The 115,343-nt window shown below is 52.6% G+C and carries 94 protein-coding genes and 1 pseudogene (2 of these 95 cut by a window edge); 56 read left to right on the top strand and 39 right to left on the bottom strand.

Annotation, left to right across the window (positions count from 1 at the left end; genetic code table 11):
- Window positions 1–909 carry the 3' portion of an aspartate-semialdehyde dehydrogenase gene (gene asd, locus LCF41_RS20285; RefSeq protein ID WP_180743315.1) on the top strand. 195 nt of this gene lie to the left of the window's left edge, so the window shows 909 of its 1,104 coding nt (coding positions 196–1,104); its start codon lies off the left edge, out of view; it ends in the stop codon at window positions 907–909.
- Window positions 910–1,032: 123 nt separating this feature from the next.
- Here the strand turns inward: asd and LCF41_RS20280 are convergent, their stop codons facing one another.
- Both LCF41_RS20280 and LCF41_RS20275 read right to left on the bottom strand, forming a co-directional pair.
- Window positions 1,033–1,524, bottom strand: coding sequence for a hypothetical protein (locus tag LCF41_RS20280; RefSeq protein WP_225086067.1), 492 nt, complete (start codon window positions 1,522–1,524; stop codon window positions 1,033–1,035).
- Between the two features lie 39 nt (window positions 1,525–1,563).
- On the bottom strand, window positions 1,564–3,282 hold the full coding sequence (locus LCF41_RS20275) for a sensor histidine kinase (RefSeq protein WP_225086066.1): 1,719 nt from the start codon (window positions 3,280–3,282) through the stop codon (window positions 1,564–1,566).
- 385 nt (window positions 3,283–3,667) lie between these two features.
- Between LCF41_RS20275 and glgB the strand changes: the two genes are divergently transcribed.
- From glgB to glgP, 5 genes are all read left to right on the top strand, one after another.
- Window positions 3,668–5,845: a 1,4-alpha-glucan branching enzyme gene (glgB, locus tag LCF41_RS20270; RefSeq protein WP_225086065.1), complete on the top strand. Its 2,178-nt coding sequence runs from the start codon at window positions 3,668–3,670 to the stop codon at window positions 5,843–5,845.
- Entirely contained in the window at window positions 5,846–7,822 is a 1,977-nt protein-coding gene (gene glgX, locus LCF41_RS20265; RefSeq protein WP_225086064.1) for a glycogen debranching protein GlgX, read from the top strand.
- A gap of 35 nt (window positions 7,823–7,857) precedes the next feature.
- Entirely contained in the window at window positions 7,858–9,135 is a 1,278-nt protein-coding gene (gene glgC / locus LCF41_RS20260) for a glucose-1-phosphate adenylyltransferase (RefSeq protein ID WP_225086063.1), read from the top strand.
- A gap of 26 nt (window positions 9,136–9,161) precedes the next feature.
- Window positions 9,162–10,601 carry a glycogen synthase GlgA gene (glgA, locus tag LCF41_RS20255; protein ID WP_225086062.1) on the top strand — a complete coding sequence of 480 codons (1,440 nt, stop codon included), beginning with the start codon at window positions 9,162–9,164 and terminating at the stop codon, window positions 10,599–10,601.
- A 75-nt stretch (window positions 10,602–10,676) separates the two neighbouring features.
- The gene (gene glgP / locus LCF41_RS20250; RefSeq protein ID WP_225086061.1) at window positions 10,677–13,124 is read left to right on the top strand and encodes a glycogen phosphorylase; all 2,448 of its coding nucleotides are present in this window, start codon (window positions 10,677–10,679) and stop codon (window positions 13,122–13,124) included.
- Between the two features lie 89 nt (window positions 13,125–13,213).
- Here glgP and glpD read toward each other — a convergent pair whose 3' ends face one another.
- On the bottom strand, window positions 13,214–14,716 hold the full coding sequence (gene glpD, locus LCF41_RS20245; RefSeq protein ID WP_225086060.1) for a glycerol-3-phosphate dehydrogenase: 1,503 nt from the start codon (window positions 14,714–14,716) through the stop codon (window positions 13,214–13,216).
- Window positions 14,717–15,160: 444 nt separating this feature from the next.
- On the opposite strand from glpD, the gene glpE reads away from it, so the two are divergent.
- The 4 genes from glpE to malP all read left to right on the top strand — a co-directional run bounded on the left by glpE (window position 15,161) and on the right by malP (window position 19,732).
- The gene (glpE, locus tag LCF41_RS20240; protein WP_225086059.1) at window positions 15,161–15,484 is read left to right on the top strand and encodes a thiosulfate sulfurtransferase GlpE; all 324 of its coding nucleotides are present in this window, start codon (window positions 15,161–15,163) and stop codon (window positions 15,482–15,484) included.
- Window positions 15,485–15,550: 66 nt separating this feature from the next.
- The gene (gene glpG / locus LCF41_RS20235; protein WP_225086058.1) at window positions 15,551–16,384 is read left to right on the top strand and encodes a rhomboid family intramembrane serine protease GlpG; all 834 of its coding nucleotides are present in this window, start codon (window positions 15,551–15,553) and stop codon (window positions 16,382–16,384) included.
- Between the two features lie 24 nt (window positions 16,385–16,408).
- Window positions 16,409–17,167, top strand: coding sequence for a DeoR/GlpR family transcriptional regulator (locus LCF41_RS20230; protein WP_225086057.1), 759 nt, complete (start codon window positions 16,409–16,411; stop codon window positions 17,165–17,167).
- A 42-nt stretch (window positions 17,168–17,209) separates the two neighbouring features.
- Entirely contained in the window at window positions 17,210–19,732 is a 2,523-nt protein-coding gene (gene malP, locus LCF41_RS20225; protein ID WP_225086056.1) for a maltodextrin phosphorylase, read from the top strand.
- Between the two features lie 101 nt (window positions 19,733–19,833).
- Here the strand turns inward: malP and LCF41_RS20220 are convergent, their stop codons facing one another.
- Both LCF41_RS20220 and LCF41_RS20215 read right to left on the bottom strand, forming a co-directional pair.
- Window positions 19,834–22,011 carry a hypothetical protein gene (locus LCF41_RS20220; RefSeq protein ID WP_225086055.1) on the bottom strand — a complete coding sequence of 726 codons (2,178 nt, stop codon included), beginning with the start codon at window positions 22,009–22,011 and terminating at the stop codon, window positions 19,834–19,836.
- Window positions 22,008–23,228, bottom strand: coding sequence for a hypothetical protein (locus tag LCF41_RS20215; RefSeq protein ID WP_225086054.1), 1,221 nt, complete (start codon window positions 23,226–23,228; stop codon window positions 22,008–22,010). The genes LCF41_RS20220 and LCF41_RS20215 overlap by 4 nt, the downstream gene beginning before the upstream one ends.
- 524 nt (window positions 23,229–23,752) lie before the next feature.
- Between LCF41_RS20215 and malQ the strand changes: the two genes are divergently transcribed.
- Window positions 23,753–25,837, top strand: a complete 2,085-nt coding sequence (malQ, locus tag LCF41_RS20210; RefSeq protein ID WP_225086053.1) for a 4-alpha-glucanotransferase — start codon at window positions 23,753–23,755, stop codon at window positions 25,835–25,837.
- A 69-nt stretch (window positions 25,838–25,906) separates the two neighbouring features.
- Here the strand turns inward: malQ and nfuA are convergent, their stop codons facing one another.
- Window positions 25,907–26,482: a Fe-S biogenesis protein NfuA gene (nfuA, locus tag LCF41_RS20205; protein WP_015842023.1), complete on the bottom strand. Its 576-nt coding sequence runs from the start codon at window positions 26,480–26,482 to the stop codon at window positions 25,907–25,909.
- A gap of 60 nt (window positions 26,483–26,542) precedes the next feature.
- A complete protein-coding gene (gene gntX / locus LCF41_RS20200; RefSeq protein ID WP_225086052.1) occupies window positions 26,543–27,244 on the bottom strand; it encodes a DNA utilization protein GntX in 702 nt (233 codons plus the stop codon).
- Between the two features lie 45 nt (window positions 27,245–27,289).
- Between gntX and bioH the strand changes: the two genes are divergently transcribed.
- From bioH to LCF41_RS20160, 8 genes are all read left to right on the top strand, one after another.
- Window positions 27,290–28,057 (top strand): pimeloyl-ACP methyl ester esterase BioH, encoded by a 768-nt coding sequence (bioH, locus tag LCF41_RS20195; protein ID WP_225086051.1) that lies wholly within the window; start codon window positions 27,290–27,292, stop codon window positions 28,055–28,057.
- A gap of 377 nt (window positions 28,058–28,434) precedes the next feature.
- Window positions 28,435–31,560, top strand: a complete 3,126-nt coding sequence (acrD, locus tag LCF41_RS20190) for a multidrug efflux RND transporter permease AcrD (protein WP_225086050.1) — start codon at window positions 28,435–28,437, stop codon at window positions 31,558–31,560.
- Between the two features lie 198 nt (window positions 31,561–31,758).
- Window positions 31,759–32,103 (top strand): type II toxin-antitoxin system PrlF family antitoxin, encoded by a 345-nt coding sequence (locus LCF41_RS20185; protein WP_225086049.1) that lies wholly within the window; start codon window positions 31,759–31,761, stop codon window positions 32,101–32,103.
- A gap of 5 nt (window positions 32,104–32,108) precedes the next feature.
- A complete protein-coding gene (locus LCF41_RS20180; protein WP_225086048.1) occupies window positions 32,109–32,594 on the top strand; it encodes a type II toxin-antitoxin system YhaV family toxin in 486 nt (161 codons plus the stop codon).
- Between the two features lie 79 nt (window positions 32,595–32,673).
- Window positions 32,674–34,419, top strand: a complete 1,746-nt coding sequence (locus tag LCF41_RS20175; protein ID WP_225086047.1) for an alkaline phosphatase — start codon at window positions 32,674–32,676, stop codon at window positions 34,417–34,419.
- Window positions 34,420–34,431: 12 nt separating this feature from the next.
- Window positions 34,432–34,911: a hypothetical protein gene (locus tag LCF41_RS20170; protein WP_225086046.1), complete on the top strand. Its 480-nt coding sequence runs from the start codon at window positions 34,432–34,434 to the stop codon at window positions 34,909–34,911.
- Window positions 34,912–34,919: 8 nt separating this feature from the next.
- Complete coding sequence (locus tag LCF41_RS20165) at window positions 34,920–35,612, top strand: ABC transporter ATP-binding protein (protein WP_225086045.1); 693 nt, start codon at window positions 34,920–34,922, stop codon at window positions 35,610–35,612.
- Window positions 35,609–36,988, top strand: a complete 1,380-nt coding sequence (locus tag LCF41_RS20160; protein ID WP_225086044.1) for an FtsX-like permease family protein — start codon at window positions 35,609–35,611, stop codon at window positions 36,986–36,988. Before LCF41_RS20165 ends, LCF41_RS20160 begins: the two co-directional genes overlap by 4 nt.
- A 139-nt stretch (window positions 36,989–37,127) precedes the next feature.
- On the opposite strand, the gene LCF41_RS20155 is transcribed toward LCF41_RS20160, so the two are convergent.
- The 5 genes from LCF41_RS20155 to LCF41_RS20135 form a co-directional block, all read right to left on the bottom strand.
- Window positions 37,128–38,177, bottom strand: a complete 1,050-nt coding sequence (locus tag LCF41_RS20155) for an asparaginase (RefSeq protein ID WP_225086043.1) — start codon at window positions 38,175–38,177, stop codon at window positions 37,128–37,130.
- Between the two features lie 298 nt (window positions 38,178–38,475).
- Window positions 38,476–39,312, bottom strand: coding sequence for a 5-dehydro-4-deoxy-D-glucuronate isomerase (kduI, locus tag LCF41_RS20150; RefSeq protein ID WP_225086042.1), 837 nt, complete (start codon window positions 39,310–39,312; stop codon window positions 38,476–38,478).
- Window positions 39,313–39,324: 12 nt separating this feature from the next.
- The gene (gene kdgT / locus LCF41_RS20145) at window positions 39,325–40,281 is read right to left on the bottom strand and encodes a 2-keto-3-deoxygluconate transporter (RefSeq protein ID WP_225086041.1); all 957 of its coding nucleotides are present in this window, start codon (window positions 40,279–40,281) and stop codon (window positions 39,325–39,327) included.
- Between the two features lie 455 nt (window positions 40,282–40,736).
- Window positions 40,737–41,525, bottom strand: coding sequence for an IclR family transcriptional regulator (locus LCF41_RS20140; protein ID WP_225086040.1), 789 nt, complete (start codon window positions 41,523–41,525; stop codon window positions 40,737–40,739).
- A 345-nt stretch (window positions 41,526–41,870) separates the two neighbouring features.
- Window positions 41,871–44,204, bottom strand: coding sequence for a Tex family protein (locus LCF41_RS20135; protein ID WP_225086039.1), 2,334 nt, complete (start codon window positions 44,202–44,204; stop codon window positions 41,871–41,873).
- Window positions 44,205–44,333: 129 nt separating this feature from the next.
- Between LCF41_RS20135 and gltA the strand changes: the two are divergent.
- Window positions 44,334–44,471, top strand: a pseudogene (gltA, locus tag LCF41_RS20130) (citrate (Si)-synthase); the annotation flags it as partial.
- A 111-nt stretch (window positions 44,472–44,582) separates the two neighbouring features.
- Here the strand turns inward: gltA and LCF41_RS20125 are convergent.
- Window positions 44,583–46,250, bottom strand: a complete 1,668-nt coding sequence (locus LCF41_RS20125) for a methyl-accepting chemotaxis protein (RefSeq protein WP_225086038.1) — start codon at window positions 46,248–46,250, stop codon at window positions 44,583–44,585.
- 333 nt (window positions 46,251–46,583) lie between these two features.
- Entirely contained in the window at window positions 46,584–48,299 is a 1,716-nt protein-coding gene (olsF, locus tag LCF41_RS20120) for a bifunctional ornithine lipid synthase OlsF (RefSeq protein WP_225086037.1), read from the bottom strand.
- A 355-nt stretch (window positions 48,300–48,654) separates the two neighbouring features.
- Between olsF and LCF41_RS20115 the strand changes: the two genes are divergently transcribed.
- The 5 genes from LCF41_RS20115 (at window position 48,655) to envZ (ending at window position 52,969) form a co-directional block, all read left to right on the top strand.
- Complete coding sequence (locus tag LCF41_RS20115) at window positions 48,655–48,993, top strand: helix-turn-helix transcriptional regulator (RefSeq protein WP_225086036.1); 339 nt, start codon at window positions 48,655–48,657, stop codon at window positions 48,991–48,993.
- Window positions 48,983–50,278 carry a type II toxin-antitoxin system HipA family toxin gene (locus LCF41_RS20110; RefSeq protein WP_225088238.1) on the top strand — a complete coding sequence of 432 codons (1,296 nt, stop codon included), beginning with the start codon at window positions 48,983–48,985 and terminating at the stop codon, window positions 50,276–50,278. Before LCF41_RS20115 ends, LCF41_RS20110 begins: the two co-directional genes overlap by 11 nt.
- On the top strand, window positions 50,275–50,769 hold the full coding sequence (greB, locus tag LCF41_RS20105) for a transcription elongation factor GreB (RefSeq protein ID WP_225086035.1): 495 nt from the start codon (window positions 50,275–50,277) through the stop codon (window positions 50,767–50,769). Before LCF41_RS20110 ends, greB begins: the two co-directional genes overlap by 4 nt.
- A gap of 125 nt (window positions 50,770–50,894) precedes the next feature.
- The gene (gene ompR, locus LCF41_RS20100; RefSeq protein WP_005969424.1) at window positions 50,895–51,614 is read left to right on the top strand and encodes an osmolarity response regulator transcription factor OmpR; all 720 of its coding nucleotides are present in this window, start codon (window positions 50,895–50,897) and stop codon (window positions 51,612–51,614) included.
- Window positions 51,611–52,969: a two-component system sensor histidine kinase EnvZ gene (gene envZ, locus LCF41_RS20095; protein ID WP_225086034.1), complete on the top strand. Its 1,359-nt coding sequence runs from the start codon at window positions 51,611–51,613 to the stop codon at window positions 52,967–52,969. The genes ompR and envZ overlap by 4 nt, the downstream gene beginning before the upstream one ends.
- 420 nt (window positions 52,970–53,389) lie before the next feature.
- Here the strand turns inward: envZ and pckA are convergent, their stop codons facing one another.
- From pckA to LCF41_RS20070, 5 genes are all read right to left on the bottom strand, one after another.
- Window positions 53,390–55,009, bottom strand: a complete 1,620-nt coding sequence (gene pckA / locus LCF41_RS20090; protein ID WP_225086033.1) for a phosphoenolpyruvate carboxykinase (ATP) — start codon at window positions 55,007–55,009, stop codon at window positions 53,390–53,392.
- Between the two features lie 197 nt (window positions 55,010–55,206).
- Window positions 55,207–56,076, bottom strand: coding sequence for an Hsp33 family molecular chaperone HslO (hslO, locus tag LCF41_RS20085; RefSeq protein ID WP_225086032.1), 870 nt, complete (start codon window positions 56,074–56,076; stop codon window positions 55,207–55,209).
- A gap of 88 nt (window positions 56,077–56,164) precedes the next feature.
- Entirely contained in the window at window positions 56,165–56,575 is a 411-nt protein-coding gene (gene hslR / locus LCF41_RS20080) for a ribosome-associated heat shock protein Hsp15 (RefSeq protein ID WP_225086031.1), read from the bottom strand.
- A 108-nt stretch (window positions 56,576–56,683) separates the two neighbouring features.
- Window positions 56,684–57,370 carry a GMP/IMP nucleotidase gene (gene yrfG / locus LCF41_RS20075; protein ID WP_225086030.1) on the bottom strand — a complete coding sequence of 229 codons (687 nt, stop codon included), beginning with the start codon at window positions 57,368–57,370 and terminating at the stop codon, window positions 56,684–56,686.
- 118 nt (window positions 57,371–57,488) lie between these two features.
- On the bottom strand, window positions 57,489–59,636 hold the full coding sequence (locus tag LCF41_RS20070; protein WP_225086029.1) for an intracellular growth attenuator family protein: 2,148 nt from the start codon (window positions 59,634–59,636) through the stop codon (window positions 57,489–57,491).
- Window positions 59,637–60,072: 436 nt separating this feature from the next.
- Here LCF41_RS20070 and nudE point away from each other — a divergent pair, with 436 nt between their 5' ends.
- Window positions 60,073–60,630: an ADP compounds hydrolase NudE gene (gene nudE / locus LCF41_RS20065; RefSeq protein ID WP_225086028.1), complete on the top strand. Its 558-nt coding sequence runs from the start codon at window positions 60,073–60,075 to the stop codon at window positions 60,628–60,630.
- A gap of 231 nt (window positions 60,631–60,861) precedes the next feature.
- Entirely contained in the window at window positions 60,862–62,286 is a 1,425-nt protein-coding gene (locus LCF41_RS20060; protein WP_225086027.1) for a DUF1593 domain-containing protein, read from the top strand.
- A gap of 112 nt (window positions 62,287–62,398) precedes the next feature.
- On the opposite strand, the gene mrcA is transcribed toward LCF41_RS20060, so the two are convergent.
- Window positions 62,399–64,954: a peptidoglycan glycosyltransferase/peptidoglycan DD-transpeptidase MrcA gene (mrcA, locus tag LCF41_RS20055; RefSeq protein WP_225086026.1), complete on the bottom strand. Its 2,556-nt coding sequence runs from the start codon at window positions 64,952–64,954 to the stop codon at window positions 62,399–62,401.
- A gap of 111 nt (window positions 64,955–65,065) precedes the next feature.
- Here mrcA and pilM point away from each other — a divergent pair, with 111 nt between their 5' ends.
- From pilM to trpS, 12 genes are all read left to right on the top strand, one after another.
- Window positions 65,066–65,917 carry a type IV pilus biogenesis protein PilM gene (pilM, locus tag LCF41_RS20050; protein WP_225086025.1) on the top strand — a complete coding sequence of 284 codons (852 nt, stop codon included), beginning with the start codon at window positions 65,066–65,068 and terminating at the stop codon, window positions 65,915–65,917.
- A 2-nt stretch (window positions 65,918–65,919) separates the two neighbouring features.
- On the top strand, window positions 65,920–66,489 hold the full coding sequence (locus LCF41_RS20045; RefSeq protein WP_225086024.1) for a PilN domain-containing protein: 570 nt from the start codon (window positions 65,920–65,922) through the stop codon (window positions 66,487–66,489).
- Window positions 66,482–67,069 (top strand): hypothetical protein, encoded by a 588-nt coding sequence (locus LCF41_RS20040; RefSeq protein WP_225086023.1) that lies wholly within the window; start codon window positions 66,482–66,484, stop codon window positions 67,067–67,069. The genes LCF41_RS20045 and LCF41_RS20040 overlap by 8 nt, the downstream gene beginning before the upstream one ends.
- Window positions 67,066–67,443, top strand: a complete 378-nt coding sequence (locus LCF41_RS20035) for a HofP DNA utilization family protein (protein WP_225086022.1) — start codon at window positions 67,066–67,068, stop codon at window positions 67,441–67,443. Before LCF41_RS20040 ends, LCF41_RS20035 begins: the two co-directional genes overlap by 4 nt.
- Before the next feature lie 92 nt (window positions 67,444–67,535).
- Window positions 67,536–68,828 carry a DNA uptake porin HofQ gene (gene hofQ, locus LCF41_RS20030; RefSeq protein WP_431191546.1) on the top strand — a complete coding sequence of 431 codons (1,293 nt, stop codon included), beginning with the start codon at window positions 67,536–67,538 and terminating at the stop codon, window positions 68,826–68,828.
- Between the two features lie 349 nt (window positions 68,829–69,177).
- Window positions 69,178–69,699: a shikimate kinase AroK gene (aroK, locus tag LCF41_RS20025; RefSeq protein ID WP_005969451.1), complete on the top strand. Its 522-nt coding sequence runs from the start codon at window positions 69,178–69,180 to the stop codon at window positions 69,697–69,699.
- 54 nt (window positions 69,700–69,753) lie between these two features.
- Entirely contained in the window at window positions 69,754–70,839 is a 1,086-nt protein-coding gene (aroB, locus tag LCF41_RS20020; protein WP_225086021.1) for a 3-dehydroquinate synthase, read from the top strand.
- Window positions 70,840–71,005: 166 nt separating this feature from the next.
- A complete protein-coding gene (locus LCF41_RS20015; RefSeq protein ID WP_225086020.1) occupies window positions 71,006–72,028 on the top strand; it encodes an SPOR domain-containing protein in 1,023 nt (340 codons plus the stop codon).
- 79 nt (window positions 72,029–72,107) lie between these two features.
- The gene (gene dam / locus LCF41_RS20010) at window positions 72,108–72,920 is read left to right on the top strand and encodes an adenine-specific DNA-methyltransferase (RefSeq protein ID WP_225086019.1); all 813 of its coding nucleotides are present in this window, start codon (window positions 72,108–72,110) and stop codon (window positions 72,918–72,920) included.
- 122 nt (window positions 72,921–73,042) lie between these two features.
- Window positions 73,043–73,720, top strand: a complete 678-nt coding sequence (gene rpe, locus LCF41_RS20005; protein WP_039492116.1) for a ribulose-phosphate 3-epimerase — start codon at window positions 73,043–73,045, stop codon at window positions 73,718–73,720.
- The gene (locus LCF41_RS20000) at window positions 73,713–74,417 is read left to right on the top strand and encodes a phosphoglycolate phosphatase (RefSeq protein ID WP_225086018.1); all 705 of its coding nucleotides are present in this window, start codon (window positions 73,713–73,715) and stop codon (window positions 74,415–74,417) included. Before rpe ends, LCF41_RS20000 begins: the two co-directional genes overlap by 8 nt.
- Complete coding sequence (trpS, locus tag LCF41_RS19995) at window positions 74,414–75,418, top strand: tryptophan--tRNA ligase (RefSeq protein WP_039534944.1); 1,005 nt, start codon at window positions 74,414–74,416, stop codon at window positions 75,416–75,418. Before LCF41_RS20000 ends, trpS begins: the two co-directional genes overlap by 4 nt.
- A 75-nt stretch (window positions 75,419–75,493) precedes the next feature.
- On the opposite strand, the gene LCF41_RS19990 is transcribed toward trpS, so the two are convergent.
- From LCF41_RS19990 to nirB, 8 genes are all read right to left on the bottom strand, one after another.
- Window positions 75,494–76,951: a M20 family metallopeptidase gene (locus LCF41_RS19990; protein WP_225086017.1), complete on the bottom strand. Its 1,458-nt coding sequence runs from the start codon at window positions 76,949–76,951 to the stop codon at window positions 75,494–75,496.
- A gap of 94 nt (window positions 76,952–77,045) precedes the next feature.
- Complete coding sequence (locus LCF41_RS19985) at window positions 77,046–77,915, bottom strand: transporter substrate-binding domain-containing protein (RefSeq protein WP_225086016.1); 870 nt, start codon at window positions 77,913–77,915, stop codon at window positions 77,046–77,048.
- Window positions 77,916–78,018: 103 nt separating this feature from the next.
- Window positions 78,019–78,783, bottom strand: a complete 765-nt coding sequence (locus LCF41_RS19980; RefSeq protein WP_010277637.1) for an ABC transporter ATP-binding protein — start codon at window positions 78,781–78,783, stop codon at window positions 78,019–78,021.
- On the bottom strand, window positions 78,780–79,514 hold the full coding sequence (locus LCF41_RS19975; RefSeq protein WP_010277633.1) for an ABC transporter permease: 735 nt from the start codon (window positions 79,512–79,514) through the stop codon (window positions 78,780–78,782). Before LCF41_RS19975 ends, LCF41_RS19980 begins: the two co-directional genes overlap by 4 nt.
- On the bottom strand, window positions 79,514–80,230 hold the full coding sequence (locus tag LCF41_RS19970; RefSeq protein WP_225086015.1) for an ABC transporter permease: 717 nt from the start codon (window positions 80,228–80,230) through the stop codon (window positions 79,514–79,516). The genes LCF41_RS19975 and LCF41_RS19970 overlap by 1 nt, the downstream gene beginning before the upstream one ends.
- A 487-nt stretch (window positions 80,231–80,717) precedes the next feature.
- A complete protein-coding gene (gene cysG, locus LCF41_RS19965) occupies window positions 80,718–82,097 on the bottom strand; it encodes a siroheme synthase CysG (protein ID WP_225086014.1) in 1,380 nt (459 codons plus the stop codon).
- A 26-nt stretch (window positions 82,098–82,123) separates the two neighbouring features.
- Window positions 82,124–82,492, bottom strand: coding sequence for a nitrite reductase small subunit NirD (nirD, locus tag LCF41_RS19960; protein ID WP_039484605.1), 369 nt, complete (start codon window positions 82,490–82,492; stop codon window positions 82,124–82,126).
- On the bottom strand, window positions 82,489–85,041 hold the full coding sequence (gene nirB / locus LCF41_RS19955; protein ID WP_225086013.1) for a nitrite reductase large subunit NirB: 2,553 nt from the start codon (window positions 85,039–85,041) through the stop codon (window positions 82,489–82,491). Before nirB ends, nirD begins: the two co-directional genes overlap by 4 nt.
- Window positions 85,042–85,666: 625 nt before the next feature.
- Between nirB and LCF41_RS19950 the strand changes: the two genes are divergently transcribed.
- The 7 genes from LCF41_RS19950 (at window position 85,667) to ppiA (ending at window position 93,080) form a co-directional block, all read left to right on the top strand.
- Window positions 85,667–86,821, top strand: a complete 1,155-nt coding sequence (locus LCF41_RS19950) for a mandelate racemase family protein (protein ID WP_180743243.1) — start codon at window positions 85,667–85,669, stop codon at window positions 86,819–86,821.
- 96 nt (window positions 86,822–86,917) lie between these two features.
- Window positions 86,918–88,528, top strand: a complete 1,611-nt coding sequence (locus LCF41_RS19945) for an ABC transporter substrate-binding protein (RefSeq protein ID WP_225086012.1) — start codon at window positions 86,918–86,920, stop codon at window positions 88,526–88,528.
- A gap of 132 nt (window positions 88,529–88,660) precedes the next feature.
- Window positions 88,661–89,701, top strand: a complete 1,041-nt coding sequence (locus LCF41_RS19940) for an ABC transporter permease (protein WP_225086011.1) — start codon at window positions 88,661–88,663, stop codon at window positions 89,699–89,701.
- Between the two features lie 38 nt (window positions 89,702–89,739).
- Window positions 89,740–90,621 carry an ABC transporter permease gene (locus LCF41_RS19935; RefSeq protein WP_180743319.1) on the top strand — a complete coding sequence of 294 codons (882 nt, stop codon included), beginning with the start codon at window positions 89,740–89,742 and terminating at the stop codon, window positions 90,619–90,621.
- Window positions 90,593–91,480 carry an ABC transporter ATP-binding protein gene (locus LCF41_RS19930; protein ID WP_411561407.1) on the top strand — a complete coding sequence of 296 codons (888 nt, stop codon included), beginning with the start codon at window positions 90,593–90,595 and terminating at the stop codon, window positions 91,478–91,480. Before LCF41_RS19935 ends, LCF41_RS19930 begins: the two co-directional genes overlap by 29 nt.
- Before the next feature lie 44 nt (window positions 91,481–91,524).
- Window positions 91,525–92,301 (top strand): ABC transporter ATP-binding protein, encoded by a 777-nt coding sequence (locus LCF41_RS19925; protein WP_225088235.1) that lies wholly within the window; start codon window positions 91,525–91,527, stop codon window positions 92,299–92,301.
- Between the two features lie 206 nt (window positions 92,302–92,507).
- Complete coding sequence (gene ppiA / locus LCF41_RS19920; protein ID WP_225086010.1) at window positions 92,508–93,080, top strand: peptidylprolyl isomerase A; 573 nt, start codon at window positions 92,508–92,510, stop codon at window positions 93,078–93,080.
- Between the two features lie 81 nt (window positions 93,081–93,161).
- Here ppiA and pelZ read toward each other — a convergent pair whose 3' ends face one another.
- The 4 genes from pelZ to pelA all read right to left on the bottom strand — a co-directional run bounded on the left by pelZ (window position 93,162) and on the right by pelA (window position 99,343).
- A complete protein-coding gene (pelZ, locus tag LCF41_RS19915) occupies window positions 93,162–94,439 on the bottom strand; it encodes a pectate lyase PelZ (protein ID WP_225086009.1) in 1,278 nt (425 codons plus the stop codon).
- Between the two features lie 159 nt (window positions 94,440–94,598).
- Window positions 94,599–95,723 carry a pectate lyase PelC gene (pelC, locus tag LCF41_RS19910; RefSeq protein ID WP_225086008.1) on the bottom strand — a complete coding sequence of 375 codons (1,125 nt, stop codon included), beginning with the start codon at window positions 95,721–95,723 and terminating at the stop codon, window positions 94,599–94,601.
- 708 nt (window positions 95,724–96,431) lie between these two features.
- Complete coding sequence (gene pelB / locus LCF41_RS19905; RefSeq protein ID WP_225086007.1) at window positions 96,432–97,556, bottom strand: pectate lyase PelB; 1,125 nt, start codon at window positions 97,554–97,556, stop codon at window positions 96,432–96,434.
- A gap of 662 nt (window positions 97,557–98,218) precedes the next feature.
- The gene (gene pelA / locus LCF41_RS19900) at window positions 98,219–99,343 is read right to left on the bottom strand and encodes a pectate lyase PelA (protein WP_225086006.1); all 1,125 of its coding nucleotides are present in this window, start codon (window positions 99,341–99,343) and stop codon (window positions 98,219–98,221) included.
- A gap of 683 nt (window positions 99,344–100,026) precedes the next feature.
- On the opposite strand from pelA, the gene LCF41_RS19895 reads away from it, so the two are divergent.
- Complete coding sequence (locus LCF41_RS19895; RefSeq protein ID WP_225086005.1) at window positions 100,027–100,602, top strand: aminodeoxychorismate synthase component II; 576 nt, start codon at window positions 100,027–100,029, stop codon at window positions 100,600–100,602.
- A gap of 119 nt (window positions 100,603–100,721) precedes the next feature.
- Window positions 100,722–101,948 carry a bifunctional acetylornithine/succinyldiaminopimelate transaminase gene (argD, locus tag LCF41_RS19890; RefSeq protein ID WP_225086004.1) on the top strand — a complete coding sequence of 409 codons (1,227 nt, stop codon included), beginning with the start codon at window positions 100,722–100,724 and terminating at the stop codon, window positions 101,946–101,948.
- Between the two features lie 227 nt (window positions 101,949–102,175).
- On the opposite strand, the gene crp is transcribed toward argD, so the two are convergent.
- Complete coding sequence (crp, locus tag LCF41_RS19885; RefSeq protein ID WP_004090925.1) at window positions 102,176–102,808, bottom strand: cAMP-activated global transcriptional regulator CRP; 633 nt, start codon at window positions 102,806–102,808, stop codon at window positions 102,176–102,178.
- 376 nt (window positions 102,809–103,184) lie between these two features.
- Here crp and LCF41_RS19880 point away from each other — a divergent pair, with 376 nt between their 5' ends.
- A complete protein-coding gene (locus LCF41_RS19880) occupies window positions 103,185–103,592 on the top strand; it encodes an OsmC family protein (protein WP_225086003.1) in 408 nt (135 codons plus the stop codon).
- Window positions 103,593–103,632: 40 nt separating this feature from the next.
- On the opposite strand, the gene LCF41_RS19875 is transcribed toward LCF41_RS19880, so the two are convergent.
- The 3 genes from LCF41_RS19875 to LCF41_RS19865 form a co-directional block, all read right to left on the bottom strand.
- Complete coding sequence (locus LCF41_RS19875) at window positions 103,633–104,502, bottom strand: phosphoribulokinase (protein WP_225086002.1); 870 nt, start codon at window positions 104,500–104,502, stop codon at window positions 103,633–103,635.
- 125 nt (window positions 104,503–104,627) lie between these two features.
- Window positions 104,628–104,864 carry a YheU family protein gene (locus LCF41_RS19870; RefSeq protein ID WP_225086001.1) on the bottom strand — a complete coding sequence of 79 codons (237 nt, stop codon included), beginning with the start codon at window positions 104,862–104,864 and terminating at the stop codon, window positions 104,628–104,630.
- On the bottom strand, window positions 104,861–105,907 hold the full coding sequence (locus LCF41_RS19865; RefSeq protein ID WP_225086000.1) for a hydrolase: 1,047 nt from the start codon (window positions 105,905–105,907) through the stop codon (window positions 104,861–104,863). Before LCF41_RS19865 ends, LCF41_RS19870 begins: the two co-directional genes overlap by 4 nt.
- 106 nt (window positions 105,908–106,013) lie before the next feature.
- On the opposite strand from LCF41_RS19865, the gene LCF41_RS19860 reads away from it, so the two are divergent.
- The gene (locus LCF41_RS19860) at window positions 106,014–106,616 is read left to right on the top strand and encodes a LysE family translocator (protein ID WP_205550048.1); all 603 of its coding nucleotides are present in this window, start codon (window positions 106,014–106,016) and stop codon (window positions 106,614–106,616) included.
- Window positions 106,617–106,676: 60 nt separating this feature from the next.
- On the opposite strand, the gene LCF41_RS19855 is transcribed toward LCF41_RS19860, so the two are convergent.
- Window positions 106,677–108,590 carry an ABC transporter ATP-binding protein gene (locus tag LCF41_RS19855; protein ID WP_225085999.1) on the bottom strand — a complete coding sequence of 638 codons (1,914 nt, stop codon included), beginning with the start codon at window positions 108,588–108,590 and terminating at the stop codon, window positions 106,677–106,679.
- A 125-nt stretch (window positions 108,591–108,715) separates the two neighbouring features.
- Between LCF41_RS19855 and kefG the strand changes: the two genes are divergently transcribed.
- From kefG to slyD, 4 genes are all read left to right on the top strand, one after another.
- Window positions 108,716–109,267, top strand: a complete 552-nt coding sequence (gene kefG / locus LCF41_RS19850; RefSeq protein ID WP_225088234.1) for a glutathione-regulated potassium-efflux system ancillary protein KefG — start codon at window positions 108,716–108,718, stop codon at window positions 109,265–109,267.
- 1 nt (window position 109,268) lies between these two features.
- The gene (gene kefB / locus LCF41_RS19845) at window positions 109,269–111,080 is read left to right on the top strand and encodes a glutathione-regulated potassium-efflux system protein KefB (RefSeq protein WP_225085998.1); all 1,812 of its coding nucleotides are present in this window, start codon (window positions 109,269–109,271) and stop codon (window positions 111,078–111,080) included.
- A gap of 76 nt (window positions 111,081–111,156) precedes the next feature.
- On the top strand, window positions 111,157–111,351 hold the full coding sequence (locus tag LCF41_RS19840; protein WP_225085997.1) for a YheV family putative zinc ribbon protein: 195 nt from the start codon (window positions 111,157–111,159) through the stop codon (window positions 111,349–111,351).
- Window positions 111,352–111,471: 120 nt separating this feature from the next.
- Entirely contained in the window at window positions 111,472–112,056 is a 585-nt protein-coding gene (slyD, locus tag LCF41_RS19835) for a peptidylprolyl isomerase (protein WP_015841943.1), read from the top strand.
- 96 nt (window positions 112,057–112,152) lie between these two features.
- On the opposite strand, the gene LCF41_RS19830 is transcribed toward slyD, so the two are convergent.
- Window positions 112,153–112,371 (bottom strand): protein SlyX, encoded by a 219-nt coding sequence (locus LCF41_RS19830; RefSeq protein WP_015841942.1) that lies wholly within the window; start codon window positions 112,369–112,371, stop codon window positions 112,153–112,155.
- A 282-nt stretch (window positions 112,372–112,653) separates the two neighbouring features.
- Between LCF41_RS19830 and fkpA the strand changes: the two genes are divergently transcribed.
- Window positions 112,654–113,472 carry an FKBP-type peptidyl-prolyl cis-trans isomerase gene (fkpA, locus tag LCF41_RS19825; protein ID WP_225085996.1) on the top strand — a complete coding sequence of 273 codons (819 nt, stop codon included), beginning with the start codon at window positions 112,654–112,656 and terminating at the stop codon, window positions 113,470–113,472.
- 181 nt (window positions 113,473–113,653) lie between these two features.
- On the opposite strand, the gene pdxR is transcribed toward fkpA, so the two are convergent.
- Window positions 113,654–115,153 (bottom strand): MocR-like pyridoxine biosynthesis transcription factor PdxR, encoded by a 1,500-nt coding sequence (pdxR, locus tag LCF41_RS19820; RefSeq protein WP_225085995.1) that lies wholly within the window; start codon window positions 115,151–115,153, stop codon window positions 113,654–113,656.
- A gap of 103 nt (window positions 115,154–115,256) precedes the next feature.
- Here pdxR and LCF41_RS19815 point away from each other — a divergent pair, with 103 nt between their 5' ends.
- A protein-coding gene (locus tag LCF41_RS19815) for a YggS family pyridoxal phosphate-dependent enzyme (RefSeq protein ID WP_225085994.1) crosses the window boundary here: on the top strand, window positions 115,257–115,343 show its start. The gene runs 726 nt beyond the window's last position; the window shows 87 of its 813 coding nt (coding positions 1–87); its start codon is at window positions 115,257–115,259; its stop codon lies beyond the right edge, outside the window.

The following is a 115,343-nucleotide window of genomic DNA, read 5'->3' as shown; positions in this document are numbered from 1 at the left end:
CTGGACATCATCATTACCTGTCAGGGCGGCGATTATACCAATGAAGTCTACCCGAAGCTGCGTGAAAGTGGCTGGCAGGGCTATTGGATCGATGCCGCATCCTCGCTGCGTATGAAAGATGACGCGATTATTATTCTGGATCCGGTTAACCACGGGGTGATTCAGCAGGGGCTGGATAAAGGCATCAAAACCTTTGCTGGCGGTAACTGTACTGTCAGCCTGATGCTGATGTCGTTGGGCGGCTTGTTTGCCAACAATCTGGTGGAGTGGGTTTCTGCCGCGACGTATCAGGCTGCTTCTGGCGGTGGTGCGCGTCACATGCGTGAGCTGCTGACCCAGATGGGCGCGCTGCACGGTGAAGTGGCGAAAGAGCTACAGGACCCGGCGTCTGCGATTCTGGATATCGAGCGTAAAGTCACCGCGCTGACCCGTAGCGGTTCGCTGCCAACCGATAATTTCGGTGTGCCATTGGCGGGCAGCCTGATTCCGTGGATCGACAAACAACTGGATAACGGCCAGAGCCGCGAAGAGTGGAAAGGTCAGGCGGAAACCAACAAAATTCTGGGCACCAGTAGCGTCATTCCTGTCGATGGTCTCTGCGTGCGCGTCGGCGCACTGCGCTGCCACAGCCAGGCATTCACCATCAAACTGAAGAAAGACGTGGCGCTGCCGGAAATCGAACAGCTGCTGGCCACGCACAACGACTGGGTGAAAGTGGTGCCGAACGATCGTGACATCACCATGCGTGAACTGACGCCTGCTGCGGTAACGGGCACGCTCTCTACGCCAGTGGGTCGTCTGCGTAAGCTGAACATGGGGCCGGAATACCTGTCCGCCTTTACGGTTGGCGATCAGCTGCTGTGGGGAGCCGCTGAACCGCTGCGCCGTATGCTGCGCATCCTGCTGTAGTTATCTTGCTATAGTCTTCCTGCTTTTCTGGCGCAGCATCGGTTGGTGTTGCGTCAGTCTCTACGCGTATTGCTTCACTCGTATCTCTTCGGGCACCATGACGGGTATCACTCACTGATATTTTCAGCAAAGAACCAGACCTCTTTGTCGCAGACACTGGTTTAGTTGCTCCACTTTATCTTTAGCTGTCGTGGTGCAGATAAAACGTGGATTTTCATGTAAATAGACGTCGCCGTTCTGAAGTAATCCTACTTCAAGCAACTGCAATTTGGCTTGTTGTAACTGTTGCTGTAACACTGGTAGGTAAAAACCGGATGCATCATAAAAGAATTCTTCAGGCGTGATGTCTCCGATTGGAAAACCCTGTTCGTCAAACAAACTGTCCACCGATAACGCGATCCCGGCTTGCTTAATAGGGATTAACGCCTCCAGAGCCCGAAGATCAAATTCTTTCCATTCGATATAACAAAGAAAATCTTCCCCCAATAAATCATCCAGCCAATAGATCTGTGCATATTCGCCATGCGACTTATTCAATGCTGGCGTAATGATGTCCTGTGCTGAAAACCCAGGTACTGCCTGTTCAAATGCGGCATAAAGTGAAGTATCGGTCATAATAATTCCTTGTATTAGTAAACTTATTCTTCTCTGTCATCACGCCACGCTATCCAGCTGTTCCAATACCTGACGGGGTGAAATCAGCGGGACACGTACTTCTACCCGGGTGAATTTATCCGCTTCGCTGACGACGGTGATGCCATAGCGGTTGCCGTAGCGTGCTTTGATCCGGCGGTCGACCAAATTCATGCCTAGTCCATCACCGCCGCTGCGGGGCTGATAGGTGCCGGCGTTATCTTCCACTGACAGCTCCAGCGTGTTGGCGTGCAGGCGTCCGCTGATGTGGATGTGCCCGCTTTCAATCATTTGTGAGATACCGTGCTTAATCGCATTTTCGACGATGGGTTGCAGGGAAAACGCCGGCAAGCGAGCCTCACGCAGGGCTTCCGGTAGTGAAATATCTACCGTCAGATGATCGGCAAAGCGTGCTTTCTCGATTTCGAGATAAGCGTTAACGTGCTCCAGCTCGTCATTGAGCGAGACTTCATCGTTGCTGCGCTTGAGGTTTTTACGGAAAAACGTCGATAGAGACAGCACCAACTGGCGGGCATGAGCGGGATCGCGTCGTATCACGGCGGACAATGTATTCAGCGCGTTGAACAGAAAATGGGGGTTGACCTGCGCGTGCAGCAGCTTGATTTCCGATTGGGCCAGCAGCTGTTTTTGCTGCTCAAAACGGCCTGTCAGAATCTGTGCAGAAAGCAGGTGGGCAATCCCTTCCCCTAGCGTACGGTTAATGCTGGAAAATAGCTTATTTTTGGGCTCATAAAGCTTGATCGTGCCGACAACGCGCTGATCTTCGCCCCGCAACGGGATCACCAGCGTGGAACCGAGTTTGCAGTGTGATGACACCGAACAGGTATAAGACACCTCGTTGCCGTCGGCATACACCACCTGATTGTTGTCTATCGCCCGACGCGTGTGTGATGAGGTGATAGGCGCACCGACATTGTGGTGATCATCGCCCAATCCGATGAAGGCCAGCAGTTTGTCGCGATCGGTAATCGCCACGGCACCGACCCCCAGTTCTTCATACAAAATACGGGCAACGCGCATACTGTTTTGCGGGTTGAACCCCTGGCGCAGCGCCCCTTCGGCGCGGGCGGCGATTTGCAGCGCTTTGGCGGAAAATGCAGAGGTGTATTTTTCAAAAATGGCGCGTCTGTCGAGCAGAATGCGCATAAACATGGCGGAACCGACGGTATTGGTAATCATCATCGGTAGCGCGATATCTCTCACCAGCTCAACGGCGTTATCAAACGGACGAGCGACCAACAGAATAATCGCCATTTGCAGGCATTCCGCTACCAGTGCGGTCAGACCGACGACGAGGGGCTGAAACAGCAAATCGATACGATTGCGGCGTGCCAGATAGCGGTGTAACAGCCCGCCGAGCAGGCCTTCGGCAATCGTTGACAGCATACAGGCCAGCGCGGTCATACCGCCCATCGAATAGCGGTGTAACCCGCCCGTTAACCCAACGAGAAAACCAACGGAAGGGCCGCCCAGCATGCCCCCGAGCACGGCACCCGTCGCGCGGGTATTGGCAATCGAATCGTCTATATGCAGGCCGAAATAGGTTCCCATAATGCAAAACACGGAAAACACCAGATAGCACACCAGCTTGTGCGGCAGACGGATAGTGACCTGCATCAGCGGGATAAATAGCGGTGTCTTGCTGAGCAAATAGGCGATAACCAGATAAACACACATCTGCTGTAACAGGGAAAGAATCAGATCAACCTGGCTAACCATGGGCGGGGTCTCGTCATACATCGGTCAACATACATAATCCGCCAAATTGTACTGCTTTTTGCCAGCGGACGAATCGATCTTTAAACAAAAGATGCTAATTATCTCGTGTCATAACTTATTCATATAAATATAAACGGAAAAATTTCATCAGTTCTCTGATATTTCTCCGTTCTTTGACTACGCTGAATTAGGGGGCGTGGCTCAAGAACTCTTTCATACTATTCATTATTTTTACACGTCGCCGTTATTCATTAGCAAGCTAATAACCCGTTATTTTTATTGATTTTTTGTTAAAAATAAGTAGCGGGAGAATATAAGTGCAACCTAATGCGCTTTTATATTACTTATTTATTTAATTCAAATGGTTAATCAGAGGATGGATACCATGTCAGCGTTTTCTGATGCGATTAATTCACTTATTTCCGGGCATTACGCCGATCCGTTTTCGCTGTTAGGTATGCATCATTCTTCTAAAGGCCTTGAAGTTCGGGCACTGCTGCCGGATGCGCAGGCAGCCTGGGTGGTTGATGCCAGCAATGGACGAAAAATTGTCGAGCTGGAACGTATAGACGAACGCGGTTTTTTTTGTGGTCTGGTGCCGCGCCGGAAAAATGCCTTCCGTTATCAATTGGCCGTGACCTGGCGTGAAGAAACCTGGGTGATTGAAGATCCTTACCGCTTTGGCCCGCTGTTGCAGGATATGGACATTTGGCTGTTGGCCGAAGGTACCCACCTGCGGCCTTACGAGCGATTAGGCGCCCATCTGGAAACATTGGACGGGGTAGAAGGGACGCGTTTTGCCGTCTGGGCGCCGAATGCACAACGCGTTTCAGTGGTGGGGCAGTTTAATTTCTGGGACGGTCGACGCCATCCGATGCGGCTGCGTAGAGAAAACGGCATTTGGGAACTGTTTCTGCCCGATGTGAAAGCGGGGCAGCTCTACAAATATGAAATGATCGACAGCCACGGGAACGTCCGGTTAAAGGCCGACCCGTATGCGTTTGAAGCACAGATGCGCCCCGATACCGCATCGCTGATTACGCCACTGCCTGAGAAAGTCCCGACCTGCGATGCCCGGCGTGAGGCGAACAGCCTGCGTTCACCGATCTCCATTTATGAAGTTCATCTCGGTTCCTGGCGGCGGCATACGGATAACAATTTCTGGCTGAGCTATCAGGATCTGGCGAAGCAACTGATTGATTACGTGCAGTATATGGGCTTCACGCACGTGGAGCTGATGCCGATTAACGAACATCCGTTCGACGGTAGCTGGGGTTATCAACCGCTGGGGCTCTATGCGCCAACGCGCCGTTTCGGCACTGCGCAGGAGTTCAGAGCGTTTGTTGATGCGCTCCATGACGCGGGCATTAACGTCCTGCTGGACTGGGTGCCGGGGCACTTTCCCGGCGACGAATACGGTCTGGCACAGTTTGACGGCACCGCGCTGTATGAATATGCCGATCCGCGCGAAGGCTATCATCAGGACTGGAACACGCTGATTTATAACTATGGCCGCCATGAGGTGCGTAACTATCTGGCGGGTAACGCACTGTTCTGGATGGAACGTTATGGCATCGACGGGCTGCGGGTGGACGCCGTGGCTTCCATGATTTACCGCGACTACAGCCGTAGCGAAGGACAATGGGTGCCGAACCATTACGGCGGTAAAGAGAATCTCGAAGCGATCGCGTTTCTGCGCTACACCAACCACATGCTGGGACATGCGGCACCCGCGGCGATCACGCTGGCCGAAGAGTCTACCGATTATCCGGGCGTGACGCTGCCGCCAGACTGCAACGGTTTAGGATTTCACTACAAATGGAACATGGGCTGGATGCACGACACGCTGGCCTATATGCAGCACGATCCGGTTCACCGCAAATATCATCACGATTTGCTGACATTCGGCATGTTGTACGCCTACAGCGAGAACTTCGTGCTGCCGCTGTCTCACGATGAGGTGGTGCACGGTAAGCGTTCGCTGCTGGATCGCATGCCCGGCGATGCCTGGCAGAAATTTGCCAATTTACGCGCCTATTACGGCTTTATGTGGGCGTATCCCGGCAAGAAGCTGCTGTTTATGGGCGGCGAATTTGCGCAAGGTCGTGAATGGAACCACGACGCCAGTCTGGACTGGCATTTGCTGGATGAGCCGGAAGGCTGGCACCGGGGCGTGCAGACGTTGGTACGCGATCTCAACCATTGCTATCGCCAACAGCCGCCGTTGTATCAGCTGGATTTTCAGCCGCAGGGCTTTGAATGGCTGGTGGTAGATGACCGGGAAAACTCGGTCTTTGCCTTTGTGCGGCGTGACGAGCAGGGCAACGAAGTGCTGGTGGTCAGCAATTTCACGCCAGTTCCACGCTATGGATACCGCATCGGTATTAACCAACCCGGTGGTTGGCGGGAAGTGATCAACACGGATTCTGGCTATTACAACGGCAGCAATCTGGGCAATGTCGGAACGATTTACAGCGAGGAATGGGGCAGCCATCAGCGTCAGCATTCTCTTGTGCTGACCATTCCGCCGCTTGCCACGCTGTATCTGGTGAAGGAGGCGTGAATGGCGGAATTACAGACGGGTAAGCCGACGCCGCTGGGAGCCAGTTTTGATGGACAGGGCGTGAACTTCGCGCTGTTTTCGGCGGATGCCGAGCGGGTCGAACTGTGTGTCTTTGATGAACGTCAGCAGGAACAGCGCATCGAGCTGACTGCACGCAGCGGCGATATTTGGCACGGTTACCTGCCCGCTGCACAGCCGGGGCTACGCTATGGTTTCCGGGTCGACGGGCCGTTTGAACCGTCACAGGGGTTACGTTTCAACCCGTATAAGCTGCTGTTGGATCCTTACGCGCGTCAGCTTGACGGCTGGGTGGTGGATGATGAGTGTCTGCAAGGCGGGATTGATGAACGTGATGAATGCGATAGCGCTGACATCATGGCGAAGTGCGTGGTCACGGCTGAGGATTACGACTGGCAGGATGACCAACATCCGCAAACGCCCTGGAATCAGACGGTGATCTATGAGGCGCACGTTCGCGGGCTGACGCAGTTGCACCCTGATATTCCCGAAGACATTCGCGGTAGCTATGCCGCATTGGGTCATCCGGTGATGATTGATTATCTGACGTCACTCGGCATTACCGCGCTGGAGTTACTCCCGGTACAGCAACATGCTGATGAACCCCGGCTTCAGCAACTGGGGCTGCGTAACTACTGGGGCTATAACGTGCTGCTGCCGTTTGCCGTGGATAACAGTCTGGCCGCAGGTGACGACGCGCTGAATGAATTTCGTGATGCGGTGAAAGCGCTGCATCACGCGGGGATCGAGGTCATTCTGGATGTGGTGTTCAACCACAGCGCCGAACTGGACGTTGAAGGCCCCACGTTGTGCCAGCGCGGTATCGATAACCGCAGCTATTACTGGCTGAATGAAAACGGTGAATATCATAACTGGACAGGCTGCGGCAATGTGCTGCGCCTGAACCATCCGGCGGTCATTGATTGGGTGATGGACTGCCTGCGCTTCTGGCGCGAGGTGTGCCACGTTGACGGTTTCCGCTTCGATCTGGCAACAGTGCTGGGGCGCACCCCGGATTTCACCGCCGCCGCGCCGCTGCTGTCCGCCATGAAACAGGATAGCCGCTTGCAGGGCTGCAAGCTGATTGCCGAACCGTGGGACATCGGGTATGGCGGTTATCAGCTCGGTCAGTTCCCGACACCGTTTGCCGAGTGGAGTGACCGCTACCGTGACGACATGCGCCGCTTTTGGCTGCATGGTGATATTTCTCTCGGCGCATTTGCCCGCCGCTTTGCCGCCTCCAGCGACATCTTCCAGCAGCATGACCGCCTGCCTTACGCCTCCGTTAATAAACTGACGGCTCATGACGGTTTTACGCTGCGCGATCTGGTGAGCTTCAACCACAAGCACAACGACGCCAATGGTGAAGGCAACCGCGACGGCACAGACAGCAATTTCAGCAATAACCACGGTACGGAAGGGCTGGAGGCGGATGACGACATCCTCCAGCGGCGGCTGGCCAGCCAGAAGGCGCTGCTGACGACGCTGATTTTGTCACAGGGAACGCCCATGCTGCTGGCGGGCGATGAGCTGGGGCACAGCCAGCAGGGCAACAACAATGCCTACTGTCAGGATAACGAACTGACCTGGCTGCACTGGGAAAACGCGAACCGCGAACTGCGCGAGTTTGTCGCCGGATTGATCCAACTGCGTCGCGCGATCCCTGCATTACAGCAGGAGACGTGGTGGCAAGAAGGGGACGGTGCAGTGCAGTGGTTGAACAGAGAAGGTCAGCCGTTGACGCCGCCGCAGTGGGAGCACGGGGAACATCAGTTACAGGTCTTACTGTCTGGTCGCTGGCTTGTGGTGTTTAACGCCAGCCTGCATGCCGGGGCGTTCGTTTTGCCAGAAGGCCACTGGCAGGTTTCACCGCCGTTTGATGAGACGAACCCGCCCGAGGGCGGAATGTGGCAAGGACAAGCGCAGGCCGTATGCGTCTTGATAAAGCAGATCGCCTAAGCGCAAGCCATTAAAAGAATAATCAGGAGATAGCCATGGTGAATAACGATAAGCATGACCCTCTGATGCTAGCAAGACAGCTCCCTCTGAAATCCGTGGCATTAATTCTGGCCGGAGGCCGTGGAACGCGACTAAAAGGGCTGACGGCGCTGCGTGCCAAGCCTGCCGTCCACTTTGGCGGCAAATTTCGCATTATTGATTTCGCGCTCTCTAACTGCCTGAATTCCGGTATCCGCCGTATTGGCGTGATTACGCAATATCAGTCGCATACGCTGGTGCAGCATATTCAGCGCGGCTGGTCATTTCTGAATGCAGAGATGAACGAATTTGTCGATTTGCTTCCCGCGCAGCAGCGTAACGCCACCGATCACTGGTATCGGGGAACCGCGGATGCGGTTTGTCAGAATCTCGACATCATTCGGCGCTACCGTGCGGAGTATGTTGTGATCCTCGCGGGCGATCACATCTACAAGATGGACTACTCGCGTATGCTCATCGATCACGTAGAGAAGGGCGCGGAATGTACCGTCGCTTGCCTGCCCGTGCCGCTGGAAGAAGCCAATGCTTTTGGCGTCATGAGCGTGGACAAACAGCACCGTATCCTCGATTTTGCCGAAAAGCCGGATAACCCGACGCCGATGCCGGATAACCCCGATATGGCGCTCGCGAGCATGGGGATCTATGTTTTTAATGCGGACTATCTTTATCAATTACTGGAATCGGATCATCACGCGACGGACTCTGCCCATGACTTTGGGCAGGATCTGATCCCGAAGATCGTCTCGCAGCGTCTGGCCTGGGCACACCCTTTTACGCTGTCTTGCGTCACCTCGGGCGAAGATGAACATCAGTATTGGCGGGATGTCGGCACGCTGGAAGCTTACTGGCGTGCCAATCTCGATTTGGCGTCAGTGACGCCGGAGCTGGATGTGTACGATCAGCACTGGCCGATTCGTTCCGCGATTGAATCACTGCCGCCTGCCAAATTTGTTCAGGACCGTTCTGGCAGCCACGGCATGACGATGAACTCGCTGGTATCCGGGGGCTGCATCGTCTCCGGTTCTGTTGTCACGCATTCCGTGCTGTTCCCACGCGTGCGGGTCAATTCATTTTGCAGTATCGATTCGACGGTAATTTTGCCGGATGTCAACGTAGGACGATCCTGTCGTTTACGCCGTTGCGTGATTGATCGCGCCTGCCACTTGCCGGAAGGCATGGTGATTGGTGAGAACGCGGAAGAGGATAGCCGCCGTTTTTACCGCTCGGAAGAGGGGATCGTGCTGGTCACGCGATCGATGTTGGAAAAGCTGTAAACACCAGGAACAAAACGGGAGTAATAATGCGGGTCTTACATGTTTGTTCAGAGCTTTTTCCACTGCTGAAAACCGGTGGACTGGCGGATGTGGCTGGTGCGTTGCCCGGCGCGCAGATTGCGGCGGGAATGGATGTCCGCGTCATCCTGCCCGCCTTCCCCGATCTGAAAAAAGGCATCGCCAACATACAGGTTGTACGGGAGTTGGATACCTTCGCCGGGCACGTCACGCTGCTATTCGGTCATTTTAACGGCGTCGGTATTTATTTGATTGATGTGCCCGAGCTGTATGAGCGTGCGGGCAGCCCTTATCACGACCCTGCGCTTTACGCTTATGCTGATAATTATCTGCGATTCGCGTTGTTGGGGTGGATGGGATGCGAAATGGCGTGCGGTCTGGATCACTATTGGCGGCCTGATATCGTGCATGCCCATGACTGGCACGCAGGGCTGACCTGCGCCTATCTGGCCGCGCGTAACCGTCCGGCGAAGTCGGTCTTTACCGTTCATAATCTGGCCTATCAGGGGTTATTCGATGCCCGGCATATGCCGGGTATTCAGTTGCCGAGCGAGTTCTTTCAGGTATACGGGCTGGAGTTTTACGGCCAGATTTCTTATCTCAAGGCAGGGCTGTACTACGCTGACCATATTACGACCGTGAGCCCAACCTACGCGCATGAGATTACGCTGCCAGCGTATGGTTACGGTATGGAAGGCTTGCTGAAGGCGCGTGAAGAGGAAGGACGCCTGTCCGGCATCCTCAATGGCGTAGACGAAACGATTTGGAATCCGGCGCACGATCCTTTACTCACTAGCCATTACACCCGAGATGCTTTAGCGGACAAAGCCGTCAACAAGCGGCATCTGCAAACGGCGATGGGCCTGAAGGTGGACGACAAGGCACCGGTTTTTGCCATCGTCAGTCGCCTGACTAGTCAGAAAGGGCTCGATATCGCGTTAAGTGCGATACCCGATTTGCTGGAGCAAGGCGGGCAGTTGGTGGTGCTGGGCGCAGGGGATGCCGATTTGCAGGAGGGCTTTCTGGCGGCGGCGGCGGAATATCACGGTCAGGTTGGGGTACAGATTGGCTATCACGAAGCCTTCTCACACCGCATTATTGGCGGCGCGGATGTCATCATGGTGCCGAGCCGATTTGAGCCTTGCGGGTTAACGCAGCTCTACGGCCTGAAATATGGCACGTTGCCGCTGGTGCGCCGAACCGGCGGGCTGGCGGATACGGTATCGGACTGTTCGCTGGAGAATCTGGCTGATGGGCTGGCAAGCGGGTTCGTCTTTAACGATTGCAGTGTGGGATCGCTATCCCGCGCGATTCGTCGTGTGTTTGTGTTGTGGTCCCGACCCACGTTATGGCGCTATGTGCAGCGTCAGGCGATGGCGATGGACTTTGGTTGGCAGGTTTCTGCTCAGGCTTATGGTGCGCTCTATCAACGCTTGTATACCCACTAGTTTTCCTGCTGCGCGTCATCCGCGTGCAATCTGAAAACGACAGGGTAGGGTAACACTCACTTGGGAATGAATATTATGAACTCGCCGTTTATCTATACTTCACCAACGCTCAGTGTGGAAGCGCTGAAACACTCCATTGCTTACAAGCTCATGTTTAGCGTGGGGAAAGATCCCTCCATTGCGAATAAACATGACTGGCTGAACGCCACGTTGCTAGCCGTGCGTGACCGGATGGTGGAACGCTGGTTGCGCTCGAACCGTGCACAGCTTTCGCAGGATGTGCGGCAGGTCTATTACCTGTCGATGGAATTCTTGCTGGGGCGGACGCTGTCGAACGCGCTGCTGGCGATGGGATTGTATGACGATCTGAAAGCGGCGTTGGATGGCATGGGGCTGGAACTGGACGATCTGCTACAGGAAGAAAATGACCCCGGCTTAGGGAACGGTGGCCTGGGGCGTCTGGCGGCCTGTTTCCTGGATTCGCTGGCAACGATGGCGCTGCCGGGACGCGGCTACGGTATTCGCTACGAATATGGCATGTTCAAACAGAATATCGTTAACGGTAAGCAGGCGGAATCGCCGGACTACTGGTTGGAATACGGCAACGCGTGGGAATTCCCGCGCCACAGCACGCGCTACAAAGTGCGCTTCGGCGGCCGTATCCAGCAGGAAGGCAGCAAAATGCGCTGGCTGGAAACGGAAGAAGTTATCGCGTGTGCTTACGACCAAATCATTCCCGGTTTTGATACGGATGCCACCAATACACTGCGTCTATGGGGCGCACAGGCCAGTAACGAAATCAATCTGGGTAAATTCAATCAGGGCGACTATTTTGCGGCGGTAGAAGATAAAAACCACTCGGAAAACGTGTCGCGTGTGCTGTATCCCGATGATTCCACCTATTCAGGCCGCGAACTGCGTTTGCGTCAGGAATATTTTCTGGTTTCGGCCACGGTGCAGGACATCCTGAACCGTCACTGGATGATGCATAAAACGTACAGCAATTTGGCGGAGAAGTTCGCTATCCACCTGAACGATACGCATCCGGTGCTGGCCATCCCTGAGTTGATGCGTCTGCTGATCGATGAGCACAAATTCAAATGGATAGAAGCGTGGACGGTGGTGAGAAAAGTCTTCTCCTACACCAACCATACGCTGATGCAGGAAGCGCTGGAAACCTGGCCTGTCGATATGCTGGGTAAAATTCTGCCGCGCCATCTGCAATTGATTTTCGAAATCAACGAACATTTTCTGGAGTACGTTCAGAAAGAAGTTCCCGATGACAACGATCTGCTGGCGCGGGTTTCCATCATTGATGAAAACAACGGACGTAAAGTGCGGATGGCATGGCTGGCTGTGGTCGCCAGCCATAAGGTCAACGGCGTATCGGAGTTACACTCCGATCTGATGGTACAGTCTCTGTTTGCCGATTTTGCCCGCCTCTTCCCTAATCGATTCTGTAACAAGACCAACGGCGTGACGCCACGGCGCTGGCTGGCGCTGGCTAACCCATCGCTCTCCAAACTGCTGGACGACACAATAGGCCACAACTGGCGCACCGATCTGAGTCAGTTGAGCGAATTGAAACAGCACATTGATTATCCGGCGTTTGTGCAGAAAATCCGTAAGGTGAAGCTGAAGAACAAAGTGCGCTTAGCGACTTATATGGCGGAAAACCTGAATATTGTGGTTAACCCTGAGTCGTTGTTTGATGTGCAGATTAAGCGCATTCACGAATATAAACGGCAATTACTGAATGTGTTGCACATCATTACGCTCTATAACCGCATTAAAGACGATCCTGATGTCGATCGTGTACCGCGCGTTGCCATCTTTGCGGGCAAGGCGGCATCGGCCTATTACATGGCGAAGCACATCATTAACCTGATCAACGACGTCGCGAAGGTGATAAACAACGATTTGGCATTGCACGATCGACTGAAAGTGGTCTTCATCCCGAACTACAGCGTGAGTCTGGCACAGCTGATTATTCCGGCAGCCGATCTCTCTGAACAGATCTCGCTGGCGGGGACGGAAGCCTCCGGGACCAGTAATATGAAGTTTGCCCTGAACGGCGCGCTGACGATCGGTACGTTGGATGGGGCGAACGTCGAAATGCTGGAACATATTGGCGAAGAGAATATGTTTATCTTTGGTAATACGGCTGAACAGGTTGAAGCGCTCCGCCAGAGTGGCTATAACCCGCGGCAATATTACGATCAGGACGAAGAGTTGCGCCGTGTGCTGACGCAAATAACCACAGGTGTTTTCAGCCCTGATGATAGCCGGCGCTACAGCGACCTGTTTGATTCACTGGTGAATTTTGGCGATTACTACCAGCTACTGGCGGACTATCGCAGCTATGTGGATACGCAGGATCGGGTGGATGAACTGTATGAGAACAAGGACGAATGGGCGCGCTGTGCCGTCCAGAATATTGCCAACATGGGCTATTTCTCGTCTGACCGCACCATCGGCGAATATGCAGAGGATATCTGGAATATCAAACCGATACGGTTGTGATTGTGCATTGAGATGAAAAAGCGCCGTAGGTTTTTGCCTACGGCGCTTTTGTATTTGCGGCAGTAAAAGACGCTTGCGGTAACTGCTGATTAACCCGCTTTTGCCATTTGCTGTTGGCGGTGGTTGGCTAACCAGTCGCTGATGCGTTGTTTCTGTGCGTCATTCAGGCGCATGCCCAGCTTGGTGCGGCGCCAGATGACGTCGTCCAGCGTGACGGCCCACTCTTTCTCGACCAGATAGCGCAGTTCCGCTTCATACAGGTCATGACCGAAATCTTCACCCAGATCTCCGAGGCCTTGCACGTTAGTCAGAATCAGCTCGCTGTTTGAACCGTAAGTGCGGCTGTAACGGCGCGCCAGTGATTCCGGCAGGTTGAAGCGACGACGCAGCGCAGCGGCATAGTCGTCACGCGTGCCAGCGATATCACCACCCGGCAATACTGCATCTTTCGTCCAGGCTTTACCCGCTTGCGGATAGTATTTGTGCAGCTTCTCCAGCGCGTGTTCTGCCAGCTTACGGTACGTCGTCAGCTTGCCGCCAAACACGGAAAGCAGTGGAGCCTGACCGTTGTCATCATCGACAGACAGCGTGTAATCACGGGTAATCGCCTGCGGAGAATCGGACTCGTCATCACACAGTGGACGCACGCCGGAGTAAGTCCAGACGATGTCGTCACGCGTCAACTGCTGTTTGAAATGGTCGTTATACACATCCAGCAGGTAGCCGACTTCGTTATCGTCGATCTTCACATCGTGTGGATTGCCTTTGTATTCCACGTCGGTCGTACCGATGATCGAGTAGTCATCCTGCCACGGGATCACGAACACAATACGGTGATCTTTGTTTTGCAGAATATACGCCTGCGGCTGGTTATGGACTTTTGGCACCACGATGTGGCTGCCTTTGATCAAACGGATGCCGTAAGGCGATTTCAGTTGCAGGCCGTCATCAAAGAATTCTTTCACCCACGGGCCGGTGGCGTTCACCAGACCTTTGGCACGCCAGGTGAAGGTTTCACCGGTTAGTGAATCGACCGCATCCACAATCCACACGCCTTGCTCACGGCGTGCGCGGGTGACTTTGGTGCGGGTACGGACTTCACCGCCGCGTTTTGTCACTTCCTGCGCGTTTAACACCACCAGACGCGCATCGTCCACCCAGCAGTCCGAATATTCAAAGCCTTGCTTCAATTCAGGCTTAAGCACGGAATCCGCGCCGAATTTCAGTCCCTTACTGGCAGGCAGGCTAACGCGTTTACCAATGTTGTCGTACATGAACAGGCCGATGCGAATCATCCAGGCCGGGCGCAGGTGCGGTTGATGAGGCAAACGAAAACGCATCGGGAAAATAATGTGCGGAGCCATTTTCAGCAGCGTTTCGCGCTCAGACAGCGCTTCGCTGACCAAACGAAACTCATAGTGCTCAAGGTAACGCAGGCCGCCGTGAATCAGCTTGGAGCTGGCGGAGGACGTGGCACAGGCAAGATCCTGCGCTTCCAACAACAGGACTGATAACCCCCGCCCAGCCGCATCTGCGGCGATGCCTGCACCGTTAATTCCGCCGCCGATAACGATGAGATCTTTGGTTTCCACGTTTCTTCCTCCACCCTCGAATAAATCAAAATGTTCGTTTTCGAGCATTATAATAATCGAAAACAAACAAATCAGCCAATGGTTAACCAAATAAAAACATTTATGCGTGATGAAGCTAACAATATGATGATAGTTGTCACATTAAAGTAAGGGGTATTAGGCTAATACTGGTCACTTAAGCCCGTTATTAGGGGGAAACACAGGGGGAGGTTCCCGCAGGGAGGCATCCCCCTGTGGTCGCCCCGTGTATCTCGATGCTTAAACGATCGGCATTAGGGGATTTGGCTGGGGTTGTGCTGTTTTGTCATCACGCTTCACGTTAGTGAAGCACTGTTTTTATAAATAACCTTATAATCATATAGGTTTTATGCCGCTGAAGGCGGGTTACAATGACGCCAGTTGTTACGAACATCCTGTCCATTATTAACAAGGTTGTCACTTTCGATGGAACAATTTGAAGCTATTAGTCTTGAGCAAGCCCATTCTCGCTGGCAGGAAGGGGGCGTCGTCGTTGATATTCGCGATCCACAGAGCTTTGCCGCAGCCCATGTTCCCGGTGCGACGCACCTGACGAACGAAACCCTGTCTGACTTTGTACGTGGAGCTGATTTAGAAGCACCGGTCATGGTGATTTGCTACCACGGTATTAGCAGCCGCAATGCGGCACAGTACCTGATTAGCCTGGGGTTCGATTCGGTGTACAGTATCGATGGTGGCTTTGAAGCCTGGCAGAATCGTTACCCGCAAGACACGCAGGCGCAGGCCTGAGCGCATGACAATTAGCATTTTTATTATCATGTTTCTTACTCAACCCACTCGCTGGCGCTTCCTGTTATGACAATCCGCGTTATTTCTCTCTCCAACCCGCGTCTGGCTCAGGCATTTGTTGATTACATGCGTACGCAGCAGGTTCATCTGGAAATGCGGCCTCAGGGGCATGAAGCCGAGCTGTGGCTGGAGGATGAAACCCAACTCGGCAAGGTTCAGGAAGCGCTGGAGATTTTTCTGCGTGACCCGATGAACCCGCGCTATTTGGCGGCCAGTTGGCAAACCGGATCGATGGATACCGGTATTCAATACCAACGTTATTCTTACCTGCAAACGCTGAAACAAAAGGCAGGGCCGCTGACGTTATCCGTGATGGTTGTAACGATTGCGGTGTTTATCCTGATGCAGATCTCAGGCTATGAGAGCGTAATGACGTGGCTGGCGTTTCCGGCTGAGGGGCAGCAGCTACAGCTGTGGCGCTGGTTCAGTCATGCTTTGTTGCACTTTTCCCTGCTGCACATTTTGTTCAATCTGATGTGGTGGTGGTATCTGGGCGGGCCGGTTGAAAAAGTGCTGGGAACCGGCAAACTGCTGGTCATCACGCTGGTTTCCGCGCTGGTCAGCGGCTGGGCGCAGTCCTGGTTCAGCGGTATCTATTTTGGCGGTCTGTCTGGCGTGGTTTATGCCCTGATGGGCTACGTCTGGCTGCGAGGAGAAAGGGAGCCAGATGGCGACTTATCGATGCCGCGTAGTCTGATGGCCTTCGCTTTACTGTGGCTGGTTGCCGGATATTTCGATATTTTAGGCATGTCGATCGCGAACGCGGCGCATGTGGCTGGGCTGGTTGTCGGGCTATTGATGGCCTTTTGGGACACGTATAATAAAACAAACCCCCGGTAAACCGGGGCGTCTTAGGGGATAAATGTGAAGCAGACACAACGGCATGACGCCATTATTGAACTGGTGCGTCGGCAGGGGTATGTCAGTACTGAAGAGCTGGTGGATCATTTTGCGGTGAGCCCGCAGACCATCCGTCGCGATCTGAACGATTTGGCTGAGCAGAATAAAATCCATCGCCACCACGGCGGCGCGGCTTTGCCGTCCAGTTCAGTCAATACGGCCTACCATGACCGTAAAATGATGTGGTCGGACGAAAAAGCGCGCATTGCCCGTCGGGTGGCGAGCCAGATTCCAGATGGCGCCACCTTGTTTATCGACATCGGCACGACGCCTGAAGCGGTGGCCTATGCGCTCATGCAGCATAAGGATCTGCGCGTGGTGACCAATAATCTGAACGTGGCAACGTTGCTGACGGCAAAAGAGGACTTTCGCCTGATTCTGGCCGGTGGCGAAGTGCGTACCCGCGATGGCGGTATCATGGGTGAGGCGACGCTGGATTTTATCTCTCAGTTCCGTCTGGATTTCGGCATTTTGGGCATCAGCGGTATTGACATGGATGGGTCATTACTGGAGTTTGATTACCATGAAGTGCGCACAAAACGGGCGATTATTGAAAATTCTCGCTGCGTCATGCTGGTGACGGATCATTCCAAGTTTGGCCGTAATGCGATGGTGAACTTGGGCAACATGGATTTGATCGACTATCTTTTTACCGATCAGTCACCACCAGCCAGCGTACTGAAAATCATTGAACAACATAAGGTACAGTTGGAGTTGTGTTGAGCCCGATGTGCCTTTTCCATGACGGACAACGGAGGAGGCACGATGTCAGATTCTTCAAGAAAGCCGAGTTCTGCAAAGCGATCAGGATCGTCAACGCGTTCAGCGACGGCAAAAAAGCCAGAGGCTTTAGCGCAGCCCGTGTCTTCCGCTCCTCCCCCCATTGCCTTTGATGCATCAGAATTTGCCGCCGCGCTGCGACGCCAACAGCGACTCGCTGGCGTCGCGTCGCTTAACGCGATGACGCCAGTACAGTGCTGGCGTGCCGTCAGCCTTGCGCTGTCTGAACAATTGCTGATGCATACCGCGTCGCCAACGCCGTCCACTGCCCATACGCCTCAGCGTCATGTGAACTACCTGTCGATGGAGTTCTTGCCCGGTCGTCTGACGGGCAACAACCTGCTGAATCTGGGATGGTATGACGCGGTAGCCGCTGCGCTGACGGAGCAGGGGCTGAATTTGAGCGATATTCTTGAACAGGAAACCGATCCGGGTTTAGGCAACGGCGGATTAGGTCGGCTGGCGTCCTGCTTTCTGGATTCGATGGCGACGGTAGGGCAGCCTGCAACGGGGTACGGCCTTAACTATCAGTATGGCCTGTTTCGTCAGCACTTTGCGCAAGAAAAGCAGCAGGAAACTGCCGATGACTGGCAGCGCGACGCCTATCCGTGGTTTGTACCGCGTGCGGAGCTGGCGGTGGATGTCGGGTTTGGCGGGCGTCTGCAACCCCAGACGGACGGCACCCTGCGCTGGCTGCCGGATACCGTTTTCAGAGGCGAAGCCTGTGACCTGCCGGTGATTGGCTATCACAACGGCGCCGCGCAGCCGCTGCGTCTGTGGCGCGCGACGCATCGCGATCCGTTTGATTTGACGCTATTCAACGAGGGGCACTATCTGCGCGCGGCCCAGGCGGGCATTTCTGCCGCCAGCCTGACCAGCGTGCTGTATCCGAATGACAATCACGCGGCGGGCAAACGCTTGCGCCTGATGCAGCAGTATTTCCACTGTGCCTGTTCGGTGGCCGACATTCTGCGCCGCCATCTTAAGGCGGGGCGTGCGCTGTCCACGCTGCCGGATTACGAAGTCATCCAGCTTAATGATACTCATCCGACGCTGGCGATCCCTGAGTTGATGCGGCTGCTGCTGGATGAGCATCAGATACCGTGGGATGAAGCCTGGTCGATAACCGGACGCACCTTCGCTTATACCAACCATACGCTGATGCCGGAAGCGCTTGAGCGCTGGGACGAACGGCTGTTTGGCCGCCTACTACCTCGCCACCTGTCGATCATCCGGCAAATTGATACCCAGTTTAAGGCGCTGGTCGAGGACAAGTGGCCCGGCGATCGACAGGTGTGGGCGAAGCTCGCCATCCGCCATCAGCGCCAGATTCGCATGGCAAACCTGTGCGTCGTCAGTTGCTTTGCGGTCAACGGCGTGGCCGCGCTGCACTCGGCGCTGGTAGTGAAAGATCTGTTTCCTGAATACCATCAGCTGTGGCCGACCAAATTCCATAACGTTACTAACGGCATTACGCCACGTCGCTGGCTAAAACAGTGTAACCCGGCGCTGTCCGCGCTGATCGACGATACGCTGCGCACGCCGTGGGTGAATGATTTGCCCGCACTGCAAGGGCTGGAACCCTATGCTGACGATGCCGGCTTTCGTGAGCGTTATCGACAAATCAAAGCCGATAATAAAACGCAATTGGCAACCTACCTGCGTCAGCAGTACGACATTGTGATCGATCCGCAGGCGCTGTTTGATGTGCAAATCAAACGATTGCATGAATACAAACGCCAACATTTGAATCTGCTTCATATTCTCGCGCTATATCGTCAATTGCGTGACAATCCGCATCTGGATATAGTGCCGCACGTCTTTTTGTTCGGTGCCAAAGCGGCACCGGGCTATGTATTAGCGAAAAACATCATTTACGCCATTAACCGGGTTGCTGCGGTCATTAATCAGGATCGCCGTGTTAACGATCGCCTTAAGGTCGTCTTCCCGCCGGACTATCGCGTCTCGCTGGCTGAACGGATGATTCCTGCTGCGGATGTGTCTGAGCAGATTTCAACGGCAGGCAAAGAGGCGTCTGGCACGGGCAATATGAAGCTGGCGCTGAACGGTGCGCTGACCGTCGGCACGTTGGACGGGGCGAATGTGGAAATGGCGCAGCAGGTCGGTGAAGACAATCTGTTCATTTTCGGCCACACCGTTGAACAGGTAAAAGCGTTGCAGGCGCAGGGCTATGAGCCGTCTGACTACCTTGCCGTGACGCCGCTGCTGCGTGAAGTGCTGAATGAGCTAGCGAGCGGCGCGTTCAGCCAGGGGGATAAAAACGCGTTTGCCCCGTTGTTGGATAGCCTGCTGAAGCTGGGCGATCCCTATATGTTAATGGCCGATTTTGCACCGTACTGCGAGGTGCAACAGCGTGTTGATGTGCTTTACCGTGAGCCGGATGAATGGACGCGCCGCTGTGTGCTGAATACCGCCAAAATGGGGATGTTCAGTTCGGACCGGGCGATCCATGATTACCAGACGCGCATTTGGCAGGCGCATCGTTAGGTGAAAATTTTACATTTATGCATATATCTATGTAGTAGACAGAATGAATTATCGTAAAATATTAGAGGAGATTATGACTCCTCTAATATCCGATGACTTATTTATTTTTCTAAATTTTCTAATAGGAACTTAATATCTAGGGATGTCATTCCTTTTTTTAGTTCAACAATTTCTTCTAGGTGGTCTTCCTGAATGTTTAATCTCTTAGTCCAGAGTGATAATAAAAACTCCATGCATGCTTCGCCTTGAGGATTATCATGGTTTTTGACTACAGATATAATTATGTCGGTGATCTTTCTGCTAAAGCCTTCATCCACTGCGTAATTTAACTCTGTCTGTTTGGCTGCTCGTAATAAACATGATTGAATTACACCATCGTTAAATCTGTCAAAGCATACTGGACTGAGTAATGTTGAGTGATAGGTTGTAGCTAGACCCTTATCATTTCTCACTCTCAAATCATGTAAAATAGACTGAATTGTCCAATAAACATCGGCTTGGGTTGAGTCATCAATGTTTAAATTTAAATCAGACCAGAATGCAAACGTATTTCTAAGTTTTAGTTTTTCGCCATTCGTCGACGTAAGAAATAGATCGTCATCTGACAAAGTTTTTTCAAGTAATTTTAGCCTATTAGATAAATTCGGTGGTAAAGGAAAATTATCCGCTACTTCGGAAAATGGGTCGGATTGATCAAATGAACTGAGTTTTTCCTTTTCAATATCCCAGGTTGTTTTTGTTTTTTCGCTATAGCGAGGAAGATAACAACTGTGAAGAATGACTAATTCGTGTCCGCCAAGACACAAATCTTTTTTTAGCTGTTCAAGAGATTCTTCTGTCGGTAGTTTTGAAAAACCAACCATATAAGTGATGGTTGAAAAAGGATTGATCCCTCTTAATTTTCGAGCTGAAGCTAATAGCTGCCTTCCTGATGTGATTGCGCTTATCACTACCATCACTGAGCTATGATCTTTTAGGTGTTCTTCTTGAACATCAGAATAAGAAATTTTCTCGATAGGAAAATTTCTGTCGTTAATTGATTTTTTTATTTCATCTGCTAATTTTTCAGAACCCTTATCATTAATATAGATTATTTTCCCAATGTCTATTGAGAAATATTTATTTATTTTTTTTCTAATGGAGCTTTTAAATGGTTCGTTATTTTTTATGAATAAGGAATCTATATCGATATAAAAATGCTCTTTTATCAAGGGTTCATTGTTCCCAGTGTTGACTTTTAATATTCCTTTAGTTGCGAACTTCTTAAAAAAATCTTGCCTGTCTTTATTAAAATCGATTTTTCTAATGACTAAAAGTTCATGCTTGGGGGTTTCTGGTATGAATTGTTCACCTTCAATTTTTATTGTTTTTGAACCCTGTCGACATAATTTACAGTCTTTTGAATTTTTTGAATATATTCCTGATGCAATGGCTTGGGATATGTCATATAAGCCATTTTGATCCTCAGGGATAGATGAGTAAAATAATGTGATAATGTTTTTATTTGTAAAGGTCGTGTCTTTGATTAACTGTTTAGCAAGGCCACCACTTGTGGTTGCTGATATGACTACTAAACTGTCATCATCAGAAATGAAATTGTAATTTTTTTTAAAAACTGAATATGATTCAAAACTCTCAATTATTGGTTGGGCGTCGTTAAATTTATCAGATAGCTGTAGTGCGATACTAACTAAAAAAGAAATGGAAGACGTGTCAACATATATTCTTTTTATGTTCGGTTTTAAATAAGGTAGCAGTGAAATTGATAAGAACTCAGTTTCTACACTAGACGTAAAAAGATTCGATGCTCTAATGAATTTATCACAATGATCACCAGATGGTTTTACGAAATGATAGCTAGGGAGGGATGTAATCAGGCCTTTTCTATTTTTAAATATTTCTTTTGCTCCCGCTAGCATTATTTTTTTACATAAATCTATAGATGATTCTCTATATTCAAATTCCGTGTCTTTAACTAGTAATTCATTTATTTTACCTTCGTTGTTAAAATTAAGAAAATGTATTTTTCTATCATTCCCTCCAATGAATGATGATATTTCATCAGTAAACGTTTTGTTTAATGTTAATTGTCTCTCTGTAATGTTGTTGATTTTTTTTCCAAATATAATTATATCTTGAGGTGAGAAATTTGTATCAATATCATCTTTAATGATTTTTGTCAGCGATGATGGGATTATGTCTGAATGGCAGAATATTACTAGGGTTTGCCTAGTGACTTCGGGAGATTTTCTGAATCTAAAAGTAAAGTAACGACTCATTCTACTTGCTCCTTAGATTCATCCTTATCATAAAGAGGTATTAATACTGTAACAGAAACCCCTCTTGCTTTTGGGTGTGCTGTTAATCCTTTTGGGCAACTTTCATTATTTTCCCAGTCGATAAATTCATAGATATCATCAGAGTGGGAACGATATGGATGATTGACGAAGTCCCTATAGACCGATAGTCGATTACTGCGTATTCGCATAAAACCATTCAAAAGGGTTAGATTTGCCATAACGGCAGGTAGGCCATTACCTTTTACTCCACTTTTTGTTGATGAACTTCTGAATTGGAAGCATTTTTTTAGGATGTTATATTCATTATATATACTAATGTCATCAATATTTCCTTCATGTGGATGATCAGCTAACCAACGTCCACAATATCCTAGACCTGAGTCTACAATACTGATCTCAACAAATCTGCGAGAGGATTTTTTAGTTGATTCTAAGTTTGATATATATTTTTCTATGATTTTGTCATCTTCAGTGATGTTATTAATTGCAGTTTCAGTTAGGTTAATTCCATAGGTGTAGATTAATCTTGTTGCAGGTTTTAGCCATTGACTTCTATCCATCCCACGACTTCCATGTTCATGTGTGTTAACAAAAAACTCATAAAACATTCTACCTAAATTTTCTATATTTTTTTCACTAGGAAGAGTGTTCCCTCCGGCAACTTTTGCTGATTGCCCAACCATTGCCTTAATAATATGAGTTATTTTCTCTATATCGTGAGGTTCTGGGTAATGCTCAGAAGATACAGAATAAAAATTCCTATCAAAACCTTTTGTGCTGTGATCAACAAAAGAATACCAGCATAATCTCCCTTTGTTTTGGCCGTATAATTTTTCTGACTGATTGTCTATTTCTTTTTTTGCCAGTGCATTGATTTCTTTTCTTATATCATCTATGTCATCATGAGATGTCTTTATTATTTTTGCCATCATGACTGCTGTAAATTTATGCGGACTCCTTATTATATCTCTTAATCTTTCTTCTTTATTTTCAGAGCTATGCTTTAGAAAGATTTTTCTTTCATTATTAGCATATGCCCATGTATTTACAGCTTGAACTGCTGCGGCATAACCGCCAAAGGCAAAGTTGTTTGAGCCAACTGGTAGTTCTAGCATTGTGTCACTGCTTACACTGTCTACTTTAGCTATAAATTGCTCTAATTTTGCGATATCTAATGATGCAGGTAATGTAATCATAAATATTCCTTATAATGATTTTAATCAGCAGAGAATAAATTTCTGATTGAGTGGGTTTTATTTTATATGGCTTGTTCCTGTTTTTATGATTTTTACATAATTTTATTAATTGAGATTTCTATTTACATTTGTTGAAAATTACAACTGTGAAATTACTTGTTTAGATAAAAAATGACTATTTTACCGATTCTGTTTATTACGCTAACTTGTTGGTTGGGATGTACATGAAGGAAGACAGCTATGTGTTATCATCTACATTCATCTTTACTACTTTTTTATGTCAGCAATAAAATCATGCTTCCATTAGAGAATGATTTTAGTATGTGCAACACAGGCTATCCTTGTCTGGAGTTTCAATGAAGCTAGCTGCGTGCTTACTTTATTTTTTGCGACATATCGTTGTTTGCGGGACGAGTAACATCTAGATATAGTCCCACCAATTTTTATTTTAGGCATCATGGTAGTTCAGCTAATGTAGTGACAATCGCGTTTTTTGGCAAGCGCATCGTTAGGAAAAGGAGAGGGTGTTCAAGGTGGATAAACTGGCAAGCCAGCAGACAGGCATCGCGGAAAGCTATACCGATGCCTATGGCAAAGAGCACATTGTTGCGGCCGCAATCAGAAACCAGATTCAGGCAATGATGGACGTTTCTGACAGCGGCAATGCGCCCTTGCCGCCTGTTCGTGTCTTTTTGCAGGACCGGGATGCGATCATCGAGCTTGCTGGTCACGGTGAATTCCTCTGGACGCTGATGTATGAAAACGGCGGTCAAATTCAAGGACAGATAACGGGAGGTTCAACGCTGGCGTTGCCGGGCGTGTTGCCGCTGGGTTATCACTACCTGACGCTGACGCAGGCCGACCAGCGCTGGAGCTGCCGAATTATTGTCGCGCCGCACCGCTGCTATGAGCCAGAAGCCTTACAGCAGGGAAAACGCTGGTGGGGCGTTACCGTCCAGCTTTATACCCTGCGCTCGCAGAACAACTGGGGCGTCGGGGACTTTGGCGACCTGCGCCAACTGGTGGAGCAGATTGCCCGACGCGGCGGTGCCTTTGTGGGGCTGAACCCGCTGCATTCGCTGTATCCCGCACAGCCAGAAGCCGCAAGCCCTTACAGTCCTTCTTCCCGACACTGGCTGAATATTATTTATATCGATGTGAATCGCATTGATGATTTTCAGCAGAGCGAGGAAGCGCAGGCATGGTGGCACCGTGAGGATACACAAAGCGCGGTTGCCGCGTTACGGGCAGGGCGCTGGGTCGATTATGAACCGGTGACGTCGCTTAAACTGACCGCCTTACGGCTGGCGTTCCGCTACTTTACCACCCGCAGCGCGCTGGACCCGCGCATTAGTGCTTTTCGCCAGTTTGTTGTCAGCGGCGGGCAGAGCCTGCAACTTCAGGCGACGTTTGATGCGTTGCAGGCCTACCTGAAAAAGCAGGGTGAGAACTACGCGGACTGGCACCAATGGCCTGCCAGTTACCATGACGTGCACAGTGAAACCGTGAAGTCATTCCGCCGTGAAAATAGCGATGAGATTACCTTCTACAGCTGGCTGCAATGGGTCGCGCATGAGCAACTCGCGGAGTGCTATGCGCACAGTAAACAGCTTGGCCTGCCGCTCGGCCTGTATCGCGATTTAGCCGTTGGGGTTGCACAGGGCGGCGCGGAAACCTGGGATGAACGGCAGCTCTATTGCCTCGATGCCTCTATTGGCGCACCGCCGGACCCGCTTGGACCACAGGGACAAGACTGGCAGCTCGCGCCGATGAACCCGACGATGATGCAGCTTCGCGGCTATCAACCGTTTATCGATGTCCTGCGCAGTAACATGGCGCACTGTGGTGCGTTGCGACTTGATCACGTGATGGCGCTCTTGCGCCTGTGGTGGATACCCAAGGCGGCGTCGGCGGGTAGCGGTGCTTATGTGCATTACCCGGTCGACGATTTGCTGGCGGTGCTGGCGCTGGAAAGTCAACGTCATCGCTGCCTGATTATCGGTGAGGATTTAGGCACGGTGCCGCCGGAAATTATCAGCAAACTGCATGACTACGGTATCTATTCTTACAAGGTGCTGTTCTTTGAAAAGGACGAGGAGAATCACTTCCGCGCACCGGAAGACTACCCGCGTCAGGCGATGACAACCATTACGACGCACGATCTCCCGACGCTACGCGGCTACTGGCAAACGGTGGATTTATCGCTGGGGCGGGAGTTGGGGCTGTACCCGACGGAAGCGTTACTGCAAGAACAAATGCAGCAGCGTGAGAAGGCGAAACAGGGGCTGCTCAACGCGTTGCACGAATTCGGGCTATTGCCGCAGCGGGTGGGGCGTAACTCGGCGCTGACGACGATGGGCGCGCCGCTGAGTCGCGGTGTTCATCGGTATGTCGCCGATAGCGCAAGCGCACTGGTCGGGTTCCAACTGGAAGACTGGCTGGATATGGCGACACCGGTCAATGTGCCGGGCACCAATCGTGAATACCCCAACTGGCGACGCAAGCTCACGCGCCCGCTAGAGTCGATCTTCGCTGACCGTTGCCTTGAACGGCTGGTTCGGGATATGGATTTGCGTCGTGGCGCGCCGATGAAAACGCAGAAAGCCTAAAGCAGAATGAATACGCATCCTCCCCTGAATCGGGGAGGATGCCGAAGGATAAATCAGCCGGAGAGAGGATTAGTAGTAGGAGTGTTCACCGCGCTGGTGTTCGGTGAGATCTCTCACGCCTTTCAGCTCAGGGAATTTTTCCAGCAGCTCTTTCTCGATCCCTTCTTTCAGCGTGTAATCGACCATAGAACAGCCGTTACAGCCGCCGCCAAATTGCAGAATCGCCATGCCGTCATCGGTAATTTCCATCAGCGTTACGCGGCCGCCGTGGCCAGCCAGCTGTGGGTTGATTTGCGATTGCAGCACATACTCGACGCGTTCCATCAGCGGGGCGCTGTCGTCCACTTTACGCATTTTGGCGTTTGGCGCTTTCAGCGTGAGCTGAGAACCTAACTGGTCAGTCACGAAGTCGATTTCAGCGTCTTCAAGATAAGGTGCGCTGAGTTCGTCTACGTAGGCAGAAATCTTTTCAAACTTCAGTACGGTATCGCTGGCTTCTACGGCATCCGGCGGGCAATACGAGACGCCGCACTCGGCGTTTGGCGTACCTGGATTGATAACAAATACGCGAATCTGTGTGCCTTCTTCCTGTTTTGCCAACAGTTTCAGGAAATGCTCCTGAGCAGCATCGGTAATACGGATCATAATAGTAAGCTCAATAGTTGACTGCCCTTGTCGGTTATAATACGCCCATCCTCCCCCCAACTACAAGGTGCGGCACACACACCAGACCTGAACGCCCGCCGCACCTTGAGCCAGCAGCAGCCTGCTGATTTCCGCGGCGGTACTGCCCGTCGTGACCACATCATCCAGTAACACCACCTGTTGCCCGGACAGCGAAATATCACACGAGAATGCGCCCCGCAGGTTCCGCCGCCGCGCGCTGGCGCTGAGCGTTTGCTGTAGCGATGTGCGCCGAGTGCGCTGCAATTCGCGGGAGTCATAAGCACAGTTCAGCCAGCGGGCGAGAGGACGGGCGAGCAACGCGGTCTGGTTGAAGCCGCGATGCCACTGACGGTTTCGGTGCAGAGGAACGGTGAACAGACGGTCAGGGCGGAACAGGGGAGCTTGTCCGGTGAGTTTCCGCTCGCGGTAGGTCATTTGCCAGCGCAGTAAGAGTTGCCGGGCGAGCACGGCTGCCAGCTCGGTTTTACCGTGGAACTTAAACTGTTTCAGCAGCGTGTTAAACGGCGGTACATAGTCGCTGATAAAGGTGAGCGATTGCCAGGGCGGTGGATTTTGCAGGCAGCGCCCGCACTGACGCGCTGTGTCGCCGGAGGGCAAGCCACAACGTGGGCAGCAGGCGGGCAGACGCGGCAAATGGCGCTGGCAGTACGAGCAAATGCCTTGCCGACTACGATGAAGCGGTAATAAACATAGCCAGCAGCGGGCGGTGATGGTTAACATATTTTTTCCCTAAAAATGTTTTTCCCTGAGTAAGGAAGATAACGGATGGCAGCGTTGTATTGGCAGACCGAAGGTGCAGGAAACACGGATCTTGTGTTGCTGCACGGGTGGGGATTGAATGCGCAGGTATGGCAAAGCATTATTGCGCGACTCGCCCCGCATTTTCGTCTGCATAGGGTCGATCTGCCGGGTTATGGCAGGAGTCAGGGGTTTGGACCGATGTCGCTGAGTGACATGGCGGCGAAGGTATTAGCGCAGGCACCGGAACGTGCCGTCTGGCTAGGCTGGTCGCTGGGCGGATTGGTTGCCAGCCAGATTGCGTGGCGCGCGCCTGAGCGCGTGGAAAAGCTGATTACCGTGGCATCGTCGCCCTGTTTCAGCGCACAGGACGGCTGGCCGGGTATCAAGCCGGACGTCTTGCAGGGGTTTCAGCAGCAGCTCAGTGAAGATTTCCAGCGTACGGTCGAGCGGTTTTTGGCGCTGCAAACGCTGGGAACGGAGAGCGCACGGCAGGATGCCCGACTATTAAAAAGCGTGGTGCTGGAACAGCCAATGCCGTCCGTCGAGGTATTAAACGGTGGGTTGGCCATATTGCGTGAAGCGGATTTACGTCAGCCGTTAGCCGACTTGGCCGTGCCGTTCCTGCGGCTTTATGGTGCGCTAGACGGGCTGGTGCCGCGCAAAGTCGCTGGATTGCTGGATGAGCAGTGGGCGAATTCGACGTCGGCGGTGATGCCAAAGGCCGCGCATGCGCCGTTTATCTCGCATCCCGATGCCTTTACCGAGCAGGTGATCGCGTTCGCTCAGGCCTAGACGACGATAATTTACATTTTCTCCTCAATTTCTCCACGATTTAGCCGATGTCGGCAGTTAAGTTAATTCGGCACCCTGTATACATCATGTCGGTCGTTTCAAGATCGAGATACCGGGGGACTACCACGGTGTGAGGCATCTCTACGGGAACCTCATCATCGTGTTTCCCCTTATAAAATGCCAACGCATTTTAAATGCCACTTGTGGCAGCCCGTCAGGGCGAGCACAGGAACTGGGCGAGTAAATTCATGCTGAAGTGACCCGCATTACCTTGTACGCAGGATTTTCTCTGGGTTAGTGGATCCTGTTCTGAACGATCATAAGTAGGCTGCTCATAAAGCAGCCACATTAAAATATGGCTGAGGAGTATAGAAGCGATGGCGAATTTTTTTGTCGACCGTCCTATTTTTGCGTGGGTGCTGGCTATCCTTCTCAGCCTGTGCGGTATGTTAGCCATCAAGTCATTACCGCTGGAACAGTATCCCGATCTGGCTCCGCCCAGCGTGCGGATTACGGCGAGCTATCCCGGTGCATCGGCGCAAACGCTGGAAAATACCGTTACGCAGGTTATTGAGCAGAGTATGACCGGGCTGGATAACCTGATGTACATGGCCTCAGACAGCAGCAATACCGGGCAAGCGCGCGTTATGCTGACCTTCGAGGCGGGTACCGATCCTGATGAAGCTCGCCAGCAGGTGCAAAACCAGCTTCAATCCGCTATTCGCAAGTTGCCACAGGAAGTCCAGCAGCAGGGTGTCACCGTGAGCAAAACGGGCGATACCAATATCCTGATGGTCGCGTTTGTGTCTACCGATGGCAGTATGGACAAGCAGGATATCGCTGATTATGTTGCGACGAATATTCAGGAACCGATTAGCCGTATCAGCGGAGTGGGTGAAGTTTCTGCGTATGGATCGCAATATGCGATGCGCATCTGGCTGGATCCGGCCAAACTGATGGACTATGCGCTGACCACCAGCGACGTGGTACGCGCCATCGAATCGCAGAACAGTCAGGTTTCGGTCGGGCAAGTCGGTGGCGTACCGTCGGTGGACAATCAGGCGCTGAACGCGACTATCAATGCACAATCCCTGCTACAGACGCCACAGCAGTTCCGTGATATCACGCTGCGCGTCAATCAGGATGGCTCCGCCGTGACGTTAGCTAACGTTGCAGAAGTCGAGTTGGGTGCTGAACGCTACGATTTTCTCAGTCGTTTCAACGGTCAGTCCGCTTCTGGTTTGGGAGTGACGCTGGCGTCTGGCGCGAATGAGCTGGAAACAGATAAGCGTGTCAGGGAGCGTATCGAGGAACTATCACACTATTTTCCGCACGGGCTGGAAGCCAAAATCGCTTTTGAAACCTCCCCTTTTGTTAAAGCCTCTATCACCGATGTGGTGAAAACCCTGTTTGAAGCGGTGCTGTTGGTTTTTCTGGTGATGTACCTGTTCTTGCAGAATTTTCGTGCCACGCTGATTCCCACGATTGCGGTGCCGGTGGTGTTGCTCGGTACGTTTGCCGTGCTGTACGTCTGTGGGTTCAGCCTGAACACCCTGACGATGTTCGCGATGGTGCTGGCGATTGGTCTGCTGGTCGATGATGCCATTGTGGTGGTGGAGAACGTCGAACGGGTGATGAGCGAAGAGGGGCTCTCACCACGGGAAGCGACACGAAAATCAATGGGGCAGGTGCAGGGCGCGCTGGTCGGGATTGCGCTGGTGCTGTCGGCTGTGTTTGTGCCAATGGCCTTCTTTGGCGGCACTACGGGGGCGATTTACCGCCAGTTCTCCATCACGATTGTGACGTCAATGATTCTGTCGGTGCTGGTGGCGATGATTCTGACGCCTGCGCTGTGCGCGACGCTGCTCAAGCCGCTTGCCAAGGGGCAGCATCATGGCCGCAAAGGGTTCTTCGGCTGGTTTAACCGGAGCTTTACCCGCACGTCGCTGAAGTATGAGCGCGGCGTCGGCAAGATATTGATTACCAGCGGACGCTGGCTGCTGCTGTATATGGGCATCATCGGGGTTATGGCTTTCCTGTTCTTCCGACTGCCGACCTCGTTTTTGCCGCAGGAAGATCGGGGCGTGTTCACGACACAAGTGCAGCTACCGCCAGGGGCGACGCAGCAGCAGACCTTACAGGTGGTTCACAAGATCGAGCAGTACTATCTCACGCAGGAAAAAGACACGGTGACGTCTGTGTTTTCCACCATTGGTTCGGGGCCGGGTGGAAACGGGCAAAACGTGGCGCGGCTGTTTGTGCGCCTTAAAGACTGGAATGAACGCACCACGCCGGAGAGCAGCTCGTTTGCCGTGATCGAACGCGCGACTAAAGCCTTTCGTCATATTCAGGAAGCGCGCGTGTTCGCCAGCAGCCCGCCGTCAATTAACGGACTGGGGAGTGCCGCCGGTTTCGCCATGCGCTTACAGGATCGCGGTGGGCTAGGGCACGACGCGCTGATGGCGGCGCGGGATCAACTGCTGAACATGGCTGACAGTAACCCCGAGCTGACGCGCGTGCGTCACAATGGTCTGGACGACAGCTCGCAGCTGCGGATTCATATCGATCAGCGCAAAGCGCAGGCGCTGGGCGTGTCGGTGGATGACATTAACAGCACGCTGAAAACGGGCTGGGGATCGACCTATGTGAATGACTTCCTTGACCGTGGCAGGGTGAAGAAAGTTTACGTTCAGGCGGCGGCGAAGTTCCGTATGCTGCCGGACGACATCAGCAAATGGTATGTGCGTAACAACCGTGGCGGCATGGTGCCGTTCAGCGCCTTTGCGCAAACCGTCTGGGAAACCGGCTCGCCGCGCCTTGAGCGTTACAACGGTTATTCCTCGCTGGAGATTGTCGGTGAAGCGATGCCGGGCGTCAGTACCGGTACAGCGATGAATGTCATGGAATCGCTGGTGGCGAAGCTGCCGGAAGGCTTTGGCTTAGAGTGGACGGGCATGTCGTTGCAGGAGCGGCTGAGCGGGGCGCAGGCGCCGGCGCTGTATGCGATTTCTCTGCTGGTGGTGTTTCTGTGTCTGGCCGCGCTGTATGAAAGCTGGACTGTGCCGTTTTCCGTCATGCTGGTGGTGCCGATGGGCGTGCTGGGGGCGCTGGTGGCAACCTGGGCACGCGGTCTGGAAAACGATGTCTATTTTCAGGTTGGGCTACTGACGGTAGTCGGGCTATCGGCGAAGAACGCCATCTTGATAGTGGAATTCGCCAACGAAATGAACCAGAAAGGGAAGGATCTGGTTGAGGCTACGCTGGAAGCCTCCCGCCAGAGACTGCGGCCGATATTGATGACATCGCTGGCATTTATTTTCGGTGTTCTGCCGATGGCGACCAGCAGCGGCGCGGGTTCGGCCAGCCAGCATGCGGTGGGTACGGGGGTGATCGGCGGTATGCTTGCTGCGACTTTCCTCGCGATTTTCTTCGTGCCGCTGTTCTTTGTCGTCGTGCGACGTCGTTTTCCGTTAAAGGAGAAGGTGTCGAAATCAGTGGAATAAACCCAATAAAAATATAATGCATTTGCATTGCTCTAGTAATGCAAGTGCATTACACTGATTGTGTATCGCGTAATTACGGCATTCCAACATAGAGAGTGAATACGCTAACCTGGTGTTATTCGCCATGATTCGGTTGTTTTAACCGATAACATTTAATACTTAACACGAGTTCAGTCACGCGATACTGAGGGTTAAAAAATGTTTAATTTAAAATCAGCGGATGTATTGTTGCGCGCCGATAGCCGCTTAACGGCGCGTAGTCAGACAACGATTCCATCGTCTGTGCGTGATGCCATGAACCTGCAACCTGGGGAGTACATTCATTATAGCGTGCTACCGGGTGGGCAGGTGCTGATCAGTCGGCGTGAAGAGGCTGTAGATGACGATCCCGTTATTCATCGTTTTCTGCATTTTTTGGCTGAAGATATGCAACATCATCCAGAAAATATTAAGCCATTTGATCAATCGCTTATGTCACGTGCCAGTGTGTTAACCGCAGGGATGGATATTGATCTGGATGCACCGCTTACTGACGACGAGTGAGCAAAATGGTTGATAAGCGAGTAATAAATGGGTGGCAGCTATTTACGCATCCTTGTTTTGATGTGCAGTTTGAGTCTCTTATTGTTGAAGTTGAACAATTGAGAAAAAAACACCCAGAATCTTATCAGAAAAAGCAGGCAACTAAGCTATTGGCTGCAATAGTCAAAGTCATCCGTACTGAGATTTGTGGCGATCCGTCCCAGACGAAGTTTAGACAAGGCGATACGTTAGGCGAAGGCAACAAACATTGGTTCAGGGCAAAATTTCTGGGTCAGTATCGGTTATTTTTTCGCTATAGCGAGAAACATAAAACTATCATCCTTGCCTGGGTCAATGATTCAGACACTAAACGAGCATATGGCGATCAGCATGATGCTTATAAAGTTTTTAGCGGCATGCTAGCAAGCGGGAATCCTCCGGGAGATTGGAAGCAATTGCTTGCTGAATCCTATAAGGAGACCATGCTTACGCAAATGCTCGTGCGGCCATAATTTTTAAGGAAATTCATCAAACTGTAAAAAAAGGTAACTACGTTATTTACTGCTAAATTACGCAACCAAGGACATAACAATGAAAGCTCGCTGGTTACTGCCTTTACTGATTTCTGCTGCTTTACCGGGGATGGTGCAGGCTCAGGCTATTTATCCCATTGACCGCGCCACGATGCTGGCAGGCGGAAAATTCGATTTTAAAGTCGAGTTTGATGAAGTGCTCAAGCCGGAAGATATCCGCATTCTGATCAACGGCAAAGATTACCAGCAGGTGCTGGGCAAAACGGCGTCGTTTGTTGAGCGTGAAGACGGCGGCAATGCTTCCACGATCTGGCTGCGTGATGTGAACTTACCGGAAGCAGGTAAGTATGTGGTAGAGGCCGAAGCCAAGGGCAAAAAGACGCAGGTGAACTGGGAGGTTTATCAAGCGTCCGGTACGCGTAAAGCCAAAAACGTGATTCTGTTCATCGGCGATGGCCTGTCCGTTGCACACCGCACCGGTGCGCGCATCTTGTCCAAAGGAGTGACGGAAGGGAAGGCAGACGGTCGTCTGGCGATTGATGACCTGCAATATATGGCGTTTGCCGGCACATCCAGTACTGACTCTATCGCGGCCGACAGCGCCAACACCATGAGTGCCTACATGACCGGTCACAAATCCGGTGTGAACGCGCTGGGTGTGTACGTCAGCCGTAGCAAAAACTCATTGGAGCACCCAAAGCAGGAAACGCTGGGTGAGCTGTTAACCCGTTCTACCAAGATGTCTGTCGGCGTCGTCAGCGATGCTGAACTTCAGGATGCTACGCCAGCGGCAGTCGTCTCTCACACTCGTCGTCGTGCAGATAAAGCGGAAATCGTTGAGATGTTCTACAACGTGCAGCCTACCGTCATGCTGGGCGGCGGTTCTGCCTACTTCCTGCCGAAAAGCACGCCGGGCTCTAAACGTAAAGACGAAACCAACTACGTTGAGAAGTTCCAGCAGGCGGGCTACTCATTGGTGACCGATGCGGATTCTCTGAAGAAAAACGCGGCGCAGGCCACCAAGCTGCTGGGGCTGTTCCATACCGGCAATCTGGATGGTGTGATGGATCGTCGTTTCCTGAAAAACGATGTCGCCAAGAAATTCCCTAACCAGCCTGACCTGACGGACATGACGCAGGCGGCGCTGGATGTGTTGTCCAAAAACAAAGACGGCTTCTTCCTGATGGTGGAATCGGCGTTGATCGACAAAGCCTCTCACCCGCTGGATTGGGAACGCGCTTTCACTAACACCATCATGCTGGATCAGTCTGTTGCCATCGCCAAGAAATTCGCCGAGAAAAATCCGGATACGATGATTATCGTGACGGGTGACCATACTCACGGTCTGTCTATCATCGGTACCGTGGATGACAACAAGCCGGGCACGGAGATGCGTGAGAAAGTCGGCGTGTATGAAGAAGCGGGCTACCCAAACTATCAGGATGCCAACAAAGACGGCTACCCGGATGATCTGAACGTGTCTAAACGTCTTGCCGTGTTCTTCAACAACTTTCCGGATTATTACGAAACGTTCCGTCCGAAGCTGGATGGCCAGTTCGTTCCTGCTATCAAGAACGAAAAAGATGAATACGTTGCCAACAAAGCCTACGAGAAAGTGGAAGGTGCGGTATTCCGCGAAGGGATTCTGCCACGCTCTTCTGACACGGGCGTTCATGCCGTTGACGATATGGTGATTCAGGCGAGCGGCCCAGGCGCAGAGCGTATCCGTGGTTACATGGAAAACACCGACCTGTTCCGGGTGATTGTGGACGCGCTTGCGGTTAAACCGCAGGACAAAAAGTAATCCTACGACGCTATGAATAATGCGAAATGCAGCAAAGCGGGGGCAACCCCGCTTTTATTCTCTTGGTTGCGCACGGTGCTGGTGCTCCTCCTTCTCGGTGGTATTTCCCCGGTGAAGGCCGCGCAGTCTGAACTTTCCTTCGATAAGCTGTATGCCTCTTACGGCGTGCTGGGTCTGGAATTCTCCAATGACGTCAAAGCACTCTCCGGTAAACGGGTCAAGATGCGCGGCTTTATGGCACCGCCGCTCAAGGCGGAGTCACAATTCTTTGTCTTAACCAAAATGCCAATGGCGCTGTGCCCCTTCTGTTCGTCTGATGCGGACTGGCCTGAAGATATTGTCGTCGTCTATCTCGCCAAACGTCAGACCTTCGTACAGAACAACACCATGATTGAGGTGGAAGGTGTGCTGGAACACGGTTCGTGGACCGATCCTGAAACGGGTTTTGTCAGCCTGTTGCGATTGCGTGAAGCCACGTTCGATACCCTTTAGGAGCGCTGATGGCGGAGTTATTGATTCAACACCTGAGTGTGACCTTCCCCGATACGTCCGAGGCGGTGCTGGATATTCCCGCGCTGTCTATTCGTTCTGGCGAGCGGGTCGCGGTGATGGGGCCTTCTGGTTCCGGTAAGACCACGCTGGTGAATGCCATCACTGGGATGGATCACAGCGGAACGGGCTGTGTGCAGTGGGAAAAGCAGGATATCTGGCAGATGAACGAAGCGGAACGCGACCGCTGGCGGGCACAACACATCGGGCTGGTGATGCAGGATTTCCATCTGTTCCCCGGTCTGAATGCGTTGGAAAACGTCTTACTGCCCGCGCAGTTTCACCACTGGCGGATACCGGCGTCGCTCAAACAGCGGGCGGCGGATTTGCTGGCTCAGGTGGGGCTGGATACCGCGAAACGCCCGATCGAAGTGCTATCACGCGGCGAGAAGCAACGGGTTGCCGTGGCGAGAGCGTTGCTCAGCAAGCCAGATATTATCGTTGCTGATGAACCAACAGCCAGTCTGGATGCGCAGAGCGGCGAGCAGATTGCCGATCTGCTGGTGACGCTAGCGCGCGATAGTCGCGCCACGCTTATTGCCATTACGCACGATGCGCGTCTGGCTTCGCAGATGTCGCGCTGTATTCAACTGGAAAAAGGACGCCTCGTGGCGGACACGCCGTATCAGGAGGATCGCGCATGATTCCTTGGCGTCTTATCTGGGTCGACTGGCGTCGGCTCTGGCCGGGTGTGCTGGTCGTGGTGTTGCTGATCGCGATGGCGACAGCGTTAAGTATTTCGGTGAGTTTGCAGGAAAGGGCGCTGCGCATGGGCAGTGCCAAAGCCGCTGACCGTTTCGATTTGGTGATCGGCGCGCCGGGGAGTGAAACCCAACTGGTGCTGTCATCCGTGTTTTTGCAACCGTCCGCGCTGACGCTGATTCCTGCGCAGGTGCTGGCCGATCTGGAAAAGAACCCGCTGGTGGCCTGGGCGGCCCCGGTCGCGTTTGGTGATTTCTATCAGGGAATGCCGATTGTCGGTACTACACCACCGCTGGTTACGGATAACGGTAAGCGGCAGCTCATCGCCGGACGCGTGTTCAACGATGACTTTGAAGCCGTAGTCGGCGAGCAAACGGGGCTGAGAGTGGGGAGCACGTTCAGCCCGATTCATGGTCAGGTGGGGACGGAAGGGGCGCATGCGCACGATGACGTCACCTACACCGTGGTCGGCGTGTTACCTGCTGACGGCAGCGCGTGGGATAAAGCGATTCTGGTGCCGGTGAACGCGGTATGGCGGGTACATGGCATCCATCCACCACACGATGCGGACGATGCACACCACGATCATGACGAACATGGGCAGGGGGAAACTGCACATGCGCAAGGCGAGCAGCCTGCCGATGAACACCATAATGATGCGCATCCTGCGGAAGATGCAGCAAGTGACGATCATCATGCCGATGCTGAGGCCGCTCAACCGGTAACGGCTTCACACGCCGATGAGCACGACGAGGCAGAAGCTCACGGCCATGCGCATCAGGCGGGGTTACCCGCTATTGTGGTTAAACCGAAAACGATCGCGGGTGCCTATCAGTTACGTTCGCTATATCGCAGCAACACGACGCTGGCGGTGTTCCCTGGCGAAGTGCTGGTGAAGCTCTACTCGATGCTGGGCGATATTCGTGAACTGCTGACCTACATCTCGCTGGGGACACAGGGACTTGTGGGCGTCGCCGTGGCGATGGTGGCGGTGATTCACCTGCGTCAGCGGCAGAAACAGATCGGCGCACTGCGTGCGTTTGGCGCGCCGCGCTACGGTATTTTCACGCTGATTTGGAGCGGACTGATGTCGCTGGTGAGCGTCGGCGTACTGCTGGGCGTTGGCCTGGGCTATCTGGTTGCCCGTGCGATTGCGGTGATCATGAGCGAAAAAAGCGGCTTTGTCCTGCCAGTGACGTTGGAATGGGAAGACATCCATTTCGTCCTGCTCCTGTTGCTGGTTGCGGCTGTCGTCCTGACGATTCCGGCGATGCTATCCTATCGTCAATCACCCGCAACGGCGCTGCGTGGCGAGTAAGTGTTGTGAACAACAATGTGCGCCGTCGGAAATGATGGCGCACGTCTACATCCATCGTGAAAATAATTCATTGTTTTGAAAAGGTATCCCGACAGATTCACACTGCGGGATACTTTATTATTACCGTCTAACCCTGCGATTACTGCTCGAAATAGCTGCGGATTTTCTCGATGTCGTCGCCGTTAGACAACGCCAGCGAAAGCAGAATGCGTGCTTTCTGCGGGTTGTAGAATCCGCTGCCGATAGCGCCATCTTTCTTCTTATCGGTTACATAGCCGTTGCCAGTGCGTGTGCTGATCACTACCGGGATGCCTTTAGCGACCGCTTTCTTGATGTCTTCTTTGATTCGCGTTGGCGTAGAGCCGTTACCGCTACCGGCGATGATGATACCTTTTGCACCCTGTTCAATCGCGGCATTCAGCAGACCACTGTCTTGATCCTGATAGCCATAGAGAATGTCGACCTTCGCCAGCGTCTCCTTACTGCTTACGTCAAAGAACGGTTTGTTTTCGGGGGCGGCTGGCTGGTAAAAGAAGCGCGGAACGCCGCCGTAGAATGCCCCCAGATAGCCCTGTTCATTGGCTTTGAACGTGTCCAACGAGGTGGCATTGGTTTTGGTGGTGTAGAAGGCGGAGCCGATGCGATCGTTCAGCAGCACCAGCGCGCCGCGTTTTTCCGCGTTCTTGCTCGACGCCAGCGTGACCGCTTCCAACAGGTTCATGGAGCCGTCCGCGCTGATGGCGGTGGCAGGGCGCATTGCACCGACGATAACCACCGGTTTCTCGCTTTTTACCGTCAGATCCAAAAAGAATGCCGTTTCTTCCAGCGTGTCGGTGCCGTGAGTAATCACGACGCCATGGGTATTGGCATCGCCTAACTGTTTGTTAATCGCTTTGGATAGCTTCAACAAAATGGCCTGGTCGATATTGCCGCTGGCGGTGTTGGCGATTTGCTCGCCTGTCACCGTCGCGACATCGCCAATAGCCGGCACGGCGTTCAGCAGTTCTTGAATGCCGATCGCGCCCGCCTGATAGCCTGTCGTATCCGTGTTGGATGCGGCTTTTCCGGCGATGGTCCCCCCCGTTGCGTATATCGTGACGCCAGGTTTGACGTCATCGGCCAATAGCGCATGAGACGACAGCATCAGACAGGCGGCGGTGATGGTGCGGGCGATGAATGAAAGTTGCATTGGCAGATCCTTGTTTTTGGTATGGGAAAACAAGAACAAAGCAACTTCTATACCAATGCGTATTTATCTATTAGCCCGCTAATTAATGGTGAAGAATCTTTGCTTTGGTGCACCGCGTGGGGCGTTGGCGGCTAAATTGCACTGCAATGGTGACTGCTGCGGCAGTGAAGGGGGGATAGGGGCGACGGGTGTTGATAACCCGGAATGACGTCATGAGACGTCCTACTGACGCGGTATTAAAACAGGGTGAACGAGGCTCACCCTGCTGTATTTTACGATCGCGGTAACCGCTGGCGGATTAGCGTAAATCCAACATCGCGATATGATCCATATCGTCAAACGTCAGGTTTTCGCCGATCATACCCCAGATAAAGGCATAGTTTTTCGTACCGACACCAGTGTGAATCGACCAACTGGGGGAGATCACCGCCTGCTCGTTATGCATCACCAGATGGCGTGTTTCATGCGGTTCACCCATCATGTGGAAGATAATGGTGTCTTCCGCCATATCAAAATAGAAGTACACTTCCATTCTGCGTTCATGGGTATGCGTCGGCATGGAGTTCCAGTTGCTGCCTTCCGCCAGACGCGTTAATCCCATGCTCAGCTGGCAGGTGTCCACCACTTCCGGCACCAGATATTTGCAAATCGTCCGCTTGTTGCAGGTTTTCACATCGCCCAGCGGGGCTTTGATCGCGTCATCCTGCGTAATGATGCGTGTCGGGTAAACGGCATGCGCCGGGGCGCTGTTATAATACAGTTTGGCTGGATTGGCTTTGTCCAGGCTGCTGAATGCTAAGGCTTTGGCACCTTTTCCAACATAGAGCGCTTCTTCATTACCAACCTGATAGCTCGTGCCGTCGATAAAAATGTTGGCTGGGCCGCCGATGTTGATAAGCCCCAGTTCGCGCCGCTCAAGAAAATAGTTCACGCCAAACTGTTTGCCGATACCATCATCAAACGTGATCTCGCCATCTATCGGCATGATACCGCCCACCACAATACGGTCGATGTGGCTGTAAGTCATGGTGTACTGATTTGGCGTAAATATCTGCTCAATGAGAAATTTCTTTCTCAGCTCAGTGGTATCAAGCGTTTTCGCATGTTCACTGTGTACACTTTGTCGTACGTCCATTTTGCTACCTTCTTATGCGGTTTTAGGTGAAAAGCGTTTTGCCCATACTGCCGTAAGGATGGGCACCAGTACTGATGTCACGATCACACTGGTGGCGACTAACGCTGTTGCCTGTTGAGCGACCGGAGCGAATTCCGGCGCCATATTCGCGATCAACAGAGGAGTGGCGACGGCAGCGCCTGCGCTGCTGGATGCCGCTACACCTGCGGTGCCATTACCGCCGCCGATAAATTTATCGGCGATAATCAATGGAATACCCGTAACGACAATCACCAGCAGGCCGAGGAAGAGTCCTGCAAAGCCAGTCTGGAGGATCACGGCCAAATTAATCGTATTGCCTAGCGCAAAGGCGAAGAAAGGAATCAGCGTTTGTACGGAATTACCGAACAGTTTTCTCAGATCCGGGTCGAGATTACCCAGTATAAAACCAATCAGGAAAGGCAGGACGGCACCGACAAAGAGCTGAGGTTCAAAGGTCGCGATACCGCTGGCTCCCAGAATAACCATAGTCATTAACGGGCCGGATTCCAGAGACATCAGCACGAACGCGCCTGCCTCTTCTTTCGAGCCGTATTGGTTCATCAATGCCGCGTACAAACCGCCGTTTGTCATGTCCATTGCCGCGACCAGAGCCAGTACGGAAATTCCAGCCAGCATACCGTTTTGGATGCCGTCTCCCGGCAAGAATGTGCCTGCAATCAACGCGACCACCCAGGCGGTGGCGAGTTTGGTTATCACCAGAACGCCTGATTTTTTCAACATCGTTCCCGTCGCTTTAAGTTCAATGGACGCGCCCATGCAGAAAAACCAGACCGCCAAAATAGGAATCGTGCCAGTAATCAGGCCGTTGCTGAAAGACCCTAAATATTTCCCCGCCCCTGGCGTAAAGGTATTACAGAGTGCGCCCAAAAAGAGCGGCACCAGCATTAATCCCCCAGGGATTTTATCAATAGCTTGTTTGATTTTCATAACAGACCTCATTTAAAAATAAAAAGATATTCAGCCCGCTTTCAGTAAAAGCAGAAAGATGATTGATATAAAATAATAAATAGAGGTAAATAAAACCTAAGCGGTTATTACCCGATTCCATTAAATAGTGAAGATGGTGATCCTTATTATAAAATTGATAATGAATACTCTTCTTTGTTTTTATATTTATGGTATGGCCATGTTTCAGGTATAGATGGCCTTTCCGTAATGCATAATTCGCGCTTACGGGTTTTTATGTCGTGACGATGACTGAATGACGTTCAATACGTCACTCAGTAAAATTGACTATACCCGTCATACTTCAAGTTGCATGTGCGTTGGCCGCGTTCAGTCACCCGAATCACTTACCTGAGTAAGCTCATCGGAATTCCTTCTCTTGCCGCCTTCCTGAAACTCGAATTATTTAGGGTATATGTCTGTTTGAGCGAAATAAATTATCTGATATCAATATTCCTACTGTTAATATGCGCGGTAATCGCTTTGCTGGTTTTAATCAGGCTTGCCAGATGCTTCTCTTTTTTTCCATTCGCATATTGTGATTGCATACCGTTAACGCCGATGGCGGCGATGACCTCACCGTTTTGATTAAAAATCGGGGCGGCCATACAGCAGATCTCTTCGATATCTTCGCCGTCGTCGATTGCCCAGCCTTGTTCCTTGACGGTTTTCAGGTGCTGTAGGAAATCTTCTTTTTTGGTAATGGTTCGGGGGGTTAAATATTCAAAAGTACAATCAGCAATCAGGGCATCAATTCTTTCCTGTGGCAGCCAGGCTAATAATACTTTTCCCAGAGACATGCGATTGAAAACGATTTTCTTCCCTTCCCAGGATGTTTTTACGATGGCCTTGGGCGATTCCACTTTACTCAGGAAGAAACCGTTATCGCCGTCCAGAATACCGAGATGGCAGGTCAATTCCGTCTCTTTGACCAACTCATGCATAAAGTTAATGGTGTCTTTACGCAGATCGATATTCTTTATTACCAGACCGCCCAGCTCGAATAGCCTTAATCCCAAAACATAACGCCCGTCAGCGCGTTGGCGCAGCAATTGCGTGACAACCAGCACCTCTAATAGATGGTGCACGCTGCTTTTGGGGATAGACAAATCAGTACAAATCTCAGTAAAGCTGGCTTCATCATGTTTGGCGATGTAGTCAATAATCATCACCAAACGGACGGCTGCTGGCGCTTTACTGTGTTCGAGCTGTTGGAATATATTCATGGTTTTTCTATATATAAAACTATGGTTTCCTATATAGAACAATAATAACGCAACGGTAATTTATTTACCTAGATACAGATCACAAAACAATCTCGAAATGGTTGAATATTTCAATATAATTAAAACGTAGTTTTATTAGGGAAACAAAATGGCGATATTTGGGCGGGAAAGAGAAAGATACCAGACCTTATGAAATAAGGTCTGGATAATAGTAGAACGGTTATTAGTGAATATGGGTCACTTAAGCCCGTTATTAGGGGAAACACAGGGGGAGGTTCCCGCAGGAGGCCTCACCCCTGTGGTCGCCCCGTGTATCTCGATGCTTAAACGATCGGCATGAGGTGATTAGCGCTTTTTAAAGGCGGCGGCCAGCGCATCACCCATCGCGCTATTGCCTGCGACGGGGGCATTAGCGGGGCGAGGGCGTGATTTTCCTGCGGACTGACGCGAAGAGGTGTTGCTGTCGCTGCGTGCATTGCCGCCGCCACGGCGTGATGCCGTCTCGCCCGGCTGCTCATCCAGACGCATGGTTAGCGCGATGCGCTTACGTTGCAGATCCACTTCCATCACTTTCACTTTCACGATATCGCCCGCTTTTACGACCTTATGCGGATCGTCGACGAAATGATCGGCCAATGATGAAATGTGGACCAAACCGTCCTGATGGACGCCGATATCCACAAACGCGCCAAAGTTGGTGACGTTGGTGACTGCGCCTTCCAGAACCATGCCCGGCAGCAGATCGTTTAAGGTTTCTACGCCTTCGGCGAAGCTGGCGGTTTTGAACTCAGGGCGCGGATCGCGACCCGGTTTCTCCAGCTCTTTGATGATGTCGGTCACTGTCGGTACACCGAAACGCTCATCGGTGAAGTCCGAAGGTTTCAGATTACGCAGTGCGTTTGTGTTCCCCATCAGCGCCTGCAACGCCTGTTCCGTCGCGGCCAGAATGCGTTCTACGACCGGATACGCTTCCGGGTGAACGGTAGAGGCATCCAGCGGGTTATCACCGTGGTTGATGCGCAGGAAGCCCGCACACTGTTCAAAGGCTTTTGGCCCCAGACGGCTGACTTTCAGCAGCTGTTCGCGGTTATGGAAGCGGCCATTCTCATCACGCCAGGTCACAATATTTTGCGCCATCATGCGCGTTAGCCCTGCAACACGCGTCAGCAGCGCCACGGACGCGGTGTTCAGGTCAACGCCGACGGCGTTTACGCAGTCTTCGACCACCGCATCCAGTTTCTTCGCCAGCAGGCTCTGGCTTACATCATGCTGATACTGGCCAACGCCGATGGATTTCGGATCGATCTTCACCAGCTCTGCCAGCGGATCCTGCAAACGACGGGCGATGGATACCGCACCGCGCAGCGACACATCCAGATCGGGGAATTCTTGTGCGGCCAGTTCGGACGCGGAATACACCGACGCGCCTGCTTCGCTGACGATCACTTTCTGTGCTTTGATATCCGGGAACTGCTTCTGCGTGTCGAGGAAGAAACGCTCGGTTTCACGTGAGGCGGTGCCGTTACCAATCGCCACCAGCTCAACCTGATATTTGAGGCACAGTGCGGCCACAATGGGAGCGGCTTTCGCAGCCTGACCGGTATGCGGATAAATCGTGTCGGTTGCGACCAGCTTGCCGGTAGCATCCACCACCGCAACTTTCACGCCAGTACGCAGGCCGGGATCGAGGCCCATCGTGGCGCGCATACCCGCCGGAGCGGCCATCAGCAGGTCGTGCATGTTGCGGGCGAAGACGTTAATCGCTTCATCTTCGGCTTTTTCACGCACGCTGCCCATCAGTTCGGTTTCAAGGTGCAGCAGCACTTTAATACGCCATGTCCAGCTAATCACGGCGCGTCGCCAGCTGTCCGCTGCGGCATTCCCCAAACGCAGGTTCAGGTGGTCGATAATAATCTGTTCGCAGTAGCTCTCACGCGGCGCTTCTTCATGCTGCGGGTCGGCGTTCAGCGCCAGTTGCAGTACGCCTTCGTTACGACCACGGAACATCGCCAGTGCGCGGTGTGAAGGCACCTGAGCAATCGGTTCGTGATGATCGAAATAGTCGCGAAACTTCGCGCCTTCTTCTTCTTTCCCTTCCACGACACGGGAAACCAGATGCGCGTTTTTCCACAGGTAGTTACGCACTTTCGCCAACAGCGTGGCGTCTTCGGCAAAGCGTTCCATCAGGATGTAACGTGCGCCGTCCAGCGCGGCTTTCACATCCGCTACGCCTTTCTCGGCATCGACATAAGCCTGTGCCGTCAGCTCCGGATCCTGGCTTGGGTCTTGCCACAGGCCGTCGGCCAGCGGTTCCAGACCGGCTTCAATCGCGATTTGACCGCGCGTGCGGCGCTTCGGTTTATACGGCAGATAGAGATCTTCCAGCTCGGTTTTGCTCAGCGTGCCGTTAATGGCGCTGGCGAGCTGTGGGGTTAATTTCCCCTGCTCATCGATGGATTTCAGAATAGTCTGGCGCCGATCTTCCAGTTCTCGCAGGTAGCCGAGGCGCGTTTCGAGCTGGCGCAGTTGGGTGTCATCCAGCCCGCCGGTCACTTCTTTGCGGTAACGTGCGATAAAAGGGACGGTATTTCCTTCGTCCAGCAGGCGGACTGCCGCGTCCACCTGCTCCGTACGCGCCTGCAATTCGCTGGCGATGATGTGGCTTAATGAATCATTCATGGGTCTGATATCAGTCGTCATCAAGTGAATTAAATAAGTGGGGACAGTTATACGGATTGAGCGTGCAAAATGCCAGCCACTGCCGTCTGGAAAACGCGGATGATCTCGCGTTGTTCAGTGCAACAAAATTTACCTACCGTTGGCAGGACGATCGGCTGGATTGCGCATTGGGATGAGATGCACAAGCAGGAAGAAATTAGCATCTACCGTCCGCGCCAGATTTATACCGGTCAGCCGTGTCGTGACTATGTTTCTACAAAAGACTGAAGTTTCCAAAAAAGACTAATATTTCTAAAAAGATTCCAATTAGTGCGATGATGTGACGATCACCATGATGCCTATACCGTGGCATCATGGTGATCGTGAGCAGAAGTAAGCCTAGAATTTTTCCCAGTTATCCTGTGTGTTGCCGATCGGCGCGAGGGCTAAACGGGCCGGTTGCGTTTTCTTCGCCATTGGCGCCGGACGGGCTGCTGGCGTGCCGCGCAGATGGAAATGGTTCATGAGTGTAACCAGATGGGATGACTGTTCGCGCAGGCTGGTTGCCGCATTGGCGGACTCTTCCACTAGCGTTGCGTTCTGATGGGTGACTTGATCGAGCTGGTTCACAGCATCATGAATTTGCGAAATACCAGATTCCTGTTCCTGCGTTGTCGTTCCGATCTCACTGATTAACTCTGCCACGCTGCGTGCCTGACGCACCAGCTCATCAATGGTGCTGCCGGTGTCTTCGACCAGACGGTTCCCCGCTTCGACTTTTTCGACGCTGGTGTTGATCAGTGCCGCGATCTCTTTGGCGGCGGAGGCGGAACGCTGCGCCAGAGAACGGACTTCTCCGGCTACCACGGCAAAGCCGCGACCTTGCTCACCCGCGCGTGCCGCTTCGACCGCCGCATTCAGCGCCAGAATGTTGGTCTGGAAGGCGATGCCATCAATGACGCTGATGATATCGCGAATTTTATGTGAGCTGTCGGAGATCTCTTTCATGGTAATCACCATATCGCCGATTGCCTCACCGCCTTTAGTCGCCGTCTCGCTGGCTTGGCTGGCAAGCTGGGTGACGCTACGCACGGTATGCGCATTCTGACGAATCGCCTGACTCATCTGTTCCATCGATGCCGCAGTCTGCTGTAGGCTGGCGGCCTGTTCCTCTGTGCGCTGGCTCAGGTTTTCACTGCCCGCGGCGATTTGGCTAGAACCGGAAGCGATAGCTTCGCTGCTTTGCCGCACCTGTTCGACGATATCGCCCAGGTTATTGCTCATATGACGCATGGTGGCTAACAGGCTGCTGTGGTCGTTCGGTTTGATGTTGATATCAACGGCCAGATCGCCATCGGCCACCTGACGGGCAACGTGGGTGGCATAGAGCGGTTCACCACCCAGTTGGTTTTTCAACGTGCGGGTAATCAGCCAGGCCACGACCGCGGCCATCGCGGCGGCGGCAAGGGCGAGGATCAGCATAATCACGCTGCCGGACTGTGCGCTATGCTGTGCGTGGCTGACAATCTCGTTGGTATCCTGCTGCTGTGAGGCCATCATCGCGTCCAACACTTTGAACAATGCGTTTTGCGCGGGCTGCATCTCATTGAGAATAATGGCGTTACCCTGCAGGCGCTGCTGTGGATCGGTGGATTGCACCAGTTCTATGGCTTTCAAAAAGGCCGCAAGGTACGGCGGACGGGTGTCCTGAAACTGTTTCAGCAGCGCGCTGGTGCCTTCGGTGTCCAACTGTTGTCCCAATTTTTTCAGATTGGCGGTGTTGCGGGCGATTTGCTCATCGACGAACTGCTTTTCCTGCCTGATTTGCTCAGGATCGGTGCTGATTGCAATGTTGCGGATCAGGCGAGCATTGGCGTCAAAACCGGCTTTAACTTCCTGAATCAACAACATGTTCGCTAACGTCGTGCCGGAAAGCCGGTTGATGTCGTTACCCAGCCCAACCAGTTGGAGTCGTCCGAAGAATGCCACCATCAAGCTGATGATGATAACCAGAGAAAATCCCATACCCAGCATCTTGCCGAGTTTGATTCTGTTCAGCATATTCATAAACATCCTTAATTTTTTGACATGCTATGAAGGCATAACGGAGGGGGCTTGCTATCGTAATTGATGCAAGTAATGACAAGGAATTATAGCTATGTTTTACATTTTCGGGATACATCGGTAACTCCCGTCCTCAAAAACATATCGATAAGAATATCTGTAATATCGGCAGGAAAAGCGTTCAGTTGATCACGTAAATTACGGCAAGCGGGATTTTGTATGAAATGTGTGATCTGAAAGACCAAATGTGTGCGGGTATGGTGTTGGTTAATGGGAATAATGAGAAAAACGTGGGAGAGTGGTGCGTTAACCCCTAGAGGGTAACGCACCGATCAATCAAGAAACGCTGTCGCTGGTAAAAGGAGCGATATAGCGCTGATAGCGTGATTCTTTCAACTGTTGCAGGTCGACAAGTACCAGACCATCAATGCAGTTATTGAAATCGGGGTCGATGCCGAAGTCGATAAACCGCACGCCACCTGGCTCACACAGCTCCGAATACTGCTTGTAGAGCGTGGGCATAGCGCAGCCCATGTTGTTGAGCATGCTTTTTAACCGCGTAAGATCTTGCTGGTAATCTATCCCTTCAAACTGTTTCAGCACGTCAGGCAGCGAGGCAGGGTAAGGACGGCGCGACGTTGCCAGCGGCTGATCGGGTGCAAAGTGCAGGCGGTAAAAGGTAACCAGTAAATCGCGTGCATGGGGCGGCAACGCGCCGGACAGCGACACCGGGCCGAACAGATAGCGGTGTTCTGGATAACGAGCCAGATAAGCGCCGATGCCCAGCCAGAGATAATCTAGTCCGCGCTTACCCCAATATTTGGGCTGAATGAAACTGCGCCCCAGCTCAATGCCTGAGGCCAGTATCGGATCCATTTCGTCACCGTACTGAAACAGGCTGTGGCTATAGAGACCGCTTTTCCCTTTTTCGGCGATCAGGCTTGCTGTCGAGACAAAGCGATAGGCACCGACAATCTCCAGTTCGCGCTCGTCCCACAGGATCAGGTGCAGGTAGTCATCGTCGTAGCTGTCCAGATCGCGACGTTGACCGGAGCCTTCGCCCACGGCCCGGAAGGCGATTTCACGCAGGCGTCCGAGTTCGCGCAACAGCGGCACGTAACCTTCCTCACCGCGACGATAGAGATAGACAACCTTGCCATCCGGCGTAGTACCCAGCGTTTCACACTCTGACAGCGCGCGCTTCAGCAGCACGCGGTCTTCGGCCAGCGCAATGGGTTTTTCACCGGTAAAACAGCCGGGCTTTCCTTGTCCTAACCGATAAACGTGACGCCGGAAACGGGCCGCCAGATCGTTAGCGTTCCACTCGCCCTGACTCCAGGACGTATAGGGAATTCTGGCACCGATGCGTAGCTTGAGGGTTTGGTCGCGTTGACCAAACATTTCTCTCACCAGCAAGAGGGTGGATAGCGGGCGATAAACCATAGAGGAGAGATAAAATAGCGCGCTGTTGCGCCCGCAGATATGAATCGGAACCACGGGGGCACGGGCTTTGCTTGCCATGCGGATAAACCCGTTGTGCCAGTGACCATCACGAATACCTTGCAAGCTGGCGCGTGAAACTTCACCCGCCGGGAAGACGATAATCGCCCCGTCACCTTCCAGATGCTGCTGGATGGCGTTGATCTGCTGGCGTTTGGTGCGGTTATTGAAGTTATCGACGGAAAAAAATAGATTTTTGAGCGGGGCGACATAAGAGAGTAGCTGGCTGGCGACGATGCGGACATCGGGTCTGACGCTGGCGACGGTGCGCAGTAGCGCCAGACCATCCAGTGAGCCAATCGGGTGGTTGGCGACCAGCACCACCGGCCCCTGACTGGGGATATTCTCTAAATCCCCTTCGACCATTTCACAATTGAAGTTGAAGTAATCAAGAATCTGTTCGACCAGATCCAAGCCTTTCAAATGTGGGTAACGCCGGGCAAATTGCTGCATTTCATTTTCAAATAGCAGAGAACGCAAAACCGTTTTCTGCCAGGGTGGTGTATGGCGATGCGGGGCAAGATCTTGCAGAATGGCGTCTAAGCTAAACATAAATCGTTCTCCGTAGCTTTCCGTGGATAAAAGTACGGGATAGAAATGACATATTTATGTCTGTTGATAGATTATTAGCCAAAACTGTAAGTTTGTGTAATCAACGCGTGATTTTTTCGGGCTATTACCAACCCAGCATGCTGATTAGCTGTGGAAAAAGCTCGCTAGGACAGATCTGTTGCCGCTGTTATTCAATGCAGAGTTGTTTTCCGTGTTTCATTAATGAGGCATAGCTTGCCAATATGACCTATTAATAGAACGAAAATCTTGTATTTCCTTCATTGCAGACGCATCATGTTCTATAAATAGGTGTTAAGTATGGGGTATGCCCCATTAATGGAACAGGAATATAGCGATGGCAAAACCTTCTGCTCGAACATATTCTCGCTACAGCCGTGACGCAGCTCGTTTACTCGGGTTGATGCTTCGCAGCGCGAGGATCGAACGTAATATGACAGTGGAAGAATTAGCTGAACGGGCAGGTGTATCACGAGGCTTAGTCTATCGCGCAGAGGAAGGAGATATGGGATGTTCAATTGGCGCGGTTTTTGAGCTGGCTACCCTTGTTGGTGTCCCTCTTTTTACCGCAGACCAATCCGCAATGGCACTTCATATTGCCAACATGGAGAAAACACTTTCTCTTCTGCCGCGCGCTGTACATCATTCTAAAAAGGTCGTGAATGATGACTTCTGATAACGCTGTCGACAAAGCCTATGTATGGATCTGGTTGCCTGATGCGACGAAGCCTGTTGTGGCCGGTTTATTGAGCCGGGACGGCGACCGACTCATTTTCAATTATGGTCGTAACTATCTGGAGCGAAAAGACGCGATCCCTATCTATGAACCTGAATTGCCGTTAATGCGTGGTGCTATACCGCCAGCGGCGGGCCTATGGCAGGCGAGTGCATTACGCGATGCCGCGCCTGACGCATGGGGACGCAGGGTCATCCTTAATCGACTTATGGGTGTCAGAGGCAGGGGAGCAGATAGCAGTACGCTGGATGAATTGACATATTTGCTTGAGTCCGGTTCAGACAGAATTGGCGGGCTCGATTTTCAGGCGTCGCCGACAGAGTATGTCCCGCGTTCAGCTCAAAATGCTTCTCTTGAAGAGTTGATGATTGCGGCCACTATGGTGGAAAACGGTGTCTTGTTGACGCCTGAGCTTGATCAAGCTCTTTTCCATGGGAGTTCGTTGGGAGGGGCTCGGCCGAAAGCGATGATCGAAGATGAGAACCATAAGTTCATCGCAAAATTTTCGTCCTCGACGGATACCTATAACGTCGTTAAAGCTGAATACATTGCTATGCGGCTGGCTGCGAGTATTGGTTTAAATGTGGCTCCGGTGCACTTTCGCCAGACGGCGGGGAAGGACGTTATTCTGATAGAACGTTTTGACCGTATGAAAGCAGAAGGTGGCTGGAAACGCAGGCTAATGGTCTCTGCACTGACGCTTTTCGGCCTTGATGAAATGATGGCGAGATATGCGAGCTACGAAGAATTCTCGGACATCATCCGGCAACGTTTCGACGAACCGAAAGCGACGCTGCGTGAGCTGTTTGGCCGTCTGGTCTTCAACATCATCTGCGGAAACACCGACGATCATGCCCGAAACCACGCGGCATTCTGGGATGGCCGAACACTAAAGCTGACTCCAGCCTATGATATTTGCCCGCAGAATCGGGCGGGTAATGAGGCGACGCAGGCAATGTTGATCACGGGTGAAAACAGGATGAGCAATTTCTCTGTCTGTCTGGCGGCTGCACCTAAATTTCTGCTGAGCGAAGCTGAAGCTATTGAGATCATCATGCATCAGATAGAAACGGTGCGTGCATGCTGGGAAAGCATCTGCGATGAAGTCGCATTGAGCGAAGTGGATCGTAAGCTGTTTTGGGGCCGGATGTTTTTCAACCCTTTTATTTTTGAAGGTACGCCGGACAGCTTACGCACTAAAGCGCTAACGGGGTTAATGACTTGAAAACCAATCTGATTACCCGCGAGGGGTATGACAAACTGCGGGCAGAGCACGACCATCTCTGGAATGTAAAACGCCCGGAAATTACCAAAATTGTCTCCTGGGCGGCCAGTCTGGGGGATCGCTCAGAAAATGCGGACTACACCTATAACAAGCGTTTACTACGCCAGATCGACAGGCGTGTTCGTTACCTGAGAAAATGCCTGACGGAATTGAAAATCGTTGATTATTCGCCGCAGCAGGATGGCAGCGTATTTTTTGGTGCCTGGGTCGAGATCGAAAATGAGCAAGGTGATGTGAAGCGTTTTCGGATTGTCGGCCCAGACGAGATCTATGGCGACAATAAAGACTATATTTCGATCGATTCCCCGATGGCGCGCGCCATGCTGAAAAAAGCGGTGGATGAGGAATTCACCGTGAATACGCCAGACGGCCCGCGTGAGTGGTTCGTCAATTCCATTGGTTACGAGCGTTATCGTGGCGGAAATGATTGATTACACGAATTTTAATATGCTTTGTAACAATTTTGCCTAGAATGTATACCAGAAACGACTGTCAGTCATTCGTGTGTTTCTGAACAATAGCAGCGTCGGCGCTATTACGCCTTTGGAGAAAGAGAATGCAAGAAAACTATAAAATTCTGGTTGTAGATGACGACATGCGGTTGCGTGCGCTATTGGAGCGTTATCTGACTGAACAGGGTTTTCAGGTACGTAGCGTAGCCAATGCTGAACAGATGGACCGTTTACTCACCCGTGAATCCTTTCACCTCATGGTGCTGGACTTAATGCTACCGGGCGAAGATGGTCTGTCCATCTGCCGTCGTTTGCGTAGCCAAAGCAACCCGATGCCGATCATTATGGTGACGGCGAAAGGGGAAGAAGTGGACCGTATCGTTGGGCTGGAAATCGGCGCGGACGATTATATTCCCAAACCTTTCAACCCACGCGAACTGCTGGCGCGTATTCGTGCGGTGCTGCGTCGTCAGGCGAATGAACTGCCGGGCGCGCCGTCGCAGGAAGAAGCCATTATCGCGTTTGGCAAATTCAAGCTGAATCTGGGCACGCGCGAAATGTTCCGTGATGATGAACCGATGCCGTTGACCAGCGGTGAGTTTGCTGTGCTCAAGGCGCTGGTGAGCCATCCGCGTGAGCCGCTGTCTCGCGATAAGCTGATGAACCTGGCCCGTGGCCGTGAATACAGCGCGATGGAGCGTTCCATCGACGTACAAATTTCTCGTCTGCGCCGCATGGTGGAAGAGGATCCGGCGCACCCGCGCTATATCCAGACCGTGTGGGGTCTTGGCTACGTGTTTGTCCCGGACGGCAGCAAGGCATGATGCAATGGCGCTTTTCTCCGCGCAGCTCATTTGCACGGACGTTGCTACTGATTGTCACGTTGTTATTTGTCAGTTTGGTCACCACCTATCTGGTGGTGCTCAACTTCGCTATTCTGCCGAGTTTGCAGCAGTTCAATAAGGTGCTGGCATACGAAGTAAGAATGCTGATGACGGACAGTCTGCAACTGGAAGATGGCTCCACGCTTGAGGTGCCGCCTGCGTTCCGGCGTGAGATTTACCGCGAATTGGGTATATCGCTATACACCAATGCGGCGGCGGAGGAAAGCGGCCTGCGGTGGGCTCAGCACTACAAGTTTCTGAGTGACCAGATGGCGCAACAGCTGGGCGGCCCGACGGATGTGCGGGTTGAGGTCAGCAAGAATACGCCGGTGGTGTGGTTGAAAACCTGGCTGTCACCGGATATCTGGGTGCGTGTTCCCCTCACTGAAATCCATCAAGGCGATTTCTCGCCGCTCTTCCGCTATACGCTGGCGATCATGCTGCTGGTGATTGGCGGTGCCTGGCTCTTTATCCGGGTGCAGAACCGACCCTTAGTTGAGCTGGAACATGCGGCGTTGCAGGTCGGTAAGGGCATTATTCCGCCACCGCTGCGTGAGTATGGCGCCTCTGAAGTGCGTTCCGTGACCCGCGCCTTTAACCAGATGGCCTCCGGCGTGAAGCTGCTGGCGGATGACCGCACTCTGTTAATGGCGGGCGTGAGCCATGACCTGCGTACGCCGCTGACGCGAATTCGTCTGGCGACCGAAATGATGGGCAAGGAAGATGACTATCTGGCGGAGTCGATCAATAAAGACATTGAAGAGTGTAATGCGATTATTGAGCAGTTCCTCGACTACCTGCGTACCGGTCAGGAAATGCAGACGGAAGTGGCCGATCTGAACGCCATCATGGGTGAAGTCGTGGCATCGGAGAGCGGTTATGAACGTCAGATCGACAGCGAGTTTGCTACCGGCGAGCTGCTGGTGTGCATCAGTTCGCTGTCGATAAAACGGGCGGCGCTGAATTTGGTGGTGAATGCGGCGCGTTACGGTAACGGCTGGATAAAAGTCAGTACCGGACGTGAGCTACAGCGCGTCTGGTTTCAGGTCGAGGATGACGGAGAAGGCATTGCACCCGATCAACTGAAGCACCTGTTCCAGCCGTTCGTTCGCGGCGACAGTGCGCGAACCACCAGCGGTACCGGGTTGGGGTTGGCGATTGTGCAGCGTATTATCGATGCGCACAATGGCGTGCTGGATGTCGGCACCAGCGAACGCGGTGGACTTTGTGTCCGCGCGTATTTGCCGTTGCTCGCAGAGGCATATGCGCCTGAAATCAGTACAGTGAAAGAATGACCCACCCGATTTCCTCTGTCTCTTAGCCACAGTTTTTATGCTGACGAGAAGAGGGTTTCGTGCGCGATAATGCCGTTATTTTCATGCTACCCGTGTAGCACGCGCCCGACACGGGACGGCTCACACGCCGCTCGCCCCGTGACCCCAGGCTTTCGGCGGAAATTATGCCGCTGCCGCGGTGCCTTCGTCGTATCAGGCTCAACGGACCGCTTGCGACACGTTCCAGACGTGGCGCAAGCTTTCGCCGCGTCCTGCGGCTCATCCTAAGCCTGCTAGCTCCTCAGCATAATTTTTTACGCCGGAAAGGAAAAAACCGAGGTAAATTCCTGTATTTATGTATAAGAGATAGTTCGCTGGGTGAGTCGTTAACGTATAGATGGAATGAATGTCCCCTCCCCTGCTCAGAGGAGGGGAATGCGTTTACCGCTTCGGTCCTGCTTTCACCAGCGCGGCACCTGCTGGTGCATCGGTATATTTATCGAAGTTGGTGATAAAGCGCTGTGCCAGATCGTCCGCTTTTTCCTGCCATTGCTCGACGTTCGCGTAAGTATCACGCGGGTCAAGAATGTCAGGGTTGACGCCGGGCAGCGAGGTTGGGATCGCCAAATCGAAGACAGGGAGCGTCTGCATTTCTGCATTATCAATGCTGCCGTTCAGGATGGCGTCAATAATCCCGCGCGTATCCTTAATGGAGATACGTTTACCGCTGCCGTTCCAGCCGGTGTTGACCAGATAGGCCTGTGCGCCCGCCGCCTTCATGCGTTTTACCAGCACTTCAGCGTACTGCGTTGGGTGCAGCATCAGGAATGCCGCGCCGAAGCAGGCGGAGAACGTTGGTGTTGGTTCTGTCACGCCGCGTTCGGTTCCCGCCAGCTTGGCGGTAAAGCCAGACAGGAAGTGATACTGCGTTTGATCGGACGTCAGGCGAGAAACAGGTGGTAACACGCCGAACGCATCAGCCGTCAGGAAAATCACTTTCGTTGCATGGCCCGCTTTAGAGACCGGTTTAACGATATTCTGAATGTGATAGATCGGATAAGAAACACGGGTGTTTTCAGTTTTGGAACCGTCGTTGAAGTCTACGGTGCCGTCCGCCAGCACAGTGACGTTCTCCAGCAGCGCATCGCGTTTGATGGCGCCAAAGATATCCGGTTCGGCTTCTTTGGAGAGCTTGATCGTTTTGGCATAGCAGCCGCCTTCAAAGTTGAAGACGCCGTCGTCGTCCCAGCCGTGTTCGTCATCGCCAATCAGTTGGCGTTTGGGATCGGTGGAAAGCGTGGTTTTGCCGGTACCGGATAGACCAAAGAACACCGCCACATCGCCCTTTTCACCGACGTTTGCCGAACAGTGCATGGAGGCGATGCCTTTCAGCGGCAGCAGGTAGTTCATGATGGAGAACATGCCTTTCTTCATTTCACCGCCGTACCAGGTGCCGCCAATCAGCTGGATGCGCTCTGTCAGGTTGAACGCGACAAAGTTCTCGGAGTTCAACCCCTGTTCCTGCCAGTTCGGGTTGGTGCATTTTGCGCCGTTCATCACGATGAAATCCGGCTCAAAGCCTTCCAGCTCTTCATCGCTCGGGCGGATAAACATGTTTTTGACGAAATGCGCCTGCCAGGCCACTTCTGTGACGAAACGTACGCTGAGACGGCTATCTGGATTCGCGCCGCAGAAGGCATCGATGATGAACAACCGCTTGCCGGAGAGCTGCGTAGTGACGAGCTGTTTCAGGTGCGTCCAGGTTTCCTGGCTCAATGGATGGTTATCGTTCTTACCTTTACCCTGATCGGACCACCACACGGTGTCGCGCGTAACGTCATCGCGCACGATGTATTTGTCTTTCGGGGAGCGGCCGGTAAAGATGCCGGTATCGACGGCTACGGCACCCAATTGGGTTTCGATACCGCGTTCATAGCCTTGTAGGGTAGGGGAGCGTTCTTCTTCAAAAAGCAGTTCATAGCTGGGATTGTAGACAATATCGCGGACATCGTGGATTCCATAAGCCGTCAGGGCTTGCGGGGTAATACCGTTGATCAGCATGTTGCTACTCCTCAAGTTATAGTCGTACTACTAAACATTGTAGGGAGTGAGCTTATTTTAACCGCGATAGCAATCATAAAATTAAATAAATTCATTAATAACTTTGCTTATTTAGGGTGTTTGAAAAATAATCACGGCAGTTTATAGATGGGAAAATAAGCAAAATAAAACGGGTACTTTCGTACCCGTTAAAACGATTAATGCAACAGATTTCCTGATGAATCGTGCCGTATGGCGCGGATGTCCAGCGAATTAAACAAGTAGTGCGTACCACAATAATCACAGTGCATATCGATTTCGCCATCCTGTTCGATCATTTCATTGATCTCCTGATCGGACAGCGTCATTAATGCATCGGCGCAACGGTCGCGTGAACAGTGGCAGCGGAATTCGACATCCTGCGGCTCGTACACCGTGACCTCTTCCTGATGGTAAAGGCGGTACAGTACCTCGGTCGCAGGCAGGGTAAACAGTTCTTCGGCTTTGACCGTGGTGGTGAGCTGCGCCAGATGATCAAAATCATTCCGATCGGCATCTTGTGCAGGCAGCACCTGAAGCAACATCCCCGCGGCCGCCTGATTGCCTTCGTGCTGTCCGGTACGGATAAACAGCCGTGTCGGCAACTGCTCGGACTGCTGGAAATAGCTCTCCAGACATTCGGCCACGGTTTCACCTTCTAAACCGACGACACCCTGATAACGCTCGCCGTCAGTCGGCGTAATGGTAATGACCAGATAGCCATTGCCGACCATTTCTTTCAGCGAGCTCCCCGGTGCGATATCCCCTTGCAGACGGGCAACGCCGCGCATCTGCTGCTGGTGGTTACCGTTAATCACTGCCAGTTTCAGTGGGCCATCGCCCTGAAGCTGAACGGTAATATCGCCGCTGAATTTTAGCGTTGCCGTCAACAGGCTGGTGGCAACCAGCATTTCACCCAGCAGCGTTTGCACCGCAGACGGATAATCGTGGTTGGTCAAAATACGTTGATACGTCTCGTTAACGGTTACCAGTTCGCCACGAACGGCATAATTTTCAAACAGGTAACGGTGTAATTGGTCGTGAGCCATAATGTTTTCTCGTCGTAATGGTGCGGCGATCGCTGAGTCTTCTCTCTATTGTCATCAGTTTGATGACCAATAAATGAAGGGCGGAGCGTTATTCCTGATCGCTGTATTTAAATTTAATCAGATCGCGTCGCTCTTTTTTATCAGGGCGGCGATCGGGGTGTGGCATCGTTAACGCATTCATTTTCCGCGCCAGCGCCAGCTTTTCTCGTTTCTCAATACTGTCGGCCGTTTCCTGATACAGCGCCTGCGCCTCTGTCGCACTTCTGCGCTGGCCGCTGACGGCCAGAATGACCACGGTGCGTTCGTCATTGCCCTGACGCAGTTTAACCTCGGCATTCAGTTCGACCTGTTTGCTTGGCTTACCGCGTTGTCCGTTATAGTGCACTTTGCCGCCGTCGATCATTTCGCGGGCAATGGCTCGGGTTTTATAGAAACGGGCGGCCCAGAGCCATTTATCCAGACGAACGGCGTCGTCGGCCTGCTCGGTAGCTTTCACCATCAATCCCCCTGATTATCCTAATGCCGATCGTTTAAGGATCGAGAATACTGGGGGCGACACTGGCGCGAGGCATACCTCATCGTCGTGTTTCCCCCTCAGACCACTGCATTACCCGGCGTTAACGGAGTGGCGCAGAGCGGGTAGCAGCGCAAGATAGTCGTTCATTGACGGATGTTGCAGGAACGCCTTTTCCTGTTGGCCGGAATCTGGATTACGTACGCCCAGACAGTAATGGATACCGAACGTTTTTGCGGCATCCAGAATCGGCTCGCTGTCATCCACGAATAATGTTCTGGCAGGGTCGAAACCGGTTTGCTGCTGTACGGCCTGCCACAAGCGCTGATTCTCTTTCGGATATCCATAAGTATGGGTGGAAAGCAATAAATCAAGGTGCTGATCCAGCCCCGTATGTTCGATTTTTACCGCCAGACTGTGTGGATGGGCGTTGGTCAGGAGAATGGTCTCTTTACCGCATTCGCGCAGCGCCGCTAAAAACGGCGTGGTGTCATCGCGCAGCCGGGCACGTGTGCCGATATCCGTCGTCATTTGATAGATATCCAGATCCAGACGTTCTGACCAGTAATCGAAACAGTACCAGTTTAGCGTGTGCTGAACGGCACGGTACTCTTGTTCGATGAGCTGGTGTGCCTGCTCAAGGCTGATATGGCGTTTTTCACTGAGCGACTGCGGTACCAGTTGAAGCCAGAAATAGCTGTCAAACGCCAGATCGAGCAGCGTGCCATCCATATCCAGTATCACGGTGTCGATGTCGTGCCAGTTAACGTGGGGATTCATAACGACTCCAGATGTCGCGCCGTGCTGTAGGGATGATGAAGCAGGAGGCGCGCAATGCAATAGTGGCGGGAAACCGATTCCGCTAGGTTAGCATAACCGCAGTACGGGCACGATGCCGTTAGCGGGGGAGCAGAGGGCGGTTGTCCGGGAACGCATTCGTCATCATGTTGAACCGAGAAGCGTAATAGCGCTGAATATCGGTCACTCGTTTCTGGCTTTTACGCAGTTTAATGGCGGCCAGAACCGCATTAACGATAAACGTTGCAGAAAACAGCAGCAGCAGCAGGCAACTGCCGAGATAGCGCCAGACGGTAATGACGTCGGGTTCGCTGTGCAGGTTGATGTGCTGCGTCCCGTTGGCATCGGTGCTGAGTTGGGTGATAACGCCTGTGGCATTAAACGGGGTATGCAACAGCATCGCGGAAAGCCGCTGGAGTTCCTGCCACTGATCCGACGGGCGGTACTCATTGAGCGGCATTGGAGGGAGCGGGTGGTTAACGAACTGCCGGCCTTCATCGCTGCGAATCAGGAATCCACCGGGCGGCGGGCTGTTCAGCGATTCTGCCGCATTATTGATTTCCTGATAGAAGAATTGATCGGTAGAACTGTTGACCAGAGATTCCAGCGTTTCTGCGCTGACGGCGGGCAACACCACATTCATGCCTTTTAGCGTGCCGGAGTTGGCGTCTTTGACCAGCGTATTCCAGTTTTTGACATCGCTCAGATTAACCAGCGCATTTTTCAGCCGGGAGCAATCGTTTTCCTGTTTACACAGATCTTGTGTTCTCAGGACAACGTCAGCGAAGTTTTTCATCAGGATCAGCCCTGATTTCTGGATCGTGGACGCTAGCTGGGAATTAACCTGACCTTCTTTTTCCGCTTGCGGGTGGAGCTGGCTGTTGACGGATTTCAGCAAGGCAGAGGCTTTTTCAATGGTCTCGGATTCCGGTAAGGGCAGCGGCGTGGCTTTATTCCAGTAAATGGCGGAGCAGTCGAACGGGCTGAACGCGTAGGATGACGGCGTGGAGACGGGACGAATTCCTGCGGGCACATAGCACATACCACTGCCACGCACCGCCAGCGTATCACCAATGTGGAGCTGAGCCTTTTCCAGATCGCTGACCTGCGTGACTTCAATACGCTGTGCGCCCTGAAGCCAGGCCAGACTGAGCTTGAGCGGCAGTTCAAGTTGCACGTTGGTAATCAGTAAAATCAGGCTGAGCAGTGAACCAACGGATAGCAGCAGATTCCTGCCCCAGCGCTGTAACGGGAAATGTTTCACTTCATCATGCAGCGAAAGGTGTTCGCCCTGACGGATGACCTGTCGATTGAGATAGATATCGACATCCGTTTTTCTGCCCAGATCTTGCGTGATGTAGGGTTGCCAGTGAGGCGGGTAAATCAGATCGATATTGCCGAGTGAGATATTGCCGAGCGGCCCCTGATTGGACTCGCCAAACAGGCCCAAACCTTGCGGTGTGCCGTGAAGGCAGTGGACATCCCGCAGTTCCTGAGCGGACGGCGAGCGGAAAAGCTGCCAGAGGCTCCAGCCCGCCAATAAGGATGCGGTACCAATCAGCCAGGGGAGCAGGGCGATAGGGCTATTCAGGCTGATGAACAAGAGCAAGAAAGACACGCAGAGCACGGCGGCTTCCTTCAAGCCCCCAGAGTGGTGCATGGCGTGTTCTTCACGTGTTTCCTTACGGATAGTGACCAATTCGGCATGCTCACTCCCTTCCTGACGGATGGAGGCGTTCGGGACGGGGACTTCGCTTGGTAGTGGAGCCAGCGGCCGATCGTCAAGGCACTCGGTTAGCGAGTGCCCGTTCAGGGAAATCACCAGCGGAATCGAGCGCGTCTTTATCAGTTCGACGGTGTTGTTTTCGGTAATGAACTGTTCCCAACTGGGCGGCAGATGGATCTCTTGTGTATCGATGTAGTAGCGCCACTTATTCTGAGCATCGGTGCTCAGGCCGTAGCGGGTAATCGTCTTGGTGACGGGGTAAACCCGATTACTTTGCAGGGAACGCGGCAGTTTTGGCTGCGCATTCGGGGTATCAAGCGGCGTGGTCTGCTGGCTGTTTTCCTGAGCCAGATAACGCTCCACGGCGATGCGTTCATCTTCAGTGAGCCGTCGGGGAAGCGATTGCGAAACGGGTAATGGCGGGGTGGATAAGAAACGACGGCGCAGTCGGTAGCCAATAACACCTCCGATCGCGATCAGACAGGCAAGCAATATCGCCAATAAGGTAAATATTGTGCTCATGTCATCTCCCTTCCAAAACGCGAGGCTCCTTGTTTTCGTCGGAGTTTAACAAAATTATACAATTGATGATAACCCGTATGGCATTGTTTTCTTAGATTAATAACGTAATTGTGAATGGAATTAATCGCATAAGGTGATGATAGTAACAAGCAAAAAATGCCACTTGAATGAGGATATTCCTATTTTTTTTAAGTTATTGACTTTTAGCGGCGGTTTCTCATACAGGATGTATCCTGTATGTTGCTCACACGTAAATTCATCGTCACGATAGTTGCAGCGAAGGCGACTGTTAACGCACAATGTGAGCAGAATCAAAAAAGAATATTTACGATCTTTTCTTATCCAACAGCATGCCATATGCGGATTGCATTAAGCGCAGTCTCTCATGCGTGTTGGGCTAAGATGCCGTTCTGGTCGTAACGCTCTGGGGGCATCAATGAGTCATAACCTGCAAAAACCTAAAATCCTCAAGGTAGAAACGGTAGCGCGTTCGCGCCTGTTCAATGTGGAATCCGTCGATCTTGAATTTAGCAACGGGGTTCGCCGGGTTTATGAACGGATGCGCTCAAGCGGTCGACAGGCGGTGATGGTTGTCCCGGTCATTGATGATGAATTGGTGTTGATTCGTGAATACGCCGTCGGCATTGAAGAATACGAATTAGGCTTCCCCAAAGGGCTGATCGATCCCGGTGAAACGGTCTTTGAAGCCGCTAACCGCGAATTGATGGAAGAAATCGGTTTTGGGGCAGAAAAGCTAGAGTTACTGGCGACATTAACCATGGCACCCTCCTATTTTTCCAGCCAGATGAATATCGTGGTGGCGCGGGGGCTGTATCCGCAGAGCCTGGAAGGCGATGAGCCGGAACCCATGCCGCAAATCCGCTGGCCTGTGGAGAACATGATGTCGCTGTTGCAAGAGCCTGATTTCCGCGAAGCACGTAATGTCAGCGCGCTGTTTCTGGCTCACGACTGGCTGCGTCGTACACCCCGCTAATTTCCTGTGGCATAACGGAAAGCATACGTCTTTTCCGGTGATATCGGTCACACATCCTTTTTTAACGCGTTGTCGTGACCGATGCGGACGTCTATAACGTCTGCACAGGGCGTGACTGATGAATGAAGGCGAACCTGCCGTGGATAGCAAAACCTGCTATTCACGGCGGGTTTTTTTGTTTTTCAGCCCTGATAAATGGGTAAAACAACACCGACAAAAGAGAGTGATAAGATGAACATACCGAAGGGGATCATACGTACACCATTGGTGCTGCTGGCGCTGATGAGCACGCTGCTCTTTCCTGCGCTGGGTCAGGCGGCGGAAACGACGACAGAGAAAACTCGAATCATTATTCTGACGGACATTGGTAACGAGCCTGATGATTCGCAGTCTTTGGTTCGCTTCCTGCTCTACAGTAACGAGTTCGATGTCGAAGGGATTGTGGCAACGACCTCAACCTGGCTGAGGGATAAGGTCAATCCAGAGATGATTATGCAGCGCCTTGATGCTTACGAGCAGGTGTTACCTAACCTGCGCCAGCATGCGTCCGGCTACCCTTCTTCGGAAGCATTACGTCAGGTTGTCAAATCTGGCCGTGCCGGATTTGGCATGGACGTCGTGGGTGATAATAAAGCGACAGAGGCCTCCAGGTTGATCATTCAGGCGGTGGACAAACAGGACACGCGTCCTCTGTGGGTTACGGTATGGGGCGGAGCAGTAGACTTAGCACAGGCGCTGCATGACGTACGTGCGACTCGCACGCCGGAGCAGGTGGCGACGTTTGTCAGTAAGATTCGCGTGTATGCGATTTCCGATCAGGATAATACCGGAGCCTGGATTCGCGCGAATTTCCCGACGCTGCGCTATATCACCAGTATCCATGCCTGGAATGATTATTTCCTCTCTACCTGGATCGGCATGTCTTCGTCGTTTGCCGAAGGCAGCGATATGAGTCAGGTGAATAACGAATGGCTGAGCAAACATATCCGTAGCAAAGGCCCGCTCGGTGCGGTCTACCCAGCGATTGAATATACGATGGAAGGGGATACACCCTCATTCCTCTATCTGATTCAAAACGGGCTTGGCGATCCAGAACACGCGGAATATGGCAGTTGGGGAGGGCGCTATGCGGCTATTGTGCCGGGCGACACCAGTGGGCTACGCGTCAGCACCTCCGATCAGGTCATGAGTCATAACGGTAAAATGTACCGTACCGCCTCGGCCACGATCTGGCGCTGGCGTGACGCATTCCAGAATGATTTTGCTGCTCGTATGGACTGGACGCTGACGAAGGACAGTAAAAAAGCCAACCATAACCCCGACCTTGTGCTGAATGGTCAGGCCGGACGTTCTATTGTGGCGATCAACGTGAAAGCAGGGGAAACCGTGACGCTATCTGCCGATGGTTCTCACGATCGTGATGGTGACAAAGTGAATTATACCTGGTGGCAATATAAGGAACCCACGGCCACCGCGATAGGCGTACATTTTGCACCAGAAGTGAAGTTGGTTAACACATCAGGGATGCAAACGCAGTTTGTTGCGCCAGACGTTAAAACACCGACGCCTTTTCATATCATTCTACAGGTGAAAGATGAGGGAACACCGAATCTGTTCTCCTATCGTCGGGCAATTGTCACCGTGGTGCCAAAGTGATTGTGGTTTGAAAGGTACTGGATTGAACGCCGATAGCGTGGTCTACAAGGGGTTGTGCCAATAAAAATGGCCTTCCGTCAGGAAGGCCATCAATGCATATGGATACCGGATATCAGAACAGCTCTTCGCTTTGCCCGTTATCCATCAGCGTGGTGCCGACTTCATGCACTTCATATTCTTTCGGCTGTGTTCCGTCAATGAAGTATTCGGAACGGCTGTTCCCGCCTCCGTTGGACAGCTTGCCGCTGCTGCGGTCAATGACCACGCTGACGACGCCGGGTGGTGGTGTCAACGGCTGTTCCGGTACGCCATCCAGCGCGGATTTCATGAAATCATCCCACGCAGGCTGTGCGGATTTCGCACCGCCTTCATAGCCGGAGATCTGGTCTTTGATGACGCCAGAGGCGCTGCTGGCACCCAGATCGCGGCGGTGATCGTCAAAGCCGATCCAGACCGAGGTGACCAGATTCGGACCATAGCCGGAGAACCAGGCATCTTTGGAACTGTTCGTTGTACCGGTTTTACCGCCGATATCATGACGTTTCAACTCTCGGCCCGCGCGCCAGCCTGTTCCCATCCAGCCGGGTTCGCCAAAAATGTTACTGTTTAGTGCGTCTTTAATCAGGAACGCCAGCGGCGTACTGATCACGTGCGGGGCGTAAGGCTGTGCGGCGCTTTGCTGTGCCGCCTCTGGTGTGACAGGCTCCAGCTCCGGTTGCGGCAGACCTTGCGGTGGCGTTTCGTTTGATGTGGCGACGTCTTCAACGTTAGTGGTCGCTAACACTGGAGAACGTGGCGTTTCACCGTAGATTAGCGGTAAGTTACAGGTATCGCAGACCACTTTTGGCGTCGCTGTAAAGACCGTACCACCCGCTTCGCTCTCTATTCTGGTAATCAGATAGGGATCAACCAGATAGCCGCCGTTTGCCATAACGGCATAACCCCGTACAACCTGGAGCGGTGTAAATGAAGCGGCACCCAGCGCCAGTGACTCGGTATGGACGATATTCTGCGCCGGGAAACCGAAGCGTTGCAGGTAATCCGCCGCATAATCCACGCCCATCGCGCGCATGGCTCGTACCATCACCACGTTTTTGGACTGACCCAGCCCCTGACGCAGACGGATCGGGCCATCATAGGTTGCCGGTGAGTTTTTTGGCCGCCAGTCAGATCCGGCGCCGGCATCCCAGCGGGTGATCGGCACGTCGTTCAGAATCGTTGCCAGCGTTAACCCTTTGTCCATCGCCGCGGTGTACAGGAACGGTTTGATGTTGGAACCAATCTGACGCAAAGCCTGCGTCGCACGGTTGAATTTACTTTGGTTAAAGTCAAAACCGCCGACCAGCGCTTCTATCGCACCATCTTTCGGGTTGAGTGAAACGATGGCGGAGTTGACGTCCGGCACCTGTGCCAGCCACCAGTCATCATTGACTTTGCGTACCCAGATCTGCTGGCCTGCCTGCACCACGTCCGTTACGCGTTTCGGCGTTGGCCCTTGCTGCGTATCGGAACGGTATGGACGTGCCCAGCGCATGCCTGCCATTGGCAGAGCAATATTGCTGCCGTCAGACAGGATTGCAATCGCGTTGTCTGCCGTGGTGCTGGTGACGATAGCCGGAGAGAGCGGACCGTAGACCGGCAGCGCTTTCAGAGCGGTAATCATTTTCGCCTGATCCCAGGTGCCTTCACCCACTTTCCACAGCACTTTACTCGGGCCACGATAACCGTGGCGCATGTCATAGGCCATCACGTTATTACGCAGGGCATCCTGCGCGGCCGTTTGCAATTTTTTGGTGACCGTCGTGTAGACCTTATAACCGTCGTTATACGCATCTTCACCGTAGCGTTTCACCATTTCCTGCCGCGCCATTTCCGCGACATACGGTGCGGAGAACGAAATCTCTGGGGCGTGATAATTCGCCACCAGCGTTTCGCTACGCGCCGCATCGTATTGCGCCTGCGTGATGTAGTTTTCATCCTTCATGCGCGCAAGCACCACGTTGCGGCGGGCAACGGCGCGGTCATAGGAATAGAGCGGGTTGAACGTTGACGGTGCTTTCGGCAGGCCGGCGATCATCGCCATTTCGCTCAGCGTCAACTGATCAACCGGGCGACCAAAGTACACCTGTGCCGCCGCACCAACGCCATAGGCGCGATAGCCGAGGTAAATCTTGTTCAGATAGAGCTCAAGGATTTCATCCTTGGTCAGCAACTGCTCAATGCGGATAGCCAGAAACACTTCCTTGATCTTACGAATCAGAGTGCGTTCCGGGCTTAGGAAGAAGTTCCTGGCGAGCTGTTGCGTAATGGTACTCGCCCCTTGAGAGGCGTGGCCAGACGTCAACGCGATAGACGCGGCGCGAATAATCCCGACGGGGTCGACACCGTGGTGATCGTAGAAGCGGCTGTCTTCGGTCGCGATAAAGGCGTGTACCAGCTCAGGGGGAATCTGGTCCAGCTTGAGCGGGATACGGCGTTTTTCACCAAACTGGGCGATCAGTTCGCCATCAGCGCTGTAAACCTGCATTGGCGTTTGTAGCCGAACGTCTTTCAGCGTGGCGACATCGGGCAGTTGGGGTTCGATATAACGGTACAAACCGTATATCGAGGCAGCTCCCAGCAGAATGCAAGAGACTGCAAGGATGAATAGATACTTTACGAACTTCACCTGGGATTTTCCATTCAGTAGCGTTTGGACAGTTTATAAACAACCGGGCGCTAGTATAAAGGTAAGCCAGCACTGTGGATATGTTTATTGGATAAGGAAATCGGGTTGAGCATGGCTTATCACATCTGGCGGGTTGGATTAGATATACAGAACGGCTTCATGCGCGCTCTGGCGGTTCAGCGCCGCCGCAATGGCTGGCAGCTTCGTCACTGGTGGCAATGTCCGCTACCAGACGATACGTTGCACTCGGGTAGTTTACACCATACTGAGGCGCTTTGTGAGGCCTTGCGTACATGGCGTCGTTTGCTGCCTGGACACATTTCGCTACGGGTGGGGTTTCCTGCCCAACTGATCTTGCAGCAGCATCTGCCGATGCCCGACCGGCGTTTACAGGAGCCAGGGCGTAGTCTCTATATTGAAACGATGGCGGCGCGTAAGCTGCCAGTTAGCAGCGAATCGCTGGCGATAGACTATCGGGAAGACCCGCAGGAACAGGGTTCTCTGCTGGTGACGGCAGCACGTCGACAGGAAATTGATAGATGGCTGACATGTCTGGATCGTGTGGAGTTACGCCCTGATGTTCTTGATGTTTCAACCTGTGCGCTCCGAACGATGGCGCAACTGGCAGGGCTGGAATCTCATCGCCTGTTGCTGCATCGCCTGCTGGAGGGCTGGCTGTGGGCATCCCCGCTAAACCACGCTTTTCACTCGGGGTTCATACATCTTGATGAACTGAATGATGAATCCGATATTTTATCGATTGTGAGTACTCGCTATCAGCATGATGTCGATAGTATCGCCTACTACTCTGGCGTTTCGCCTGATTTACCTAACCAGATCGCTGACGTATTACAGCCGTGGTCGCCGTTTACCGTGTTTAGCCACATGCAGCCGCCGCTGCCGAGTTTTCCCCCGGCTTTTGCGATTGCGGGTGGGCTGGCATTGCGCCCTGAGGATGCCTGATTATGCTGCTGATTAATCTTTTACCCTGGCGGAAAGTCCAGATGCATCGGCAGGCACGTCGCTGGTTGGGGCTGTTATGGCTACAGATAGGGATGGCGTTATGCCTTATCGCCGCGAGTTATCTGTTTTGGCTGCACAGGCAGCAACAGGCACAGGATACACTCAATACGGTGCTGGCCCAGCAACAGCAACTGACGGTGCGATATCAACAAACGCACCAGGCGCAGGAAACGCTGCGCCGCTATCTGGAACAAGAACGGGCTCAGGCGGTAATCCTGAATGACAATCGTCGCAACCTCCATTTGCTAGAGCAGATTGCAGGCATGATGCCCGCACGTCTGTGGCTGACGGAAATCGCCGACCGTGGATCGCATCTGTTACTTTCAGGCGTGAGTGAAAGCTATCGCGATATCGTTACGCTACAGCATGCATTATTGCGCCATGCTTCCGTCGACCGCGTACAGCTGCTGCATACCTCCCAAGAGCGTGGCGTGAACACTGGGTTGCGCTTTTCCTTTCAGGCTAATTGGCGTGATGTGGGTACTTCCTCACTGGGGGAAGGCCATGATTAGTCAAACGCTCCTGATTGATGTCGTACTACGCCGGCCAGAGCTGGTGAATAAACCGCTCTGGCAACAGATAGCCCTTCAGTTGGCATTTGTCGCCACGACCGGACTGCTAGTCGGCTGGCTACTTATCGGTGGGTCTCGGCAGGTGGTACTTGGTATCGAAGATCAAACCGCTCAGGCACGCTTCGCGTTACGGGAAATCCAGCAAAAGCTGGACGTGATGCCGCAGTTGCCAGAGCTACGCGAGAAATTAGCGGAGAAAATCACGCAAGACGCCCCTTTCCAGCCTGACCGATTGTCGCAGCTTATCGTCGATCCGCTGGCACAGGCTGGTGCATCGCTGCTGTCCTGGCAACCGGCCCCGCGCCACGCAGGGGAACCTCATCAGGAACGTTGGCAATTGGCGTTTAGCGCAGATTATACGGGGGTGTTGCAGGTGCTGCGTGAACTGGCTGCGCTGCCTTATGTGCTGCGTATTGCGCAGTTGAGCATCAAGTCTGACGCGATTCCAACCGCATCGCCGCCGGGAACACCGCAGCTTCAGGTGGCATTAGCACTGATCGGGCCGGAGGCGTTGCCATGAGCCCCACCTCGTTCCGTATCACATTGGTGCTGCTATTCGCGTCGCATAGCGTACATGCAGAAAACACCGCAGTGCGTAGCGATCCTTTTCAGCCGTTGGTCACCACGCGCTGTTTACCCTCAACGGCGCTACCACCGTGGCAGCTAAAAGGTGTGATTGGCTCTGGCGAGCGCTGGATTGGCTGGCTAGCGCAACCAGAGGCTGGCTGGATCAGGTTGGCGATCGGCGAGACGATCCCTCCGGGGTATTGGGTGGTTAGCCAACTGGATAAATCCGGTGCCAAATTTGTCCCGACGTTGCGTGACGCAGGCTGTGACGGCCTGCCAGATAGCCTGCTGCTGGCTTCTCCGTTTATCAATAAGCCAGAGGAATAGGCGTAGCCTGCCTGGTCGCGCGTATTCGTTTTTGGGCAGCCGCTCTTTGAAAACAACGCTGATAACAGCGTATCTCAATAACAAGGAAAGTGATGAAAATTAGGATGTTATGTCAGATGATGCTGTTATGTCAGGCGATGGTGTGGAGCGGGCTACTTTTTCTTACCGCATCGTTTCAGGTTCGTGCGGAAAATACGGTATCGATGGCGTTTGAGGATTCGTCGATCCCGCGGGTACTACAGGCATTAGCCGATCACCAGCAGCTTAATGTCGTGATCGCGCCGGGCGTGACGGGGAATCTGAGCTTAAGGCTGGCAGACGTACCGTGGCAGCAAGCGCTGGATATTGTGCTGCGCATGGGGAAGCTCAGCGCAGAACGTAACGGTAACGTGCTGATGGTTTTCCCTGCCGGGCACCTTGAGTCTTTAGAGAAGGAGCAGGACAAACGTATGGCGGAGCAGGCGCAGAAATTGCCGCTGCACAATATCTCTGTCGCGTTGCAGTATGCCGAGGCGACGGAAGTGGCGGCCAGCGTTCAGGCTCAGCGTGGAACACTGCTCTCTGCGCGCGGCAGCGTAACCGTGGATAAACGAACGAATACCTTATTGATTCGCGATACGGAAGAGGCTCTGGCACAGCTCGAACCGTGGGTGAAGGCACTCGATCTCCCCTTAGCGCAGGTGCAACTGGCGGCGCACATTGTCACCATCAGCAGTGAGCACCTTCAGGAACTGGGCGTTAACTGGGGATTGGGGGAAGGGGACGCGGCGAATAAAGCGCTCAGGCTGAATAATTTTAATGTCGGCCTACCAGTGGACACTCCGGCAATTAATGCGGGATTCCATTTAGCACGATTGAATGGTCGCCTACTGGATCTGGAACTCATGGCGCTGGAACAGGAAAGCCAGGTCGAAATTATTGCCAGCCCCCGTCTGTTTACGGCGCACCAGCAGACCGCCAGTATTAAACAAGGTACGGAAATCCCGTATCAGGTTTCCAGCGGCGCCAGCGGATCGACGTCCATCGAGTTTAAAGAAGCGGTGCTCGGAATGGAGGTCACGCCGGATATTTTGCGTGCCGGTCGGATTACCCTGAACCTGAAAATTAGTCAAAACATGCCGGGACAGACGATTAAGCAGGGTGACAATGGCGAAGCGTTAGCGATCGATAAACAGGAGATCCAAACTCAGGTGACGGTCGCCGATGGTGAAACTATCGTATTGGGCGGTATTTTCCAGCAGCAAAAAAAGAACAGCGACAGACAAGTGCCACTCTTGGGTGAGATTCCCGTATTTGGTCACCTGTTCAGAAACCATACTCAACAGCACACGCGACGAGAATTGGTGATTTTCATTACGCCGACGCTGATTCCTGCCTCATCATGAGCAAACCCAGTTGCGCACTGCTGCCATGCGGTTATTTTTTTCTGACAGGGCGCAATATTTTGTCGCGTTCGCGCTTATGCGTTTGACGCTGCGGCGGATTTAGCTTACAAGGGTTAGCGAATTGAGCACTGAAGTGTTGTTCCACCGAAAATGTCGATAAAACATACTGCATTGACCACCTGTGGTCGGTGTGACATTTTATTCGGTTGCCAAACTACCCTGAGTCTTGAGATAATTTTTTGTCTGATTCTCGCACTATCGCTCATGAGGTTTCAGTTTAGGTCCCGCCGCTGGGTTGATTGGCGGGGCGGGTTATCATTAACGAATTGTCTTAGTAATACCAAAAAACATGGCAGAGAAACGCAATATCTTTCTGGTTGGGCCTATGGGTGCCGGCAAAAGCACTATTGGCCGTCAGTTAGCTCAGCAACTCAATATGGAGTTTTTCGACTCCGATCAAGAAATTGAGCGACGCACTGGGGCTGATGTGGGCTGGGTATTCGATGTGGAAGGCGAAGAAGGCTTCCGCGATCGTGAAGAGAAAGTCATTAATGAATTGACGGAAAAGCAAGGCATCGTACTGGCGACAGGCGGTGGCTCAGTCAAATCACGTGAGACGCGTAACCGTCTTTCCGCGCGCGGCGTTGTCGTTTATTTGGAAACGACGATCGAGAAACAGCTGGCCCGCACGCAGCGTGATAAGAAGCGTCCGTTACTTCAGGTTGAAACCCCTCCACGTGAAGTATTGGAAGCGCTGGCGAAAGAGCGGAACCCGCTTTATGAAGAAATCGCTGACGTGACCATTCGGACTGACGAGCAAAGTGCCAAGGTCGTTGCTAACCAGATTATCAATATGCTGGAAAGTAACTAAGAGCATACCTTTATATCCGTATTGAGCGGATCCTGAACGGGTTGTTTAACGCGCATGGAAAGAATTACCGTAACACTTGGGGAACGCAGTTATCCCATTACGATAGCCGCCGGATTATTTGATGATTCGGCTTCTTTTATGCCGTTGAAAGCGGGGGAGCAGGCCATGCTGGTGACTAACCAGACGTTGGCCCCTCTGTATCTTGACCGCGTTCGTGGTGTGCTGGAAAACAACGGTGTACATGTCGATCAGGTTATTTTACCTGATGGCGAGCAGTACAAATCGTTGGCCGTATTGGATCAGGTCTTCAGCGCTCTGTTGGCGAAGCCGCATGGTCGTGATACGACGATTGTTGCCTTGGGTGGCGGTGTCATCGGCGATTTAGCCGGTTTTGCCGCGGCCAGTTATCAGCGTGGCGTCCGGTTTATTCAGGTGCCGACAACGCTGTTATCGCAGGTAGATTCCTCCGTCGGTGGTAAAACCGCCGTCAATCACCCGTTGGGTAAAAACATGATCGGGGCGTTCTACCAGCCCGTATCGGTTGTGATCGATCTGGATTGCCTGAAATCGTTACCGGCACGGGAATTGTCATCCGGGCTGGCGGAAGTCATCAAGTACGGCATTATTCTGGATCGCGATTTCTTTCTTTGGCTCGAAGAAAACATTGAAGCCGTGCGTGGGTTACAGCATGACGCGCTGGCTTACTGCATTCGACGCTGCTGTGAAATCAAAGCGGCAGTGGTCGCGGCAGATGAACGCGAAAGTGGTATGCGTGCGCTGCTTAATTTGGGCCATACTTACGGTCATGCCATCGAAGCGGAAATGGGCTACGGTAACTGGCTTCACGGCGAAGCGGTTGCGGCAGGCATGGTGATGGCTGCACATACGGCACGTCGCCTTGGGCAGTTCTCCGTTGAGGACGTTGAGCGAGTCAAATCTCTGCTGATTCGCGCTGGCCTGCCGGTGAACGGCCCGGCGCAAATGGCGCCTGAAGCCTATCTTCCTCATATGATGCGCGACAAGAAAGTGCTGGCGGGCGAGCTACGCCTGGTACTGCCAACGGCAATTGGCCAGTCGGAAGTCCGTGGCGGCGTCGCGCATGACATGGTGCTGGCCTCAATAGCGGATTGCCTTGCCTGATGCGTCATGCTATCGGGTGATGAAAGACTGGCAGTTATGAAAGATAAGTATTAACGACAGACACGCCCTGATGGGTTATGGTTAATAAAATACAATGCGTTACGATTCAATGATTCGCCCCGGTGACTGCGCGGCGGATTCGAGTTTTTTAGTGGGGAGATGTTAAATGGATGAGTTCAAGCCGGAAGATGAGCTGAAGCCTGATACCAGTGACCGTCGACCTACTCGTCAGCAAAAAAGCAGCAACTTCGCGGTACCTAAAATCGCACTTTCCAGACAGCACCTGATGATTGGTATCGGGATTGTAGTACTGGTATTGCTGATCGTGGGTATCGGTTCTGCTTTGCAGGCACCTTCTCAGCCACAAACGTCACAGACGCAGAATCAAGCGAGCGGCGAGAGAAATATCGATCTCTCTTCCTCGTCCTCCATGACGCAGAGCGCACCGCCTTCCTCACAGGGAGAAAGCCCGGCGGCAGTTTCCGCTGATGCCAGCCATGGCCAACAGTCAGGGCAGCCGTCTTCTCAGATGCCGACGTCGCCTCAGACACTAAGCGCTCCGCCAATTTCCGGTACACCGACGGATGCGCAGGTTCAGCAGCCAGTGGCAGGCCAGCAGCGTATCGAGCTGCCAGGCAATATCACCGATGCGCTGTCGCAACAGCAAGGGCGTGTGAGCGAATTCTCTCAGGGGGCGACGGGAAACTCGACGCTGCCGACAGCGCCTGCGACAGTCGCGACGACGGGGAAAGCGCCAGCGGCTTCATCCGCTAAAAATACGCACAATACGACGCCTGCACATGTGAATGGTGCCAAGCCAGCAGCGAACAGCGCGCCAAAAGCGCCAGTCGCAAGCGCAAGCAAGCCAGCCGCTAATGCCAAAGCGGCTCCTGCGGCAGCTGGGCAGAACGTCTCCGTACAGAATGCGCCTGCCAGCCACTTTACGTTACAACTGAGCAGTGCTTCACGTGCCGACACGCTGAAAGCCTACGCGAAACAGAACAACCTCACCCATTCGTGGGTGTACGAAACGAAACGAGACGGAAAATCCTGGTATGTGTTAGTGACCGGAGTCTATGCGTCTTCTGCGGAAGCGAAACAGGCGATTGCTACTTTGCCCGCAGAAGTTCAAGCGAAAAAACCATGGGTTAAGCCGATCCGCCAGGTGAAGCAGGACTTGAATAAGTAACACCAATTTTAGCCCTGATGTGCTGTCTTACACAGAGTACAATCCGCGGCTCTGAAACGTATGAGTAACTAACGACGGCATGAAGAAGAACCGCGCTTTTTTAAAATGGGCTGGTGGTAAATATCCGCTGGTAGAAGAGATTCGTCGCTATTTACCCGCAGGAGACTGTCTTATTGAGCCCTTTGTCGGCGCGGGTTCCGTATTTCTGAATACGGAATACGATCGCTACATACTGGCCGATATTAATAGCGACCTGATTAACCTGTACAATATCGTCAAATCGAATGCCGATGAGTTTGTTCTCGACGCCCGTACACTGTTTACGGAAGAGATGAACACCTCTGAGGCGTTTTATCTGCTGCGTGATGAATTTAACCTTTGCAGCGACGCCTATCGGCGCGCGCTGCTGTTTCTTTATTTGAATCGCCATTGCTATAACGGTCTGTGCCGCTACAACATGCGTGGGGAATTCAATGTTCCTTTTGGGCGCTATAAGAAGCCCTATTTTCCTGAAGAAGAGATTCGTTGGTTCGCCTTTAAGGCGCAAAATGCCACCTTTGTCTGTGAGCACTATCAGGACACGCTGGAAAAAGCAGAAAAGGGATCGGTTATTTATTGCGATCCGCCTTATGCGCCGCTGTCTGCGACCGCAAATTTTACGGCCTATCACACCAATAATTTCAGCCGTGCCGATCAGCAGAGTTTGGCGCAATTGGCGCGCCGTTTATCGGTAGAAAGCCAGATTCCGGTACTGATTTCCAATCATGACACGTTGCTGACCCGTGAGTGGTATCAGGAAGCCGTGCTGTATGTGGTTAAAGCGCGTCGAACAATTAGCCGTAATATTTTAGGGCGTAGTAAAGTAAACGAGTTATTAGCCCTCTATCGGTGATACCGTTTTATATACAGGGTGGGGTAAGCAGAGCGCAGTGAATCGGTTAATGGCGTGAAAGATGTCATTAACCGGGAACAGGTTACCCGCAGGCATTCAGACTTTACCGTTTGGAGAAATGAATGAAACCGTTTTTAATCGCGCCGTCCATTTTGTCGGCTGATTTTGCCCGTCTTGGTGAAGATACCGCTAATGTATTGGCTGCCGGGGCGGATGTGGTCCATTTTGATGTCATGGATAACCACTATGTGCCAAATTTGACGATTGGCCCGCTGGTACTGAAATCCCTGCGCGATTACGGCATTACCGCGCCGATTGACGTTCATCTGATGGTGAAACCCGTTGATCGTATCATCCCCGACTTCGCCAACGCGGGAGCCAGTTTCATTACCTTTCATCCTGAAGCTACCGATCACCTCGATCGTTCACTACAGCTGATCAAAGATCACGGTTGTAAAGCCGGGCTGGTGTTTAACCCTGCGACGCCGCTTAGTTATCTCGATTACGTCATGGATAAGCTGGATATCATTCTGCTGATGTCGGTTAACCCCGGATTTGGCGGCCAGTCCTTTATTCCCAGCACGTTGGATAAGCTGCGTCAGGTTCGCCGCTTGATCGACGACAGCGGTTACGACATTCGACTGGAAGTCGATGGCGGTGTAAAAGTGGAGAATATCGGCGCGATTGCTGAAGCAGGCGCGGATATGTTTGTGGCGGGATCGGCTATTTTTGGTCATCCAGATTACCGTGCCGTCATTGATCAAATGCGTAATGAAATTTCAAGGACGAAACATGACTGAATTAACCGCAGTTCGCGGCTTGGCTTTTGATTTGGATGGTACGCTGATTCACAGCGCACCGGGGTTGGCAGCGGCGATCGATCAGGCGTTAGTGGCGCAGTCGTTACCTGCGGCGGGCGAAGCCCGTGTCGCCACCTGGATTGGTAACGGTGCGGACGTGATGGTGGAACGCGCGCTGCGCTGGGCAGGCGTTGAGCCAACGGCGGCGCGTTTGCAGGAAACCCGTGAGCGGTTCGATGTCTATTATGCGCAGACAGTGGATAGCGGCAGCACGCTGTTTCCGCAGGTAAAAGAGACGCTGGCGCAGTTGGCGCAGCAGGGCATTCCGATGGCGGTGGTGACCAATAAACCCACGCCGTTCGTTGCACCGTTGCTGGCTGGGTTAGGGATTGGCGACTATTTCTCGCTGATCATCGGTGGCGATGACGTCATTGTGAAAAAGCCGCATCCTGCGCCGCTCTATTTGGTGCTCGGTAAGCTGGGGCTGCGTGCCAGCGAACTCCTGTTCATCGGCGATTCCCGCAATGATATTCAGGCGGCACAGGCGGCGGGTTGCCGCAGTGTTGGCATGACGTATGGTTATAACTATGGTGAAGCGATCGAGCTGAGTCAGCCGGATGTCGTTCTGGATCGTTTTGCCGATATTTTGCCCCTGATCGGGCATTCTTCTTCACACAATCAGGAACCCTTAGTATGAGTAAGCCCATTGTATTTAGCGGTGCGCAGCCGTCTGGTGAATTGACCATTGGTAACTACATGGGGGCGTTACGTCAGTGGGTCAACATGCAGGACGATTACGACTGCATCTATTGTATTGTGGATTTGCATGCCATCACGGTACGTCAGGATCCGCAGGCGCTGAGAAAAGCGACGCTGGATACGCTGGCGCTGTATCTGGCCTGTGGTATCGATCCGAAAAAGAGCACCATTTTTGTTCAGTCGCACGTGCCTGAGCACAGCCAACTGAGCTGGATACTGAACTGCTACGCGTATTTCGGCGAACTGAGCCGCATGACCCAGTTCAAGGATAAATCTGCGCGTTACGAAGAGAACATCAACGCCGGTCTGTTTAGCTATCCGGTGCTGATGGCGGCGGATATCCTGTTGTACCAAACGAATCAGGTACCAGTGGGCGAAGATCAGAAGCAGCATTTGGAACTGAGCCGTGACGTCGGTCAGCGCTTCAACAGCCTGTATGGCGACATTTTCAAAGTGCCAGAGCCGTTCATTCCGAAATCGGGCGCGCGTGTGATGTCGCTGCTGGAACCGACCAAAAAGATGTCCAAGTCTGACGATAACCGCAATAACGTTATCGGGCTGCTGGAAGATCCGAAAGCGGTGGTGAAGAAGATCAAACGCGCGATGACGGATTCCGACGAGCCGCCAGTCATTCGCTATGACGTGGCGAATAAAGCTGGGGTATCCAACCTGTTGGATATTCTGTCTGGCGTGACGGGAAAATCCATCCCTGAGCTGGAGCAGGAATTTAACGGCCAGATGTATGGTCACCTGAAAGGCGCGGTGGCGGATGCCGTATCCGGTATGCTGTCTGAGCTGCAAGAACGTTATCATCGCTACCGTAACGATGAGGCTTTCCTGCAACAGATTATGCGTGAAGGGGCTGACAAAGCCAGCGCTCGCGCACAGGAAACGCTGAAGAAAGTTTACGACGCTATCGGTTTTGTTGGCCGCCCGTAAGTCTTAATTACCGTCAGGAGGATCTCTCCTGACGGTTTCCTGCTACTACTTATCTATCCCTTCGAATCCGCTACTTTATCCCCGTGGGATAGGCGGAAACACGTCGTCTGGAATCGGGTTCTCAAACGGTGTCTGCTGCAATCTTTCCTGATGGTCAGCTTTTGCCTGTGCAATCAGTTCGGGCGTGACCAGCAGGTCGATAGCCAATGATGCCATCGCTTTTGCTGCGTATTCCGTGCCTTTGTGTGCCGCACCGGTTTTTCCCTGTGCGACCAACTGCCACGAATGCGCCGGTGTGCCGATGGCATAGGTGGCACTGCGAATTTGCACGGTCGGCACAACCCAACTGACCGTCCCCACGTCGGTAGAGCCGATGAAGGCGTCATTCGGGCTATACAGCGGATAAATTCCGTCGTGTAGCGTTAAACCCGGCTGCGGTTTAACGCCGAAACGCGCGTAGGATTCGGCAATGTCTTCGGCGCTCAGCGCGGTCTGGAACATCGCTGCCATTTTGCGGTCTTCGTCATCGAACGGTATCGGGCCGAGCGCCAGCAGATGTTCGTGCATGCGCGCTTCCAGCGGCGGGTTCGCCAGCAGATTGGCATCACCGCTAATCACTTCGCTGCTGACTTCGGTTTCCGTCATCAGCGCTGCGCCTTCGGCAATTTTCTTCACGCGTTTGACCAACTGGTGCAGTTCCGGCAACTGACGTGCCCGTACGAGGTAACGCACGGTGGCGTTGGCCTGAACGACGTTCGGGGCGTGGCCGCCGCTGTCGGTAATCGCATAGTGGATGCGGGCGGAGGACGGCATGTGCTCGCGCATGTAGTTCACGCCAACGTTCATGAGTTCCACGGCATCCAGCGCGCTGCGTCCCAGATGTGGGCTGCTGGCGGCATGAGCCGCACGACCTTTGAAGTAAAAATTCAGTTCGTTACAGGCCAGCGATACCGGGCTGTTGACGCCGGTGAAGGTCGCCGGGTGCCAGCAGAGGGCGATATCGACATCGTTAAAAACGCCTTTCTTGACCATAAAGCCTTTGGACGATCCGCCTTCTTCCGCAGGGCAGCCGTAAAAGCGTACGGTTCCGGCCAGTGCGTGCTTTTGCAGATAATCTTTCACTGCCGTTGCCGCCTGTAGCGCTGCGGTACCGAGCAGATTGTGCCCGCAACCGTGGCCATTGCCACCGTTTTCCAGCGGTTTCGGCTCAGCGACATTCGCCTGCTGGCTCAGGCCCGGCAGCGCATCGTATTCACCCAGAATGGCGATAATCGGCAGACCTTCGCCGAATTCTCCCAGCAGTGCGGTCGGCATGTCGGCGATGCCTTTCGTCAGGCGGAAGCCTTCTGCTTTCAGGATGGCTTCGTGCTGTGCCGCCGAACGATGCTCTTCGTAGTTCAGCTCCGGCGTGTCCCAGATGCCGTCGCTCAGCGTACAGAACTGCTGTCGCTTGGTGGCAATCAGATCGCAGATCTCTTCCACGTTCTGGCGATTAACGGCCGGCAGCGTTCCTTCAGTGTGTGTTGCATTCATGCGTGGTGTGCTCGTTTGATTTCTTTGATGGCATTGGCGAGGGGCGTGTCACAGCCAGTCAGCCATGACACGCGATTTAGCGATTGGGTAACGCTTAGAGCGGCGTGGTGTCCATGCCGAACCATTTTTCGCTCAGCTTTCTGATGGTACCGTCTTGTTTAGCCTGATCGATTGCCTTGTCGAACATAGCTTTCAGCTCAGGATCGCTTTTACGCAGGCCAACGGAAGAACCGCTGCCCAGAATACCGCCGATGAACTGTGGCCCTGGCATCACGATGTCAGCATTGCCCGGTTTTTCCGAAATGCTTTTCAGGTAAGGCGCGGAAGCGATAACCAGATCCACACGGCCTGCTTTCAGATCCAGATCGTGTTCTTGCGTGGTTTTATATTCGCGTACTTTCATCACGCCTTTCAGATATTTATCCAAAAAGGCGCTGGCGATAGAAGCAGACTGTACGCCAATAGTTTTGCCTTCCAGCAGCGGTTTCAGCTTCTCAACCTCTGCCAGTGCTTTCGCTTCATCGGCGGGCTCAATGGAGAAACGCACGCCCGCGTCTGGGAAATCTTTAGCGAGTTTGCTGGATTTCAGCACGGCGAAAGTCTGCCCTGCCTGCGTGTACGGCTGGCTGAAATCGATCACTTCACGACGTTTTGCTGTGGCAGACATGCCCGCAATGATCGCGTCATATTTACCCGCGTTCAGCGCAGGAATAGCACTGGCGAAGGGTTGAACCATGATCTCGCATTTCACCTGCATGTTGTTACACAGCACTTTGTACAGCTCGATCTCCATGCCATCCAGCGTACCGTCTGGTTTGGTGAAGTTATACGGGTGGTAAGCGCCTTCGGTCGCGATACGGACGGTCGTCCATTTTTTCTCTTCCGCTGAGGCGGTGAATGAGGTAGCCAGCGTTCCTGCCATACACAGCGAGCAGGCGAGCAGTGTGAGTTTTGATTTGATCATATTATTTTTTCTCCCGGTATTTTATATAGTTATGCTTTGTTTATTCCCCCACATCATCTCGCGACATCGGTGAAATCTACGCACGAAATCAGTGGGGCAGTGTTTACCAACTGGCAATAAATTGCCGGAAGCGAGCCGACTGGCTGGCAGTGAAAACGTGCTCCGGCGTTCCCTGTTCTTCAATTTCCCCCTGATGGAGGAAGACGATGCGGTTGGAGACTTCGCGGGCAAAATCCATTTCGTGAGTCACGACCAGCATGGTCATCCCTTCATCCGCCAGCGTGCGCATGACGCGCAGTACTTCGCCGACCAGCTCTGGGTCGAGCGCGGAGGTCGGCTCATCAAACAGCATCACTTTCGGTTCCATCGCGAGCGCGCGGGCAATTGCGGCGCGCTGCTGCTGACCACCGGACAAATGTGCGGGATAGTAGTGACGCTTATCCGCCAGGCCGACTTTCTCTAACAGCTGCTCGGCGTGTTCCACGCACTCCGCCTGTGGGCGCTTTAAGACGTGCACGGGCGCTTCGATGATGTTTTCCAACACGGTCTTGTGTGACCAGAGGTTAAAATTCTGGAACACCATGCCCAGTTGGGTACGAATTCTGTCGATCTGTTTGAGGTTTGATGGGCGGTTCTGTCCTTTGCGGTTCGGCTTCATTTCAATCGCTTCTCCGCCGACGATAATCTCGCCCTGATCGGGAAGCTCAAGCAGGTTGCTACAGCGCAGCAGCGTCGATTTACCTGAACCGGACGATCCCAAAATTGAGATGACTTCTCCCTGATTGGCTTCAATCGAAATCCCTTTCAGGACGTCCAGAGAGCCGAAGCTTTTATGAATGTTGCGCAGGCTAATGGCGGGTGTCGTCATTGCAGATCTCCCAATTTCTTAATTTTTTTCGCTGCCGGTTGCGCGCCCGGCGCACGGAGATGAGGGGTGAGCGTAAATTCTGTCCACATCAGTAAACGTGTCAGAATAAGGTTAATAAACAGATAAATAGCACCGGCAACCAGGAACACTTCGAGCGCCCGGTAGGTTTCCGCGATGAGGCGTGCCGCGATCCCAGTGATTTCCATCAGCGTGATGATGGAAGCCAGCGAGGTCGATTTGACCATCGAGATCAGTTCGTTGCCGTAAGCTGGGAGCGCCTGACGAATTGCCAGCGGAAAAACGATACGCTTGAAAATCATGAACGACGGCATGCCGCAGGCGCGTGCCGATTCGATCTGGCCAACCGGAACGGACTGCAACCCGCCACGGATAATTTCACTGGCATAGGCACCGGTACACAGGCTGAGCGACAGCAGGGCGCACCAGTGCGGTTCTCGCAGGAATGGCCAAAGCATACTTTCCCGAACCCAGGTGAATTGCCCCAGCCCGTAGTAAATCAGGAACAGCTGGACCAGCAGCGGCGTACCGCGGAAAAACAGCACGTAGGTCCGGGCAATGGAGCGCAGTACGGCAAAGGATGATAGCTGCATCAACGCCAAGCCCAGTGCCAGAAAGAAGCCCAGAAAGACCGAGCTGACCGCCAGTTGCAGGGTTAACGGGATACCGGGAATAATCTCCAGAAACGTTTCGTACAGAAAAGGAAAATCCATCAGCGTTTCACACCCCGGGAATAATGAGACTCAGCACGGCGCATAATCCAGCCGGAACAGATTGAGATAGCCAGATACAGCAGCGCGGCCGCCATGAAGAAATCAAACGGTTTGCCGGTAGAACCCGCACCCGTTTGCGCCTGCGTCAATAGTTCAGCGACGCCGGTAACGGAAACCAACGCGGAGGTTTTCAGCACCAGTTGCCAGACGTTGCCGAGCGCGGGAATAGCATGGCGTAGCAGAAGCGGCACGATGATGCGGCGCAGGCGTAGCATCGTAGGCATACCGCAGGCTTTGGCGGCTTCAATTTCCCCTTTGGACACGGCGTAAAACGCGCCGCGGTAGACTTCCGTCTGCTGTGCGCCGGAGGAAATGCCGACGGCGATTACCCCTGCGAGGAAGCCAGGAAAGCCAAAGAACTCATTGCTGCCAAACAGTTTGGCGAGCAGGGTTAATGCAGAGCTTCCGCCGAAATAAAGCAGGTAGATGATGAGGAGATCGGGGACGCCACGGATGAGGGTGGTGTAGCCATCGGCCAGATAGCGCACGGGGTGGTTGCCGCAAATTTTGGACCAGGCACCGATCGTGCCGATCACCGCCCCCAGCAGGAAGCCGCCGATCGCCAGTGCGATCGTCATTCCTGCCCCAATCAGTAATAATTTCCCCCAGCCATGTTCACCAAAACTGATGAGCTGCCAGAAAGTAACGTCTTCCACAAGTGACTCCAAACTGCTTACTTATTGTTCTGCTGAACAGAACTGTTTTTGTGATGAGAGGACGACATACTCCGTTCAGGAACGAGAGTAGAAATACGTCATGATGCGATGCATCACCCTTCGATATGTACGTATTCGATGAGGCACTCATTTCGATAAAGCACGATGGCTTGACGATGAAATCGGTTCGATAGGAACGATTCAGAGGTCGTGCCGCGAATCTATTAGAAAACTAAGCAATAGTCGGGCCACGTTTTACGTAAGCTATTATTGATTATTTATTCATATAGTCTGCTTATTAATGAGTTTTGTTTTAGTCAAAATAAGGCAGATATGGCCTGCGGTAAAGCATTAAAGTGACATTTTGTAAGGGAGTATGTTCAAAATAGTGCATTGTTATGCTATTTGATGGGGCATTGCATTATGATGGTGCATAACCGCTATCCGGTAGAACGGATAGCGAGTAAGCCGAGAGATAGGTAGAGGATTATGCTGTCTGGTCAGAGAACCAGCTCAATTTTTCCCGTAGACCAACGACGTCGCCGATGATGATCAAACTCGGGCTGCTGGCCTGCTGTGCTAATTCGCTCAGTTGGGAGAGCTGTCCGCTCAGAACGCGCTGCTTGGTTGAGGTGCCGTTTTCAATAATCGCGACAGGCACGGTTTCCGGTAACTGCTGTTCGATGAGCTTGCTTTGAATGTGCTCAGCCTGCTGAAGCCCCATGTAAAACACCAGCGTTTGTTTTTCCGCGGCGAGGCTGGACCAGTCCAGATCGGTGTCGTGCTTGACGTGTCCGGTGATCAGCCTGACGCCCTGTGAATGATCGCGATGGGTGAGCGGGATACCGCTGTAGGCTGAACAGCCTGATGCGGCGGTAATACCGGGTACGACGGAGAACGGTACGCCCGCCTGTTGCAGGTATTCCAGCTCTTCGGCACCACGGCCGAAGATAAAGGGGTCGCCGCCTTTCAGCCTGACGACTCGATGACCGGCGCGTGCCTTTTCTTCCAGCAACTGATTGATTTGCTCCTGAGGAACGCTGTGATAGCCAGAGGCTTTGCCGACGAAGATTCGCTCGGCGTCGCGGCGTGACAGGTTGAGAATCTCTTTCGATACCAGTCGATCGTAAACGACGATGTCGGCCTGCTGGAGATGCTGTAAGCCTTTCAACGTCAGTAATCCCGCATCGCCCGGCCCGGCGCCGACCAGCGTGACTTCACCCCGGTCATCGAGCGGCGCGGAGAAAAGGAGTTCTGTCAGCTGGTTAACGCTTTGGCTATTGTCATTGGCCAGCGCCTGCGCCAGCCGATCGTGTACGAAGAGCTTTTCCCAGAAGCGACGGCGCGCGCTCATATTGCGGAACCGACTTTTGACCCGACTGCGCAATTCACCTGCGTATGTCGCCAGCTTACCGAGATTTTGCGGCAGAATACTCTCCAGTTTTTCCCGCAGTAGCCGAGCCAATACCGGTGCTGCGCCGCCAGAGGAGACCGCGACCATCAGCGGTGAACGGTCGATGATCGACGGCATAATGAAGCTGGCGCGTTCAGGTGAATCGACGACATTGCAGAAAATCCGACGTTCGCTGGCGCTGGCATAGACATGGTTGTTGACGTCCTGATCGTCAGTGGCGGCAATCACCAGCCACACCTCGTCCAGTAATATGGGATCGAAAGTGCCGCGTGCCAGCGTTAATTGCGCGTCCTGCTCCCAGGCGTGAAATTGATCGTTAAAATCGAGCGCGTTGACGGTAATGACTGCGCCAGCGTCCAGCAACAGCCGGGCTTTGCGCTCGGCGATTTCACCCCCTCCCACCAATAGACAAGGTTTATCGTGCAACTGACAGAATATTGGCAGGTAATCCATGTAACGCCTCTTGAAAGCTCAGGTTATTAGGGTAATGGTTGGCTATTATCAACCGCGATGTCACGGTCTGCGATAGATATTTGCACATTACCGTTGGTTACCTGAGTATCATAAGCCGCAACAGAATAGGCTCCATCCTCCAGACAGAAGCCATCATAGAGGCGGAAATGCTGTTTTTTCAATGGGCTTGCGACCCAAAGATCGTCTTGATGCTCGCCCACTATCCCACGGCTTAACACGCTCGCCTGCGCGAACGGATCGATATTGCTGATGGCGTAAACCTGCTCGTCGTTACGAGGCCGGAATACGGCGACCTGCTGCTGTTCGACGAGTGCGCAAACGCCGGTGCCGGGTAGAATGTCGTCTAACTTACATACCGTAGTCCACTGGCTCATGCGCTTTCCCCTTCCAGTTCAATCTGTTTCACCGGAATACGCTCTGCAGGGCGCGCCGGACGATGTTGTTGACGTTCACTCACCATTTGCACGTTCGGGTCACGTTCCGGGCTGTTAATGAAGTGGGTAAAACGTTTCTGTGCTTCCGGGGATTCCAGCGTCGCCTGCCATTCACAGACGTAGCCTTCGCGCAGCCGTGCGATATCGGCTTCAAGCTGATCGTTAATGCCCAGTTTGTCTTTCACAATCACGTTACGCAGATAGTCGATGCCGCCTTCGAGGTTGTCCAGCCAAACGGAAGTACGCTGGAGCTTATCGGCCGTGCGGATATATAACATCATGAAGCGATCCAGGTAGCGGATTAAGGTGTCGCGATCTAAATCGGCTTCCAGCAGGTCGGCGTGGCGCGGTTTCATCCCGCCGTTGCCGCATACATAGAGGTTCCAGCCTTTTTCCGTGGCGATAATCCCCACGTCTTTACCCTGTGCCTCTGCACATTCCCGCGTACAGCCTGAGACGCCAAATTTCATTTTGTGTGGGGTGCGGATGCCTTTGTAGCGGTTTTCCAGCTCGACGCCAAAGCCTACGCTGTCGCCGACGCCGAAGCGGCACCAGGTACTACCAACGCAGGTTTTTGCCATACGCAGCGCCTTGGCGTAAGCGTGGCCGGTTTCAAACCCGGCTTCGATGAGCTGGGCCCATACGTCCGGCAGATCGTCTTTCTGCACGCCAAATAGCGCCATGCGCTGGGAACCGGTCATTTTGGTGTACAGGTTATATTGCTTCGCGATGCGACCGATGGCGATCAGGCCATCTGGCGTGATTTCTCCGCCTGCGGAGCGTGGGATCACGGAGTACGTGCCGTCTTTCTGGATGTTGCCGAGGAAATTATCGTTGGAATCCTGCAGCGGCGTGTGCTGTGGTTTGAGCACGTATTCATTCCAGCAGGAAGCCAGCAGGGATGCCACGGTTGGTTTACAGACCTCGCAGCCATAGCCTGAGCCGTGTTTCTCCAACAGTTGATCGAACGTTTTGATTTTCTCGATTTGGATCAGGTGGTACAGCTCCTGGCGCGAGTAGGCGAAGTGTTCGCACAGGTGATTATTGACTTCAATCCCCTGTTTGCTGAGCTCGGCGTTCAACACCTGTGTAAGCAGTGGGATACAGCCGCCGCAGCCCGTTCCGGCTTTGGTGGTTTCCTTAATCGCTGCAACGGTGTGACAGCCGCCGTTAATCGCTTTGATGATGTCGCCTTTGGAGACGTCAAAGCAGGAGCAGATTTGCGCGCTTTCCGGCAACGCATCGACACCCAGCGTCGGTTTCGCACTGCCAGCGGATGCAGGAAGAATCAGTGCTTCGGGGGAATCCGGCAGCGGGATCTTGTTCAGCATGAATTGCAGCAGGTTGCCGTAGTCCCGCGTGTCGCCGACCAGTACGGCACCGAGCAGCGTTTTATTATCGGCGCTGACGATCAGACGTTTGTAGGTTTCTTTGTTTTCATCCAGCCACATGTAACTGCGAGATCCCGGCGTATGGCCGTGCGCATCGCCAATCCCGCCGACATCGACGCCCATCAGCTTGAGCTTGGCGCTCATGTCGGCACCCTGGAATCGGTTTTCATGCCCTAACAGGTGGTCGACGGCAACCTGCGCCATCTTGTAGCCGGGGGCGACCAGCCCAAATGGCCGGCCCTGCCAGGCGGCACATTCGCCGATAGCGTAGACGTCGGGATCGGAGGTTTGGCACCAGTCGTTAATCGCGATACCGCCGCGTGGGCCGATTTCCAGCGCACACTGGCGCGCCAGTTTGTCCTGTGCGCGGATGCCGGTAGAGAACACGATAAAGTCGACTTCCAGCGTGCTGCCGTCGGCAAACACCATTGTCTTGCGGTTTTCCAGACCGGAATGCTGAATGGCCTGCGTATTCTTGCTGGTGTGCACACGCACACCCATGTTTTCAATCTTGCGTTGCAGCAGGGCGCCGCCCTGTGCATCCAGCTGTTCGGCCATGAGCACCGGAGCGAACTCGATGACGTGTGTTTCCACGCCAAGGTGTTTCAGTGCACCAGCAGCTTCCAGACCTAATAGACCCCCGCCGATTACCGCGCCGCGTTTGCTGCGGCGTGCGCAGTTTTCGATGGCGTTCAGATCTTCAATCGTGCGGTACACGAAACAGTCCTGCCCGTTTGAGCCTTTAATGGCAGGGATCCAAGGGTAGGAGCCGGTTGCCATGATGAGTTTGTCGTAATACACGGTACGACCGGAATTGGAGTGAATGGCTTTTTCACTGCGGTTAATGGTGATGGCGCGTTCACCAAGCAGGACGTTAACGCCATTTTTTTCATAGTAGCCTTCGCGTACTAAAGAAAGCTCCTCTACCGTGTGGTGTGCGAAGTAAGAAGAGAGGTGGACACGATCGTAGGCGACGCGGGGTTCTTCACAAAAAACGGTAATCTCGTAGGTGGATGTCGGGGCCTTATCCAGCAACTCTTCGATAAAACGGTGGCCGACCATCCCGTTACCGATCACAGCGAGTCTGACTTTGTTCATTTTTGCCTCAAAATTGCTTCTTCTGAGGTTACCTTATCGCTCCACGGGGGGCGCTTATTGATGTATATCAAATAGTCTTTTATATACTACTTTATGAGTATCTTCATGATTTTACTTATTTTTTATTAAGTCTTGGTTTTTGTTGGGGTTTTAGCGACTGGCAAAAATGAGACCTATAGCACGCTTTTGGTCAGAAGCCGACTGATTAGCGGCCAATCCGCTATCAGCATAATCGTCCTCCTCGTTAATCATTCGCGCACCTGTGCTGCTTAAAAATAAAACTAAGGGATTATCCATTTGTTTAATAAGGATATGAAATTTTCTGGTGATAATGCTCACAGCTTTATGTGCGATTGCACAATTATCGGCGACATAATTTCGTCATATGGAAGAAATTGCCTAATGACTAACGGCGTAACAACCTTAATAATTAAAAATAAAACGCCATTTTTTTTTAATTAGCACGCCATTTCTATTCTGTGACATTGATCGACTTATAAGGTCATACCAGAGAGACAGGTGCTTTTTATCTACCCGTCCCAACACCGTCAGTACCGTTATTCTTTAATTATTTAGTCGCAAATCTTGTACATGAGTTGTGTTAAACATCAAGGCAGGTAACAACGTGAAAATAGAATCAATTGATGTCACCGTCTTCACTTATCCCACACGCCGGGTTTCCGACAGTGCGGGTCATTCACACCCAGGGCCTGAAAATCAGGCGAAGATGGCGCTGTTAACCATCACGGCAGATGACGGTCAAAAAGGTTACGCTTTCGCGCCGCCGGAAGTGATCCGTCCTCATATTGTTAATGCGTTCTTCCGCAAAGTGCTGATTGGGCAGAACCCCTTCGACCGTGAACGCCTCTGGCAGGATCTGGTGCATTGGCAACGCGGTAGCGCCAACCAACTAACCGATCGCGCGCTGTCGATTGTGGAATCCGCACTGTGGGATCTGCAAGGCCGCGTGCTGAACATGCCGGTGCACAAACTGCTCGGCGGCTATCGTGAAAAAGTCCCTGCCTACGGCAGCACCATGTGTGGTGATGAGCTGGAAGGCGGTTTATCTACCCCAGAGGAATACGGCCAGTTCGCAGAAAAGCTGGTGCAGCGCGGCTATAAAGCCATCAAGTTGCACACCTGGATGCCGCCAGTATCGTTCGCGCCAAGCCCGAAGATCGACGTGAAAGCCTGTGCCGCAGTACGCGAAGCAGTCGGCCCGGACATCTGCCTGATGCTGGATGGCTACCATTGGTACAGCCGTAGCGATGCGCTGTATATCGGCCGTGAACTGCAAAAGCTCGATTTCACCTGGTTTGAAGAACCGATGGAAGAACAGAGCATGGCGTCCTACAGCTGGCTGACCAAGAGTCTGGATATTGATGTCATTGGGCCGGAAAGCTTGTCAGGAAAATACTTCAGCCGTGCTGACTGGGTTAAAGAAGGTGCATGCGACATTTTACGCGCGGGCGTGCAGGGCGTGGGCGGTCTCTGGCCGTGTATGAAGGTCGCTAGCCTGGCGGAATCCTTCGGTATGGACTGCGAAGTTCACGGTAACGGTGCGCCAAACCTCAACGTCGTTGGGGCGATCAAAAATTGCCGCTGGTATGAACGCGGCCTGCTGCATCCTTTCCTCGATTACGACGAACCTGCTGCGTATCTGAATTCGATTGTCGATCCAATGGATGACGAGGGCTTTGTGCATCTGCCGCAACGTCCGGGGCTGGGAGAAGATATCAATTTTGACTGGATTGAGGAGCATACCCTAAGCAAAGAATAACTTTATATATGAATGGTTTTGTTCGATCTGAAAGATAGCCTTACCTAAAAAATAAAAAGTTGTCGTCTTCCATGCTCCCACACCTGGAGAATAACGATGAAAGCACGAGCAATACTCCGTACCCTGCTGTTAGGTTCACTCTGCATGGCCGCCACGCCGGCCATTCTATCGGCAAAAACCCCTGACGATCAGCTGATCGTGGGGATGAACATGAACAACATGCTCTCACTCGATCCGGCCGCCATGACCGGTAACGAAGTGGTGGGCATTATCGTCAACCTCTATGACTCGCTGGTGGTGCTGGATCCCGCCAACCTGAGTAACATTCAGCCTTCTCTGGCGAAAAGCTGGAGCGTCAGTGATGACGGTAAGGTCATTACCTTCAATCTGGTGGATAACGCCAAATTCCATTCCGGTAACCCCGTCACGGCGCAAGACTTCGCCTGGTCGATGAAGCGTCTGCTGAACCTCAACATGGCGCAAGCGACGACGTGGAAATCCTACGGCTTCACCGCGGAAAACGTGGAGAAAATGATCCGCGCCAAAGACGCTCACTCTGTTGAAATCGAACTGCCAAAACCGAACGACCCCAAACTGGTGCTCTACTCGCTGGCGACGCTGGGGAGCGGATCGGTGCTGGATAGCAAAACGGTGATGCAGCATGAGAAAAACGGCGACTGGGGCAACGGCTGGCTGACCACGAACGAAGCCGGTTCCGGCCCGTTTAAGCTGGACGTGTGGCAGGCGAAAGACGTACTGCGTATCAGCAAGGTTGAGAACAACTGGCAGGGCGACGCGAAAATGCGGCGCGTGATTTTCCGCCACATGACCGAGTCACAGGCGCTGCGCCTGATGATTGAAAAAGGCGATATTGACGTCGCTTCTGGCATGTCGGTGCCGGATATCAATGCGCTGAAACAAGATAAAGACGTGGTGGTTGATGAGGTGAAAAAAGGCACGCTGTACTACGTTGCAATGAGCCTGAAAAATGAATACTTCGCAAAACCAAAAGTGCGTGAAGCGGTTCGTTACCTGATTGATTACGATGGCATCAATAACACGGTCATGCCCGGCTATGGTTTCTATCATCAGCGCCCCATCCAGAAAGGGATGGATGCGACGTTGCCGGATCCTGGCTACAAGCTGGACGTGCCACGCGCCAAAGCGCTGCTGGCCGAAGCGGGCTACCCAAATGGATTTGAAACCACGCTGCGTGTTCTGTCCGACCAGCCGTTCCTGAATCTGGCGACATCGGTACAGTCCACGCTGGCACAGGCGGGCATCAAAGCCAAAATCATCTCCGGCACCGGTAATCAGGTTTACGGCGCGATGCGCGATCGTAAATTCGACATGCTGGTCGGCCGTGGCGGTGGTGGCGTCGATCCGCATCCTCACTCCAGCCTGCGTTCTGTTGTCTATAACCCGGATAACAGCGACGAAGCCAAACTGACCAACTTCCAGGGCTGGCGCACCTCTTTCTACGACAAACCGCTGAACGACATGATCGATCAGGCGCTGTTGGAGAAAGATCCTCAGAAACAAAAGCAGATGTATATCAACGTGCAGAATCGTTATGAAGAACTGTTCCCGGCCATTATTCCGGTGTCGCAGATGATCGATTCTGTGGTGTTGCGTAAGGACGTGAAAGGCTATGTGCCGCATCCGTCTTCTACGACGCATCTGCGCGAGGTATACAAGCAGCGCTAGTGTCCACACGTTAAACCGGATGCGTCGCCGACACGTTCCCGGCGATTCATCCCGATCAGATACGTTAAAAAGAGATGACCGCGTGAGTGGCGATTTGCTGTCGCCGCTCGCCGGGATATCAGGAGAAAGAACATGGTTTTCTCTGATTGGATCAAGCCGGGTGGAGTACTGCGTCGTTTGGCAAAGCGTCTGTTTCAGGTGATCGTCACGCTGTTCGGGTTATTAATCCTGACCTTTGTGATTGGCCGCGTGATGCCAATCGATCCCGTTCTGGCTATTGTCGGACAGGATGCCGACCAAAGTACCTATCAACAGGTTTACCAACAGCTGGGGTTGGATAGGCCGCTGTATGTGCAGTTCTTTATTTACTTTAATTCGCTGATGCATGGGGATCTGGGCAATGCGCTCCTGACCGGACGACCGGTGATGGATGACATTATCCGTGTCTTCCCCGCCACCGTTGAGCTGGCGACGATGGCGATTATCGTCGGTGCGGGGCTGGGCGTGCCGCTAGGCGTGCTGGCTGCGGCACGACGCGGTAAGTGGGCGGATTATGTGGTGCGTTTTATCAGCCTGGCCGGTTATTCCACGCCGATATTCTGGGTCGGGATGATGGGGCTGCTGGTGTTCTATGCCTGGCTGAACTGGGTTGGCGGAGCAGGGCGGGTTGATATGGCCTATGACGGTCTGGTGGAAAACCGTACCGGTCTGCTGCTGGTGGATTCGCTACTGGCGGGTGAGTGGGATGTATTCCGCAGCGCGTTGAATCATCTGGTGCTGCCAGCCACGATTCTGGGCTTCCACTCGCTGGCCTATATCAGCCGTATGACGCGCAGCTTCATGCTGGCGCAGCTTTCGCAGGAATACATCATTACCGCTCGCGTGAAAGGGCTGTCTGAGTTCCGTGTCGTCTGGGCGCACGCGTTTCGCAATATTCTGGTTCAGCTTCTGACGGTGGTGGCGCTGGCGTATGGCTCGCTGCTGGAAGGGGCGGTACTGATCGAAACCGTCTTCTCATGGCCGGGCTTTGGTTCCTATCTGACAGGCAGTCTGCTGCTGGGGGATATGAACGCGGTGATGGGGTGTGTGCTGCTGGTCGGGTTGATCTTCGTGACGCTTAACCTGCTGTCGGACATGTTGTATCAAATCTTTGATCCGAGGACGAACGCATGAATATTTCCTCTGAGCCACCGGTCAGTCGTGAATCGGTAATGCGGACACCGCCGGAAAAACGCGTGAGCCGCTTGCGGCTACGCGGGGCGCGAATCGGCGGGTTTCTCTTGACGATGCTGCGCAATCCGCTGACCGCGATGGGTTCTGCGATTGTGCTGATGTTGATGCTGGTCGCCATTTTCGCCCCGTGGATCGCCACGCACGATCCGCTGGTACAGGACTTGGCTAACGCGTTACAAGCCCCGAGTGCGGCGCACTACTTTGGCACCGATGAGTTTGGGCGCGATGTGTTTAGCCGTCTGGTCTATGGTTCACGTATCACGCTGTATATCGTGGCGCTGGTGTCCGTCACCGTTGGGCCTATCGGGCTGGCGTTGGGCGTGGTGGCTGGGTATTACGGCGGGATTGTCGATACCATCCTGATGCGTATCACCGATATTTTCATCTCTTTCCCCAGCCTGGTGTTGGCGCTGGCGTTCGTTGCGGCGCTTGGCCCTGGTCTGGAGCATGTGGTGATCGCGATTACGCTGACGGCCTGGCCGCCGATTGCCCGTCTGGCAAGGGCGGAGACGCTGTCGCTGCGTCACGCGGACTTTATTTCTGCTGTGAAGCTGCAAGGGGCATCCTCTATTCGCATCCTGCTACACCACATTGTGCCGCTGTGTCTGCCGTCGGTGATTATCCGTATCACCATGAATATGGCCGGCATCATTCTGACCGCGGCGGGTCTGGGCTTTCTGGGATTGGGGGCGCAGCCGCCCGATCCTGAATGGGGCGCGATGATCTCTGCGGGTCGTCGTTACATGATGGAGTGCTGGTGGTTAGTAACTATTCCGGGGCTGGCGATTTTGATTAACAGCCTGGCGTTCAACTTCCTTGGAGACGGCCTACGTGACATCCTCGATCCCAGAACTGAATAAGTTTTCTCAACGTGCGCCGGGAAGCTCGCCCCTGATGGAAGTGGAAAATCTGCGGGTGAGTTTCGTGAATCGCGGGGCGGTGACCGATGCCGTGCGCGGCGTATCCTTCCGGCTTGGCTGTGAAAAGCTGGCGATTGTCGGTGAATCCGGCTCCGGTAAGTCGACAGTCGGCCGGGCGCTGTTGCAGTTGCATCCGCACAGTGCGCGGATTACGGCGGACAAACTGCGTTTCGGCGATACCGATCTGCTGAAAGCGGATGAGGCGCGGATGCGTCAGATTCGCGGCAAGCGTATCTCCATGATTATGCAAGACCCAAAATACTCGTTGAATCCGGTAGTATGCGTCGGCGATCAGATTGCTGAAGCCTATCTGGCGCACCATAAAGTGTCGCACCGTGAGGCGAAGGAAAAGGTCATGGCGATGCTGGACGTGGTGCGGATTCGTCAGCCAGAGCGCGTCTATCATTTGTATCCTCATGAAATCTCGGGCGGGCAGGGGCAGCGCATCATGATTGCGATGATGCTGATTACGGAACCCGAAATCGTGATTGCCGATGAGCCGACCTCGGCGCTGGATGTGTCTGTGCGCTTGCAGGTGCTGGCAATGCTGGATGATTTGGTGAGCGAGCGCGGTCTGGGGCTGATTTTCATTAGTCACGACATCAATCTGGTACGCAGCTTCTGCGATCGGGTGCTGGTGATGTACGCCGGGCGCGTCGTGGAATCCATTGCCGCTGCCGATCTCGACAACGCACAGCATCCGTACACGCGTGGGTTGCTGAATTCGTTGCCGGATATCGATCACCGCCGTCCGCGTTTGCCGGTAATGAATCGCGATCCTGCCTGGATCAACGGATAAAGGGGACAATCATGGCAACTGAAGCAATGCGTCAACGTAAGCCGATGATCGAAGTGAATAACCTGAATCTCTCTTTTGGTCATGGCAGCGCGAAGAATCAGGTGTTGTATGATGTGAACCTCACCGTCAACGATGGCGATATCTTCGGTCTGGTGGGGGAGTCTGGCTCTGGTAAAACCACGGTGCTGAAGTGTCTGGCCGGGTTATTTAATCATTGGGAAGGCACGCTGCTGATTGACGGGAAGCAACTGGCGCACCGGATCGAACAGGCGCGCTGTCGGCAAGTGCAGATGGTGTTCCAGGATCCGTACGGATCGCTGCATCCCCGTCATACCGTGGAAGCCATTCTGGAAGAACCACTGTCGATCCACCGTTTTGACGATCGTGACGATCGTATCGACAGCCTGCTGGAGAAAGTGGGGCTGGGAACGAACTTCCGTCGTCGCTACCCGCACCAGCTTTCGGGCGGGCAGCGTCAGCGTGTGGCAATTGCCCGTGCGCTGATTCTGGAGCCTAGAGTTCTGCTGCTGGATGAGCCGACGTCGGCGCTGGATGTGTCGGTGCAGGCGGAAATTCTCAACCTGCTTATGGAGTTGCAGCAGCAGGAAAAGCTGACCTACCTGATGGTGACACATGACTTGGGCGTGATTTCCCATTTGTGTCATAAAGTGGCGGTGATGCAGTACGGCAAGATACTGGAAACGCTGGAAACTGACGACCTGACTAGTGATGTGCCGAAGGATGCGTATACCTCAATGCTGGTGGATGCCAGCCGTCAGTACAGCCGCGATCTGGCGGTGCGCTCGGAGCGCATGGGCTAGGTACGTATGGACTCGTCGCGCTGCGCAATAATCATCATGGGGGCCGAGCAATCGGCCCTTTTTTTATCTTACGCGCCGGTTTTCGCTCACAGTTGGTTACGAACAGACTTTTATTCGTAAAAAAAGGTAAATGGGTAGCGTTGAAGGGTGCGGATACTTACAATCATTACGCTTTGTGTAGTCAGCCTCTTCAAAAAGGAATTCTCATGTTCAAACGTACTCTGGTTGCCGCGGCAGCCCTTATTTCACTGACGGCATTCTCTCCGGCCTTTGCGGCTTCCAACGCCACCACGCGTGTGCTGTTGACGACGTCTGCGGGCAATATCGAACTGTCTTTAGATAACCAAAAAGCACCAGTTTCGGTAAAAAATTTCGTCGAGTACGTTAACAATGGTTTTTATAACGGGACGACATTTCACCGTGTCATCCCTGGTTTTATGGTGCAGGGCGGTGGCTTTTCTGGCGAAATGAGCCAAAAAGCGACGAATGCGCCGATCAAAAATGAAGCCGACAACGGCCTGCGTAACCAGCGTGGCACGATCGCGATGGCGCGTACCGCAGAAAAGGATAGCGCCACCAGCCAGTTCTTTATCAACGTTGCAGACAACGCGTTCCTCGATCACGGCCAGCGTGATTTTGGCTACGCCGTGTTTGGTAAAGTGGTGAAGGGGATGGAAGTGGTAGATAAGATCTCTCAGGTACCAACGAAGAACGTCGGGCCTTACCAGAATGTGCCGACTACGCCTATCGTGATTCAGTCCGCGAAAGTGCTGCCCTGAGTGGTGAGATAGACAATAGCTGAGAAGACGAAAAGGGCCACTGATGTGGCCCTTTTCGATCTTCACGTATTAACGACTGTGTTATTCCAGCGCTTTTGCCATCTGCTGTAGCCAGGCATCCACACCCGTGCTCGGCACGTTCAACTGACGGTAGGTTGCCGTCGCAACGGGATAGCCGCCAACCTCTTCCTGGCTGTTCACGAAATTGCCTTTCCGCTGTTTGAAATTGTCCACGATACGCTGATCGACAGCATCACGATCTTTGGGGCGTGCGCCTGCGCTTTGTAGCACCTGATTGGTGACGGCGCTGGCGGACGATGCTGTTAAACCTGAAGGCCAAATAGGGGAGACCTTGAGTAAATTAATCCCGCTGCCCCAGATTTGTGGTGCCGCTTTTCCGTTGGCATCGTAAGCGAGGTTGTCTGACATCCAGACATCGCCGGAGCTGTTGCTTCCTACCAATCCTAAACCGGCTTTGGTATTGGCACCGTAGTGCATCACGTTACCCGCAACGGAAACGCGTGGGCTGGCGGGCATGGTTTTCCCTTCCCACTCAGCCTTAACGCCACCAACGCGAATGCCCCAAATGCCGGGGTTGTAGATCAGGTTATTGACCATGACACCCGTTGAGCCAGCCTTGAACCAGGCGTTGCGCTCGTTGTTGTGCGCATACAGGCTGCCAATGATTGACACATCAGTCACGTTATCGTGAACCAGCGTGCCCATCGAGTGGATGCCTTTGGTGTGAGCCGAGTCGTATAAGCCTTCAGCAACAATATTATTTGAAAGTGTGATGCGGTGTGCGGTTCCCTGTGGGCCGTCATAGCGTGGACCGGAAATAGACAGATTTTCGTCTGTCCCCCACGCAAAACTCGAGTGATCGATCACGACGTTGTAGGCATCTTTACCGTTGATTGAAACATCGCGTTCAAAGCCGCTTTTTTTACCCGTACCGGCATCGCCGATGCGAAAACGGATGTGCTGCATGAGCACATCATGAGTGCTAATGCCCATTCCGCCCCGAATGATGGTGATGCCGGGAGAGGGGGCCGTCTGGCCAGCGATGGTGACAAACGGCTCCGTTAACCGGAGGTCGCTTTTATTCAGATCGATAATCCCGCCAACCTCAAAAACAATAATGCGTGGCCCTTTAGCGGCCAGGGCTTCCCGAAGTGAACCAACTCCAGAAGAGGCCAGCGTTGTGACGCGAATAATACGCCCACCGCTACCTGCAACGGTATCGGTTCCGAATCCTTTCAACTCTGGTGCTGCCGGTGTGGCGGCGCTAGCCATCGGTACGGCAACACTGAATACTAAGCCAGCGCTGAACAGTGCGGCGAACAGAAGAGAACGTTTCATTTCATTTCCTTGAATAGTAACGATAAAAATGAGCGAGCCCTAAGGGCTCGCTTAAGTGCGGCCTGAACGATTAATCGACGGTCGTTAAACTCGCTTGCAGGCTCCTTCTAGCACAGGACAATGAGGGGCGGAGCCTGAAGTTCGCTTTACACTTATCAACTAGTTACAACTTGCTGCCGTCAGGACAGCAAGGTTTTTGCCCACCCCTGCATAGTTCGCCAGTTTATCCTTCACGCACTGTGGAGAAACGGTAGAGTAGCTGTAAGGAAGAGAAGGGAACGTGCCAGTGCTCTTCCAGTCTTCAGCATTCACGTAGGGCTTGGAATCTTTATCCCAGGTGATGTTGTATTTCGCGAAGTCAGCAGGGCTCATAACGTTGTTATTACGCAGATCCCAGGTACCAAAATTGGATCCGTCGTAACGTGAGGTCACCGGGTTTTTCGCATTTTCGAACCAGTTACGTTCGATCAGCGCAATCCCATTCTGACGCACGTTCAGGCCAGAACTGGTGATGCCGGTATACAGGTTGTTGTAGGCGTGAACTTTACCGCCACGTTGCAGTGGGAGGCGAGCGTTAACGTCGTTGTAAATATTGTGATGGTAAGTCAGGTCACGGCCCGTATCGCTGCTGCTGAAGCCGCTCAGGCCCACTTTTTTGATGCCGTGAATGTAGTTGTACGACACGGTGACGTTGGTTGAGGCTTTCTTGATATCAATCGCAGATTCGAATGTCGTGTCACCGTCTTTTGTTCCCGCGCATTCAAAATTTTTCGCGAAGATCTCGTTGTGGTCAATCCAGACGTTCGGGGTGTCATCGATACGAATGGCATCACCGTCCTGCGCGCCGCCCGGCATGTAGCCAAAACGCATATTACGGATGACGACATCGGATGATTTAACCAGCCAAATTCCGAAGTTGGCGGAAGACCCATTAGTTCCGATAATGGTAATCCCTTTGGTAAACTCCTTGATTTCCACACCGCGTGCGTCTTTCTTCCACTGACCGCAGATATCGTTCTCTGCGGCTTTAATCAGCGCGTCTTCATTACCGTTATAGGTGATGACGAGTGGGTAAGCGCCCCCTTTGACTTTCTTACCATTGGAATCCAGCTTCGCGGCTTCGATGATATCAATGATGTCTTGCATGGAACGTGCAGTTTTTTTCACGGCACCGGCAACGTCACCACCATCAGTGGTAGCGTAACCGCCCGTATTTGCCGCCATCGTCGGTTGGGCTGCAAGTAATAACAGCCCAGCGGCTGCAGAAGGCAGTAGGTATTTCATTAAGGTACTCTCCTTGGAATTGAATTTTTTTTGGGTATAAATGATCCACATAACCCAGATTATATTATCGGGATGTTTCAATAAAAATGAAATCAAGGTTTATTGAAATCCCAATTAAGTGTTACCATAAAAATAAAATAATTCAATATTTAGATATTAAATCTATCGGGTGAATAACACCGACAATGTTGGTTATTAATAAGTTTCTATTTTAAATGAAAATATTTTTTTCATTTTTTCTAAAATAATGATATGAGGTTTTTTTATGAAAAATAAAATTACATTTCGTTTTATTATTCTGTGATAAGGCGGTTTTGATAGAAGCGATAACTGTGAGCGATATCAATAAATAAGTAAATTTTCCTCATTGAGATGACCGTGTCAAAAAATATTTGATGCCGATCAAATTATTAATTAATCGCGTGTTGATGAGTTACTATTCTTTTTATTATTTAATCCTTGGTTAATGAATGGTTTTTTCGTTAATTTATCAGACTATTAATTAATTTTTTAAATAGTTAGCTTGATCTTTAATTCATCGCTTTAAGAAATGTGCATCCACGCTCATGTGTCGGTTCCCATAAAAAACGAGCGAACGCTTAGCGCTCGCTCGGGTAGAGTCGAGTCTCTTCATGAAGAGACGCCGCTGCGGGAAGTTCAGGCTGATGACTTCCTGTCATTCATATGACGGGAAAAGCCTGACCGCTTTTATTTACAGTTAGCTGCAGTCAGTACCGCCAGATTCTTACCTACGCCTGCATAGTTTGCCAGTTTATCCTTCACGCACTGTGCAGAAACTGGGGTGTATTTATAAGAGATGGAAGGGAATTTTCCGGTGCTTTTCCAGTCATCCGCATTAATATGCGGAGAGGAAGGCTTACCCCACGTTATGTTGTATTTAGAAAAATCTGCCGGTTTGGTGATGTTGTTGTTGCGCAACTCCCAGGTACCGAAGTTGGAGCTGTCGTTACGTGCTGTCACCGGATTAAGCGCATTTTCAAACCAGTTGCTTTCGATCAGCGCGATCCCTTTCTGGCGGACGTTAAAGCCTGAACCCGTGATGCCGTCATACAGGTTGTTGTACGCATGAACCAGCCCGCCACGCTGTAGCGGCAGACGTGAGTTAACATCACGATAAATATTGTGATGATAAGTTAGGTTACGACCCGTATCCGAATTGCTTGCACCACTCAGACCCACTTTTTTAATGCCGTGGATGTAGTTGTAGGATACCGTGACGTTAGTTGACCCTTTCTTGATATCGACGGCCGATTCAAAAGTGGTGTCATCGTCTGGCGTGCCTTTACACTCAAAGTTTTTGGCAAAGATCTCATTGTGGTCAATCCAGACGTTCGGCGAGTTATCAATACGAATGGCATCGCCGTCTTGCGCGCCGCCCGGCATATAGCCAAAACGCATATTACGTACGACAACGTTGGATGAATTGATAATCCAGATACCGAAGTTGGCGGATGAGCCATTGGTGCCCTGAATGGTGATCCCTTTGGTAAACTCTTTGACTTCTACGCCGCGCGCGTCCTTACTCCACTGACCGCAGATATTTTTTTCGGCCGCTTTGATTAGCGAGTCTTCATTACCGTTATAGGTGATGATAAGCGGATACGCGCCGCCTTTGACTTTTTGGCCTTTTGAATCCACTTTTGCGGCTTCAATGATATCCACAATCTCTTTCAGAGAACGTGCAGTCTTTTTTACGGCACCGGAAACGTCTCCACCATCCGTGGTGGCATAACCGCCCGTATTTGCGGCCATGGCTGGCTGAGCAGCGAAAAGTAACAATCCGGCTGCTGCCGTAGGCAATAGATATTTCATTATAACTGTCTCCTTGGAATATAATTTCATGGGCATTTATTGCTCCGTATGCCCGATGTAACAGGTACAAATTTTTCAACAAAAATGAATCTCAATCTTGATGAAAAACCAAGGGGAGTGTGGTCAAAAAATAAGATCAGTTCAAGGGTGAAATGTTAAATGTATCAGGGTTGAAACATTTTGTAATGCTGATGGTTTAATAATCGAGGATTTATAAGAAACATCATTCTTTTAAAAGAATAGAAAATCAGTAGGTTATGTTTAGGGTTGACGATAATTTCATTCTGGTTTCGTTATTTATTAGCTTTTGGTTGGCGATTTTTCTGGTGATGATTGTTACAACTCACGTAAAAACTCATCTTAAGTCAAAATATACTATCACACGTGTGCTCAATATTATTTATGTTATGCGTTAATTTTATGTTGAATTTTAGTTTGTTAAAAAATAATTATTATTAATTGCTATATAGCGCACTTTACGCAATAGGAAAATAGATCTTATTGACCATAATTTATGATTGTCGGAATGGTGGTGAGTATGAAGTCTGTTTCTTTGACGGCTGCATTGGCAACTTTGCACAGGTTCCTTAAAACATGAGCGAGCCTGAATGGCTCGCTCAGAGAGAACCCGGTACAGAGTGAATGAGCCGGGTTTATTGTGCTTATTTACAGTTAGCGGCAGTCAGTACAGCCAGGTTTTTACCTACGCCAGCGTAGCTTGCCAGTTTATCCTTCACGCACTGTGGGGAAACTGGGGAGTAGCTATACGGGAGAGCAGGGAATTTGCCCGTGCTTTTCCAGTCATCCGCATTGATGTGTGGTGTGGATGGTTTACCCCAGGTGATGTTGTATTTAGCAAAATCAGATGGGCTGGTAATGTTGTTGTTACGCAGTTCCCAGGTACCGAAGTTGGAGTCATCATTACGTGCGGTCACTGGGTTGAGCGCATTTTCGAACCAGTTGCTTTCGATCAGTGCAATCCCTTTCTGACGAACGTTAAAGCCTGAACTTTTGATGCCATCATACAGGTTGTTGTACGCGTGAACCTGGCCACCACGTTGCAGCGGCAGACGTGAGTTAACATCGCTATAAATATTGTGATGGTAAGTCAGGTTACGACCCGTATCCGTGTTGCTGGAACCGCTCAGACCCACTTTTTTCACACCATGGATATAGTTGTAGGATACCGTGACGTTGGTTGAGGCTTTCTTGATATCGACAGCTGACTCAAAAGTCGTATCGTTGTCTGGTGTACCGGCGCATTCGAAGTTCTTAGCGAAGATCTCGTTGTGATCGATCCAGACGTTCGGCGAGTTATCAATACGGATAGCATCACCATCTTTTGCGCCACCCGGCATGTAGCCGAAGCGCATGTTACGCACGACAACGTTGGAAGAGTTGACAATCCAGATACCGAAGTTAGCGGAAGAACCGTTGGTCCCGAGGATGGTGATCCCCTTGGTGAACTCTTTGATTTCCACACCGCGTGGATCTTTGCTCCACTGGCCGCAGATGTTAGCTTCGGCGGCTTTGATTAGCGCATCTTCATTGCCGTTGTAGGTAATCACGAGCGGATAGGCTCCACCTTTGACCGCTTTACCGCTTGAGTCTTTTTTCGCAGCCTCAATGATATCGACGATCTCTTGCAGAGAACGCGCTGTTTTTTTCACCGCACTGGAAATGTCGCCGCCGTCCGTGGTGGCATAACCCCCTGTATTTGCCGCCATCGTAGGTTGGGCAGCAAGCAGCAACAGCCCAGCGGCTGCAGAAGGCAGTAGGTATTTCATTGTGTACTCTCCTTGACATAGATTTTTTTGGGTATTTATCACTACACACCCTGTGTAATAAAAAGGCTGTTTCAACAAAAATGAAATTAAGGTTTGTCTATAAAGCCGAGATAAGTGTTAACAGAAAAAATAAACAATACAAGATGGGGCGTTAAATATATTAGTTAAATAAAATAGGACAACTTAGCGGATTTGTGGTTATTACTTTTCAATGGAAACTAATTTCTATTTAAACGCTTTAAATTCAATACATTGTGTTTTTTACGCTCATTTTTTCAATATGGATTCTTTATTTTTACCCAGTCTTCATGTGGGATTTATTCACTCGGTAGGCAACTGTGATCGCCATCAAAAATAAACATCGATGATAAAAAAATCCTATCGTTTTTTCATGCCAGATGAAAAAACTTAATTAATTCATAAGGAATTTTTGGTTATTATTTTTTTTTGTTAAAAATGATTTCAAAGAAATCATTTTCTATAGAGATGAATAATAAATATTACCTATTAATAAAGATGTTTATTACAAGAGTAAATTATTTATAAACTACGTGATTATTATCGTGCTATTTTTATTAGATCGCGATGGGACGCCTTCTGTCTTTGCTGGCGACAACGGTTGGGTGTCTGACACGAATTTCATGTATGTTAGTACGGCTTTTCTGACTACCTGTACAATAACTATGCTGCTAATTATCGATAACTACGATTCCTTTACCTACAACCTTTACCAATACTTTTGTGAGCTTGGCGCGCAGGTTGTGGTGAAGCGTAATGATGAACTCACGCTGCGTGAGATTGAACGGCTTGCGCCTGAGAGATTGGTCATTTCCCCTGGCCCCTGTACGCCGGATGAGGCGGGCATTTCACTGGCGGCTATCCGTCACTTCGCCGATAAATTACCGATTCTGGGCGTGTGCCTTGGCCATCAGGCGATGGGGCAGGCGTTCGGCGCGCGCGTGGTGCGGGCACGGCAGGTCATGCACGGGAAAACGTCTGCGATTGCGCATAGCAATACAGGTGTTTTCACGGGGCTAGCTCTGCCTTTGACGGTTACTCGCTACCATTCACTCATCATTGATTCTTCCTCGCTACCCGATTGCTTTGAAGTCACGGCCTGGAGCGAACATGAAGGTCAGCGTGACGAGATTATGGGGATCCGCCATCGCTCGCTTCCGCTGGAAGGTGTGCAGTTTCATCCTGAAAGCATCCTCAGCCAGCAAGGGCATCAACTTTTGGATAATTTCCTTAAAATTTAGTGAGATAGAAAGTTATTCTCTCCAGTAGCCGATTTAATATTGCCTGTAATTGATTTTTTATGCATATTTATTGACTATATTTTCATTCTAACGTGATGGATAGCAGAGTGAGGCAGCAAATGGCAGCAGAGCAGAAAGCAGTGACACGGGATACTCACGATAAAGTGATTTTGCCGGTTTATGCACCCGCGAAGTTTGTACCAGTGAAAGGTAAAGGGAGCCGCGTCTGGGATCAGGACGGCCGTGAGTATATTGATTTCTCCGGTGGCATTGCGGTTACGGCACTGGGTCATTGCCATCCTGCGTTGGTGAACGCATTGCAGCAGCAGGGTGAAAAGCTGTGGCACACCAGCAATATTTTCACCAACGAGCCTGCGCTACGCCTCGCCAGTAAATTGATTGATGCCACTTTTGCCGATCGCGTGTTTTTTGTTAACTCCGGCGCTGAAGCTAACGAAGCGGCGTTTAAGTTGGCACGTCACTATGCGGTTAAACGTCATAGCCCGTATAAAACCAAGATCATCGCCTTCTACAATGCGTTCCACGGCCGGACGTTGTTTACCGTTTCGGTTGGTGGACAGCCTAAATATGCCGATGGTTTCGGGCCTAAGCCTGCGGATATTGTCCATGTTCCTTTCAACGATCTGGCTGCGGTCAAAGCGGTGATGGACGATCACACTTGTGCCGTCGTGCTGGAGCCAATTCAGGGCGAGGGCGGCATTACACCGGCTACGGCTGAGTTTTTGCAAGGCGTTCGCGAGCTGTGCAATCAACACAAGGCGCTGCTGGTATTTGATGAAGTGCAGAGTGGGATGGGGCGTACCGGTAAATTATTCAGCTATATGCATTACGGTATTACGCCGGATATTCTCACCACCGCTAAAGCGCTGGGTGGCGGTTTCCCGATTAGTGCGATGCTGACGACGGAAGAGATCGCTTCTGCGATGACGGTGGGGGTACACGGAACCACCTACGGCGGCAACCCGCTGGCTTGTGCGGTGGCGGAAGCTGCGCTGGATATCATCAATACGCCGGAAGTGCTGTCAGGCGTCGCGGATCGGCACGATCGCTTTGTCAGTGAACTGGAGAAAATCAACCAGCAGTACGGCGTATTCGAGCAGGTTCGCGGCATGGGGCTCCTGCTGGGGGCAGAACTAAAACCGCAGTGGCATGGCCGCGCGGGTGAGTTTTTGGCTGCTGCAACGGCTCAGGGTCTGATGGTGCTGATGGCAGGGCCGAACGTCATCCGCTTTGTGCCGTCTTTGATCATTGATGAGGATGACATTGCGCAGGGGATGGAGAAGTTCGCCAACGCCGTCGCACAGGTTGTTAATGCAGCAAATTGATTACTCACTGAAAACGGTGTGATAGGAAAACGTAGAGAACGTTTTTCAACGCCGCTTGCGGCGGTCCGAAGGGTGGCGAGCAGGAAGCTCGCCATAAAAAAACGTAGGGAACGTTTTTCAACGCCGCTTGCGGCGGCCCAAAGGGTGGCGAGCAGGAAGCTCGCCATAAAAAAAGCGTGAGGCCGAGGCTTCACGCTTTTTTGTGGGTAGGGTACAGCGACAGGGATTTAGCGAGTGCCGTAAACGACAATCGTTTTACCGTGTGCCGAGATCAGGTTCTGGTCTTCTAACATTTTCAGAATGCGGCCCACGGTTTCACGCGAGCAGCCAACGATTTGCCCAATTTCCTGACGGGTAATTTTTATTTGCATGCCATCTGGATGCGTCATGGCATCAGGTTGTTTGGCCAGGTTGAGTAGAGTTTGAGCAATACGACCGGTCACATCAAGGAAGGCGAGGTTGCCGACTTTCTCTGAAGTCACCTGGAGTCTGCTTGCCATTTGCGCAGACAGACGCATGAGGATATCTGGGTTAACCTGAATGAGCTGGCGGAATTTTTTATAGGAAATTTCAGCCACTTCACAGGCGGTTTTTGCCCGCACCCAAGCGCTGCGTTCCTGACCTTCTTCAAACAGGCCGAGCTCGCCGATAAAATCGCCCTGATTGAGGTAGGAAAGGATCATTTCCTTGCCTTCTTCATCTTTGATTAGCACTGCGACAGAGCCTTTCACGATGTAGTAAAGCGTTTCTGCTTTTTCACCTTGGTGAATAAGCGTGCTCTTCGATGGATACTTGTGGATATGACAATGGGAAAGGAACCATTCGAGAGTTGGGTCTGTTTGCGGTTTGCCGAGAACCATTCGCTATCATCCTCTGTTGTAATTCACTGCGCAAATTACAGGGGTCAGAGTTCCCTGTACGGCGTGTTTAACTGCTCAAAAAAATAAAATTCAGTCTAGGCAGAATGACGTCAGGGAATATACTGGAACCACTGTACCCTTGATTTTCCGGTTGCTGCCTTGCCGCACCGTAAACGTGGCTGGGGTATGTCCGGCTACGTCATCATCTTCTTCGTTTCTGGGTTTGTCCAGAAAAGGTCTATTCTGTTTTCGTTTTAACACAGCTTTAAGGACGTGTCTTGTGTTGTCTCGCTTCAGCATGACAAAGCTCTGATTAACGCTGGTTTTTGTACAGTAACGGTATAAATTTTCAAAAAATTTTTAGTGGAGAGGCACCATGCAGGCACGGGTAAAATGGGTTGAAGGCTTAACGTTTTTGGGCGAATCCGCGTCAGGGCACCAGATATTGATGGACGGCAATTCCGGCGATAAAGCGCCCAGCCCGATGGAAATGGTGTTGATGTCTGTGGGGGGATGCAGCGCGATTGATGTGGTTTCGATTCTGCAAAAAGGCCGCAACGATGTGGCGGGCTGTGAAGTGAAACTGACGTCAGAGCGCCGGTCTGAAGCGCCGCGCTTATTTACCCATATCAATCTGCATTTTATCGTGACGGGGAAAGGGCTGACCGACAAAGCCGTTGAACGAGCTGTCGCCCTGTCGGCGGAAAAATACTGCTCTGTGGCATTGATGCTGGGCAAAGCCGTTGAGGTGACGCACAGCCACGAAATTAGAGTGTTGGGTTGATCCCTTCTTCTGGGCACGGTTCTGCCGTGCCCAGTCTGGCTTATTCGATGGTTTTCCCTTCCATTAACCGCTGCACCAGCGGTGCCATGATGAGCTCCATCGCCAGCCCCATTTTCCCGCCGGGAACGACCAACGTGTTGATGTGGGAGATAAACGATCCCTGCAACATGGCCAGCAGATAGGGATAGTCAATATTATCCAACCCCTGAAAGTGAATGACGACGAAGCTTTCATCCAGTGAGGGAATCGACTTGGCAGCAAACGGGTTGGAGGTGTCCACGGTGGGCACACGCTGGAAGTTGATGTGCGTACGGGAGAACTGCGGGGTGATGTAGGTGATGTAGTCTTCCATCGAACGGACGACGGAATCCATCACCGCTTCACGCGAGTGACCACGTTCATTGACATCACGAATCAGCTTTTGGATCCATTCCAGGTTGACGATCGGCACCACGCCGACGAGCAAATCGACATGCTGTGCCACGTCGTTTTGGTCGGTGACGACGCCGCCGTGCAGCCCTTCATAAAACAGGATATCGGTGGGTTCCGGCATCGGCTCCCACGGCGTGAAGGTTCCGGGAACCTGATTGTAGGGAATGGCTTCATCGTAGGTATGCAGATATTTACGCGTCTGGCCGCGTCCGTGCAGACCGTATTCGATAAACGACTGTTCCAGCAGGCTGAAGTCATTTGCTTCAGGACCGAAGTAGCTGATGTGGCGCCCTAAATCACGCGCTTTGCGAATGGCCATATCCATTTCCGGGCGGGTATAGCGGTGAAAACTGTCCCCTTCCAACTGGGCGGCGCGCAGGTCAAACTGTTGAAAAATCTTACGGAAGGCCAGACTGGTTGTTGTCGTTCCCGCCCCGCTGGAGCCGGTAACTGCAATAATCGGATGCTGATGTGACATAAGGCGCGTAACTCCGTGATCGTGATACACGCATCGGCTGAGAGCCCGCGCGCATCCTCAAAAATGACCTAAATTTTTATCATTGTTAGCATGTTTGGCGCATTCTTTCACGCCTTTCGGCATGCTCAATAAGGGGCATGTCCTCCTTCATTGAACTGGCCACGCGGCATAATATTGAGAGTCTCATGTAACTCTGACCACACCAACACCACCTCGCCTGATTTGAGCTGTGTGCGGATATCTTCCACTTTCTGCGCCAGCGACCGCTCCTGTTCGCCGTAATCGGTGCCTTCCCGCAGGACGAAAGATTCGATGATGTTATCCAGCGTTTCTGGATCGAGCTGTTGCCAGGGAATAATCACGCTATTCCTCCTGAGTGAAAAGTTCCTGAATAAAAAGTTCCTGAGTGAAACGCTCCTGAAGAGTCGCTGGCGTGGTCCAAAAACGGGCTAAGCCAGTTGGGAATGCGTTGTTCCAGCCACATTTCCGGTTTCAGCAACGTTCCACCAACGAAGCCGACATGCCCGCCGTGTTCTGTTAGCTGATATTCAATATTAGACGGTAACTGTGACAGATCGGGAATCACCTCTGACGTCATGAAAGGATCGTCCTTCGCATGGATGATGAGCAGCGGTTTGCGAATCTTAGGCAACAGCGGCAGGGCGCTACAGCGTTGATAGTAGTCGGCTGCATCGCGGAAGCCGTGGACACGTGAAGTAATGACGTCATCAAACTCTCGCAGTTGGCGAATTTGCTTCAACTGCGGCAACTGAATCGGCAGCGTGTCCGGGTAGGCCGCCAGCTTGCGGCCGGCGTTTTGCTTCAGCAGGCGTAGCAGGTAGTGCTGGTAGACGCGGGAGAAGCCTTGTTCCATTCGACGGCTACAGGGTTCGAGCATTAATGGCGCGGAGACAACCACGGCAGCCGACAAAGAACAGGCTTCGCCCTGCTGGGCAAGCAGGTAGGCCAGCATGTTGCCGCCGAGCGAAACGCCGATGGCGGCGGTAGGCACCTCGCCCAGCGTTTCTTGCATCCAGTGCAGAAAATAGCTGGCATCGCTGGTTTCACCAGAGTGATAAATACGTTTCATCCGGTTGGGCTTACCGCTGCATCCGCGAAAATGCATGATGACGGCCAGCCAGCCGCGTTGTTTACAGGCATGCAGCAGACCGTGGGCATAGGGGCTATGAAAGCTGCCTTCCAACCCGTGAAATAGCACCACTCGCGGTTTGTGCCGAGCCTGTTCGGGCGCTTCGCTCCACGCCAGGTCGACGAAATCGCCGTCGGGTAATTCGAGCGATTGCCAGACGGGTGAAAACTGTACGCGACGGCGAATCAGACGCGGGAGTAGCGTTTGCAGATGCGGGTTATGGGCACCGCTCAGCGGATGAAAATGTTCATACATAAAGGATATGGAAATCTTATTGTCGGCTCTTGTACGATCAATATCACACTGTTAGCTTCAATGCTGCCAGTTGGTACGATATTTGGGTCAGGAGCGCCCACAAATAATGGAACTGAGTTTATTTCTGTCGATGTTAGGGTTTTTGTGGGTCGCGGCCATCACGCCGGGTCCGAATAATATGCTGTTGACCACCTCGGGCGCGAATTTTGGCTTTATGCGTTCACTGTGGCTGATGATTGGCATCATGCTGGGTATGCAAAGCATTCTGCTGCTGGTGGCATTCGGTGTCGGTGGGCTGATTCTGATTTATCCTTCCTTGCACGTTATCCTGAAAGTCCTTGGTAGCGCCTATCTGCTCTGGCTAGCGTGGAAAATCGCCACGGCAGCTTATGAACGACTGGAAACGTCCGTTGCTCCACCGCAGCCGATCCGGCTTTATCAGGGGTGGTTGCTGCAATTCCTGAACCCGAAAGCGTGGCTCATGGCGCTGGGCGCGGTTGCCAGCTTTAGTCTGGCGGGGGAAGGCTATAACCAGTCTGTGATCGCGATAAGCATCGGGATTGTGCTGGTCAATCTGGTGTCCGGTGTCATCTGGCTCGGATTCGGCACGATGATTGGGCGACTGCTGCGTAGTAAGAAAGCGTGGATTATCTTTAATGTGTCAATGGGCCTACTGACCGCCGCCTGCGTGCTGCTTATTTGGCATTAAGGCTGCGTTGATAACGTCGCGAGCGGTTTTCCGCTCGCTATGCCTCTTAAAATACAAATCTTAAAGCGAATCGCTCTGCATCATTTTCTCTAGCTGTTCCTGCGCATCCAGCCAGGACAGCTCCGTTTCTTCCAGCTCGATTTTGACTTTGGTTTGCTGTTGCAGGCAGTCGGTGAGTTCGGCCTTGCTGCTGATGTCGTAGATTGCGCTGTCCGCTAGTCGGGCTTCAAGCGCTGCCAGCGTTTCACCCAGCTTTTCCATCTGCTGTTCAAGCTTAGCGATCTGTTTACGCAGCGGCTGGGTTTGCGTTCTCAACTCAGCTTCACGGCGTTTCTGATCTTTTCTGCCCTGCGCGCTGTTGGCGGCATTCTCCTTTGGCGTTTCAGCCGCCGCATTTTCCTGACGTTGCAGGCCAACCAGCCACTGTTGGTAATCTTCCAAATCGCCGTCGAACGGTTCGACTTTCTGGTCGTGTACCAAATAGAGATCGTCCGTGGTTGAACGGATCAGGTGCCTGTCGTGCGAAACGACAACCAACGCGCCTTCAAAATCGATTAACGCCTCGGTCAACGCCTGACGCATATCCAGATCGAGGTGGTTGGTCGGTTCGTCGAGCAGCAGGAGATTCGGACGCTGCCAGACGATCAGCGCCAGTACCAGACGGGCTTTTTCACCGCCGGAGAAACGTTCGGTGATCTCTGTGACCTTATCGCCCTGAAAGCCGAAGCCGCCGAGGTAGTCGCGTAGCTGCTGTTCCGTTTCCCGCTCTGCCAGACGCACCAGATGTTGTAAAGGCGACTCGTCCGCACGCAAAAACTCTAACTGATGCTGGGCGAAGTAACCGAGCTTCACGCCTTTCGCCAGCCCGATTTCCCCTTTGAGTGGGGCAAGTGTGCCAGCAAGCAGCTTGATCAGCGTGGATTTACCCGCGCCGTTATGGCCGAGCAGCCCGATGCGGGAACCCGGCACTAAATTAAGTTTGATCGATTCGAGAATCAGCTTGTCGCCATAGCCCGCGCTGACCTTTTCCATCTTCATTAATGGATTAGGCAACGATTCCGGGGCGCGAAAGCTGAAGCGGAAGGGGTTATCGACATGCGCGGGGGCAATCAGCTCCATGCGTTCCAGCATTTTTATCCGGCTTTGTGCCTGCTTGGCTTTGGTCGCTTTCGCGCGGAAGCGGTCAATATAGTGTTGCAGATGCGCGACGCGCTCCTGCTGATGTTCATAGAGCGACTGCTGCTGTGCAAGACGAGTGGCACGTTGGCGTTCAAACGAGGAATAGTTACCGGTGTACTCATTGAGCGACTGCTGCTCGATGTGCAGAATTTTGGTCACCACCGGATCGAGGAAATCGCGGTCGTGCGAGATAAGAACCAGCGTGCCAGTGTAGTTTTTCAGCCACTTTTCCAGCCAGATGACGGCATCCAGATCGAGGTGGTTGGTGGGTTCATCCAGCAGCAGCAGGTCTGAACGACAGATTAGCGCCTGTGCCAGATTCAGACGCATCCGCCAGCCGCCGGAAAAGGCGCTGACAGGCTGCTGTAACTGTGACTGAGAAAACCCTAGCCCATTGAGCAGGCTTGAGGCTCTGGCCTGAATCGTCCAGGCTTGGATGGCATCCAGCTTGCCGTGCAGCGTGGCAATGGCGTTGCCGTCGTTCTCTTCGTTGGCGGTCTGCAACGCGGCTTCCAGTTGGCGGAACTCGCGGTCGCCGTCAATCACGTAGTCCAGCGCGGGTTTATCCAACGCGGGGGTTTCCTGATTAACCCAAGCCAGCGACCAGTTTTGCGGGAATGTCGCGCTGCCGCCGTCGGCGCTGATTTCACCTTTCAGTAAGGACAGCAGGGTAGATTTACCACAGCCGTTCTTGCCAACCAGACCGACTTTCTGGCCGGGATTAACCGTTGCTGTCGCGTTGTCGATCAGAACGCGCACACCACGTCGAATTTGCAGCGAAGAGAAAACAATCATAAAGCGCCGTATGTTCAGAGTATGTTAAATTATGGATATATCAGGACACGCGGTGTCCTGTTTTTAGTCGTTGCGCAGCATGGTAACGGAAAACAATTATCATGACGACGCTTTGGAGGGGAATGATGTCGCAGCCACCGAAGATTTTGCTGCTGTATGCCCATCCGGAACCACAGGACTCGGTGGCAAACCGGGTCTTATTGCAACCGGCGCAGCAGTTGGCGAATGTAACCGTGCACGATCTTTACGCACACTATCCTGATTTTTTTATCGATATTCATCATGAACAACAGCTGCTGCGTGAGCATCAGGTCATTGTTTTCCAACATCCATTTTATACCTACAGCTGTCCGGCTTTGCTGAAAGAGTGGCTCGATAGAGTGCTATCCCGCGGTTTTGCCAACGGGATTGGCGGTAATGCGCTGGCGGGGAAATACTGGCGCTCGGTGATTACGACCGGTGAGCCGGAAGATGCCTACCATCCTGACGGGAATAATCGTTACTCGATGGAAGAGTTGCTCCGTCCGTTTGAGCTGACGGCGGCAATGTGCCGTATGCATTGGATGCACCCTATGATTGTTTACTGGGCGCGTCGTTTACAGCCTGATGTGTTATCGAGTCAAGCCAGAGCTTATGGTGAATGGCTAGCCTCCCCTTTACCTGAAGAGGAACGCTAATATGGAGAGTTCTGCGCTACTGACCGCCGGAGTCTTGTTTTTGTTTGTGGCGGTCGTAGCCGTACCAATTGCGGCTCGATTAGGCATTGGTGCCGTATTGGGCTATTTGATCGCCGGGATCGCTATTGGCCCCTGGGGACTCGGCTTTATCCGTGATGTGGACGCTATTCTGCACTTCTCGGAGCTGGGTGTCGTTTTCCTGATGTTCATCATCGGTCTGGAATTGAATCCCTCCAAGCTGTGGACGCTGCGTCGCTCGATCTTTGGCGTTGGCGCGGCTCAGGTTGGCCTGAGTACGCTACTTTTAGGCGGCGCCTTGTATCTGACTGACTTTTCGTGGCAGTCCGCGCTGATTGGTGGCGTCGGACTGGCGATGTCGTCGACGGCTATGGCGCTACAGCTGATGCGCGAAAAGGGCATGAACCGTAGCGAGTCCGGGCAACTGGGGTTCTCTGTCCTGCTGTTTCAGGATCTCGCGGTAATTCCTGCATTGGCGTTGATTCCGATTCTGGCGGGTGTGCAGGGCGATTTCGGGGATTGGGAACGGATTGGTCTGAAGGTCGCTGCGTTTCTCGGTATGTTAATCGGTGGCCGCTATCTGGTGCGTCCGCTGTTCCGCTTTATCGCGGCATCTGGCGTGCGCGAGGTGTTTACTGCCGCCGCGCTGTTGCTGGTGCTTGGCTCGGCGCTGTTTATGGAAACGCTGGGGCTTTCCATGGCGCTAGGGACGTTTATCGCCGGTATTTTGCTGGCGGAAAGCGAGTATAGGCATGAGCTGGAAATTGCCATCGAACCGTTCAAAGGCTTGTTGCTGGGCCTGTTCTTTATCTCGGTGGGGATGGCGCTGAATCTCGGCATCCTCTACACCCACATCGTGAAGATTATGATTGCGGTGATGGTGCTGGTGGCAGTGAAAGCGGCTGTACTCTATTTCCTTGCGCGGGTTAACCGGATGCGCCGCTCCGAGCGCTTGCAGTTTGCCGGCGTGCTGAGTCAGGGCGGCGAATTTGCGTTCGTCCTGTTCTCCGCTGCGGCGTCATTCAACGTCTTGAAAGGCGAACAGCTGCCGCTGTTGCTAGTGACGGTGACCTTATCGATGATGACGACGCCGCTGCTGATGCAGGTGATCGACCGCATTCTGGCGCGTCGTTATAACGTGCAGGATGTACCGGATGAGAAACCGTATGTCGAGGATGACGAGCCACAGGTGATTGTGGTGGGGTTCGGCCGTTTCGGGCAGGTGATCAGCCGTTTGCTCATGGCGAACAAAATGCGGATTACGGTTTTGGAACGTGACATCAGCGCCGTGAGCCTGATGCGCAGCTATGGCTATAAGGTTTACTATGGCGATGCCACCGAGCTGGAACTGCTGCGTTCGGCGGGCGCGGATAAAGCGCGCTCAATCGTGATCACCTGTAATGCGCCGGAAGATACGATGGAGATTGTGCATCTCTGTCAGCAGCATTTTCCGAATCTGGAAATTCTGGCGCGGGCGCGCGGACGTGTTGAAGCTCATGAGCTGTTGCAGACGGGTGTAAGACATTTTTCGCGTGAAACCTTTTCCAGCGCGTTAGAGTTGGGGCGAAAAACGCTGGTGACATTGGGTATGCACCCCCATCAGGCGATGCGTGCGCAACAGCACTTCCGCCGTCTGGATATGCGTATGCTGCGTGAGCTGATGCCGCAGCTGACGGGAGATGTCGCACAAATTTCCCGTGTGAAAGAAGCGCGACGCGAACTGGAGGATATTTTCCAGCGAGAAATGCAGCGTGAGCGTCGTCGGCCTAGTGTGTGGGATGAGGATGACGAGTAAGCACCAATAACGCCTAGTAGAGTAGGTTCTAGATTTCAGAATCTAGATTTTAGGGCGGAGATGAATGGGAGTTATCATGCGTAAACGCTTTATTGCAGGAGCCGTGTGCCCGACGTGTCAGGCGCAGGACACACTGGCAGTTGGACGAGAGGATGACGTTGAGGTGGTGGTGTGCGTGAAGTGCGGATATCGCCAGAGTCAGACTGATGAACCCGTTGCGGCAGCCACGCCGCAGGCTAACGAGATTATCGGGATCTTCCGGCCTGAATGAGGGATGAATGCCGTGATGGCATTGTCGCCAACCGTTGACGTTTTTTGATTCCGGACGGTACATAGGGACATTTTTCAGCTACAATTTGCGCCAGTTTGATTTCCAACGGTAGGAGATATCATGAAAGTAGCAAAAGATCTGGTGGTCAGCCTGGCCTATCAGGTACGTACAGAAGACGGTGTGTTGGTTGATGAGTCTCCGGTGAGCGCGCCGTTGGACTATCTGCATGGTCACGGTTCCCTGATTTCTGGTCTGGAAAAAGCGTTGGAAGGCCGTGAAGCGGGTGAGAAGTTCGATGTGAACATCGGTTCCAACGACGCTTACGGCAACTATGATGAGAATCTGGTTCAGCGCGTACCGAAAGATGTCTTTATGGGCGTTGACGAGTTGCAGGTTGGCATGCGTTTCCTGGCTGAGACCGATCAGGGTCCAGTACCGGTTGAAATCACCGAAGTTGAAGACGACCACGTTGTGGTCGACGGCAACCACATGCTGGCAGGCCAGAACCTGAGCTTCAACGTTGAAGTTGTCGCTATCCGCGAAGCAACGGAAGAAGAGCTGGCGCACGGTCACGTTCACGGTGAGCACGATCATGAGCACGGCGACGGCTGCTGTGGCGGTCATGGCCACGATCACGACCACGACCATGGTCACCAGCACGGTAAAGGCGGCTGCGGCGGCCACGGTGGATGCGGCTGCCACTAATTAGTCGTAGCGCATAAAAACCTCAGGTTGATGATTATCACCTGAGGTTTTTTTATATCTGACTTGTTTTGAGCGCCGATATCACGGGCGCAGATCTCAATAATGCGGCGGCGGCGTTTCTTCCGACTGGGGAGCAACGAGCGACGTTTGCTGGTTGCGAACCCTGTCGGTGAGTAGACGCACGTGTTCGCGCAGGCGGCTAATTTCCCGCTCGTGTTGAATAACCGTTTGGTTAAGCTCTTCTATGGTGACTTCCTGAAAAGCCTGTCGGCTTTCCAGCTGTTCGAGCCGTTCTTCAAGTGCTGATGGTGACATCGGTATTCCCCTTACTTCTTGTTACCCGCGAGTTTGTCAGAAAGCGGAAACTTCTGGTAGTAAAAACGGTCGCAGTAGGGCGCAATGAACCTTCCAAAGTGGGGCATATTGTTGCCAGATGGCCTTAGGACGACACAAATGATGCCGGAAAAGCTTCCTGACGTTTTTTATCAAAGGATTGTCGAGTGCATCGTTGTGTTGTCTTCGTCCGCACAGTTATAGTAGGCGCGAATGTATTTTAATGATGGCTGGGGCGCGTCGCTCCAGATGCTGGAGAAATGGATGAAATCACTGTTTAAAGTAACGCTGTTAGCAACAACGATGGCTCTGGCTCTGAACGCAGGCCAGGTTCTGGCGGCAGACAAGGCGCAGGCGTCTGACAATACTGCGGCAGCAAAATTCAAGAACGATGAGCAGGCAGCGGCTTATGCGTTAGGTGCATCTTTAGGGCGTTATATGGATAATTCCCTGAAAGAACAAGAAAAATTAGGTATTAAGCTGGATAAAGAACAGCTGATTGCCGGCGTGCAGGATGCGTTTGCTGACAAGAGCAAGCTGACTGACGAAGAAATCGAGAAAACGCTGCAAGGTTTTGAAGGCAAAGTAAAAGCTGCCGCTGAAGCCAAAATGAAGCAAGATGCGAAAGATAACGCGGACAAAGGCGCCAAGTATCTTGAGTCCTTCGCGAAAGAAAAAGGCGTGAAGAAAACCGCATCTGGCCTTCTGTATCAGGTTGAGAAAGAAGGTAGCGGCAATGCGCCGAAAGACAGCGATACCGTGGTGGTTAACTACAAAGGTACGCTGGTTGACGGTAGCGAGTTCGATAACTCCTACAAACGTGGCGAGCCGCTTTCTTTCCGTCTGGACGGTGTGATTCCTGGCTGGACCGAAGGCCTGAAACACGTTAAGAAAGGCGGCAAAATCAAGCTGGCTATCCCACCTGCACTGGCCTATGGCGAAAATGGCGTGCCTGGTATCCCGGCTAACTCTACGCTGGTGTTCGACGTTGAACTGCTGGACATTAAATCCGACGCTGATCTGAAAGCAGCGGATGATGCGAAAGCTGAAAAACCAGCAGCAGAAGAAAAAGCCGCTAAATAAGCATCGCGATAACGATGATATAACCGCAGGTTTCGGCCTGCGGTTTTTTTTTTTGCTTTAAGCGATTGTCTGCGGCCTCATCCTTTTTCCCGCAAATGCCTTTTAATGGTGCTTCCCCTCAACCTGATTGATATTTTCCCGTTGGCCGGGACGTCATCACCCATTCACTTTCTGCCACTGTTCATCTGCACAGCGCACGTAGCACCTTCGCTAATACCTTGACGGCAATCTCCAGTTCATGAGGCTCGTGGGCGGCAAACCCCATGAGGAAGCCGGCTTGATGCTGACCCGACGACGCATACAGTGCTGTCAGTCCGAGCAGGTCGATGCCGGCCCGACGTGCAGATTCCACCGCATCGTGTTCAGGGATGTCACGGATGAAGAGGCAGGGCATCTGCATGCCTCCGGCTGGCACCCGCGGTTCCACGAAGTCAGCCAGATGATGGCGCACCAGCCGTGCCAGCTCATCGCGGCGTTCTGCATAAACGGCGCGCATTGTGCGTACATAGGCACCGAAGTGTCCCCCCTCGATAAAACGGGCCAGCGTGAGCTGTGGAATGGGGGCACTGTGTCCATCCATCAGAGTACGAGCCACGGTCATCGGGGCAACCAACTGCGGCGGCAGAACCATGTAACCGATGCGCAGGCCGGGAAACAGCGATTTGGTGAAGGTGCCGATGTAGATGGTTCGATCGTGCGGGTCGAGCCCCTGTACACAGGCGGTAGGTTTGCCCGCATAGTGGAACTCGCTGTCGTAGTCGTCTTCAATAATCCAGCTCTGGTGCTGCCAGGCCCATTCGATAACGGCCAGACGCCGATCCAGCGCCAGCGTGGCTCCGGTTGGAAACTGGTGTGAGGGCGTCAGGAACACCGCTTTAGCGGGCGTATTATTCGCATGACTTGCCTCAAGCAGGTGTTCGACCTGCAAACCATCGGCATCTAATGGGATGGGCACGCACGCGAGTCCGGCCGCCTCGAATGCCTTGCGTGCGCCGTGGTACACGGGATCTTCAAGGCAGATCCGATCGCCTGCATCCAGCAGGACATTCGCGCACAGGGTTAGCGCTTGCTGGGAACTGGTTAGTACCAATACGCGATCGGGCGTGGCGCGAGCGCCCCGTTCGAGATTGACATAATCTGCGATGGCGCGCCTCAGCGCTTCCATGCCCTGCGGCGGGCTGTGTAACAGCGCCCGTGTGCCATATTCTTTTAGCACCTGCCTCTCCAGCCGTTCCCACGTCTGGAGGGGAAAACTGCGTGTTTCCGGCACGCCGGGCGCGAACGCGCGCGGGATGATGAAATCACGTACCCCACCATTCTGGAACATGGCGCTACCGCGTTGGCTGAGGCGTAGTTCTGCTTTGCTGTCTCCCGTTTTCCGCGCTTTACCGCGCCCCGGTAGACGCTTTGCCCGTTCTGACACGAAGCTGCCACTGCCAACGCGACGTTCAATAAATCCTTCCGCGTGCAGCTGGCTGTAAGCCGATTCGACCGTATCGCGCGACACTCCCAGTGATGTCGCCAGCGCGCGTGAGGCGGGTAAGGATTTGCCCACATCAAGAGCGCCATCGAGGATTAATTGGCGAATCGCCCGCTGGATGCGGGCGTGCAGGGGGAGGGCACCTTGCGCAGGATCGCTAATCCAGGCTTTGACTGATTCAAGCTGGGCGTGTTTGAACAATTGGTCTGCCTCTTGTCATAAAAATGGTGGGGAACATCCGGCTATTTTAAGTCTATAAATGCGTTTCACAATCCATTCATTCTCTTCGTCAGGAGTTAAGCTGATGCCGCTCTCTTCCGCTACACCGACTCGCCACGACAGGCACGGTCGCTATCCCGAAGCCGCCACGGTTGAAGATTTCCAGTTCAAT

The sequence above is a fragment of the Pectobacterium colocasium genome, from assembly GCF_020181655.1.
Classification (GTDB): Bacteria; Pseudomonadota; Gammaproteobacteria; order Enterobacterales; family Enterobacteriaceae; genus Pectobacterium; species Pectobacterium colocasium.
The sequence above is the reverse complement of the archived record's forward strand: the minus strand, read 5'-3'. Positions and strand labels throughout refer to the sequence as shown.

What these genes read in the sequence shown, in the direction of transcription:
- LCF41_RS20070 (WP_225086029.1), bottom strand. Translation starts at nt 59,636, where the DNA reads ATGAGCACAATATTTACCTTATTGGCGATATTGCTTGCCTGTCTGATC.
- LCF41_RS19980 (WP_010277637.1), bottom strand. Translation starts at nt 78,783, where the DNA reads ATGACGACACCCGCCATTAGCCTGCGCAACATTCATAAAAGCTTCGGC.
- LCF41_RS20175 (WP_225086047.1), top strand. Translation starts at nt 32,674, where the DNA reads ATGAAAGCTCGCTGGTTACTGCCTTTACTGATTTCTGCTGCTTTACCG.
- bioH (WP_225086051.1), top strand. Translation starts at nt 27,290, where the DNA reads ATGGCAGCGTTGTATTGGCAGACCGAAGGTGCAGGAAACACGGATCTT.
- nudE (WP_225086028.1), top strand. Translation starts at nt 60,073, where the DNA reads ATGAGTCATAACCTGCAAAAACCTAAAATCCTCAAGGTAGAAACGGTA.
- LCF41_RS19940 (WP_225086011.1), top strand. Translation starts at nt 88,661, where the DNA reads ATGGTTTTCTCTGATTGGATCAAGCCGGGTGGAGTACTGCGTCGTTTG.
- LCF41_RS20185 (WP_225086049.1), top strand. Translation starts at nt 31,759, where the DNA reads ATGTTTAATTTAAAATCAGCGGATGTATTGTTGCGCGCCGATAGCCGC.
- kduI (WP_225086042.1), bottom strand. Translation starts at nt 39,312, where the DNA reads ATGGACGTACGACAAAGTGTACACAGTGAACATGCGAAAACGCTTGAT.
- LCF41_RS19880 (WP_225086003.1), top strand. Translation starts at nt 103,185, where the DNA reads ATGCAGGCACGGGTAAAATGGGTTGAAGGCTTAACGTTTTTGGGCGAA.
- LCF41_RS20000 (WP_225086018.1), top strand. Translation starts at nt 73,713, where the DNA reads ATGACTGAATTAACCGCAGTTCGCGGCTTGGCTTTTGATTTGGATGGT.
- LCF41_RS20035 (WP_225086022.1), top strand. Translation starts at nt 67,066, where the DNA reads ATGAGCCCCACCTCGTTCCGTATCACATTGGTGCTGCTATTCGCGTCG.
- glgB (WP_225086065.1), top strand. Translation starts at nt 3,668, where the DNA reads ATGTCAGCGTTTTCTGATGCGATTAATTCACTTATTTCCGGGCATTAC.
- glgP (WP_225086061.1), top strand. Translation starts at nt 10,677, where the DNA reads ATGAACTCGCCGTTTATCTATACTTCACCAACGCTCAGTGTGGAAGCG.
- nirB (WP_225086013.1), bottom strand. Translation starts at nt 85,041, where the DNA reads ATGAACAAAGTCAGACTCGCTGTGATCGGTAACGGGATGGTCGGCCAC.
- LCF41_RS20215 (WP_225086054.1), bottom strand. Translation starts at nt 23,228, where the DNA reads ATGATTACATTACCTGCATCATTAGATATCGCAAAATTAGAGCAATTT.
- pelZ (WP_225086009.1), bottom strand. Translation starts at nt 94,439, where the DNA reads ATGAAACGTTCTCTTCTGTTCGCCGCACTGTTCAGCGCTGGCTTAGTA.
- LCF41_RS20040 (WP_225086023.1), top strand. Translation starts at nt 66,482, where the DNA reads ATGATTAGTCAAACGCTCCTGATTGATGTCGTACTACGCCGGCCAGAG.
- LCF41_RS20275 (WP_225086066.1), bottom strand. Translation starts at nt 3,282, where the DNA reads ATGGTTAGCCAGGTTGATCTGATTCTTTCCCTGTTACAGCAGATGTGT.
- glpG (WP_225086058.1), top strand. Translation starts at nt 15,551, where the DNA reads ATGACAATCCGCGTTATTTCTCTCTCCAACCCGCGTCTGGCTCAGGCA.
- LCF41_RS20110 (WP_225088238.1), top strand. Translation starts at nt 48,983, where the DNA reads ATGACTTCTGATAACGCTGTCGACAAAGCCTATGTATGGATCTGGTTG.
- LCF41_RS20115 (WP_225086036.1), top strand. Translation starts at nt 48,655, where the DNA reads ATGGCAAAACCTTCTGCTCGAACATATTCTCGCTACAGCCGTGACGCA.
- LCF41_RS20155 (WP_225086043.1), bottom strand. Translation starts at nt 38,177, where the DNA reads ATGCAACTTTCATTCATCGCCCGCACCATCACCGCCGCCTGTCTGATG.
- aroK (WP_005969451.1), top strand. Translation starts at nt 69,178, where the DNA reads ATGGCAGAGAAACGCAATATCTTTCTGGTTGGGCCTATGGGTGCCGGC.
- LCF41_RS19860 (WP_205550048.1), top strand. Translation starts at nt 106,014, where the DNA reads ATGGAACTGAGTTTATTTCTGTCGATGTTAGGGTTTTTGTGGGTCGCG.
- hslO (WP_225086032.1), bottom strand. Translation starts at nt 56,076, where the DNA reads ATGGCTCACGACCAATTACACCGTTACCTGTTTGAAAATTATGCCGTT.
- LCF41_RS20170 (WP_225086046.1), top strand. Translation starts at nt 34,432, where the DNA reads ATGAATAATGCGAAATGCAGCAAAGCGGGGGCAACCCCGCTTTTATTC.
- acrD (WP_225086050.1), top strand. Translation starts at nt 28,435, where the DNA reads ATGGCGAATTTTTTTGTCGACCGTCCTATTTTTGCGTGGGTGCTGGCT.
- slyD (WP_015841943.1), top strand. Translation starts at nt 111,472, where the DNA reads ATGAAAGTAGCAAAAGATCTGGTGGTCAGCCTGGCCTATCAGGTACGT.
- LCF41_RS20015 (WP_225086020.1), top strand. Translation starts at nt 71,006, where the DNA reads ATGGATGAGTTCAAGCCGGAAGATGAGCTGAAGCCTGATACCAGTGAC.
- kdgT (WP_225086041.1), bottom strand. Translation starts at nt 40,281, where the DNA reads ATGAAAATCAAACAAGCTATTGATAAAATCCCTGGGGGATTAATGCTG.
- trpS (WP_039534944.1), top strand. Translation starts at nt 74,414, where the DNA reads ATGAGTAAGCCCATTGTATTTAGCGGTGCGCAGCCGTCTGGTGAATTG.
- LCF41_RS19830 (WP_015841942.1), bottom strand. Translation starts at nt 112,371, where the DNA reads ATGTCACCATCAGCACTTGAAGAACGGCTCGAACAGCTGGAAAGCCGA.
- kefB (WP_225085998.1), top strand. Translation starts at nt 109,269, where the DNA reads ATGGAGAGTTCTGCGCTACTGACCGCCGGAGTCTTGTTTTTGTTTGTG.
- LCF41_RS19975 (WP_010277633.1), bottom strand. Translation starts at nt 79,514, where the DNA reads ATGGATTTTCCTTTTCTGTACGAAACGTTTCTGGAGATTATTCCCGGT.
- dam (WP_225086019.1), top strand. Translation starts at nt 72,108, where the DNA reads ATGAAGAAGAACCGCGCTTTTTTAAAATGGGCTGGTGGTAAATATCCG.
- kefG (WP_225088234.1), top strand. Translation starts at nt 108,716, where the DNA reads ATGTCGCAGCCACCGAAGATTTTGCTGCTGTATGCCCATCCGGAACCA.
- pelA (WP_225086006.1), bottom strand. Translation starts at nt 99,343, where the DNA reads ATGAAATACCTACTGCCTTCTGCAGCCGCTGGGCTGTTGCTGCTTGCT.
- LCF41_RS19945 (WP_225086012.1), top strand. Translation starts at nt 86,918, where the DNA reads ATGAAAGCACGAGCAATACTCCGTACCCTGCTGTTAGGTTCACTCTGC.
- LCF41_RS19935 (WP_180743319.1), top strand. Translation starts at nt 89,740, where the DNA reads ATGCGGACACCGCCGGAAAAACGCGTGAGCCGCTTGCGGCTACGCGGG.
- LCF41_RS20160 (WP_225086044.1), top strand. Translation starts at nt 35,609, where the DNA reads ATGATTCCTTGGCGTCTTATCTGGGTCGACTGGCGTCGGCTCTGGCCG.
- LCF41_RS20220 (WP_225086055.1), bottom strand. Translation starts at nt 22,011, where the DNA reads ATGAGTCGTTACTTTACTTTTAGATTCAGAAAATCTCCCGAAGTCACT.
- cysG (WP_225086014.1), bottom strand. Translation starts at nt 82,097, where the DNA reads ATGGATTACCTGCCAATATTCTGTCAGTTGCACGATAAACCTTGTCTA.
- LCF41_RS20135 (WP_225086039.1), bottom strand. Translation starts at nt 44,204, where the DNA reads ATGAATGATTCATTAAGCCACATCATCGCCAGCGAATTGCAGGCGCGT.
- pelB (WP_225086007.1), bottom strand. Translation starts at nt 97,556, where the DNA reads ATGAAATATCTATTGCCTACGGCAGCAGCCGGATTGTTACTTTTCGCT.
- pilM (WP_225086025.1), top strand. Translation starts at nt 65,066, where the DNA reads ATGGCTTATCACATCTGGCGGGTTGGATTAGATATACAGAACGGCTTC.
- LCF41_RS20180 (WP_225086048.1), top strand. Translation starts at nt 32,109, where the DNA reads ATGGTTGATAAGCGAGTAATAAATGGGTGGCAGCTATTTACGCATCCT.
- LCF41_RS20280 (WP_225086067.1), bottom strand. Translation starts at nt 1,524, where the DNA reads ATGACCGATACTTCACTTTATGCCGCATTTGAACAGGCAGTACCTGGG.
- hofQ (WP_431191546.1), top strand. Translation starts at nt 67,536, where the DNA reads ATGAAAATTAGGATGTTATGTCAGATGATGCTGTTATGTCAGGCGATG.
- nirD (WP_039484605.1), bottom strand. Translation starts at nt 82,492, where the DNA reads ATGAGCCAGTGGACTACGGTATGTAAGTTAGACGACATTCTACCCGGC.
- pelC (WP_225086008.1), bottom strand. Translation starts at nt 95,723, where the DNA reads ATGAAATACCTACTGCCTTCTGCAGCCGCTGGGCTGTTATTACTTGCA.
- LCF41_RS19840 (WP_225085997.1), top strand. Translation starts at nt 111,157, where the DNA reads ATGCGTAAACGCTTTATTGCAGGAGCCGTGTGCCCGACGTGTCAGGCG.
- LCF41_RS19865 (WP_225086000.1), bottom strand. Translation starts at nt 105,907, where the DNA reads ATGTATGAACATTTTCATCCGCTGAGCGGTGCCCATAACCCGCATCTG.
- LCF41_RS20140 (WP_225086040.1), bottom strand. Translation starts at nt 41,525, where the DNA reads ATGAATATATTCCAACAGCTCGAACACAGTAAAGCGCCAGCAGCCGTC.
- ompR (WP_005969424.1), top strand. Translation starts at nt 50,895, where the DNA reads ATGCAAGAAAACTATAAAATTCTGGTTGTAGATGACGACATGCGGTTG.
- pckA (WP_225086033.1), bottom strand. Translation starts at nt 55,009, where the DNA reads ATGCTGATCAACGGTATTACCCCGCAAGCCCTGACGGCTTATGGAATC.
- LCF41_RS20045 (WP_225086024.1), top strand. Translation starts at nt 65,920, where the DNA reads ATGCTGCTGATTAATCTTTTACCCTGGCGGAAAGTCCAGATGCATCGG.
- LCF41_RS19990 (WP_225086017.1), bottom strand. Translation starts at nt 76,951, where the DNA reads ATGAATGCAACACACACTGAAGGAACGCTGCCGGCCGTTAATCGCCAG.
- glpE (WP_225086059.1), top strand. Translation starts at nt 15,161, where the DNA reads ATGGAACAATTTGAAGCTATTAGTCTTGAGCAAGCCCATTCTCGCTGG.
- nfuA (WP_015842023.1), bottom strand. Translation starts at nt 26,482, where the DNA reads ATGATCCGTATTACCGATGCTGCTCAGGAGCATTTCCTGAAACTGTTG.
- aroB (WP_225086021.1), top strand. Translation starts at nt 69,754, where the DNA reads ATGGAAAGAATTACCGTAACACTTGGGGAACGCAGTTATCCCATTACG.
- hslR (WP_225086031.1), bottom strand. Translation starts at nt 56,575, where the DNA reads ATGGTGAAAGCTACCGAGCAGGCCGACGACGCCGTTCGTCTGGATAAA.
- glgA (WP_225086062.1), top strand. Translation starts at nt 9,162, where the DNA reads ATGCGGGTCTTACATGTTTGTTCAGAGCTTTTTCCACTGCTGAAAACC.
- LCF41_RS19855 (WP_225085999.1), bottom strand. Translation starts at nt 108,590, where the DNA reads ATGATTGTTTTCTCTTCGCTGCAAATTCGACGTGGTGTGCGCGTTCTG.
- glgX (WP_225086064.1), top strand. Translation starts at nt 5,846, where the DNA reads ATGGCGGAATTACAGACGGGTAAGCCGACGCCGCTGGGAGCCAGTTTT.
- rpe (WP_039492116.1), top strand. Translation starts at nt 73,043, where the DNA reads ATGAAACCGTTTTTAATCGCGCCGTCCATTTTGTCGGCTGATTTTGCC.
- malP (WP_225086056.1), top strand. Translation starts at nt 17,210, where the DNA reads ATGTCAGATTCTTCAAGAAAGCCGAGTTCTGCAAAGCGATCAGGATCG.
- fkpA (WP_225085996.1), top strand. Translation starts at nt 112,654, where the DNA reads ATGAAATCACTGTTTAAAGTAACGCTGTTAGCAACAACGATGGCTCTG.
- LCF41_RS20165 (WP_225086045.1), top strand. Translation starts at nt 34,920, where the DNA reads ATGGCGGAGTTATTGATTCAACACCTGAGTGTGACCTTCCCCGATACG.
- LCF41_RS19985 (WP_225086016.1), bottom strand. Translation starts at nt 77,915, where the DNA reads ATGATCAAATCAAAACTCACACTGCTCGCCTGCTCGCTGTGTATGGCA.
- argD (WP_225086004.1), top strand. Translation starts at nt 100,722, where the DNA reads ATGGCAGCAGAGCAGAAAGCAGTGACACGGGATACTCACGATAAAGTG.
- LCF41_RS19875 (WP_225086002.1), bottom strand. Translation starts at nt 104,502, where the DNA reads ATGTCACATCAGCATCCGATTATTGCAGTTACCGGCTCCAGCGGGGCG.
- envZ (WP_225086034.1), top strand. Translation starts at nt 51,611, where the DNA reads ATGATGCAATGGCGCTTTTCTCCGCGCAGCTCATTTGCACGGACGTTG.
- glgC (WP_225086063.1), top strand. Translation starts at nt 7,858, where the DNA reads ATGGTGAATAACGATAAGCATGACCCTCTGATGCTAGCAAGACAGCTC.
- gntX (WP_225086052.1), bottom strand. Translation starts at nt 27,244, where the DNA reads ATGTTAACCATCACCGCCCGCTGCTGGCTATGTTTATTACCGCTTCAT.
- LCF41_RS19895 (WP_225086005.1), top strand. Translation starts at nt 100,027, where the DNA reads ATGCTGCTAATTATCGATAACTACGATTCCTTTACCTACAACCTTTAC.
- LCF41_RS20125 (WP_225086038.1), bottom strand. Translation starts at nt 46,250, where the DNA reads ATGAATATGCTGAACAGAATCAAACTCGGCAAGATGCTGGGTATGGGA.
- crp (WP_004090925.1), bottom strand. Translation starts at nt 102,808, where the DNA reads ATGGTTCTCGGCAAACCGCAAACAGACCCAACTCTCGAATGGTTCCTT.
- LCF41_RS20060 (WP_225086027.1), top strand. Translation starts at nt 60,862, where the DNA reads ATGAACATACCGAAGGGGATCATACGTACACCATTGGTGCTGCTGGCG.
- olsF (WP_225086037.1), bottom strand. Translation starts at nt 48,299, where the DNA reads ATGTTTAGCTTAGACGCCATTCTGCAAGATCTTGCCCCGCATCGCCAT.
- LCF41_RS19925 (WP_225088235.1), top strand. Translation starts at nt 91,525, where the DNA reads ATGATCGAAGTGAATAACCTGAATCTCTCTTTTGGTCATGGCAGCGCG.
- ppiA (WP_225086010.1), top strand. Translation starts at nt 92,508, where the DNA reads ATGTTCAAACGTACTCTGGTTGCCGCGGCAGCCCTTATTTCACTGACG.
- yrfG (WP_225086030.1), bottom strand. Translation starts at nt 57,370, where the DNA reads ATGAATCCCCACGTTAACTGGCACGACATCGACACCGTGATACTGGAT.